This is a genomic window from Hwanghaeella grinnelliae (assembly GCF_004005845.1).
GTDB classification, from domain to species: Bacteria; Pseudomonadota; Alphaproteobacteria; order UBA8366; family Aestuariispiraceae; genus Hwanghaeella; species Hwanghaeella grinnelliae.
Window position 1 is genome coordinate 628975 of record NZ_SADE01000004.1, and the last position, 114300, is coordinate 743274.

Genomic DNA, 114300 nt, shown 5'->3' on the forward strand with positions numbered 1-114300 from the left:
AATCATCCCGGTTGGCACCAACCCCTGGTCGAGCGCGGCGGGTTCGCCAATGAATTGGTCATTCGCATCGCTTCCTATGCCAGCGAGCGGTTGGTGGAAAAGTTGCTTTCGGAGCATGACGAAATCGATGCGGAAACGAAGGATAACCTGCGGCAATCGGTGCGCGAGCGTATGCAGGATTTGAAGATGGCTTGGGATAAGAACGACCCTGAGGTCGTCCGCGCCCATATCTTCCATCGTGACGGCAAATTGACCGCGCAGACCATGGCCGTTGCCGCAGCCCAAGGGGAAGAGACCTTCGTGTTGACAGCCTTGTCCCTAATGACAGGCGTTCATGACACGATCGTCCGGCGCGCTTTGCAGGGGGCGGAATCGAACAAGGCGGCGGTGACCCTGGCCTGGAAAGCCGAACTTGGCCCGAAATTCGCCCAAATTCTGCAGTCTGAGCTGCTGCGTTTGCCGAAAGCGGAGATCTTGTCGCCGAACGCGTCCGGCAAGTATCCGTTGGAAGATCTGGAGATGCGCAAATTGCTGATGGTGATGCGCTGACATCCTTGCTGTCCCGGATGTTCGGAACCTGCCGCCGTCAAGCAACCTGCGGCTATTTATCCCTCCCGTCGTCGTCCAGTCCTTTTGCGCCACGCCGTGAGTCCCGTTAAGGTCTTGCCTTCCTTTTATTTCTTTAGGTTGGGCCGTGCCGGAAATCTCACCCTTTGGAACCTGGCGTTCCGATATCACCACAGATCTGATCACGCAGGGCGCCGTGTCCTTGGGGCAAGTTGGCGTCGACGGCGACGACATCTATTGGACGGAGTTGCGATCCTGGGAAGCGGGGCGCACCGTTCTGGTTCGCCAGAACGCCAAAGGCGAGCGGGTCGATATGACGCCGACGCCGATGAACGTCCGCAGCCGGGTTCATGAATATGGCGGCCTGTGTTTCGTAACCGGCAATGGTGGTGCGTGGTTCGTCAACGGCGCCGATAACAGGATCTACCGCGCAGATGGGGCGGGGGCCGCGTCACCCTTGACCCGTAAGGGCGATGCCAGTTTTGCGGACCTTATCCTGGATGAGGGCCGGGAACGGCTGATCGCGGTCCGGGAGGATTTTTCCGGGAACGGCGAGTCGTCTAACAGTATTGTCGCCGTTGGGTTCGATGGAACTGTCACGGTCCTGGCGGAAGGCGCTGATTTTTATGCCTTTCCGCGATTGTCACCCGATGGGGCGGACCTTGCCTGGATCGAATGGCGGCACCCGAACATGCCGTGGGATGGAAGCGAACTCAGGCTTGCCGCCTTCGATGCCGCGGGAAAATTGACCGACCCGGTTACAATTGCGGGCGGGATGCGGGAGAGCGTTTTCCAGCCCGGCTGGTCGCCGGGCGGTGAGCTTTATTACGTCTCCGACCGAAGCGGGTTTTGGAACCTCTACCGGGCGGGCGAGCCCGAACGCCATTATGCGATGGACGCGGAGTGCGGCCTGCCTTTGTGGCAATTCGGCATGTGCACCTATGCCTTTCTGGATGAGGGGCGGGCCGTTCTTACCTATGCGGTCGACGGCGAATGGAAACTCGGCATTCTGGACCTCGGCTCGGGTTCGCTGGAACCGGTTGAGAGCGACTATGTCTCGTTTGCCTGGATGATTGCCCATGGGGGGGCGGTTTGGTTCGTCGGCGGATTGGCGGATGCACCGGACCAACTCGTCGAATGGCGGCCATCGGCTAATGCCTGGACCGTGCTGCGGCGATCGTCGGATACGGATCTCGATCCCGCCTCCATTTCCAAGGCTGAAACCATATGCTTTCCGACCCAAGAGGGACGGCATGCTTATGCCTATTTCTATCCGCCCGCGAATGCCGGCTTCCAGGCGCCCGAGGGGGAACGTCCCCCATTGATCGTGAAGGGGCATGGCGGGCCGACCGGCCAGTCCAGCAACGCGCTTGCCTTGAAAATCCAGTATTGGACCAGCCGCGGCTTTGCCGTCGTCGACGTCAATTACGGCGGTAGTACCGGTTATGGGCGGGATTACCGCCAGCGCTTGGATGGAAACTGGGGTGTCGTCGATGTCGAGGATTGCGTCAACGCGGCGCGTTTCCTGGCCGACCAGGGAATGGTCGACGGGGATAGGATGGCGATCACGGGCGGCAGCGCCGGTGGCTTCACCGTTCTCAGCGCACTGACCTTCCATGATGTCTTCAAGGCCGGTTGCAGCGCCTATGGCATCGGTGACCTGGAAGCGCTGACCCGGGACACACATAAATTCGAAAGCCGTTACCTGGATCGCTTGGTTGGGGAATGGCCCGAACAGGCCGATCTCTACCGCCGGCGTTCTCCCATCCATCATACGGAATTGCTGAGCTGCCCGGTGATTTTCCTGCAAGGGGCGGACGACAAGGTTGTTCCCCCCAATCAGGCCGAATCTATGGTCGCCGCATTGAAGGAAAAGGGACTTCCTGTCGCCTATTTGCTGTTCGACGGGGAAGGGCATGGTTTCCGGCGCGCGGAAAATGTTTGCCGGGCCTTGGAAGCGGAACTCTCGTTCTATGCCCAGGTTTTCGGCTTCGACCCGGCGGATGAAATCAAGCCGGTCCGGATCGAAAACCTGTGACGGTCGCGGGCGAGTGCGATACCGTCCAAGCGGCTTAGAAGTTGATGTTTTTTGGGAGGAATTGACGTGCAGTTCTATGACTATTTCCGCTCGTCCGCGGCTTATCGCTGCCGGATCGCCCTCAATCTGAAAGGTCTTGAGCCAGAGCGGACCTTCGTGAACCTACGGACCGGGGAAGTTCGCAGCGACTGGTATACGAAAATCAACCCGCAGCAATTGGTCCCAACGCTGATCGATGGCGACGCCACGCTGACCCAGTCTTTGGCGATCATCGAATATCTGGACGAGATTCACCCGGAACCGGCCTTTATGCCGAAGGATCCGCTTGGGAAAGCGCGCGTCCGGGCAATTTCCCAAACCATCGCCTGTGACATCCACCCGCTGAACAACCTCCGTATCCTTAATTATCTGACCGGTGAACTTGGCCAGAGTGAGGAGGCCAAGAACCAGTGGTATGTCCATTGGGTGACTCTCGGCTTTACGGCGCTGGAAGCACAATTGGCGGCGAGTGCGGATACCGGGACCTATTGTCATGGCGACACGGTGACCATGGCCGATATCTGCCTGGTGCCACAGGTCTTCAACGCCCGGCGTTTCAATACCGATATGACGCCCTATCCGACGATCGTTCGAATCGACGAGGCCCTCGCGCAATTGCCGGCGGTTGCCGACGCCGCGCCTGGAAAGCAGCCCGACGCGGTCTAGATTGAGCGCGTTGGTTCAGGAGGAAACATCAAGTGAGCGACGGCAAATCGGTGACGGCGGCCCTTTTGATTATCGGGAACGAAATTCTCAGTGGGCGGACGCATGACAAGAATATAGCGCATATTGCCGGAAAACTGACCGAGGCGGGCATCCGCCTCAGGGAAGTGCGCGTTGTGCCGGATATCGAAGAGGAAGTCGTCCACGCGGTGAACCGGTTGCGGGCGAAATACACCTACCTGTTCACGACCGGCGGGATCGGACCGACGCATGACGACATCACGGCGGAATGCATTGCGAAAGCTTTCGGGCGCGCTTTGATCCGCCACCCGGAAGCCGATCGCCGACTGGTCGAGCACTATCAGCGCACGGGCATGGACTATAACGAAATGCGCCAGCGCATGGCCAATACGCCTGAAGGCGCGGCGCTGGTCGACAATCCTGTTTCGACCGCGCCGGGGTTCCAGGTAGATAACGTTTATGTGATGGCCGGCGTGCCGCGTATCATGCAGGCGATGCTCGATAATATTCTGCCGACGCTTGTGGGCGGGCCGAAAATGCTGTCGCGGACGGTGATTGCCGAACTGGGGGAAGGGGTAATCGCGGGCGGTTTGCGGGATATTCAAAACCTGTATCCCGGCATCGATATCGGCTCCTATCCCGCCTACACGAACGAAGGGTTTCGGACATCGCTGGTCCTTCGTGGAACCGATGCCGAAGAATTGGAAACCGCGTGTGACGCGGTCCGGCAGTTGGTTCGCTCGCTTGGTGCGGAGCCGGAGGACGGCGCCGCCACCTAAAGCGTTTAAGCGGCCTAAATGTTTTACAAAAGCTTGTATAAGAAGATCCGTTTTTTTGCTTGCAACGCAGGGTGAAGGGGCGGACCATCCGCCTAACGGAGGCGCTTAAAGAGCTTTGGGGATCATAAAAACCGCGCCAGCGGTTCGACCTCGGGGCGGCTCCGTGACCTATGAAAACACGGGAGTATTCCAATGAAAAAGTTTGCGATTGCCGTCGCGGCGAGTGCCTTGGCGCTTGGCGTGGCTGCGTCGGCTAACGCCAAGACGCTCGTCTATTGCTCGGAGGGCAGCCCGGAAGGGTTCGACCCCGCGCTGTACACGGCGGGAACGACGTTCGATGCCTCATCGCGTCAGATCTTCAACAAACTTGTTGAGTTCGAGCGCGGCACGACCAAGGTCGTTCCGGCCCTGGCGACGTCCTGGGATGTCAGCGACGATGGGCTGGAATACACGTTCCACCTGCGTAAGGGCGTAAAGTTCCATACGACCAGCTTCTTCACCCCGACTCGCGATTTCAACGCGGAAGACGTCGTCTTCTCGTTTGAACGCCAGCGGGTCAAAGACCATCCCTACCATTCCTATGTATCCGGCGCGTCCTGGGAATATTTCGACGGGATGTCCATGCCTGACCTGATCAAATCGGTCGAGAAGGTGGACGACTATACGGTGAAGTTCGTGTTGAATCGCCCGGAAGCCCCGATGATCGCGAACCTGGCGATGGATTTCGCGTCCATCGAATCCAAGGAATACGCGGACAAGCTGGCTGCCGACGGCAAAATGGATCAGTTGAACCAACAACCGGTCGGTACCGGTCCGTTCAAGTTCCAGGCTTACCAGAAGGACGCTGTCATTCGCTATCAGGCGCATGAAAGTTATTGGGCCGGCAAGGCGGCGATCGACACGCTGATTTTCGCGATCACGCCCGATGCGTCGGTCCGGTACCAGAAGCTGAAGGCGGGTGAATGCCATGTCATGCCATATCCGAACCCGGCTGACATCGATGCCATGAAGACCGACGGCGACGTCAACCTGCTCAGCCAGGAAGGTCTGAACGTCGGGTATCTCGCCTATAACACCAAGGTTGCCCCGTTCGACAATGTGAAGGTCCGCAAGGCCCTGAACATGGCGATCAACAAGGAAGCGATCCTGGATGCGGTCTTCCAAGGTGCGGGCAAGGTTGCCACGAACCCGATCCCGCCGACGATTTGGTCCTACAAGGCCGATCTGAAGGACGATCCGTACGATCCTGAAGCCGCGAAGAAGATGCTGGAAGCCGAAGGCGTCAAGGATCTCAGCATGAAGATCTGGGCGATGCCGGTGCAGCGTCCCTACAACCCGAACGCCAAGCGCATGGCCGAACTGATGCAGGCGGACTTCGCCAAGGTCGGCGTCAATGTCGAGATCGTTCAATTCGAATGGGGCGAGTATCTGAAGCGTTCCAAGGAACTGGACCGTGACGGTGCCGTGCTGCTGGGCTGGACCGGTGACAATGGCGACCCCGACAACTTCCTGGCCGTATTGCTGGGCTGTGACGCGGTCGGCGGGTCCAATCGCGCGCAATGGTGCTATCAGCCGTTTGAAGATGTGATTCAGAAGGCGAAGATCGTGTCCGACACGGCCGAGCGTACGAAGTTGTACGAACAGGCCCAGGTCATTTTCAAGGAGCAGGCTCCTTGGGCGACGATCGCGCATTCGGTTGTTTTCAAACCGGTTCGTAAGGAAGTCGTGGACTTCAAGATCGATCCGTTCGGCGGCCATATCTTCTATGGCGTCGATTTGAAATAGGTCGGTTGACGAATGTGGGCGGGGGACCGAGGTCCTCCGCCTTCTTCGCACCAGATCTAATTCGAATATATCCATATGATAAAGCTCCTCTTCCGGCGCGTCGGATTGATGATCCCGACCTTCATTGGCGCCACGCTTCTTTCATTCCTTTTTATCCGCATGCTTCCCGGCGACCCGGTTCTGTTAATGGCCGGAGAGCGCGGCATGACCGATGAGCGCTATCAGCGGCTACTCCACGAATTCGGGTTCGACCGTCCGTATTGGCAGCAATACCTGGAATACCTCTGGGGTGTCCTGCAGGGCGATCTGGGCGAGTCCTTCCGCACCAAAGTTCCGGTTCTTCAGGAATTCCTGACGTTGTTTCCGGCGACCGTTGAACTGTCGCTTTGCGCCATGCTTCTAGCGACGGTTATCGGCATCCCGGCGGGCGTGATCGCCGCGATACGGCGCGGCCGGGCGCTCGACCACGGGACCATGGGGACCGCGTTGGTTGGTTATTCCATGCCTATTTTCTGGTGGGCGTTGATGTTGATCATAGTGGTGTCGGGGCAATGGGGGCTCACCCCCGTTTCGGGCCGCATTTCACTGTTGTATTTCTTCGAACCCGTAACCGGTTTCATGCTGATAGACAGCCTGCTTTCCGGCCAGGAAGGCGCGTTTGGGTCGGCGGTCCAGCATTTGATTCTTCCGACCATCGTATTGGGCACGATTCCCTTGGCGGTCGTCGCCCGGCAGACACGGTCCGCCATGTTGGAAGTTTTGGGTGAGGACTATGTCCGCACGGCGCGGGCCAAGGGGCTTTCGCCATTCCGCGTCGTCGGAATTCATGCATTGCGAAACGCCTTGATTCCGGTGACCACGACGATCGGTCTTCAAATCGGTGTGCTGTTCGGCGGGGCGATCCTGACGGAAACTATCTTTGCCTGGCCGGGTATCGGCAAGTGGATGATCGAATCCGTTTCAGCGCGTGACTACTCGGTCGTTCAGGGCGGGTTGCTGCTGATTGCCGTGATTGTGATGGTCGTGAATCTCATGGTCGATCTGATGTACGGCCTCATTAATCCGAAGATCAGGTATTGAGGCGCCCGCTATGACCGATACGACGGCAGTTTCAACAGCCAACGCCGCGCCGAACAACCAAGCACCGGTCGGTCCTTGGCGGGAGTTCTGGGCCTATTTCAGCGAGAACAAGGGGGCGGTCGCAGGGCTCGGTTTCTTCGTCGTTCTGGTCGTGGTTGCCCTGCTGGCGGATTTCATTGCGCCGCACGACCCGATCGAACAATACCGGGAACATTTCCTGGTGCCCCCGGTCTGGGTTGACGGGGGCAGTTGGGATTTCCTTTTGGGAACGGATGCCGTCGGCCGCGATATACTGTCCCGTTTGATGTTCGGCGCGCGTTATTCCCTGTTCATCGGTTGCATCGTTGTTTCCGGCGCGGCCGTGGTGGGAATCGCAATCGGCTTGTTTGCCGGCTATCTGGGCGGATGGGTCGACACGGTCGCCATGCGGGTCATGGATATTCTTCTGTCGTATCCACCGTTGCTGTTGGCGCTGGTTTTCGTTGCGATCCTGGGCCCGGGTCTGGAAAACGCGATTGTCGCGATCGCCGTGATCCAACTGCCGCATTACGTTCGCCTGACGCGGGCCTCCGTCATGTCCGAGAGAAACCGCGACTATGTCACCTCTGCCCGGGTTGCGGGGGCGGGTACGCTGCGCCTCGTGACCGTTACGATCCTGCCGAACTGCATGGCGCCGATCATCGTTCAGGCGGCCTTGTCCTTTTCCACCGCAATTCTGGACGCGGCGGCGCTCGGCTTTCTCGGTATGGGCGCGCAACCTCCGCTGCCGGAATGGGGAACCATGCTTGCCGAGGCGCGGGAATTCATCCTGCGGGCCTGGTGGGTAGTGACCTTCCCGGGCGTTGCCATCCTGGTCACCGTGCTGGCGATCAATCTAATGGGCGACGGTTTGCGCGACGCTCTCGATCCGAAGTTGAAACGCTCATGAGTTTGCTTGAAATCGAAAACCTGACGGTCGAGTTTCAGACCGCGCAAGGCCAGTTCCGCGCTGTCGACGGGGTTTCCCTTTCGGTCGATCAGGGGGAGTTGATGGCGATCGTCGGCGAGTCGGGATCCGGGAAATCCGTTTCCATGCTGGCGCTGATGGGGTTGCTGCCCTGGACGGCGACGATCACCGCCGACCGTCTTGAATTCGACGGCATCGATTTGGTGCGGCAAAGCGCAAGGGACCGGCGCAAGGTCATCGGCAAGGATATGGCGATGATCTTCCAGGAACCCATGACCAGCTTGAACCCGTGCTTCACGGTCGGGTTTCAGATCACCGAGGCGTTGAAAACGCATCTGGGCGGTTCGCGCGCCACGCGGCGGGCCCGCGCCGTGGAACTTTTGAACTTGGTCGGGCTGCCGGAACCGGAACGCCGATTGAACGCCTTTCCGCACCAACTCTCAGGCGGCATGAATCAGCGCGTCATGATCGCGATCGCAATCGCCTGCCGGCCGAAACTGTTGATCGCGGACGAGCCCACGACGGCGCTGGACGTTACCATTCAGGCGCAGATCCTGGACCTGTTGCTGGACCTTCGCGAGAAGGAAGGCATGGCGCTGATCCTGATCACCCATGACATGGGGGTCGTTGCCGAAACGGCGGAGCGCGTTTCGGTCCAATATGCGGGACAGAAGGTTGAGGAACAGAAGGTCCGCGACCTGTTCCGCGACCCGCATCATCCCTATACCTCGGCCTTGCTGTCCGCCCTGCCGGAACGGGCACAAGGAAAGAAACTGCCGACCCTGCCGGGTGTCGTGCCGGGTCTGTTCGACCGGCCTGAAGGGTGTTTGTTCGCGCCGCGTTGTGCCCATGCCTTCGACCTGTGCCACAAACGGCAGGCCGTTCAGGCGGGCGCGGAAGACGGCTTCGCCTTGTGTCATACGCCCTTACGCAAGGGCGTACCGACATCCTTGGAAGGGGCATCCTTGGAAGGGCAGGTGCGGTCATGAATGCGCAAACGCCTCTCTTGAGCGGCAATGACCTGACGCGGCATTACGATATCACCGGGAAGCGCTTCGGTGAAAAACTGTCGGTCAAGGCGCTGCAAGGTGTCAGCTTTCAATTGGATAAGGGCGAAACGCTCGCCGTTGTCGGGGAAAGCGGTTGCGGGAAGTCCACCCTGGCGCGGTTGATCACGATGATTGAATCGCCGACCGCCGGGTCATTCCGGATTGGTGAGACCGTGGTCGACCGGGATACGGGCAAGCCCGGCAAGGAACTGCGGGCCGCGGTCCAAATCGTTTTTCAGGACCCGTATTCCTCACTCAATCCGCGGCAAAAGGTCGGCACCATTCTGGCCGAACCCTTGTTGATCAATCATCCGGAGATCTCGCGGGCGGATCGGGAGAAGAAGGCGCGGGACATGCTGGCCCTGGTCGGGCTGCGGCCGGAACATTATGACCGCTATCCGCATATGTTTTCCGGTGGGCAGCGTCAGCGCATCGCCGTCGCCCGTGCCTTGATGATGAATCCCAAGGTGCTGGTGTTGGACGAACCGGTTTCGGCGCTCGATCTATCTGTGCAGGCACAGATCCTGAATCTGCTGGTCGATCTGCAGGACGAATTCGGCCTAGCCTATTTATTCATCTCCCACGATCTGTCGGTCGTGCGCCACATGGCCGACCGGGTTATGGTGATGTATCTGGGCCGACCTGTCGAATACGGTGAGCGGGATGAGATTTTCAACAATCCGAAACACCCCTACACAAAGGCGCTTCTGTCCGCGACGCCCGTTGCCGACCCGGAACACACGAAACAGCGGCTGAAACTGGAAGGGGAATTGCCGTCCCCGATCAATCCGCCGGCCGGCTGTGCCTTCCATCCGCGTTGCCCGGTGGCCATCGACCGTTGCGCGAAGGAAAGGCCTGACCTCGAAGCAGTCGCGGGACGCGACGTTTCCTGCTGGCGGGCGGGGGAGAGCGTCTAGGTCCCCGTTTGGGGGGGCGCCTGGGACGCCATTGGGGCCGCTTTGCAAACCAAAACCTGTTCCTTGCCGTGGTCGGGCACGCCGCCTAGGAAGTCGCCATATTCCTCGGTCACTTCGAAACCGGCGCGGGCCAGAAGGTGTTTCATTTCCTGGCGATAGGTCCAGCGGACGGTCAGGGTCAGGTGCTCGCTGCGCTCGACCGAACCGTCTTGTCCTTCCAACTCATAGACCCAGCGGTTCTCCAGGATCTGGTTGAAGCGGTCTATCTCCACATTTTCCAAACGGGCCACGATGGTCCGGCCGGTTTCGGCGTCATGCCCGCGGCGTTCTTCCTGGGGCGGTTTCCGGAAGCTGGACAGGTCGTCGATCCGCGGGTCGAATAGATGCAGGATCATGACCCCGTCAGGCGCCAGGTGCCGACCCATTGCCCGAAGCGCCGATAGCTGGTCTTCCGGCGTCAGCAACACATGGAAGGTCCGAAAGGGCGCGATGATAAGGCCGAATTTCGTTCCCAGGTCGAAGGCCCGCATATCGCCTTGCGTGAAGGTGGGTGATGTTGCCGCCGTGGTGTGTCCCTGCGACAGGCTTTTCCGGCAGGCCAGTTGAATCATGGAAGGAGAGATTTCCAGCCCGGTCACCTTATGTCCGCGGTCGGCGAGGGACCAGGCGACGCGGCCGGTTCCGGACCCGATTTCCAGAACCGGGCCGTCCGCGCGGCCGGCCGCCACACCATAGAAATCGACATCGCCTTGCACGCAGGGCGTCGCCGACCCATGTAGCGTGTCATAAGCGCGGATATGAAGGCTGTCGCCTTCGTAGAAACCGCGGGAAGTGCGCGGCTCGGCCTTGTCTGGGGTGAGGCTGTCGGACATGAGGGGCTTGCCGGACCTGTTGATGATTAAGTGACGTTACGGGCTAGAATGGGTCGTATAGCAGCGTCACCACCACGATGGTGATGGCGATGGCAAGCAGGATTGGGGTCATGGTGCCGAAGCGGGTGGCGCGCCTGCGATGAAAAATAAGGATCGCCAGGGCGAACACCGCGATTGCACCGAAGCTCCAAACCAGTCTTTCATAGCCGTCCATCAACGGGATGTGACCTCACCTGACAAAATCCGAACGGCGCGGTATTAGCGTATGTTGAGGCCGGGCGGTGCATTGCGCCATTCTACATTGTGGGCTACCCGGCGGGCAGCTTCCGGACCACGATCCCCGCGATCGTCGGGGCCGAAGTCTGCCTCACGGTTGCCTTAATTGTCGCTTATTCTCACCCATGTGAGAAGACGGCGGTATTGATACGCGCAGAATGCCGGTTATTCGGCGACAAGGGAATAGGACCTGCCGGCGCCTGGATGGGTGACGCCGCGCAACGGCCCTATACGAACGAAACGGGCGCATGTTGAAGCGCCTTGAACAAGGAAGGAGAGTTTTTCGTGGCTTTAGGACGTCGGAAGCTGCGGGGCAGGAGCGGTTCCATTAGGTTTGAAAAGGGCGATACGCTGGGGGGAACGGCGTCGCTGTTGTTGTTAAACCAGATCGGTGGCGGTGTCCGCGGCAAGTCCCAGGTGGGACGGCGCCGGGCCGGATCCGCCGGCAGGATATTGGGCAAGGTCTTTTCTTTCCTCCTGCTGGTCATCGGGGTGGGGGCATTGTTCCTGCTCGGTTGGGACTGGATCGAGGAATTCATACGGGTAGAGGTGCTGCCCTATCTCAACGGATCGTGAGCATTGTCCTCCCGACAATGTGAAGCTCCGTGTTTTTCGCCCAAGGCTGCATAACCTGTAGAACAGAACGGGTTTTGATGCAGACCGGGAATGGAAACACGCGCCCATGATGACCCTGTTCGACAGTATCCAACACGTATTTGCGGTCGCTTATGGACGGGCCTGCGGGGGTTCCCTGTGGCCGGACGGCGTTGAAACAACCAGCCTTTCCCGCAAGCCGGTTTGCGTGCTTGTCCTGCTTTTGATGGCAGTGCCGCTCCTGGCTTTTGCGCTGGTGCTGGAACTACTCTTTCCCAGCTACTTGCGCTTCCTTCTTCTGATTTGGATCGCCTGCGTTTTCTTTTTCCTGGCTTCCGTAGACCGACGGGCAGCCCGCCTGCTGATGGCACACCCCCACACGCATACGTAATAAATTCAAGCTATTCGCCCTGTTGTCTGCGTTCCATGTTGATGTATGTTTACATTTGGTGCCTGTGAACTGGGATCGAAAGGGTCCGTGCAGGGATGAGGAAAGCGCTTCTAGCCGCGATGTTGATGCCGGGCCTTTCGGCCGGAAGCGTTGCGGTTGCCGCCGATCTGACCGAAGCCTATTTCTCCGGCGCGCTGTCCTATGACGGCCTGACTGCCCGGCAGAGCACGACCGACAGGGCCGTCCGCGCCGCAGACCGGGCCTCCTATACGCCGGATCCATTCGCGTCCTGGTCCCTTACGCTCGGCCCCTTCGCGGGCTCTGAAGACCGCGCCTTCGATCTCTACCGCAACAAATTCGGTCCCTTGGGCCTATCGCTGGGCGGTGGATATCAGATGTCCGGCACGGGCGGTGTGGAGCCCGACAGTTATATGCTTGGCGTGAAGGTCGACTATGGCGGGGTGTCGCTGGGGTCCCAATGGCGGGGCAGGGATACCGGCGCCTGCGCCTTGTCCGACACATTCTGCGATGCCGGACCGACCTGGAATATCGGGGCGTCTTACAGCGCCGGCGCGGCGTCGCTGTCGGCCCAATACCAAGCCGTGACGTCTTTCGATGCAGAGGGGCAGGGCTTAGAAGGGCTTGGCGGCGATGTTCTGCGCCTGGGCGTGGATTACCAAATTTTCGACGGTTTCTCGTCGCGCGCGGATGCCTATTTCATCGACGGTGAGAATAACCTGACCGAGGGGGACTCCACAGTCGTCCTGATCGGCACGCGCATCACGTTCTGATCGATTTCTAGGCCGTCACACCGCTTGCCGCCGGCCCCATCGCTTTGTAGGTTGCCCTCCGACGACTGGCGCGGTATGCGCGCCGTCCCCCAAGGCCCCTTGGCGGAATTGGTAGACGCAGCAGACTTAAAATCTGCTATCGCAGTGCGGTGTTCCGGTTCGAGTCCGGAAGGGGCCACCATGATACGATTTCATGGCGTTATAATTCTCGCCTCGCCTTTCAGCGATACCCGGGTCAGCTTCGGCGACGTTGCAGGTCGATAGCCGGGGGGAGTAGAACGGACAGGATTGGTTCGTCCGTAAACTCTATCCAAGAGGTGATATTCATGCGCCGTATTCTGAAAGCTCTTCCCAGCCTTCTTTCCCTGGCCGTTATCGGCCTGTTCCTGACCGCCTGTTCCCCTGAGGTCGGCAGTGAAGATTGGTGCGCGGACATGAAGGAAAAGCCCAAGGGCGATTGGTCGGCCAATGAAGCCGCCGATTTCGCCAAGCACTGCGTGCTCTAGGGTCCGCACCGGCTTTTTCAGGTTCCGGGCGCAAGGCTGGATGACCGGTCGATTGGCGGAAGGCGCCGCTTGCGCCGCGTCATCCGCCGTGACGGCCGTCGCCGCGTCCAGGCGCCACATGCATAAAAAAGGCCCCGGAAACGGGGCCTTTTGACATTCTGTGACGCTATGTCGTGTTACGCGATGCGTTTGCGGCGCCGCGCCAAGAAGCCCAGGCCCGCGAACGCTGTTGCCAGCAAGGGCAGGGCGGCGGGAATCGGCACTGCCGACACATTGTTCCCGGTGATGGACGTGACGACATATTGGTCGAAACTGTTGGTGTTTGGCGTGTTGTACAATTCCGTGCTGAAGACGAGATACTCGAAGGCCGTCCCTGCCAACGGACCGAGAATATCCTGGAACAGAATTTCCTGCGTGCCGGCGATGTTACTGCTGAATACCTGGGTCAGTTCCAGGAAATCGATATCGCCGTTATTGTCCGTGTCGTTCCCGACGTAGATGTCCACATGGTCGCTGGCATTGTTGCCGTTCAGGACCGCGCTGACCGGGACCCATTGCGGTGAATCGAACTGAACAACCAACCAATCCGCATCAAAACCGCCTTGTGTGCCGGTCTGTTCGTTGTTGTCGATCTGCGTTCCGCCGACATCGTCGATGCCGAGACCGTCGGAATTAACGACCAGCTTCCGCGCGATCCGGTCCACGCCGCCGGCGATGTTGTCTTCATCATAAAGATAATATCCGAAAGCGGTCAGGGTGCCTTCCGCCGTGTTCGAAACCGTGTTGGTGCCGCCGACGGTTCCGCTCAGCTTGTTTCCGGCCAGTGCGATATCGTTCAATTCGAAAACGGTCGCTGCGCTGGCCGGCGTTGCAGCCGCGACGCTTAAGGCTGCAAAGGCGATGGCGAAAGAGATTTTCTTCAAGGGGACGCTCCTGACAACATAAGAAAGACGTATTGAAGTAATGTCTAAACTAAGTCGCCGGGCGCTGTGTCAATTCGTGCTGTCATGTTGTTGATGAATGTTAACAAATGCTTGGCTTTTGGTAATATAGATTCAAGGACGGTCCCGTTCGACAGCCTGGCGCGCAAATCTGGCCGTAACCCGCGACGAAATCTCATGCCTTGGCGACGGATGGCCAAATTCTGAGTGGACTTCTCCCAAATATGTCGATAAGTCCAGACATATGGACATGATTACGGCAACGAAGGCCTTTGGGGCGCTGTCGCAGGAGACTCGATTGAAGGTCTTCCGGTTGCTGGTCCGTCGGGGCGCGGAAGGCATGGCGGCGGGGGAGATCGCGCGGCTGCTGGACATTCCGCACAACACCCTGTCGACACATTTGGCGGTGCTCACCGCGGCGGGCATGGTCTCCTCACAACGCGACGGGCGGTCGATCATCTACAGCATAGACCTGACCGGTATTCGCGGGTTGCTCGCTTTCCTGATGGAAGATTGCTGCCAAGGCCGGCCCGAGCTTTGCGCACCGGTCCTGGACACGCTGTTATCCGGCGACGCCCCTGAACCATCACACGAAACAAGATTGGCGGATCATTGAGATGAATACGGAAACTGGTGCGGCTTCCCCCGACGTGTCCCCGATGGGGCTGTTCGAGCGGTACTTGTCTGTCTGGGTCGGGCTGTGCATTGCCGCTGGGGTGGCGCTCGGCGCGGCGTTGCCACAGGTGTTCCAGGCCATCGCCGCCGTGGAATATGCCAACGTCAATCTGGTCGTCGCGGTGCTGATCTGGGTGATGATCTATCCGATGATGGTGAATGTGGATTTCGCCTCTCTGAAGGATGTTGGCAAGAAGCCGAAGGGGCTCTGTGTGACCCTGGTGGTGAACTGGCTGATCAAGCCCTTCACCATGGCGGCGCTGGGCATTCTGTTCTTCGAACATGTCTTCGCCGGCCTGGTCGATCCGCAGACCGCGCGGGAATACATCGCCGGCATGATCTTGTTGGGTGTCGCGCCTTGCACGGCGATGGTCTTCGTCTGGAGTCAACTGGTGCGCGGCGACGCCAACTACACGCTGGTTCAGGTGTCGATCAACGACATCATCATGGTCTTCGCCTTCGCCCCGATCGCGGCTTTCCTGCTGGGCGTCACGGATATTACCGTGCCGTGGGAGACACTGCTGCTGTCGGTCATTCTCTATGTGGTGATCCCGCTTGCCGCCGGTTATGTGACCCGCAAGAAGCTAGACCGGTCGAACGATCACTCCCGTGTCGCCGGGTTCACGGACCGGATCAAACCGTTTTCCGTGATGGGTCTGTTGGCGACGGTGGTGCTGCTCTTCGGGTTTCAGGCCCAGACCATCCTGGACAAGCCCCTGGTCATCGCGCTGATCGCCGTGCCGCTGTTGATCCAGAGTTACGGCATTTTCGCGGTCGCTTATGGCTGGGCGTATATTTGGCGCATACCCTTCGATACAGCCGCGCCGGCCGCCCTGATCGGCACATCGAATTTCTTCGAATTGGCCGTCGCGGTGGCGATCAGCCTGTTCGGTCTGAACTCCGGCGCGGCGTTGGCGACCGTGGTCGGCGTGCTGGTCGAAGTGCCGGTAATGCTCTCGCTGGTCTATTTCGCGAACCGGACGCGGAAGATGTTCCCGGCTTAGGGAAAAGGTCTCAAGCTAACGCCTCTTGCACCGCCGCGCGGCAGTGCAGGTCGGTTGTGGCGAATGTGGGAACCTCGACGTCGCCGGCATCCAGCAGCAGGGGGATTTCCGTGCAGCCAAGCACGACGCCTTCCGCCCCGCGTTTGTGGAAGGCCTTGATCAGCTCGACATAACCGGATTTGGTTTCGGGCAGGAAGCGGTCCTTCACCATTTCTTCCATGATCGTCTTGTCGATATAGTCGCGTTCTTGCGCTTCGGGCACCATCGTCTCGATGCCCAAGGACGAGAGAACGGATTGATAGAAGCTGCCCTCCATCGTCTTGCGCACGCCCATCAACGCCACCCGTTTCAATCCGGCCCGTTTGATCGACTGGCCGGTCGCCTCGGCGATATGCAGGAAGGGGATCGATAGATGCGGCGCGATCTGGGGCACGAAACGGTGGACGTCGTTGCAGGTGATGACGATGAAGTCGGCGCCGCCCGACTGAACGGCCTTTGCGGTTTCCAGGATCATAGCACAGGCGGCGGCTTCGTCCCCGTCGTGGATGACATGGTCGACATAGCGTTGGCGGTCGACGCTCTCCAGGATCAGATGGGCGGAATGCACGCCGCCCAGCGCTTGGTTCGTCATTTGGTTCAGCAGGCGGTAATAGGCGGCTGTGGAGATCCAACTCAATCCGCCGATCAACCCGATTTTCTTCATTGCGACCCTTCCCAAGCGTGCAGCCTAATTTGCCGGTATTATCCGTCTGAGGGTGGGCAAGGGAAGATGGCAAAACTGAAAACCGGGTATCTGGCCGTGTATTCCTATCCGCCCTATCTGTCGTTTGGATCCTGCCAGTAATACCCGCTTTCCCGCAGTGCGACTTCATAGTCGGAGATCGCCTTCACCCCGGGCGGGCCAAGCTTGACCGCGATGGCGGCGCTGAGGATCTCCAAGGAAGCGTTCAAGGTGATCATCGAGGGATAATAATGCGGGCTGCTGGTATCGATGCAGATGGCGGCTTCGGCGATCAGCGCGATGGGTGAGGAGCGCCGGTCGGTCACCGACGCGACAGGCACGCCGCGTCGATGGGCGAACTGGGCGGCCTCAACGGTCTGCGCGGCATAGGGCGAGGTGGAGATTGCGAGGACAAGGTCCTTCGGTCCCGCTGTCGCTAGGCCGTCAATCGCGCGGATTCCCATATTGTTCGCCAATTCGATTCCCGGCATTGCCAGTCGGCAGACATAGTGGAAGCTGACTGCCTGGCCGAAGGAAGCGCCGCTGGCGACCACATAGGTGGTTTCCGCGGCGGCGGCCAGTTCGGCAACGCGTCCCACTTCGTGACTGAAGACCGCCTCGGTGAATCCGTCTATGCCGTGTATCGCCGCCTCGGCGGTGCGTGCGATCAGACCCGGAACACCGTCATGGCCGGTCCGCCGCCGCAGATTGTCCGCCCGGTCGCCATAGGTCCCGGTCGAAACGCCCCGGCGGAAGACGTCGCGGAAGGCCTCGTAGTTCGGAAACCCCACCCGTGTCGCCAGGCGCAGCATGGTCGGCGGGGAGACACCGGCCCGTGCGGCCATCACCCGCATGGAATGAACCGCGACGGCGCGCGGGTCGTCCAGGACCACCATGGCGGCGCGCTGCATCTGCGGACTCAGTTCCTTGTAGGCAGCCGATATCTCATTGATTACGACAGGCATTTCCGACATGGTGAGACTCAATTTGTAACAAACGGTACAAACATATTGCCTCTGTTACCCCTCGGGAAACAAGCGGAGATTAAGCGGAGATCAACCATAGACTGTTCAAAAGCTTTCCCGCACTGCACAATCAAGTTGACACGGGAAACAAACGTTCCATAAGCTTCGGGACGAGCGTCCTGCCGTGAGGCCGGATGCAGAGACCGAACAGGGTCACTAGGGGTCTGGAAAGAAGGCGCTCGGGCTTTTGAGCCTGGAATTATGGGCCTACGGTGGACCTTGCAGTCACGCAATTTGGGAGACCAGTGATGAAAAAGTTATTTTCGGCGATTTCCGTTGCCGCCTTGCTCGCGACGACGTCCGCCGCGACGGCCGCGCAATGCACGAACGACACCTGGAACAAGGTGATGACCCGCGGCAAAATGGTCGTCGGCGTCAAGGCCGACTACAAGCCTTGGGGTTTCCGGAACGAAAGCGGCGAAATCGTCGGCATGGAAATCGACATGGCCAAGGCCGCGGCGGATGCCATGGGCGTCGACTTGGAACTGGTTCCGGTTCAGTCCTCCAACCGCATGCAGTTCCTGGAACAGGGCAAGATCGACATGATGATCGCCACCATGTCGGACCGTGACGACCGCCGCAAAATCGTCGGCATTGTTCAGCCGAACTATTATACGTCGGGCACCAATGTCATGGCGCCGAAGGCGCTGGGCCTGACCAAGTGGGAAGACCTGCGCGGCAAGCCGGTCTGCGGCAAGCAGGGCGCGTTCTATAACAAGATCGTCGCCGAACGCTACGGTGCGGAAATCATCGCCTTCACCGGCAACGCGGAAGCGAAGCAGGCCCTGCGCGACAAGAAATGCATCGCCTGGGTCTATGACGACAGCTCCATCGGGTCCGACCTCGCGTCGGGCAACTGGGACGAGTTCGAAATGCCGCTCGTTTCCGAAGATGACAACCCCTGGGGCCTCGCCGTTCCGCTGGAAGAAAAGAACTGCATCTTCGGCAACTTCATGTCGGGCCTCAGCTACAACATGCTGGCGGACGGTTCCCTGGTGGAGCTTGAGAAGAAGTGGGGCATCAAGCCGACTCAGTTCCTGGCCGACAAGCTTGAAAACTTCGCCGATTGGCTGGAAAAGTAAGGTTTCGTAATTGGTCCTCGGGGCGCCCCGGTCATTAGCGGCCGGGACGCCCCGTTGATCTTTTTGGAACGTACCAATCGATGATCGAATTCATCCGCCAGTTTTTCCTCGACCTGTACGAAGGCGCGCCGCGCTGGAATTTCATCTTCTTCCATGATGAAACCCAGTGGGAACGCGTCGTCAGTGGCTTTTGGGTCACGGTTGAACTTTCCATCTTCTGCGTGATTTTCAGCGTCATCATCGGCGTAGTCGGGGCCTGGCTGCAAAACTCGCCGTCGCGGATCCTGCGTCTCTGCGTTCAGGGTTATATTCAGTTCTTCCGCAATACGCCGCCTTTCGTGCAATTGCTGTTCTTCTATTTCGCGCTCGGCCAGTTCACGCCGACCTATTCGCCGGACGGCTGGCTGGAAGTGCCGATCATCACGAATGTCGGCTGGGCGATCATCTCACTCAGTTTCTTCGCCGGCGCCTTCAATGTTGAAATCTTCCGATCCGGGATCGAAGCGGTGCCGGAATCGACACAGGAAGCGGCCGAAGCCCTGGGCTTCAATCGGTTTCAAATTTATACGCGGATCGTCATGCCGCTGGCCTTCCGGGTCAGCCTGCCCGCGCTGAACAACAACCTCGTCAATCTGGTGAAGACGACGACCCAGGCCTTGGCCATCGCGGTGCCGGAATTGTTGTACGAGATGCTCGGCATCTGGAACGACTATCCCTCCGCGCTCTATCCGGCGCTGACGGTGGTCTTCGTGGTCTATATCGGCCTTGTCGGGATATTGGTTCTGTCGATGAACAAGTGGGAGCGGGCGATGCGTATCCCCGGATACGGCGCATGATAAGGCGTATACCCGGTCTCGATACAAAGGCGGCGACGGACCTCGCCGTGCTGCATCCTTTCGATCCGAATGGAAGCACCGCGCCCGACGGGCTGCTGGTCAGCCGTTGGATGGCCAAGCTGCCGCTCTGGACGCCGCTTGCCCTCGCCGCGCTGATCTTTGCTTGGCCGATGGCCGCGTTGGCGCAGAATTTCACCTATGGCGATGCGTTCGATACGCTGCTGCGCTGGATGCCTTTCCTGATCAAAAGCGGGTTCCTGTTCAATGTGCTGATCTCCTTCTTCGCGATGTTGATCGGGACCTTGCTCGGTACGGCGCTGGGCCTGGGCCAGATATCCCTGAACCCGGTGGTGCGGTGGTTCGCATGGGCCGTCACCCAGACATTCCGGAATTCGCCCTGGCTGGTTCTGCTGTTCATCGTGCTGCTGGCCTTTCCGTTCGAGATCGTGATCGGCACAGTGATCATTCCCGTGCCCGATTGGATGAAGGCGGTGGTCGGTCTGTCCCTGCCGGTCATGGCGAACATTTCCGAAATCGTGCGCGGTGCGGTGATCTCGGTCCCGACAGCGCAGTGGGAGGCCTCGGAATCTCTGGCCTTCAGCCGCACGCAGACCCTGTGGCGCATTATTCTGCCGCAATGTTTCAAACGGATGATCCCGCCCTGGATGAACTGGTATGCGATCCTGACCATGGCGACGCCGCTGTGTTCGCTGCTGGGCGTCGAGGAACTCCTGACCCTCACGCGCCAGGCGATGGAAGGGGCCGACAACCATCCGGAATTGCTGGTGCCGTTCTACTCTTTCGCGCTGCTGATTTTCTTTCTGTACTGCTATCCGATCGCCCGGCTGACGATCCGCCTGGAGCGCCGGTTCATGGTGAAATTATGAGGTGCCGTCATGGCTGAGAGCAACTGGACACCCGACCAACCGATGGTCAGCGCCAAGGATGTGCACAAATCCTTTGGCTCGCTGGAGGTCTTGAAGGGCGTCTCCATGGACGTGATGAAGGGCGAATGCGTCTGCGTGATCGGCCCGTCCGGTTCGGGCAAGTCGACCTTCATTCGCTGCATCAACGGCCTCAACGATATCCAGTCCGGTTCCATCACTGTGGAAGGGCAGGAGGTCAATGACCCCAAGCTGGACAAACTTTCCCTGCGCAAGAAGGTCGGGATGGTCTTCCAACAGTACAATCTGTTCCCGCACAAGAATGCGATCGAGAACATCATGATGGCCCCGGTCCTGGTCTTGAAAGAAGACAAGGACGAGGTTGAGGCCCGCGCCCGCGAATTGATCCGAAAGGTCCGCTTGGAAGGCAAGGAAGAAGCCTATCCGGGTGAGCTATCCGGCGGTCAGCAGCAGCGCGTCGCCATCGCCCGCTCGCTCGCCATGCGGCCGGACGTGATGCTGTTCGACGAAGTGACCGCGGCGCTGGATCCTGAAACGGTGAAGGAAGTGCTGACCACCATCCGCGACCTAGCGGAAGAGGGGATGACCTGCATCCTGGTCACGCATGAAATGGGTTTTGCGCGCGAAGTCGCCAACCAGATCTATTTCACCGACCGCGGGGTTATCGTCGAACACGGCCCGCCCGCTACCTTCTTCAAGGAAGCGAAAGACCCCCGGACCAAGGAATTCCTCAGCCAGATCCTATGACGTTCAGGCTGGCTTTCGGGTCATGAACCAGTCGGGCGGTTTCCAGGTTTCAGGCATGTAGTGATTTGCCCAGCGGCAAATTTCCTGCAGCGTGGGCAGCAAGGCTTCGCCTTTTTCCGTTAATGTGTATTCGAAGCGCTTCGGCCTTTCCTGGTAGGCTCGTTTGCGCACCAGTCCCGCCTGTTCCATTCGATTCAGACGGTCGGCAAGGGTGCTGGTCGTGATGCGTTCCGGCGAGTCCAGGAAATCCGAATATTTCCGCTTTCCCGCGAGCAGGTCGCGGACCAGTACAAGGGTCCAGCGGTCCCCGATCGTCTCAAGGCTCGTCGCGATTGGGCATTGCGAGCGGGAAATCTCCATGGCTGATCCTAACGTAAAAAACCTATATGTAACTTGTAACTTGCAATAGACAAGTTACTATGCTTCGATTTGTCCGGCAAGGGGGAGGCCCGCTGGCGTGGACCGATCGAGAGAGAAACCCTGAAAAGAACCGTTTCGTGTGTGCGCCTTGATGAGAGCGGCCTGCTATAGGCGGGCCGGGTGATTGGAAGAGGAGAAGCAGGTAATGTTGGAAGGTAGCTGCCTTTGCGGCACGGTTCAGTACCGGACGGAGGCCCAACCGATGATCACCGGGCACTGCTATTGCATTGATTGCCGGAAATCGAGCGGTACGTCCCATTGCACGCATGTGATGGTGCCGCAGGACGGATTGACCATGACCGGGGATGTGAAACTCTACGAACGCCCGGCCGATAGCGGCAATATCGTCAGCCGGGGTTTTTGCCCGGATTGCGGATCGCCGGTCTTTTCGACCAACAGTGCCTTCGCGGGCATGGTCATTCTGCGCGCCTCTAGCTTGGACAACCCGGATGCGGTGGAACCGGAGATGGCGGTCTATGCCAGCCGGGCGCCGGGTTGGGCCAAAATCGATGAGACCAAACCCGTTTTCCCGGAAATGCCGCCGGGCGGGCCGGATCGCGTTATCGAGGAACGAAGCGAGTAGCGCAGGAAACGCCGACACCGGCCGTTGCCATCAGGCGGCGGCCCTTCCCGGCAAAGTGAGGCTGTATGGCTTATGATGAGGAATTGACCGCCCGCATGCGCAGCTTTGTTGAAGGCCTGGAAGGCGTGTCGGAAAAGAAGATGATGGGCGGCATGTGCTTTCTGCTCAATGGTCACATGATCGGCGGGGCCGACCGGTCGAAGACCGGGCAGGGGCGTTTCCTGTTTCGGGTCGGCAAACCGAACGACAACAAGGCCGCCACCATGCCGGGCGCGGAGCCGCTGATGCAGGGCGGAAAGCGGCTGACTGGCCTTTTTTTCGTCGCCGAAGACATCTGTGACGACACGGTGATGAAGGAATGGATGTCGCTGGCTATAGACCACGCGCTTTCCCTGCCGGCGAAGGCCTGACAGTTGCCGCCGGCGGGGATGTCTTCAAGGGGGCAGCCTGAATCCGGCGACTGTATGTTTTTCCTACTCACAAGGTGCCTGCTAAATGCAGCCGAATCCTTCAAGACCCGATCATTAAAGAAGGGTCTACTGCGACATTCGGTGGGGTGACGAGGCGGCATTTGAAATTCGCCGAACACCATCGGTCGGCAGCGACGCGATAGCTCATGCTTTTAGCCTCTGTGCATCCGGCATAAAAATGATAGACATCAATGGCCGACTTAAGCGGTTGCTTCTTATTTAGAGGTCTTGGCCCGATGCTGAAAACCTTTCTCTATGGTCTTGCCGCCTGCTTGTTTGTGGGACCGATCGCGGTATGGATCTATTTCGTCGAGCTTGCTTGCGCTTATCAAACCAGCAATGCCGACTGCGGTTTTCAGTTGGCCAATTTCTTGGATTCCGAGTTTTTTGTCTTAGCGGCCTTGCCTTGGATTTTGGCGGGATTTTGCGCGTTCCTGGGTTTCAAGCGACGTTGAATGACATAGGCCCCAGTTTGATATTCTGGGCTTTCCTGCGGGGCTTTCAAAAAAAAGGAGAGACCCGTTTGGGTCTCTCCAGTTGCTTCCTTCCTGGAACGTAAAGGCTGTGGGGGCCTTCGGGTCAGGCGGAAACATCCGTCGGATGCGGCCCTTGTAGGGGATGGTCCGGATTGTCGTCTTGGTCTTGAACATGGCTGAGCTGCATGGGTCGTTCCTGTTCCTTGTTTGGTTCCGTGCCGGTGGCTGCATCCGACTGAAGTCCTCACCGGAACCTCAGTTGTTTCTGCCTTGCCTCCTTATAGTTGGGTAATTCTTTGAAAGCTTAAATACGAAAACAGATAAAATTTTGATAGGAATTTCCTATCTAAGTGTTTCACACTTTCAGAACGACCTTGGGAGGGACCGTGTCAACACGTTCCAAGATCACGCTGAAACAGCTCGAGATGATGATCTCGCTCGGGACCGAATTGAATTTCAGGAAGGCGGCGGAGAGGATCGGCGTCAGCCAACCGTCGCTCAGCGCGCAGATTCAGGCGCTGGAAGAAGCGGTCGGTCTCAGGATGGTCGAACGGGCGCGCAGCGGCACCATCCTGACACCGGCGGGCAGGGAGGTTCTGCGCCGCGCCCAGACCGTCATGGGGGAAGTCCGCGGGCTTGAGGATTATGCATCCGACATGCGGCTCGGACCGGCCGGTACCATTCGGCTGGGCACGAAGACGACGTTGGGTCCGTATATTCTGCCGCGCCTCGTCTCCCGGCTGCATCGGGAAAGCCCCGAGCTTAGGCTTTATATCCGGGAAAGCGCGCCCCGCGACCTGGAAGTCGAACTCTATAATGGCGTGCACGACCTCATCCTTGTGCAATTGCCCCTGACGGATACCGACCTTTCGGTCGCCCGCCTGTTCAGGGAACCGCTTTATCTTGCGGTCGCGGCCGATCATCCGCTTGCCTCCCGCAAGGCGATTGAGCCCGAATTGCTGAAGGGGTTGGAGGTCCTGTCGCTGAACCCGAGTTTTCATCTCCACGACCAAGTCCTGTCCCTGTGCCGGGATTTTGGCGCAACATTGCTGCGGGACTATGAGGGCACCAGCCTCGACGCCTTGCGGCAGATGGTGGGCATGGGGATGGGTACGACGTTCCTGCCGGCCTTATACGTTCAATCCGAACTGCCGTCCCGCGACGACGTCGTCGTACTGGAAGTGGTCGGCAAACCGATCTACCGATCCACCGGTCTCGCCTGGCGCAAATCGGCGGGGCGCGTCTCCGCCTTCCACCTGATCGCCGACACGATCCGCCAGGTGGTGAAACAAGACTGTCCGCAACTCGTCTTGGAGAGGTGAACGACCAGCCGGTTTTTTTGGGGGGGCGTCCACGGCGGTTGTTAAACTAAGATCGGCACACCGTGTAATGCGCCACGGTAACAACTGCTTGGAACAGACCGTATCCTTGCGCGCTTGGCAGGAACGGAGTCAGACCGGTATCTTTATCGCTTGATACTGAAAAGCCCTCCATTTTGGATGGAAATTCTCTTCCATTATCATTGCCACCTTGTAAGACTGATCCCGCGCCATCCCAATTACCGTTTCTTGAGAAAGCACAGTAGTAAATTGCCGTTACGGAAGCCCCGTCTGGGTCAAAAACTGGCGATACGCCTCATTTCCGTTTCGATCCTGGTCACATTGGTGGTCGGGGGGCTTTGGGGCCTTTCCGAATATAGGTCCTACCAGGAGAGCCTTGAGCGAAGCCGCAATATTTACAAAGCGGGCAAGGAAGAACTGATCAAGGAAATCGTTGGCTCCGTCCAAGAATTCATACGTCATAAACAAAAAGACGCCGCCGAAACGGATCTGGGGAGCAAACCTTCCGAATTTTCGATTCTTCAGAACCACACGATCGAACTCATAGAACGCATTCGCTTCGGTGACGGCGGGTATGTCTTCGCGGGTACGTTCGACGGCATATCCCTATCCGGGCCGGCCAAAGGCCGAAATGTCTTGGACGTGACCGACGTCAACGGCGTAATGGTCGTTCAAGAACTAATCGCGACCGCGCGGAATGGAAGCGGCTTCGTAACCTACCATGTCCCCGCATCCACCGGCGCGGCGCCCATTGAGAAGACCAGCTATGTCGTCGGCGTTCCGAAGTGGGGTTGGTATATCGGCGCCGGATACGACCTCGAAAAATTCGAGAACGACGTTCACGCTCTTCAGGAAGAAACCGAGCAACGGTTCCAGATGATCCTGGTCATGGCCGTCGCGGTGATCCTGGTGTCGGTAAGCTTCATGATTTTCTTCGCCAGGCGCGAATTCAGGAAGATCGCGGACGACCACAACGACTTCATGGAATTCTTTGAAAATATTCAAAAGGGCGATTCTGAGATAGACCCGGCGACTTTGGAATACGCGGAGTTCGAACAGATCGGAGAGGCCGCCAACCGGATGGTGGCGCGCCGCCTCAAAGCCGAGGAAAGCCTCCAGATCAGTGAACGCAACGCGATGGAGAAGGAGCAACTGCTCGACTCTATCTTCCACAATATACCAGTCGGGCTGATGATCAAAAATCGCGACCACGTCGTCGAACGGGTCAACGCGGAGTTCCTTTCCTGGATCGGGTACAAAGCCGAGGATGTTGTCGGCAAGACCGTCGTGGACGCGGGATTCATCGATTCCCAATACGATGCCGAGGCCATGATCGAACAGGAGAACCATGTCTTTGCGACCGGCGAAATTCTCCATCGAAGCGTGAAACAACGGTTCGCCGACGGGACCGTCCACCGCCTTCTGTCCACGCGGTTCCCCATCTATGATCACGCCGGTAAGATTGTGAAGATCGGTTCCGTCAATGTGGATCAGACGGAACTTCTGAAAGCTCTGGAAGCCGCCGAATCCGCCAACAAGGCCAAGACCGAGTTTCTCGCCAGCATGAGCCATGAACTGAGGACGCCGCTCAACGCGGTGATCGGCTTTTCACAGATGGTGGGGCTGGACCCGAAACATCCCCTTACGCCATCGCAAAAGGAATATCTCGACCTGGTCATACAAAGCGGGAACCACCTGCTCGACCTCGTAAATGAAGTTCTCGACCTGTCGATTATCGAGACCGGCAAGGCGCATTTCGATATCGCCGATGTAAACGTCTCTCACGCGGTGGACCATTGCCTTACCATGGTGTCGCATCTGGTTGATCGGAATGCGATCACGGTGACCAACAACCTCCATGGCACAAGTGTCGTCCTCGCCACCGACGAGACCCGCTTCAAGCAGATTCTCCTGAATCTGATTACCAACGCCATCAAGTATAACAAGGTCAATGGCTCACTCGTCATCGAAGGCAAGGAAGCCGGGGACAACCGTTACCGAATTTCCGTAACCGATACGGGGCACGGCATACCTGACGATGAACAGGACAACATCTTCAAGATGTTTCACCAGATTGGACGGTCGCCGGACATTGCCGCGGAAGGAACCGGCATTGGGCTTTATGTGTGTAAGCTTTTGATCGACGGGATGGGCGGCCGGATCGGTTTCGAAAGCACGGAAGAGATGGGCAGCACGTTCTGGATCGAACTTCCCCAGGCTTCACGGGAAGGGTGAATCTGCCGTACCCTAAGTCTTGGGTACGGAAGGGAATTGAACAGGAATGACCGAACGTCATAACTGGGGTCCGCATCAATGGGCCGACTACATCATCGCGGCGCACGGTCGGACCGTAGCGTCGATTGTCGAGACAGGGAAGCGGTGGGGCGAATACAGGGCAGCCGTTCATGCCGAAAAGCAAATCGGCTGGGGTGACAAGGTGTTCGACCTGACCGGCTATGGGAAGCGCAGCGCCAACCGTCACATCCTGATCCATGAGAAATTGAGTCCCATTGGGACCCGATATGCCGAACTACCGTCGTCCTGGCGCGCCCTTTCGGAACTGGCGCGGCTGGACACCGACAAGATCGAAACCCTGCTCGACGCGGGGCTCGTCACACGGTCATCCACCCGCAAGGACATCGTCGCCGCGGTCACGCTCGCCCGGGATATCCTACCCCAAGACTTCCGCATCGCCTTTGGCGGCGACTACTGCGACGACCTGCGCGAAGCGATGGCGGACTTCCAGGCTGTCACCGAGGTGGCCAAAGGCGAAACCACGAAGGGCAGCAGTGCGCCCCCTGACGCCGCCGTTCCTGCCGCCGGGGCCGACCCCCGCGTCCGGTCGGTCCTGAACCGGCTGCGCGGGTTCAACAAATGGGTCGACACCGCCGAGAACCCGTTCGACCACCCCGATGCCAGACGGGAAATGGTCGGCTTCATCAAGCACTGGGCCGGCGAGCTAGGACTTACCGTCACGGAGAAACCTGGTTAGCGGCCGATCTCAATGTGCTTTACGCTGCCGGCGTTATCTCGAAAGGTTCACCCGAGGCCGACAGTCATCCCACCGCAGGTGTACAACGTCTGGCCGGTCATGAAGCCGGACTTCTCGGTCAGGAAGAACGTCACCGCATGGGCGACGTCGTCCGGCGTGCCCAGGCGCTTGACCGGCACCGCGTCGATGATGGCCTGGGTGCGCGGGCTGCCCGGCGGGTTCACAGTATTGAACAACTCCGTCGCAATCGGGCCAGGGGCGACCGTGTTGACGGTGATGCCCCGTGCGGCCAGTTCCAGCGCCCAGACCCGCGTCATGGAGGCGATCCCGCCCTTCGTCGCCGCATAGGCGGTGCGCAACTCCTTGCCCAGCGCGACGCGGCTGGAAATGTTGACGATCCTGCCCCAGCCGACGCGCTCCATCGCCGTCACCGCGCGCTTTGCGCAGAGGGTGGGCGCGATCAGGTTCAGCGGCACCAGCTTTTCAAAGTCTTCCGCCTCGGTCTCTTCGAGCGAATGCGCGATGGAGGCCCCCGCATTGTTGACCAGCCCGACCATCGGCCCAAGCGCCTCGATCTTATCGAAAGCCGCGTGGATCGCCGGAATGTCGGTCATGTCGGTCCGAATGAAACTCTCGCCCTCCATCGGGTCGCAAGCATTGATGTCCAGGTTCACGACCCGCCAGCCCGCGGCCAAAGCCTGGGTGACGCAAGCCCGCCCGATGCCGCTGGACCCGCCCGTGACCACCACGATTTTCCCGCTCATTGTTCCGCCCCTTTTCTCTTTCAATGGTGTTTGGCACCCATCGGTAAAGGCGGCCTTGTTCCCCTGTCAACCAGATCGGCTGGCGATGGTAGGCGCCCCAAGCGTTGCTGTACGGGTGGGGAGGGGGGCGCTGATATAGAGAAACGGATAATTCGTGGCAGCGTCGTCGACGGGACGACGACGGGAGTACCACGCCATACCGAAATCAGCGGCGGGTCAGGTATAAAGTAAAGCGTCACCGTAATTAGTCACCGTAATTACCAACTCAGTGAATCGGTTGCGGTGGATTGGGGGCGGTTCGGATGGTTGCGAAGGCAAATCAATTGGGAATTTGCGTGCATTCTTAGAACGGAAGCTTGATTGAAGAGTAGGAGTCGGGACCGTACAGAATCACATTTGTCCCGTAATTGGCCAAAACAACGGGCCAGAGGCGCCGGACCTGCAAGTAGATGAACGTCAAGATGGTGGCGAAAACGACCCCTTCCAGCACCGCGTCAACCCCGGCACCCCATAACGATAATCCAAAAAGCGATGAAGGAATGAGTACCAGAAACCATCTGTTCGTGGTTTTTGTTTCCAGCCATTGTATTGCCATCCGCCTAAAAACGACTTCGTCGGCAATTGCCGAGAAAATAAAGACGATCGTCAGGTCGTAAATCGCCGTGTCCGGACTGGCTATCCGCGGTAGTGCATACCATCCGCCGATTTCCGGGAAATCCGCTAACGGCCGCCCAATTGCGTAATGACACGCAAGTCCGAATGCACAAGCGCCGACGGCGTATGCAAGCATCCGGGTGACGTATACTTGCTGAGCCGGCACGTTGAACGCCCCGCGATCCGGTCGACTTATCATTGCGATGAAGAACGTGATGACAACGAGCTGGATGATGTGGAAGTTGTACAGATAGTCCGGCATGTGGTTGAGCCAGACGTATCCAAAGTCGTTCGCATAGAAAAATGCGGCCAGAAGAAGGAACTCCGGTCCATATCGGCTTCTTGCATGGTGCAGCAAACTGAGATCGGTCATGACGGCAACTTAAAAAGTATCAATCCATTCAAGTTTGCTCGCAGAACACGTTCGTGTCTAGCCGTGGCATCATCAGTTTGCGGCGGGAGACCGCGGCGGCCTCGTCGCTTTAGAAAATCGTTGCTTTAGAAAACGGGACACACGATGAGTGGCTTAACCTTGGCCCGTATTATTAATATTGGAACTACGGTGGCAGTTTACTTATTTTTATTTCTTCAAGTCCAGCCAAGGGACAGTTCCAACCGCCCAGTTAATTAAGTAAACTGTCACCGTAACCTAGGTGATTTTGATTACGGTGACAGTGATTACGGTGACCGTTTACTTAACTCCCTGTCCGCTGACTTCCCCACCAACAACTCCCCCGCCCAAATCCCGGAATGCACCAAATCCGCCATCTGTTCTTTCAACGTGTCGGCGGACAGGCGCACGGCGTTGGAACTGGCGTTCACGACGCTGCGGGCCAAGACCAGTTCGCGGGTCGGTTTACGATCATTGTGTAGAGTGCACTGTCACCGTAATTGTTTGTGTTAAGAAACTTTGTCACTTGTTAAAAAAATGAAGAAAGAAAACGAGATTGGGGCGTTTAGTAAAAGTCGCACTGATGCGCTGAGTATCGGAATGAGATTGTCATAGTTGGAATTTTAGCTGAATAAAACTTTGCTCGTGTAAGTGTTTCAAATCGAAGGGTTGATGAGACGTACTGCGCTATATCTACTAGTCCAAGAAAGTCTTTATTCCTCTTGGAGCGTATAGTTTGTGCGTCTTCCAAATAATATATCAGAACCGCCGCGTGCTTTTCCATAGGAGACGCCAGATAGCTGCGTAGTTCGGACGCGCGTTGTTCCTCACTACTGCTTTTCCCGGGTTTAAATATGCCGTCCCTATTCTTCCTGACGATCTGTTGCTCATTGGTGATATAGATTTCGCCCATGCGCCGTAATGTATCAAATCTCTTAGCCATGTTCCGGTCACTCAGTTTTTTCTCCTTTTGAATTCGGATGCGAGCACTTTCGAGCGCTTCACCTGTCAACGGCTCACCATTATCATATACACTTTCGACTGTAATCGGGGTGTACTCTGGATTCGAGGGAACACACACAAAATCAAAAGTGCTTTCGATACTCGAGCTCTCCGCCGGAAGGTACTGTTTGAGATCATTCCATATGACAAGGCGGCATTCGGTAACTGTCTTAAAGGCATCAAGTAGGTGTTCCCGGACAAATCCTGTATAGCTATTAATTGTATATTTCCCATCTAACTTCGCCCCGAGGTCGAGTAACTTCTTAAGCAAACCGTTAAGTTCGGCACCTGCTTCACCTTCCACGGCAATATTCTTTTGTTCTCCGGAGAACTGAACCTCGTCGCAGAACTTTTTGGCGAAATCCTGGATTGTGCCTAACATCTCCTGGTTTAGCGAAGCCGCATCCGCGCTAGGCACTGCAGACATACCCAGGAATAATATAAAGACGGCTCGGGAAACCAATGAATTAAGCAGACATTGCATCGGAGTCCTCCAATCGAGTTTTGTGGTATTATAGTATATAGGCAGGGCTTCAAGAAATGAACTCCCTTTTTGGTTGCTGCGAAATGAGCGTTGAACCGAGTAAAAGGAATTCGTCAGCGCATTTGCATTAACGCTGTATCGAAACTTCAGGTGGCTGCATTTCCTGACAACAACTCCCCCGCCCAAATCCCGGAATGCACCAAATCCGCCATCTGTTCTTTCAACGTGTCCGCGAACAACCGCACCGCGTTGGAACTGGGTTTGACGACGCTGCGGGCCAGGACCAGTTCGCGGGTCAGTTTCGGGTCGATGACCGGGGCGGCGCTGAGTATGCCGGCCTGCGCCTCCGCCCGCACGGAGGCGAGCGGCAGGACGGTGTAGCCCAAACCGCGCAGGACGAGGTCTTTCAGCGTCTGCAATGAATCCGCTTCGACCGAAACCTTGAGCGCGATCCCGGCATCGCCGGCCTTTTCCTCGATCAAGGCGCGCAAGCCGTGGCGCGGGCCGGGCAGGACCAGCGGCAGGTCCGCCAGCGTCTCGAACCGCACAGACCGGTCCAGCGACAGGTCGGCGCCCGCGGGGCCGATCAGGAAGAGCGGCTCGACGATCAGGGGTTCCGGCTTCAACTGCTGCACCCCATGGGTGTTGTACATCACGGCCAGGTCGACCTCGCCCCGTTGCAGGAAATCCAGCAGATAGCCGCTGAAGGCGGGGACGATGCGGATCGTCACGTCGGGATATTGTTTCGCGAACCTTTCCACCAGCGGCCCCGCGATGACCTCCCCGGCCGTCGGCGGCACGCCCAGGCTGACCGTGCCGCGCACCGTCGCCTTGGAGGATGACAGTTCGACCCGGGTTTCCTCCACCAGCCGCAGGATGGTCGCGGCCCGTTCCGCCAGGATCTGCCCGGCCGCGGTCGGGACCATGCCGCGCCCGTGCCGGGTGAACAACGGGGTCGACAGCTCTTCCTCCAGCAGTTTGATCTGCCGGCCCAGCGCCGGCTGGGCGATGTTGAGCCGGTCGGCGGCCTTGGTCAGGCTGCCGAGTTCCGCCACCTGTAAAAAGGTTCGAAGCTGTTTGATGTCCATGAACTATAAAATTCCAGCATATCTATTAAGCTAACATGCTATTTGTTTATCAATGGGTCAATTGATACGCCTATCCTCCGTGTCGCCGCACCGGCCGCACTGTAGGCCCTTGGCAGGCGACCCATTCCGGAGGAACAGGATGAGCACCGACGAAACCCCGCAACCTTGGCAGGACCAGATTCTGCCGATCCTGAAGAAATTCGATGTGAAACACATCGCCTATGTGCCGGATGCCGGGCATAGCGCCGCCATCAATCAAGCGGAGGCGGACCCGGACATCACCGCCGTCACGCTGACGACGGAAGAAGAGGGTATCGGCTATCTTGCCGGCGCCTGGCTGGGCGGGCAGCGCGGCGCGATGCTGCTGCAATCCAGCGGCGTGGGGAATTGCATCAACACGCTGGCGTTGGCGGAACGTGCGCGCTTCCCGCTGCTGATGCTGGTGACCATGCGCGGCGACTGGGCCGAATTCAACGGCTGGCAGAACCCGATGGGGCAGGCGACCGAACCGGCGCTGAACCTGATGGGGGTGCGCACCTGGCGCGCCGACAAGCCTGAAGATGTCGAGCCCCTCGTGCGCGGCGCGGCCGGCATGGCCTTCAACGGGGATGCGTCCTGCGCCGTCCTGCTGGGACAACGCCTGATCGGAGAAAAGAAATGGGTGAAGTAAATTCAGGGACTCTTCTCGACCGCCGCGCGGCGGTGGCCCGCCTGCTCGAGGGGCGCAAGGATCTGCTGGTCGTGACCGGGCTCGGCTCGCCCTCCTACGACGTGATGGCGGCGGGGGACCATGACAACAACTATTACCTCTGGGCCGCCATGGGCAGCGCCACGACGGTGGGCCTGGGCCTCGCCATGTCGCAACCGGACAAGACCGTGCTGGTCCTGACCGGCGACGGGGAGGTGATGATGGGCGTCGGCGCGCTGGCGACGGTCTCGATCACGGGGCCGAAGAATCTGACCATCGGCGTCATCGACAATGGGCTGTTCGGCGAAACCGGCCAACAGCGCAGCCATGCGGGGCGGGGAATCGAGATATCCAAACTGGCGGCCAGCATGGACTTCGCCTGGACGGGTATTATCGATGACGAGGCCGGGATCGACGATCTGCGCGACCGTCTTTCTCATCGTGACGGGCCGCAACTGGCGACGATCAAGGTGACGGGGGAGAATGCGCCCCGCGTCCTGCCGCCCCGGGACGGGGTCCATATCAAGAACCGCTTCCGCGCGGCGCTCGGTTTCGAGCCGATCTGACGGGACGTCCAACGGAAAGATCGAGCGGCCAGGGTAGAGCGGAAAAGGTAAGAGGAAAACTTCATGCAAAACAGCAGCATCGGCGAAGGGTACGAGGATATCAGGGACGCGGTCCGCGCGCTCTGTGCCGAATTTCCATCCGAGTATCACCGCAAGGTGGACGAGGCGCGGGGATATCCCGAGGAATTCGTCGATGCGCTGACCAAGGCGGGCTGGATGGCGGCCCTGATCCCGGAGGAATTCGGCGGGTCCGGCCTGGGCCTGACGGAGGCCTCGGTCATCATGGAGGAAATCAACCGGGCGGGCGGCAATTCCGGCGCCTGCCACGGCCAGATGTACAACATGAACACGCTGGTCCGGCACGGCTCGGACGAACAGCGGCAGCGTTACCTGCCCAAGATCGCCAGCGGTGAATTGCGGCTGCAATCCATGGGCGTGACCGAACCGACGACCGGGACCGACACGACCAAGATCAAGACCACGGCGGTGAGGAAGGGCGACCGCTATGTGATCAACGGGCAGAAGGTCTGGATCTCGCGCATTCAGCATTCCGACCTGATGATCCTGCTGGCGCGCACCACGCCACTGGACGCGGTGAAGAAGAAGTCGGAAGGCCTGTCGATCTTCCTGGTCGACTTGAAGGAGGCCATCGGCAACGGCATGACCGTTCAGCCCATCGCCAATATGGTCAATCATGAGACCAATGAGCTGTTCTTCGACAATCTGGAGATCCCGGCGGAAAACCTGATCGGGGAGGAGGGGATGGGCTTCAAATACATCCTCACCGGCCTGAACGCGGAACGCGCCCTGATCGCGGCGGAATGCATCGGCGACGGCTATTGGTTCGTCGAGAAGGTCTCCGACTATGTCCGGGAAAGGGTCGTCTTCGGCCGCCCGATCGGCCAGAACCAGGGCGTTCAGTTCCCGATCGCGGAAAGCTATATCGAGGTCGAGGCCGCGAACCTGATGCGGTTCGAAGCCTGCCGCCTGTATGACGAGGGCAAACCCTGCGGGGCGCAGGCGAATATGGCGAAATACCTCGCCGCCAAGGCGTCCTGGGAAGCAGCGAATGCCTGCATTCAGTTCCATGGCGGTTTCGGCTTCGCCTGCGAATACGATGTGGAGCGAAAGTTCCGGGAAACCCGTCTTTATCAGGTCGCCCCGATCTCGACCAACCTGATCCTCAGCTATGTCGCCGAACATGTGCTCGATTTGCCGAGGTCCTTCTGATGGCGGGCGCCGGGCGGTTGCCGCTTGAAGGACTGACGGTCGTCGCGGTCGAACAGGCTGTCGCGGCACCCTTTTGCACCGCCAGGTTGGCCGATGCCGGGGCGCGGGTGATCAAGATCGAACGGCCGGAGGGGGATTTCGCGCGCGGCTACGACGCCGCCGTTTCGGGCCAGAGCAGTTATTTCGTCTGGCTCAATCGGGGCAAGGAATCCGTCGCGCTCGATCTCACCACGGCCGACGGGAAAGCCGCCCTGCAAGCTTTGTTGGAGGAGGCCGACGTGCTGGTCCAGAACCTCAAGCCCGGCTCGCTCGAACGGCTCGGTTTTGGCCCGGACGCCTTGCGCAAATCGCATCCGCGCCTGGTAATCTGTTCAATCAGCGGCTATGGCGAAACCGGTCCTTTTGCGGAACGCAAGGCTTACGATCTGCTGATTCAGGCGGAATCCGGCCTGTGTTCCATCACCGGCGGGCCCAGCGAACCGGCCCGCGTCGGGATTTCCATCGTCGATGTCTCCACCGGCGCTACCGCCCATGCCGCGATCCTGGAAGCCTTGATCGCGCGCGGCGTCACGGGGGACGGGGCGGATATCCGTGTTTCCATGTTCGACGTGATGGCCGATTGGCTGACCGTGCCGTTGCTGCAGCATGAAGGCGGCAAGCCGCCGAAGCGGATCGGCATGGCGCATCCGTCGATCGCGCCCTACGGAGTCTTCACGACGAAGGACGGGAAACAGCTTCTTATTTCGATACAGTCTGAGCGCGAATGGAAGAAATTCTGTATCACTTTTTTGCAGGATCCGGCGGCCGTCACCGACCCGACCTACGCCAGCAATGTCGCTCGGGTGAAGAACCGGACGGCGACCGACGACCTCGTCGGATCCGTCTTCGCCGAATTGTCCGAGGAAGAAGCCCGCGCGCGCCTGACCGACGCCGATGTCGCCTTCGCGGGTGTCAACGATATGGGCGACTTGTCCCAGCACCCGCATCTGCGCCGAGTGACGGTGGAGACGGAAGCCGGGCCTGTATCTTATCCCGCGCCCGGCCCGATCTTCATCGGCGCGGAACGGCAATACGGTGCCGTTCCCGCCCTTGATGAACATAAAGAAACGCCGCCGAAACGCGGCTGACCGCCGGCGGTTCTATTTCAGGACGGACGCCGCCGTCGGAATGATCCGCTCGACCTTGATGGTTTCCCGATTGATGCAGGCGCCGACGCGATCGCTGAGGTTGTTCTTCCATTCGTCGCTTTCATAAACCGCCGCATAGAGCGCCTTGCGATGCTCTTCATCCTCGAACCGGCGGATCCAGATATACAGTCCGTCATTGTTTTCGACGCGGAAACTGCCGGCGATGACCATGCCGCGGGCCACCTGCATCGGGATGATTTCCTTTTCCATCAGCTCGATCCATTCGTCGATCTTGCCGGGGCGGATTTCGTAGGTACGCAATTCGTAGAACGCCATGTCTTCCTCCATCGCAACGCGTTGATTCCATTGCGGGGAGCATTCCATAGGGCAACGCGCCGCGCCAGCGGATATGCGCCTGGATTTATGACGCGGGGTAAACTTTTAAAGCGTGTCCTGGAACTGGACCTGTTGGCCCAGCGGCGTGCCCAAAAGCTCGTCTTCCCGCATCACCGTGTTGCCGCGGATGATCGTGGCCATGGGCCAGGCGGTGACGCGCTTGCCGTCATAAGGGGTCCAGGCGGATTTGCTCTTGATCCAGCCATCGGTGATTTCCCGGTCGGCCTTCATGTCGACGACGGTGAAGTCGGCGTCATAGCCGACCGCGATACGGCCCTTGCCGGCGATGCGGAAAATGCGCGCCGGTCCGGTGCTGGTCATATCCACGAAGCGTTCCAGCGTCAGGCGCCCTTCATTCACATGGTTCAACATGATGGGAACCAAGGTCTGAACCCCGGTCATGCCGCTTGGGCTTTGCGGGTAGGGTTTGGCCTTTTCCTCAAGCGTATGCGGGGCGTGGTCGGACCCGATGACGTCGACGATGCCGTCGGCGACAGCGCGCCATAGGGCGTCGCGCTGTTCCGCGTCGCGGATCGGCGGGTTCATCTGGGCCCGCGACCCAATGCGTTCGTAGTCATCGGGCGCGCAGAGGGTCAGGTGCTGCGGTGTCGTCTCCACACTGGCGATATGCTTGTGGCGGGCCAGTAGCGCCATTTCCTCGCCAGTTGTAATATGCAGGACATGGACCCGCCGGCGGGTTTCTTCCGCCAGTTTCAGTATCCTTTGGGTCGCTTTCAGGCAAACCTCCACATCGCGCCAGACCGGATGCATCGTGACCGGCGCGCCGTCGGCGACCAAATGCGCCCGTTCCTGCAGGCGGTCATTGTCTTCGGCATGAACGGCGACGACGCGCCGCCCAGCGCCCAGAATGCCGCGGATGGTTTCGTCATCGGGGGAGAGCAGGTCGCCGGTCGAAGCGCCCATGAAGATCTTCACCCCGCAGATGCCCTTTTTATACTCAAGTTCCGGCAGTGTTGCGATGCTCGCCGCCGCCCCGCCGACATAAAAGGCAAAATCGGTCCAGGACCGGCCTGCCGCGCGGTCCAGTTTGTCGTCTATGGCCTCCGCCGTGATGGTCAGTGGAGAGGTATTCGGCATCTCGAAAAAGGCCGTGACGCCGCCCGCCGCCGCGCCGGCCGACCCGCTGGCCAAATCTTCCTTGTGCGTCGGCCCAGGTTCCCGGAAATGAACCTGGCTGTCGATCACGCCGGGCAGGACGTGAAGGCCGGTGCAATCCATCGTCTCCGTGGCATCGGCGGATGAAAGGCTGCCAATCGCGATCACCTTGCCGCCGGAAATGCCGACATCAACGTCTTGGCGTCCCGAGGGAGTAAGGACAGTGCCGCCTTTGAGAAGGAGGTCGAAGAGAAGGGCGGCCATGGCATTTCCTTTCTGTTACCGAACGGGTTGGAGGCTGCGCGACTCTAAGCACGCTGTGTCCGGCCCTGCAACGGGCCCCGGCGTCAAACAGAGCGAAGCGGTGTAAAGACCCGGCTTGTTTATAGGCCCGGTCTTTTTAGAAGCCCGGATTGGCAACAAGACTTGGATTGCGCCTGAAACACGGTACGTTTCAAGGAAAGATCGATCAGGGGGTGGCTATGATTGAGGCAACGGAACACCCGAAGTCATTTGTCGAAGTCAAAGGCAAGCGGATGGCCTATGTGGAAATGGGCGAGGGCGATCCCATTGTCTTTCTGCACGGCAATCCGACCTCGTCTTATCTGTGGCGGAACATCATGCCGGAATTGACCGGTCACGGGCGCTGCATCGCGCCCGACCTGATCGGCATGGGGGACAGCGACAAGCTGGAACCGTCCGGACCGGACCGGTATCGCTTCGTTGAACATAGGGATTATCTGGACGGATTCTTGGATGCGGTGGGCGCGACCGGCAATGTCATCCTGGTCGTCCACGATTGGGGATCGGCGCTTGGTTTCGACTGGGCGAACCGCAACCGCGGCAGGGTCCAGGGCATCGCCTATATGGAAGGCATTGTCCGGCCCATCGCCTGGGACGAATTCAACCAGGATGCACGACCGGTTTTCGAAGGCTTTCGGTCGGATAAGGGCGAGGCGATGGTGCTGGAGAAGAACATCTTCGTCGAACGTGTTCTGCCGGGATCGATCCTGCGCGGGTTGACCGACGCGGAAATGGCGGTCTACCGCCGGCCCTTCGAGACACCGGGGGAGGACCGCCGCCCGACCCTGACCTGGCCGCGTCAGATCCCTTTGGACGGTATGCCCGAAGACGTCACCGCCATCGTCGCGGATTACGCCACCTGGATGGCGGGGAACGACGTGCCGAAACTGTTTGTGGACGCTGACCCCGGGGCGATCCTGATCGGCCCCCAGCGGGAGTTCTGCCGGGGATGGAAGAACCAAACCGCCGTTACCGTGAAAGGCAGTCATTTCATCCAGGAAGATTCACCGGGTGACATTGCCGGGGCGCTGCGGGGATGGGTCGCCGGTATTCGCGGATGATCCAGGCGGTTCGGGAGTTTTAGATGCTGGAAGCCTTGAACTTCATCGTCGATCAGGTCGGCTTGTCGGGTCTGCTGCTGAATGCCGCGATCCTCGCGTTGATTTTCGGTGGTGGCGCGAAACGGCGCGTCCTGGGCATTGCCCTTCTTGTCGTTGCAATGCCTCTGTCATCACGGATCGCGGCGCTGCCCCTGGATGCGACAACGGTCGAGTTCGATGCATTCCCGCCCAGCCTTCGTGGCGACGCGGTCGTGGTTTACGGGGCAGGGGTGTTTGCCGATCCGACCGGCGGGATGTGGCCGACCGGCGCCTCTACCAGTCGGGCCGCGGTAGGGGTGGCTCTCTCCAAGAGCTTGAATGTGCCATTGGTCGTCAGCGGCGGCATCGTCAGACCCGATTTGGCCGCCGAAGCCCTGGTCCTTGCCGAAGTGTTGCGACTGCCGCCGGAAACAGTGCTTGAGTCGAAAGCAGGCACGACCGCTGAAAATGCGCACTATGTCGCTGAAATTTGCGACCAGCGTGACTGGGATTCAATCATTCTGGTGACCAGTCGGGAGCATACGCGGCGCGCGGTGGCCGCTGCGCGGACGGCAGGAACCGATGTTGCCGAGGTGATTGCTGCTTCCGGCGGTCCGGTGCCGGTCGGTTTGGCGGACTTTATCCCGGGGGCCAGTGGACTGAGCCATTGGAGGCCGATCATCCACGAATATGTCGGCATCCTTTGGTACATCCTTTCCGGTGGGATCGATCCCGGGACTTTGCTCCAATAAGGTTTTGTCCGATAGGGAAGGGTGCGGCGATCGGGCCGTAAACCCGTTGATCGGCCCTTGCTTGGCTGGTTGAGTAGGATCATACCCCAATGCGGATCGACACATTCGGGATCGCAAAACCCGGGACGGCAAAACAAGGGAGAGAATGGGAATGGATAATTGGCTTCCGGATTTCAGGTTGGACGGCAAGGCAATCCTGGTCACCGGCGCATCGCGCGGGTTGGGCCTGGCGATGGCACAGGCGATGGCCGCCAGCGGCGCGACCGTCGTGCTGAACGGGCGCGATGAGAAAAATCTGGAGGAAGCATGTAAGGCCTTCGCCGAAGCCGGCCTTAGCGCCGATATCGCCCCTTTCGATGTGTTGGACATGGACGCGGCGGAAGACGCCTTGGCGGAAATCGGGAAACGCCACGGGGGGCTCTATGGCTTGATAAACAATGCCGGTCACCAGCACCGCAGTCCTTTGGAAGAGTTTTCCGATGACGCCTTTCAGGAATTGATCGCGGTGCATTTGACCAGCGCGTTTCAACTGTCCAAACGCGCCGCCAAGATGATGCTGGATACTGAAATACTGGATGAATCCAAACCCGTCGACCGGGGGCGCATTATCAACATCTGTTCCGTGCTTTCCAGTCACGGACGACCGACGGTTCCGGCCTACGCGGCGGCAAAGACGGGGCTGGTTGGGCTGATACGCGGCTTGGCCGCGGATCTTGGCCCTCGCGGCGTTAATGTGAATGGCATCGCGCCGGGCTATTTCCTGACCGAGATCAACAAACCTTTGTTGGCGGACAAGGCGTTCACGGCCTGGGTCGAGAACCGGACGCCGATGGGGCGTTGGGCGGATCCGCGTGAGTTGGGCGGGGCGGCAGTTTATCTGATGTCACCCGCGGCGTCTTTCGTGAACGGTCACGTCCTGTCTGTAGACGGTGGCATGACGGCGGTACTTTGAGGCGGGCTTAAAAAAGGATCTTGGAAGACGGGAAGGCAAAAAAAACGGGGCGTCCAAGACGCCCCGTTTGAAAATCGATATCGGTTAAACGTTAAGCGGCCAGCGAGGAATCGTTCCATGCACTGGTTTGCTTGCAGTTCGAACAAATCCGTTCACCCGGCCAGGAACTGTTGAACTCGTTCCGGCACATGAGGCATTTCCGGGGCTTCGTCTCATACTGACGGTCGGAACGCGGCTTCTTGTTCTTTTCGGAATCGCTCATCTACTCTCTCACCTTCTACAGTTTCCGCCCCGGCGCTTTGTTTTTTTAGACAAAGACTTTTGTCGCACGGAACCTGATGGAACCGTCAATTTGCGCAGCAGTGCGGATTGAATTTTTGAACAATGCTGAAATTCAGCAACCAACGTCGTGGACGAGATATATAGGACATCTGTCACAGAAATGCAAAGATTTTTGCCTTAAAGGACATCCGTGGTGCAGTGCAATATACGCTTCCGAAAGCATATCAATAACTTGGCCCGAATAGCTGCTGTAGGATTAGTTTCCCTATACCTTTTCGGCTGCAGTTCATACCGAGGTATTAGCGTCCGTTCATCCAACGAAAACGTCTCGGAAGCCTTTCTGACAGCGGCTTTGGGGCGGGAGGGGCGGTTCTCCGATGACGTGCTTTCGAAATGGTGTGGGCCGGTCGGCGTGACCCTGCCCGCGGCAGTGCCCGATGACCGCCGCGAGCGTGTTTTGAGTGAGCTGAATTCGCTTTCCGGGTTAACGGCTGTTGACTTCCAGGTGGGGGCTGATCCGGGCATAGAAATGCACTATCCTGCGACTTCCACAGAAATGGGTATATTGATTGCGGCCCTACCGATCGACTCGGCGGCGAATCGCCGCCGCGTGACAAGCGCGCGGTGTTTTTTCGTCCTTCAGGCGGACCAGGAGACAGGCTGCCTTTTCAAGGCGGATGTCGTTCTGCCCGCGGCGCTTGATGGGCCGTCCTTCGATCACTGTATCGTGGAGGAGTTTAGCCAGTCCATGGGGCTGCCGAACGACATCGACGCGGGCGATGGGTCCATATTCAGCCGGACCGGCCGCCCGCAGGCGCGAACGCCGCTGGACGACCTGTTCCTGAAAGTACTCTACGACCCTGCCTTGGAGGCTGGATCAAGCCGGACGGAATTGGAAGCCGCGGTTCCGGATTTGATCCGCAAGCATCGCTAGGAAGACCCGGCGGCGCCCGTGGATCACTGCGAAGCCACTTTGCCCAGCGTGAAGTCCAAGCCCCGCGAATAGATCAGCGGCCAGTGCTGGTATTGGGCGTATTTCTGTGACAGGGCCGGCACTTCGTCTTCGGAATAGTGCACGATTTCGCGCACGGTCAGGTTTCCGTCGCGGGGATCCGTGTCCGCCTTGCCGGCCATTGCTTCGATCAGGGCATAGGTGAACACGCCGTGGCCCAATTCCTCATGCTCGACCGCGAATTGTTCCTTGGCAGTGGCGGAGACGATGTGGAGACCGACAGACTGACCCAGCTTGCGTATCACGCGGCGGTCCATCTGGTCTTGGAAGCCGGCAACGGCGGTTCCGGATTTACAGGCGTCGATCAGCATGATGACGCGGCGCGCGCCGATCTTTTCGATGTAATCCTTCATACTGCCGGCCGACAGCGCGCGTCGTTCCAGGCGATTGTTGGATAGGGGAAGCTCGAATTCGTAAGTGACGAAATAGAAGTCCTCGTCCGTCGCCTCGCCGTGACCGGCATAATAGATCACGACCACATCTTCCGGCGCGGTGTTCTCCAGGTTCGCCAGGGCCTGCTGCATACCGCGCCGCGTCGCTTTGTCGTCAAAGACCTCGATAAGGCGTACCTCGCCGAAAATCTGGCCATACTCGGCTTCCATGATCTGTTGGATGCCGCGCGCGTCCGGCAGGGCGTAGTTCAGCTTCAGCTGGGGGTCCAGATAGTCGTTTATGGCGACGGTCAGCACATGCAGGACAGGTTCGCGTGGCGGCGCCTGGACGTCCACGGCGACCAGATTGGTGGCGCCCAGGATGGACTCGGAACTCACCGCGTTGGAATGGAACAGGTTCTGTCCGGCGATGGGCCGCAGCCGGTAGGTCGCGGTGATGGTCTTCAGGCCCTTGCTGCTCTCATCCTCGTCTTGCGAGACGATACGGTCGGGGGAGACCAGCTTGGTATTGTGGAACAGAAAGAAGCCGTTGATGCCGCCGCCTTCGTCCGTCACCGTCACCGGGACGTCGATTTCGGTCAACGCGTCGAGTTTCATTTGCGGCGGCAGGTCGACCGTTGCTGTCGGGGGCGGCAGGATGCCTTCATCCCAATTGGGAACGCCCGGCGCCAGAAGCTGCCCGACACCCAATCGCTTTTTCTCAAGCAAATCGGGCTCGTAGAGATTGTCGGTGAAATTGTCGATCGGCAGTTCCAGCGTTTCGCCGACCCAAGCCAGATTGGAAAGCGCCCGGCTGTTTCCGTCGAACCGACCGTCCTTGTCGACCACAGCCCATCCATGTTCCGTCGATATCAGTTGAATGATCAGGCTGCCGTCCTTGCGGTTCCAGATCCGGGTGACGCCGTCATCCCCGAAGGTGATCACACGGTTCGGATCGGCATCGAAAGAAACGCCCTCAATCCGTCCCGCATGGGCCTCTATGATCAGGGGTTTGCCGGGTGACGCCGTGTCCCAGATCAGCAGGTTCTTCTCTGCCTCGACCGCGGCGACGGCCGCACCGGTCGGTTCCACGGCCAATCCCGCGATTCCGCGGGACGCGCCGGCAAACCGGGTGCCGACGATATCCGAATCGACACGCCAGCGGGCGACGCCGCCAGTGTTGTCCGCGGTATAGAATTCGGTCTCGTCGATGCCGAAACGGGCATCGGTCAGCGCTGCGTCCGTGACCGATGCACTGCGCACCACGGCGCCGGAAGACGCTTCCACGACGCGTACCGTGCCATCGGCCGTACCAATCAAGATGAACTGGCCGGTCGTACCGACATCGACATTCGTGGCCGTTGCGCCATTGCCGGGGAAACTGCGTGCAATGGAAAAGTTGCTCAACGTCAACAACGTGGCCGACCCGTCCGCATGCCCGACGATTGCCGCAGCGCCGTCCGGGCTCAAGGCCAAAGCCGTCGGGGCGGGGCCGGACAACGCCGCCCGGCCGAGGGCGCCGGCCTGATCCGTGCTCCACAGGGACAATGCCCCGTTGGTTTCGACAATAGCGAAACGCCGGCCGTCAGACGCGAAGGCGACAGCGGCCGCCGTCGCGGACAGCCGGTCTTGGCGGCGGATTTCCCTTCCTTGCTGCAAATCCCATAGCCGGGGACGACCGTCTCCGGAAACCGAGACCATGTACTGTCCGTCCGGCCCCAGCGCCAGGGCTTCAATCGGCCCGGCTGAGTTTTCGACCCGCAGGCGCAGCCGCTGGCGTTCAACGGCAAGCTGGACGTTCTTCTGAATGGCGCGGCGCAGTTGCCGCAACTGCGCGTCGGCGGGCGTGGTGGCCGCGACCGAGGTGCCAACGGCCACGCAGACGGCCAACAGGAAGGACGCAAACCCGCGCGGCAGGGAGGGACGGTTTCTCGTCATAATCGGGGCTCCTTGGTGCTTTTGCCATTGCGCGGGCGCTTCCGCGGCACGGCATAGCGTGGGCTTATCTGACAGGCACTCTAACGCAGCGCCGCGCTTCGACCAAAGGGCCAAACTGTGGTATTCAAATGTGATAATTGTGCAACAAAGGTTTAGGTTTTTCTGGTGTTGCAATGCCTCATAAAAAAAACAGAATAAAAACATATGGTTAAGGTTCTTTGGCGAAAGTCTTGTCGGTGTTTCGAAATGCTGAGCCTCATGGATTCTCATGGGGCGGTAGGTTACTTTCATAAGAATTGGGAAATATCCGCGTCGAAATCTCCGTCTTAAGGCGAAATTCCGGTCCAAGGACCTGGGGGAATATGATGAATATGATACTGCGTGCCGTGTCGGTGCTGACCGTTCTGACCGCGTTCTCGCTGGCTACGCCAGCCTTCGCCCAATCAAACGATTTTTTGGATGACCCTGCGCAATCAACGCAACGCGATGAAGCCGGCAAGCAAGGTCTTGTGGGGGCAAACCGCACGATCACCAGCCGGACGCAGGCAGCGGTCAAGAGCGTGCTCCTTCAAGGTATTTTTCGGGCCGATTCAGGTGCGGTGAATACCGCCACCGGGAACCAGCAACAGGTCTCCGTATCTGTCGGTACCGATGAGGAGTTTCCCGACCTGCTGGATGCATCGGCGATATGGGCCAACGCCGCGTTTACGAGTGCGGATGACAGAGTTGTCGATTACACGGCCGAAACGTTGATCCGCACCGGGATCGTCGGGTACGACAAGTTCTTCATGGATAACCTGCTGGTCGGCATCGCCCTGGGACGGACACATTCCAATACCGACTCGATCAGTAATTTCGGCGGCGGCGACAATAGCGGCGAAAACGAGGCGCAGACATCGCTTTATACGCTGTATGGCGCCTACATCCTGAACGACAATGTGTTCTTCGATGCGACGGTCGGTTTGGGTGACGAAGAAGTCGATTTCAAGGCGTTCAACATCGGGACAGGCGCGGCCACGGCGCGGAGCACGACGGAAGGGCTTACGCGCTTTGCATCCGTTGGGGTGACTGCCGTGGTGCCGCTGGAAGAGGTTTGGGCCGTTACGGGTAACGCCAATGTTTTCCGGTCCATTACGGAATATGATGCGATCACCGATCAAGTCGCCAACGTCACCGTCGGAGAGCAGCAATCCGATGTCACCTTGTTGTCGCTCGGCTTGCAGGTTGCGCGGTCTTTCGAGAATGGCGCGTTGGTTCCGTATGCCGGTTTGGCGCTGGAGCATAACTTCCAGGATCAGTTGATCGGGCTGCCCATCGGGGGCGTTGGCGTCAATGGCGTCGACAATCAGACAAACGATAAGACCCAGGCGTTGGTGACGCTCGGTTTGGATTTTTATCCGACGGATGCTGTTGCCGTGTCGCTTGAAGGTCAGCGTTATATCTTGCGCTCGGGTCAGAGTGCTTATGGCGGGTTCTTCAACTTCCGCTACAATTTCTAAGCCGCCGTTCCAGGCGTTGCGTTTGACAAGCCGGTCAGGGTCATGCCCTGGCCGGCTTCTTCTTTGCCGACCATGAATAGAGCGCAAGCGCCGACAGCACGACGACGCCGCCGGTATATTGCGCCCCGGTCAGCGTCTCGCCGAGTAGCACGGCGCCCGCGGCGATCGATATGACCGGTTCCAGGTTGAACAGCATGGCAAGGGCCGAGGCTGGGAAGATCCGAAGGGCGGCGATCTGACTCAAGATCCCCGCGGCGTAAATGACAACCACGATGAGGGAAGCCGTCGCCGCGCCGCCGGTCGTTCCGAAGGACAGACCGCCAAGAAAAGGGGCCGCGGCAAGCGCGACCGCGGCCGCGCCGACATTGGTGCCCGCGATCAGCACCGGCAGTTCGGTATCGGCCAGCAGCACGCGCGATCCCAACACGTAGAGCGGCAAGCAACACGCGCCTAAGAAGGCAAGCGCGATGCCCCGGATGTCCAGGCTTTGGAAATCCGGACCGATTGCCAGTGCAAGACCGGCAAACGCGCCCAGGAAACAGAGGAACCGAAAAGGCGTCAGGCGCGCACCGCCCGCCAAAGGTTCGAACACGGCGACCAGTAGAGGCCATGTGTAGAGGATCATTGCCGCGAGCCCGACCGGGATATAGACGACCGAGGCGAAGTAACACATGCCCTGCATCGCCATGCCCAGCGTGGCCAGCCAGAAGGCACGGCGCCGAAGCATTCGGCCGAACCCCGGCATCCGCGTCCATAGAACGAAGGCGAGGGCGAGGAGGCCGGCGGCGAGGGTGCGGGACGCGGCAAGCGTGATAGGCGTGACGCCGTCCTGATAGGCCAACGCCGCGACCGGCGTGTTCATTGCGAACATAAAGGCGGAAAACAGCGCCAGGACGGGACCGTGCCAAGCGGTCCGGGCGGTTTCCGCTCGCGGGGCGTCGTCGGCGTTCATGGTGTCACTTGCGGTCTTGGGGCGGACCTTCTGTGGCCCGAAGCGGTCAGCCCACCCGGAACGGGTTTCCAATGACGATCCGGTGGAAGCCGCGGTCACGCTTGTACCCGATCATCTTCATATGAACATAGACCGGGCGCTTGAGGTTATCGTCGGGCCAGTACTGAAAATATTGTCCCGTGCCGATGGCGGGCGTCAGGCTTTCGAAGACCGGCATGTCCGACGGAATGTCGCGGACCGGGAAGCCGAACTGATCCGGCGGAACGACCTTGGCGATCAAGCCGGCGGCTTTCTTGAAGCCGACTTCCGCGTCGTCGGCATCCGAATACAGGCGGCTGTCCACTTGAATGGCGACCAAACGGTTGCCGTTACGGGTGTCGAACTGGGCGATGATGGCGGCGGTGTCGTCCAGCCAGGACTCGGCCTTCAGGGAACAGGCGATGAAGCCTTCGCCGACCTGTTTACACACCTTGCTGCGGGCTTTGACCGTTTCCACCGTATCCGACCAAGACAGGCCGAACATCAAGGGCGAATACATTGCCTGATCGGCGGCGAGGACCAGCTTTTCCTGCATGTCTACGTGCTTGGCGCGGGCGGCGAAATCGGCGGCGCGAAGGCCGTCGCCGGTTTCGAATGCGGGGTCGGCGCCAAGCGTCAGCAGCGCTTCTACCCCTTGTCCGTCGCCGATATAGGCGGCTTGCATCAGCGGCGTCATGCCCGTGTCAGAAACGCGATTGGGATCGATGCCGACTTTGCGCAGAATTGGGACGATCCGTTTCAGGCTGGCTTGATCGGCGGACTGCGTCAGAAGCGTCAATATCTCTGCCGACGGGCTTGCGCCCTCGGCAGCCAGGGCCGCGGCATGGTCCGGCCTGCCTTGCAGCAATGCGAAGTCGAGAAGCGGGGTAAGGTCGCGCCGAACAGGTGCTATGGCGCTATCCGATAGGGAGGCGACTTCGACAACTTCGTCAGGGCGGTCGATCAGGGTCAAAAGATCTTCGACCGTTCCCCGCTCGATTGCATCGGCCAAGGCAGCCCGATAGGCCGCGCGTTCCTTGATCGCAGCGGGCTTGCGCAGCGGCCTCGGGAAGGCGGCAGCGGTTTCCAGTTGGGATGCGTCACCCGCCACCGCCGTGGTGAAGGTGCCTTGGCTCACCGCATTCTGCGGGCCTTGGGGGAGAAGCTGAAGGCCGTCATCCACGGTCGCCGCAATTTGGACCGCTTTACCAGCTGATGGCGTGACCGGCGCCTGATCGTGATCCAAGGGCACCGGAAGCGACGCCTGCAGGGCATAGGCTTGTTCCGCCGTCATCGCGGCGGGCGGGGCCGTCGATGCTGCCTCTGGGCCATTGGCGATGTGCTGCTGGACCGGTCCGGTGGGCGCGGCGATGGCGGCCAGTGATGCCGCCAGCATGTTGGCGGCGGGTTGGCGATGTTCCGCTTCCAAGTCCAGGCCGGACGGGGCTGCGGCAACAGCATATGCTTTCACAGGGTCGGCCATCCGCGCCGGCGCCGGGGCGATCCCGGTCTGCGGGCCCCAGGCAACAGGCCATGCAACCGGGTCTTCCTGCGACTGCCTTGCGGTGGATGCAATGCCAGCCGGTTCGGGCGCCTGCGCGAGCTGGGTCGCTCGCATTACGGCTTCGACACCGATGCGCTCGAAGAGGGCGGCGGCGAGTTTTTCCGATTGGTCCGGCGCCATCGCGGAAACCGCAACCCCGGCGGCAAAGGCGCCGACCATGACACCGGCCATCAGGCGGGACCGCATGCTGCGTCGGCGCAGCATGTCTTGGCGCAGTTCGCTTTGCGAGGCCCGGCTTGGCGTGGCTTTCTGTTGTCGGGGTATCAAATCATGACGCAAGCCGTCGAAACGGGTGTCGCCGTGTGGGGCCGACACGGCAGCCACGTCCTCTCGGTCCGCTTCGACCGTCGTGTCGTCGGCGGCATTCTTGGTGGCCGACGGCAGCAAGGGGGCAATCGTTCCCGAAAGGTCCATGCGGATATGATCGGGATGGCTGTTTCCTTGGAGGCCGGCGAAATGCGCCCCGGCGATGTCGACTGTGACGACCTCAAAAAACTCTGTCCGGCCTTTCTGGGGATGAAAGCGCGCTTCCAGCAGACGAACAGCATCGTAAACCGTATCTTGAGCGGCAGTGCCGGTCCGGGTCATGGCGTCGCCGGCATCGGCTATCTGCTCAAGGTTTCGCCAATGTCCCGCTTGCAGGGCCTGTAACCAGTAGGACGTTTCCGCGCCGTCATTTGGGATGGGCTTCGGCATATCGCAACACTCTCGCCATCTTTGAACCGTTCGGCCGCCCGGATGGAAATTCCAGGGTCGGACCTCCACGGTGTTGATTCTCATTGCGAAAACTATATCGCAAAGCACTGATCAGGCAAAAATAAAAAGCCCTGGAACTGTTGCAGTAGTTCGAAGGTATCTTTGTATTCACGGCATCAATTACTTTCAGCTTCCAATACTCCCAAGTGAAAACCCGATCCTTAACAAGAAACCTGAAAGGAAATCCGACCTTGTCACCGGGTCCGTGCAAAGGGTAGGCATCGCCTGATCCCCAAGACACAACCTCAAGGACAGGATTGCGATGCCGGAGACCAAGCACAGAGAGTTGCCCGCCACGCCATGGATGAACCGCTGTGCGGTCATGGGGATCGTGAATGTCACGCCGGACTCGTTTTCCAGCGACGGATTGGCGGGGTCGGCGCAGGCGTCGAGCGATCGGGGATTGGTTGATCGTGCCGTTGCACAAGCCGCCGATTTCATTGAGCACGGGGCAGAGATTCTGGATATCGGCGGCGAAAGTACCCGTCCGGGTGCCGCCCCCGTTCCAGCCGATGAGGAGTTGGACCGTGTCGTGCCGGTAGTGGAGGCCATCGCAAAGCGGTTTCCCGCGACGTTGATTTCCGTCGACACCTACAAGGCCGCAGTCGCGCGGGCCGCTCTCGACGGTGGCGCGCATATCATCAATGACGTCTGGGCCGGGCGGGCGGATGAGGACATGCTGCCCTTGATGGCCGAGAGCGGCGTGCCCGTTGTTTTGATGCATAACAAGGCCCGATGGGGTGTCGCGACCCAGGATGCAAAGCTCGGCGGAAGTTACGATGCGCCGCTCTATGGCGACTTCATGCAGGACATTCTCCACGAGATGCAGGCGATGGCGAAAACCGCCGAGGATGCTGGGGTGCCGCGCGACCTGATCATTCTCGATCCAGGGGTCGGATTCGGCAAAACGCTTGATCAGAATCTGACCTTGATCCGTGACCTGGGCGCGATCCGGAAACTGGGATACCCGGTGCTGTTGGGGCCGAGCCGCAAGAGCTTCATCGGCAAGGTGCTGGATGTGGAACCGGGGGGACGCCTTATGGGCACGGCGGCCAGCGTTTCCGTCGGGGTCGCGCAAGGGGCCGATATCGTTCGGGTGCACGATGTCCGCGCGATGACCGAGGTGGTAAGGATGACCGAAGCGATCCTGAGCAGCGGCCAAGAGGCGTAAAGAACCGATGACGAAACTGGTGGAGCCCATCTTTGTCGCGCTTGGGTCGAACCTGGGTGACCGTGCCGGCCATATCCGGGACGCGGTTGCCTTGCTCGCGCAGTCGGAGGGGTTCGAGGTGGTGGCCGTGGCGCCGCTTTATGAATCCGCGCCGATGTATGTCGAGGACCAGCCGCGATTCGTGAACACCTGCCTGAAAGGCCGTACTTCGTTGACGGCAGAGCAGCTTTTGGCGTTGCTGAAATCCGTCGAGTCGGAGATCGGAAGGCGCGTGACCTACAGGAACGGGCCACGGGTCATCGACCTGGATATCGTCTATTTCGGGGGGGGCCGCATTGAGACGGGGGATTTGATCGTTCCCCATCCGCGCCGTGGCGAACGGATGTTCGTGCTGCAGCCCTTGGCGGACTTGGCGCCTGATTTCATCGATCCGGAAACCGGGGACACCATAGCAGCCCTGATGGCAGCGCTGACCGCCGATCCGGGCGAGCCGCCTTTGCGACGCTTGGATTAGGCGGTTGACTGAGAGTTTTTCACTTTAGACGCGCGGGGGTTGCTTTGGCCGCTTGCGCCGTTAAATTTATATTAACAATTTCTAAAATAAGGTAGGATCGTAAGGTCAGGGCCGGAAGAGCCCACCGTTGGCGGTTCGACGCATAGCCGCTATGCAGGGAAAGCATTGGCCAAGCATATAGCGACGCAGCATATTTTTTGCATCGCAACATATATGGAAAATTTGGAGCCGATCCGGGCAAGAGGCAATCCGGAGGGCGCGGATGGTGACCCTGCTAACGAGTGGGACCTCGCCAGATTTTTTGGAGGCTGAAATGACAAAACAATATGGAATGAATACGACGACTTTAGCGCCGACGACTTTGGCGCCTTGGGCAGCGGGTGGCGTGTGGCTCCGGTCCTTGCGGGATCGTTCTGAGATCACGGCCCGTGAACTTGCCGAACAGGTCGGCGCGCCGTCCGTCGTGTGGTTGCTTGAGGTCGAAGCGGGCCTGCGTCCGGTTCCTTCCTCAATGTATCAGGACTACGCCAAGCATCTTGGTGTCGTCGTCAGCGACTTCGCGGCAACCTGCCTGCGCCATTACGACCGCAAGGCCTATGACGCTCTGTTCGGTGCGGAAGAACAACGTTTGAGCGTCGCCGCCTAAAAACAAGATTACACCCGGACCTGTACGTCGCATTCTCGGCTGACAGGCACCGGTTATTCGGGACCCCTCCCGCGAAACCCCACGTTCTATGAATGTGGGGTTTCGTTTGCGTGTAAACGGCATTCAAGGGGGCAAAAGCGATCGCCGCCCTTTTTGCCGCTCTTCCTGGGCCATTTGCCGGAAGACTTGGCGGCCTCGCGCAGGCGCAAGGGGGCAGGTGCAGGGGGGGGGCGGGTGCAGGGGTCGTTTTGGCAGAGAATGTGGGAAAAGGGAGTTTTCCCGTTCACACGGTTAGGACAAGAGATTGGAGCCGCAAGCCTTGATGATGGACAGGACCGCTTCGGCGGTTCCGGCACCCGCCCATCGGGTGGACGCGTAAAGCCCGCCGGTCGCGGCGGCATAGCTTCGCATCAGGGCGGCGACCTCCTCGTCGGGGAGGTCGCTGAACCCGCCGGTCGGCACTTGGATGGCGGAGATGTGGATATCCTTTGCCAGGGCCTGCGCGACATAAGAGAGTGCGCGCCGGTCGTCGACACCGGTCACGAATTCGTCGTCGAATCCGCCCGGACGGCTGTCGGTGATCAGCACAAGAATCCGGCTATGGGCCTTCCATTCGCCGGTGAAATCGCCTTCCTGGGGCCGGGTCCCGGCCACCAGGCTGTTGATGGCCGTGTTCATCGCCTCGTCGGACGCTTCCGGGCCGCCTTCGCCGCCCTCGGCGCGCAAGCTGCGGATGCTCCGCCGCATCGAGTTGGCTTTTGCCGCGGGTGAGGGGATGTCGTTCAGGTCCTCCAAGACCCGGATGCGGTCATCGAAGGCAATCAGCCCAAGCCGGTACTTGCCTTCTGAAACCGCTTCCAATTGGCTGACGATCGTGTCGGATTCCCGCTTCATCTCCCCGATCGCAGCGGCGAGGCTATAGGTCGTATCGATCAGGATGACCAAGTCGACGCTGCCGCATGCTACTTTCCCCGGGTCTTCGACGCTCGACGCGCCTTGCGCATATGTGTCCGTCGCCGCAAACAGCAGAAAAAGGGCAAACAGCGGAACCAGATGACGCGGGCGCATGAACCTCCTTCGGAGTGCTAGAACAACTCCTCGTCCAAGGCCATGACCGTAGCATGCCCACCCGTGATGGGCGCAAGCAGTCCGGCGGTCAACGGCAGGACATTCTCAGCATAGAAACGAGCCAGCAATAGCTTGGTGTCGTAATAGGTGCCGTCGCCATTGGACGCGTCTGCACGTTTCTCGACAGCGGTCTTCGCAATGCGCGCCATCATCGCCCCGCCGGCCGTTTGGCCGAAAAGGCGCAGATAGGTGGCGGAGCTGGCATGCGCGGCGTCGGGATTTTCCCCGCCTTCGGCCAACAGCCATTCGGTTGCCTGTTCCAAAACATCGACCGCGGCGGCCAGGTTCCGGCGGATGACGGTGATGGCGTCGTCTTCGACATGGCCAAGTCCGTTCACCAGCGAATGCAATTCGTCGATATATTCATGCACCGCCTCGCCACCGTCGCGGAGGATCTTGCGGCCGATCAAATCCGCCGCCTGGATGCCGTTCGTTCCTTCATAGATCGGCAGGATGCGCGCATCGCGATAATGCTGGGCGGCGCCGGTTTCTTCGATGAACCCCATGCCGCCATGAACCTGAACGCCGATCGAGGCCATCTCCACACCCGTATCGGTGCACCATGCCTTGATGACCGGGGTCAGCAGGTCGACACGTTTGCCCGCCCATTTCCGCCAACTCTCTTCAGGGTGGCGGTGGGAGATATCCAGCGTCGTCATCGTTTCCAAAATCAACGCCCGCATCGCTTCGGTATGCACCCGCATGGTCAACAGCATCCGGCGGACATCCGCGTGTTGGATGATCGGCGCCGGGGCGCCGCCCGATACGGCGCTTTTGCCCTGCTTGCGTTCCTTGGCGAAATCACGGGCTTGCTGGAAGGCGCGTTCGGCAATTGCCAGGCCTTGCATGCCGACCGCGAGGCGGGCGTTGTTCATCATGGTGAACATGCATTCCAGGCCGCGGTTTTCCGTGCCGATCAGATAGCCGATCGCCCCTTCGTTGTCGCCATAGGCCATGACGCAGGTCGGGCTGGCGCCGATACCCAGCTTGTGTTCAAGCGATACGCAGCGCAGATCGTTGCGCGCGCCCAACGAACCGTCTTCGTTAACAAGGAATTTCGGCACAAGGAAAAGCGATATGCCGCGTGTGCCTTCCGGCGCATCCGGCAAGCGCGCCAACACCAGATGGACGATATTGTCCGTCATGTCGTGCTCGCCATAAGTGATGTAGATCTTCTGACCGCGAATGCGGTAGGCGTCCCCGTCACGTTCCGCCTTTGTCTTTACCTGGCTCAGATCCGATCCGGCCTGCGGTTCCGTCAGGTTCATGGTCCCGGTCCATTCGCCCGAGATCATCTTTTCCAGATAGATGTCCTTCAACGCGTCGCTGCCATGGGCCGTGATCGCTTCCACCGCCCCCTGGTTCAGAAGCGGACACAGGGCCCAGGCCATATTGGCCGACTGGAACATCTCCTGCACCGCCGTCGTGATCGCCCAGGGCAGGCCTTGCCCGCCGTAGTCCGGGGAAAAGGGCACAGAATTCCAGCCGCCGTCGACATAATGCCGATAGGCTTCCTTCCATCCGTCGGCCGTGCGTACGACGCCGTTCTCAACCTTTGCGCCCTGCTTGTCGCCGGAATAGTTCAGCGGCGCCAGCACGCCGCTGGCCAGCTTGTTCGCTTCCTCTAGGATCTGGGAGACGAGGTCCGATGTTGCGTCCTCGCAACCGGGCAGCGACTGCAATTGGCCCAGCAGTCCCATTTCGTTGAACAGAAATTGCATGTCCCGGGTCGGAGCGGAATAGGGGATCATGAAAGGCGGCTCCCTGGCATTGTCGTTGGGCAAATGGCCGGCGCGTTCGGCGCCGGCAGGCTATTTTCGGCTCAGATGTCTAGCACCTTGCCGGGGTTCATCAAGCCTTGTGGATCCAGCATCGACTTCAACTGCCGCATCAGGTCCAACTCCAGCTTTGTCTTGTAGCGTTTCAGTTCCTCGCGCTTCAACTGGCCGATACCGTGTTCGGCGCTGATCGAACCGTTCAGGTCCGCGGTGATGCCGTGAACGATGTCATGGATCTCAGGCGCGGCGGCCATGTAGGCGTCCGCGTCCATACCCGCCGGTTGGGTGACGTTGTAGTGGATGTTGCCGTCCCCGACATGACCGAAGGGGTAGGGGCGAATGCCCTCCATGAAATCGTGCAGGGCTTCGTTCGACCGGTTGATGAATTCAGGCACTTTGCTGACCGGGACCGAAACGTCGTGTTTGATCGACGCGCCTTCGGCCGCCTGGGCTTCGACCACGGCTTCGCGAAGGAACCAGATATCGGCCCGTTGCTGTTCGGACTGCGCGATCACCGCATCGATGACGACACCGTCTTCGAACGCTTTTTCCAGCATGGTTTCCAGGGCGTCGTTCATCCGGTGCCCGGGTTCAAGGCCGGAAAACTCGAACAGGACGTTCCAGTCATAGCTGCCTTCCATGGCCCGTTTGGCGGAGTCCACATGCTGATAGGCAAAATCCAGCGTGATGCCGGCCAACAGTTCGAAACTGCTCAACGCGTCACCACTGGCCGCGCGGGCCCGGGCCAACAGGTCCAGACAGGCGTCCAGGTCGCGGATCGCGCATAAGGCGGTCGCCCGTTCCTTGGGCAGCGGGAACAGCTTCAACACTGCGGCGGTGACGATGCCCAGCGTTCCTTCCGATCCGATGAACCACTGCTTCAGGTCATAACCGGTATTGTCCTTCCGCAACCGGCGCAGACCGTTCCAGATTTCCCCGTTCGGCAGAACGACTTCCAATCCCAAGACCAGGTCGCGGGTATTGCCGTATCGCAGCACGTTGATGCCGCCGGCATTGGACGCGATATTCCCGCCGATCATGCAGGATCCTTCGGCCCCGAGGCTCAGCGGGAAAAGACGGTCTTTTGCCTCCGCCGCGTCCTGCAGGTCCTTCAGCACGCAGCCCGCTTCCACCGTCATCGTATAGTCGACGGGGTCCACTTCCCGTACCGTGTTCATGCGGGCAAGTGAGAGCAGAATGGTGCCGCCGCTTTCGTCCGGGGTGGCGGACCCGACGCGGCTGGTATTGCCGCCCTGCGGGACGACGGGGACACCGGCCTCGTGGCAGACCTTCATGATCGCGGCGACCTGTTCGGTCGTTTCCGGCCGCGCCAGCAGGGCGCAGGCGCCGTGATAATAACCGCGCGTGTCCACCAGCAAGGGCGCCAGTGTATCCGCGTCCTGCGACCAACCTTTGGGTCCCAGAATGTCTTTCAGTTTGTTCAGTACCTCGTCAGCCACGCTCTTTTGGGCGCGGCCACCATTTCCATCGGGCGCCATCGTTTCTTCCAAAGTTTCCGGGATGTTTATTTTGACTCTAATTTAGACTGCCGATCCCGATTTGGCGAGGTGGTGCCGCGTGAACACAGCTTCGCCGCAGCGCGACGAATTGGCCTATCGGCCCGCGCGTCGGTGTATCAGTCGAAAATCTTAGCCCTCATGGCCGAGATATTGTAGATGGCCGTCGGACTCAGGTCCAAATTGCACCGGGAAGCAATTATCCATTTCGCAAGCGGTTTCAGCATCTTGTTGCCGCGGAAATGGGCGGCGCAGCCGGATATCTCATCCTCGAAACGGCGCGCATTCAGGCTGGAAAGCCAGCGCGTGAAGAGGTCGATGATCGCTTCGTACTCTTTCGGCTTGACGCTTGGATCCTCCGCCAGCGCCACCAGGCGGCGGGCCAGTTGGTGCGGACGGCGGGCCAGTTCCGCGACCAGCAGGGGCCGCATGTCGATCATGCCCTCCCGCGTTTTAGCCGCGCCCAGGCAGGTGTCGTGCATCTGTTTGTAACTGAGCCGTTGTTTTTCCGTGCCGAAGTGAAAGGCGCTCAGCACGGCGACGTCGAAATGAATGATGTCATGCGTCTGGTTCAGGCGCTCGATCTGCCGCAGCACGTAGTTCGCGTTTTCCCCTTGAAGCACCGCATTGCCCAGTTCGTTAACACCCTGGAGGATCAATTTCCTGTCGAGTGTGTAGATCTGCGCCAGGTTTTCGAAGGTCAGGGTATAGGGCAGGAAATAGCCGGCGTCCCGGGCATGCAGTTGGGCGACCTTGAACGCATCGCGGACAGCTTCCCATTCGGTCGGAATGTCTTCGGATTCGCTGTCTTCCGCCGCCTTGGCCTTGTCGTGATGTTCCTGCGCCCGGTCCAAGGCGGTTCTGACAAGGCCCCCGATCTGTCTGTCATACCGCGAAACCTTGCCGTCGACCTTGCCGGACAGGATCTCGCGGACTTGTTTGTAGACTGACGTCTCGCTGTGTTTGTTGCGCATGAAACTACGGAACAACACCCCCAACAGCCGACGGAAGCCCTCTTGGAAATCCGGCGAGAACAGGAACAGGGGCGGGATGCCGTCCTGGCGGACCTCACCGCCATGGCGCGGATGGCTCTTGTCCTCGGCGCACAAGAAGGTCAGGACGTCGCCCATTACCTCGGTCGCCCGGTCGACAACCGCTCTCTCTTCCATCAGATAGCGATAGTCGTCCTTGACCTCAGCCTCGTCTTCCTTGGGCTCGTACAACAGCGGAAGGACCTGTTCCGACAATGCGGTCGCCAGTTGAACGCGGCCGGGATGGCGGGATGCCTTCAAGGAATGCAGATGGTCGAGCAGCTTGGCGACGTCGCGCCTGGCCGCCCGCATATCATCGGTCACGCCTATGCTGGCGATCAAGGCGCTGACGACCTCGGCGACCGCGGCATCGACCTCGGACTGGCTGCTTTTTGTCCCCAATTGGGCGAATTGGGAAATGCTGTTTTCAAATGGCACTGTTTCGGGACTCCGAAGCCCTAAATTCTCTCACATGTAACTTGAGGACGAATAGAAGGGCATCCCATTAAAATTAGGTAAAATTGGGTGCAGATTTTCCGTTCTCGCCTTCCGGCGGCAACCTTACTTATGGGTTGCGATTGGCCTCGGCCTCGGCGCGGGCTTCGTCGCTTTCATAGGTGGCCCACGGGCGCCCCGTGCCGGTTTTCGGCAGATCGTCCATCGGCACGTTGCGATGAAGCTGCGTCTTGGCGATGAAATTCGCCGTTATCGGCGCGGTCAGAAACAGGAACAGCGTGATCAATAACTCGTGAAACGACAATCCGTCGCCAAGGACAATAAAATACAGCATCGAGGCGATCAGCACGCCGCCGACGCCCAGGGTCGTCGCCTTGGTGGGCGCATGCAGACGGGTCATGGGATCGGGTAGCTTGAGCAGCCCATAAGACCCTACAAAGCCAAAGATCCCGCTGATTACCAGGGAAGCCGTGATGAGAATTTCCGCGAGCAGTTCCATGGGATCTCTCTATTCGATAATGTCGCCGCGCAGCAGGAAGCGGGTATAGGCCACGGTGGAAATGAAACCGGTCATGGCGAGCAGCATTGATGCTTCGAAATAGACCGTCGTCCCCCGCAGGATGCCATACAGGCCCAGCAGGGCGATCGAATTCACGACCATTGTATCCAGCGCCAGGATCCGGTCGCCCACACCGGGTGCCTCGATGATGCGGTAAAGGTTCATCAACAGCGCCAGCCCGAAACAGGCGAAGGCGAAGATCAACGCATAATGGATCATTCGAAAATCTCCTTCAGGCGGCGTTCGTACCGTTCCTTGATTTCATCCCGCACGGCATTCGGGTCCGGCGCGTCGAGACAGTGAACGAGCAGGCTGCGGCCGCAGGCGGAGACATCGCTGGAAACGGTACCGGGCGTCATGGTGATTGTCCCGGCCAGCACGGTGATCGCTTCCGGCGTTCGGATATCCAGCGGGATCGCGACCCAGGCAGGTTTCATATCTCTGTTACGCTTGAACATCACGGTCATCGCGACGACCACATTGGCGACGACGATGTCCCAAAGCACGATCAGCGTATACTCGATGATCATCGGCAGGTTGGCGAGGCGCGGGCGGTTCGGCCAATAAGGGGCGGTGATGATCGGGATCGCAAGTCCCAGGATCAGCCCCAGAACCAGATTCCCCAGGCTGATTGAATTCATCATCATCTGCCATACCACGACCAGCAGCAGCGTCAGCCAGGGATGCGGCAGGATTTTGCGGAACATCGTCGCGCCCCTTTTCATCGTGCGCCCCTTCTCATCGTGCGCCAAGAACGCCGGAGACATAGATCTCCGAATTATAGAGCTGGTCGGCCGTTGCGCTCAGGAAGCCATTGACCGGCCCGGCGAAAACACTCAGCAGGACCGAAGCGGCCAACAGGGCGCCCGTTGCGACCAAAGGCAAACGCGGCATCGTGACCGCCGGCGTCGGCGCGGGATCATCCTCGCCAGCCGCCGCAGACGGCTCTTCCGGGTTTGTCGTTTTCCAGAAGACTTTGCTGCCCGCTTGTGCGAACCCCAATACGGCGACCAGCGTCGTCGCCAGAATAACCGACCAGATCAGCCAAACATGCTCGCTGCCGCGCACCGCATCAAGGATCAACAACTTGCCGATGAAGCCGGATAGCGGCGGCATCCCGGCGCTGGCGATTGCCGCGCCGAAGAACAGGGCGGCGAGCAGCCCATGTTGCGCCATCGCAGGCGCGGGCACCAGGGCATCGCCGACCGCACCGCGGCGCTCACGCACCAGGTCGACCACCAGAAACATCATCGCGCCCGCGATGGTCGAATGGATCATATAGTAGAGCGCTGCCTGCGTCGTTTCCGGCGTGAAGACCGAGATGGCGATCAATAGCGTTCCCATCGACCCGATGGCGGAAAACGCCGCCAGACGCCCCAGCTTGCTTGCGCCGAGCACGCCGATCATGCCGACGCCCAAAGTGACCAACGCAGCGGCAAGGAACCATGGGCCCGTGAGTTCCCCTGTGACGGCGGCATCCGGGCCGAACACAAGCGTGTACATGCGCAGGATCGCATAGGCACCGACCTTGGTCATGATCGCGAACAGGGCGGCGACCGGGGCAGGGGCCTCGGCATAGGTTTCGGGAAGCCAGAAATGCAGCGGCAACAGGGCTGCCTTGATGGCGAAGACAAGCAACAGCAGCATCGCACCGACCCGCAGAAGGGCGGTGTCGTTCGCCGGCAGTTCCGCCACGCGGACCGCGAGGTCGGCCATGTTGAGCGTTCCGGTCACCGCATAGAGCGTGCCCAGCGCGAACAGGAACAAGGTGGAACCGAGCAGGTTGTACAGCACGTATTGCAGACCGGCGCGGAACCGCCGCCCGCCGCCGCCATGGATCATCAATCCATAGGAGGCAATCAGAAGCACTTCGAAGAAAACGAACAGATTGAAGGCGTCGCCGGTGAGGAACGCGCCGCAAATACCCATCAACTGGAACTGGAACAGGGCGTGGAAATGATGTCCGCGCGCATCCCAGTCGGATCCGATGGCATACAAAACAACGACCAAGGCCAGGACCGAGGTGATCAGCACCATCAACGCTGACAACCGGTCCAGCACCAGCACGATCCCGAAGGGTGCTGGCCAATTGCCCAATTCGTAGACACCGATCCGGCCCGAGGCGGATTCCACAAACAGGCCGATGGCGATGGCGACCAGCGCAAAGCAGGCGCCGAGCGAGAAAATCCGCTGCAAGCCTTGGTGATGACGCATGGCGAGCACGATAACGGCTGCCATCAGGGCCGGTAGGACGACCGGCGCGATAATCCAATGGTTCATGTGTCAGCCTCTTGGTCATCGAGACCGATATCGACCGCGTCGGTCCGCGCCGACAGATAAGCGCCCAGCGCCAACAGCACGACCACCGCCGTCATCCCAAAGGAAATCACGATCGCGGTCAAAACCAGCGCCTGCGGCAGCGGATCGGTATAGGCGGTGACGCCTTCGCTCAGAACCGGCGGCATGTCGACCGCCAGCCTGCCTGTTGCGAACAGGAAGACATTGACCGCGTAGGACAGCATCGAGATCCCCAAAATCACCGGGAAACTTCGAAAGCGCAGCACAAGGTATAGGCCGACCGCCGTCAAAACACCGATGGCGCTGGCCACGAGGAATTCCATCTACGCCTCCTTTCCGGCAGCAACGGCCATCTTGTCTGTTGCATTGGCAACCGATCTCCGCGCCGGATCGATATCCATCGGCAGCTGGTTCACGGTCTCACCCGCGCGCCGCGCCATGCTGGACAGGCTGTCCAGCGCCAACATCACGGCCCCGATGACGCATAGGAAGACGCCGATATCGAAGGCCATCGCGGTTGCCAGTTCGAATTTTTCCAGCGGCGGGATCGTGACATAGCCGAAATCGCTGGTCAGGAACGGCCGACCCGCAAACCAGGCCCCCACGCCTGTGAAGCAGGCGGCCATGACGCCAAGGGCAATCGTCGTGTGATAGGGCACCCGCTGACGCGCAACCGCCCAGGCGAAGCCGCTGGCCATGTATTGCATCACCAGCGCGATGGCGACGACAAGGCCGGCGATGAAGCCGCCGCCCGGCTCGTTATGACCGCGCAGGAAAATGTAGACACCGGCCATCAAGGCGATCGGCATCATCACGCGTGAGGCGATGACCATCATCAAGGGGTGGCGGTCGCCGGCCTTCTTCGAATCCAGCTCGCCGCTCGCCAGCCACCGTCCGCCCGCGCCGCCCAAAACCGATTGGGACAAGGCGTAGATGACCAGGGCCGCGATCCCCAGCACGATGATCTCGCCAAATGTATCGTAGCCACGGAAGTCGACCAGGATGACGTTGACCACGTTCGTGCCGCCGCCCCCGGAATACGAGTTCTCCAGATGGAAGGCCGATATCGACTCTTGTGCGAAATCACCCAGCAGAATGGCATAGGTCAGCCCCGCAACCGCCAGGCCGCCGGCGCCCGCGACGACCCCGTCCCGCAACCGGCGCCCGGGCGAACTTTCCTTTGGACTGACCTTGGGCAGGAAGTTCAGCGCCAGCAGCAGCAGGATGATCGTCACGACCTCGACCGAAATCTGTGTCAGGGCCAAGTCGGGGGCCGAGAAGTAGATGAAAGCGAGCGAGACGATCAAACCGACCACGCCCATCAGGATCAGTACCAACAGCCGATTGCGATGGAAGACGAGCATGCCGAGCGAGCAAAGGACAAGCAGCGCCCAGGCAATCGCGGGAACCGCCGCGATTTCGAGCGGTTCGCGCACGGGCGGGCCGGCTTCTCCGCCCGTCCAGGCGAACAACCCGGCCGCAATCACCGCGACGGCGAAAATCGCAGCGAAGCGCGACAGGGACCCGTTGTGCAACATGTCCGTCAACCAGCGGCTGAACACCGTCGCCGTGCGCGCGATGGCATCGAAGATCTGCTTAGCCTCGGGTCGGGGGGCGGCATCCCAGCGGGGCGCCAGAACCGAATGGATCGACAAGACCAAGGCGCCGCCCGCGACCGCGATAGCCGACATGAACAGCGCCGGGGTCAAACCGTGCCATATCTTCAGCGAGAAGTAGGGTAGTTCACCGCCGACCACCGCGCCGGCGGTTGTCCGCACCAGGGGTTCGGCGACAGCGGGAAGGACTCCGATCAAGACGACCAGCAGGACCAGGAAGCCCGGCGCCGCCCACATGCCGAAATCGGGATCGTGCGGTTTTGACGGATAGTCCTGGCGGACGTCGCCCAGGAAGACGTGGACGATATAGCGGAAGGAATAAGCGACCGAGAACAGTGCCCCCAATGTCGCCAGGGCAGGGACCAGCCAAGGCGATCCCGCCCAAACGGTATGGGCAGCTTCCTCAAGCATCATTTCCTTCGACAGGAACCCGTTCAGCAGCGGAATGCCCGCCATCGACAGTGCCGCAAGCATCGCGATCAGGAAGGTGATCGGCATCAGGTGACGCAGCCCGCCCAAACGCTTGATGTCGCGGGTATGCGCCTCGTGATCGACAATACCGGCGGTCATGAACAAGGCGGCCTTGAAGGTCGCGTGGTTGATGATGTGGAACACCGCCGCCACCGCGGCAAGCGGCGTGCCGAAGCCCAGCAGCATGGTGATCAGGCCCAGGTGACTGACGGTGGAAAACGCCAGCAGCGCCTTCAGGTCATCCTTGAACAACGCGATCACCGCGCCCAGGACCATGGTGATTAGACCCGTCGTCGCGACGATGTAGAACCATTCCGGCGTGCCCGCCAGAACCGGCCACATCCGCGCCATCAGGAACAGACCCGCTTTCACCATTGTCGCGGAATGGAGATAGGCCGAAACCGGCGTGGGCGCCGCCATGGCGTGGGGCAGCCAGAAATGGAACGGGAACTGCGCTGATTTCGCGAAACAGCCGACCAGGATCAACAGCAGAGCCGGCAGGTAGAGCGGCGAGGCCTGGATCGCGTCCTTGTTCTCCAGAATGACGGTGAGGTCGTAGCTGCCGACGATATTGCCCAGGATCAGCATGCCAGCGATCATCGCCAGCCCGCCCATGCCGGTCACCGTCAGCGCCATCCGCGCGCCCTGGCGTCCTTCCGGAAGATGCTTCCAATATCCGATCAAAAGAAACGAGGATAACGAGGTCAATTCCCAGAAGATCAACAGCAGCAGGATGTTGTCCGACAGGACAATCCCGACCATCGCCCCCTGGAAAAGCAGGAGATAGGTGTAGAACTGGCCCATCGGATCCTGCCGCGACAGGTAGAATCGCGCATAGAGAATGATCAGAATGCCGATGCCCAATATCAGCCCGGCAAACAGTAGCCCCAAGCCGTCCAGGAAGAAATTTACGTTCAACCCAAGCGACGGTAGCCAGGGCAAACTGAACTGCAGCACCTCACCATCGAGCACGGCGGGCGCGCAAATCGTCAGCATGATTATGGCCAGTATGGTCGGTACCGCCGCGGTCATGGCGCAAACGTTGCGGCCTGCCTGGATCATCAGGCCCGGAAACAACGCACCGACAAAAGGCATCATTGCGATCAGGGGCAGAAAAGTGCCGATCGACTCCATTTAGCGAATGTCCCCCTGCTCTCCCACGCCCACCGACGGTCGGCGCACCGTTTCTTCGATAGTCCCTGAACGTCCGGCCTGACCATCCAGAACGGCAATTTATCCCGATCCGACCCTATTCTCGCACCGATTCCCGAAGATGACACTGGAACGATATGGAGTCATTCGATCATTGGGGGATGTAGGGAATTCCTGAACGATAACAAGTGTTTTCGGGCCGGTCATGATAATTTTCAAGCGCGCTTGTCAGTCACGCGGGGCCGCGGCGCGACGAAGCCGGTCATTGATGGCGCGGCCAAGGCCCGTTTCGGGGATCGGGGCGACCGCGATGGCATCCGCGCCCGTTGCGTCCAAACGGTGCAGCATCGCGAACAGATTGGCCGCTGCTTCTCGCAGATCGCCAGTCGGGCTTAAATTTACATCCCCGCCGGCTTCCTCCGGGCCGAAGCCCAGGTAAACCTCGCCCGCCTGGGCTTTCTCGGCGTTCAGGCGAACCGAGGCACGCGGGGCATAGTGACTGCTGAGCAGGCCGGGACTGATCGGGGCTGGAGTATCCCCGCCCGGTTCCTCGGAAAAGGCATGGTCGGCGGCCTCGATGCTTTGTCCGACCGCTTCTTCCAACGCCTCAAGTGGAACGCCGCCCGGGCGAAGTTGGACCACATGCTCCCCGGTAACGTCGATGATCGTCGACTCGACACCAATCCGGCACGGGCCACCGTCGAGAATCAAGTCGACCGCGTCGCCAAGCGACTCCGCGACGTGCTCCGCCGTGGTGGGGGATATCCGCCCCGACCGATTCGCGCTTGGCGCCGCGATCGGGCGTCCGGAAAGGCGCAAAAGATCTCTGGCGCCGCCGTGCGCCGGGACCCGGATGGCGACGGAAGGAAGGCCCGCGCTGACCAGAAGCGACAGTTTGGTGTTTGACCGGCGCGGCAGCACCATGGTCAAGGCACCGGGCCAAAAAGCATCGGCCAACGCATGAGCGCGTCGGCTATCCGCAGCGTATTTCCAAACTTCAGATGTGGAGGCAGTGTGGACGATTAGTGGATTGAAATTAGGGCGTTGTTTTGCCTCGAAAATGCGTGCGACAGCCGTGTCATTCGTGGCGTCCGCCCCCAACCCATAGACGGTTTCCGTCGGGAAAGCGACAAGACCGCCGGCCCGGATCAACCGGGCGGCTTCGTCCAAACCAGCACTGTCGAGCGGCAGAATAGTGGGCATGCGGCGGTTTATGCGTGGCGCGCGCGCGAACTGCAAGTTCAACGCCTTCTTGAACGCTAATCTTCGCAGGTGCAACATGAGGCGGCAGGCGTTCCGGCTATGCCCCGATTCCGGGTCATCTTTTGCCAGCGTCGGCATTCCCAAATGGGGGACCCATAGGAGGGGTTGATGGCAACAGTCTTTACCGTAGCACAGCAGAAAGGCGGGGCTGGCAAATCCACGCTCGCGGCCCATTTGGCGGTCGCCTGGTTGAAGCAGAAGAAAACCGTCGCCTTGGTCGATATCGACCCGCAGCACAGCCTGAGCCGCTGGTTCGAGGCGCGCGTGGCGACCCTTGGCGAAGCCGGGGCAGGGTTGAGCTTCACGGAAGTGACAGGTTGGCGGACCCAGAAGGCGGTAGAGGACCTTGGCCGCAGCCATGATATCGTCGTCATCGACAGCCCGCCCCATGCAGAGACGGAGGCGAAAATCGCCATACGCGCCGCCAACATCGTCGTGGTGCCCAGCCAGCCGAGCCCGATGGATGTTTGGGCGACCGTCCCCACGTTGGAAATGGCGTCGAAGGAGAAGTCCCCGGCCGTCATCGTTCTGAACCGGGTGCCGCCGCGCGCCAGTTTGACTGAACAGATGATTGCGCGGCTGGGCGATTATGACGTCGGCTTGGCGAAAGCGTCGATCGGCAATCGGGTTGCATTCGCCGACTCCATGGTGACCGGTTTAACCGCCCTTGAAACGAAACCGTCGAGCACGGCGGCGACGGAGATCCGTGCCTTGGCGAAAGAGCTTCTGGGCAAGGTTTGATCCGGAAGTTTCTCGCTATGCAGTTTAAAAATTCAAATTAAGGCATTGTAAATAATGCATACACGGTACTTCGAAGATTTTTCGGTAGGGGACAAATTCACCACGCGGGCGATCACCCTATCCGAAGGATTGATCCTGGAATTTGCGCTGATGTACGACCCCCAGCACATGCATACGGACAAGGTGAAGGCCGAGGCCGGCCCTTTCGGCGGGCTTATCGCCAGTGGGTTCCAAACCCTCGCGCTCTCGTTCCGGCAGTTCTACGATCTGGGCCTTGTGGTTCAAAGCAACATCATAGGTCCGGGGATGGACGAGGTCCGCTGGACCGCGCCGGTCCATGCAGGAGATACGATCCATTCCGAATGGGAGGTGCTGGAAGCAAGGCCTTCGGAAAGCAAGCCGGACCGGGGAATCGTCCGGTGGCGTTGCCTTACCTTCAACCAGCGGCATGACAAGGTGATGAGCTATGAATCGGTCACCATCGTGCGGCAGCGCCCTGAATGACAGTCATCCGACCGCGTCCGCCAAGCCGCGTTCGCCTGACAGCAGTTGGTGCCGCCTTACGCCGCATCGTTGCGTATAAGCCCTTACAGAACCAGTAAACGTGCTACACTTATTAGCGAAACCAGCGGGAGCCGCATGTCCGTGGACTTGATGACCCTGCAAATGTCGGCCGTGTTCGCGCTCATTGTCGCGGCCTTGTTGCTTTACGCGACCGACAAGCTGCCGTTGGAACTGACGTCTTTCTCGGTCATCTGCGGGCTTCTTGTCCTATTCCACTTTTTTCCGGTCTATGATGAGGCCGGCAAGGCGGCTTTGTCGCCGATGGTGCTGCTGGCCGGGTTTGCCAGTCCGGCGCTGCTGACCGTTCTAGCGTTGTTGGTGCTGGGTGAAGGGTTGTCGCGAACTGGCGTGCTCGATCGGGTCGCGCTTCTGGTACACAAAGCGGCGCGCGGGCAGTTATCGGCCGCCCTGGCCATTGCACTTGTCGTTGTCGCCCTGGTCAGCGCGCTGTTGAACAATATCCCTGTCGTGGTGATTTTCGTGCCGATCATGCAGGCTTTGGCCGCCCAGACAGGTCGGCCTTCAAGCCGTTACATGATCCCCCTCAGCTACGCCGCCATCCTGGGCGGCATGACGACGCTGATCGGGTCCTCTACAAACCTGCTGGTGTCGAACGCGCTCGCAGATCTGGGGGAGGAGGAGTTCAGCTTCTTTTCCTTCACGGTGCCGGGATTGGTGGTGGCCGGTGTCGGCATGATCTACGTGCTTTTCATCTGTCCGCGGATTTTGCCGGACAATGCGGCGAATTCGGCGCAGGAAGGGGCCACGGGCAAGCAATTCAAGGCGGATATCAGCCTGGAGGCGGGTTCGCCCTATGTCGGCATGGAATCCGTCAGCGGCTTCTTTCCGGGGTTGAAGGATGTGACCCTGTTGGCCGTGCAGCGGGACGGCAAGCCGATTTATCCGCCATTCGACGATTTGCGTTTGAAAATCGGCGATACGCTCTCCGTCGCCGCCACGCGCGATCAGTTGAGGGCCACGGTCAAAGACGATGTTTCCGCCCTTTATCCGCGGCTGTCCGGCCGGGCCGGCGAGGACGACTGGTTGCCGAATTTGGGCGACGGGACCCAATCGATGGCGGAAGTGATGGTGAAGCCGGATAGCTGGTTGATTGGCCGGAATCTGCGCCAAATCGGTTATCGTAACATGCGTCATGTCGTGGTGATCGGCTTGGAACGGCGGACGCGGATGCAGCGCCTAAAAATCGATGAGATCCCGTTGGAAGCGGGGGATATCCTGCTGGTCCAGGGCCGTCGAAGTGACATTCTGGCCCTGCGCGGCAACAAGGACGTCATCTTGATGGAATGGTCGGCCGAAAACCTGATCCAGTCCCATCACGCGACACGTGCCTCGGCCATTTTTCTGGGCGTTGTCGGGATGGCGGCCACGGGCGTTTTGCCGACCGAAATCGCGGCCTTGTGCGGGGCGGCCCTGATGGTCTTTTCCGGCGCTTTGCCTTTGCAGGGGGCCATCCGGGCCCTGGACAGTAAGGTGGTGTTCCTGATCGCCGCGGCGCTGGCGCTCGGCGTATCCATGCAGGAAACGGGCGGGGCCGCCTTTCTGGCGCAAGGGATGCTCGCGGCTGTGGGCGACGCGGAACCAACCGTCGTGCTGGGGGTGTTCTTCCTGATGGTCGCGGTTCTGGCCAATGTGCTTTCGACGAAGGCGACAGCCGTCTTGTTCACGCCTATCGGGGTGGGGATCGCCCGGGAAATCGGTGTCCCGGTGGAAGCCTTCGCCGTAGCCGTCGTCTTCGCCGCGAATTGCAGCTTCGCCAGTCCAGTCGGGTATCAGACCAACCTGCTTGTGATGGCGCCGGGCGGGTATCGCTTCGTCGACTTCATCAAGGCCGGTGTTCCCTTGATGTTGATCTGCTGGCTCACCTTTTTCCTGTTTGCGCCTTGGTACTATGGTCTTTAGGTAAGATGAACCGAAGGCGGGTAGGCGTGGGGATGCGCCAGCGGCCTCGGTCGCAAGGCATTCCGGGCGGGGACATTCCAATCGCATGAGCATCGAATCCGTAAAACGTTGGTTCTGGATCAAACGCACCGTGAACAAGGTCCGGAAGCGGCCGAAACAGCCGCCGGAAAAGCTCGCGGCCGTGATCAAGGACCATAAGATCGACCTTGTCCTGGATGTCGGCGCGAATGTCGGCCAGACCGGGGAGATGTTGCGGGAGATCGGCTATAAGGGCCGAATCGTCTCCTTCGAACCCTTGCCCAGCGCGCATGCTGAATTGACGGCGAAGGCGGCCACCGACGCCCTTTGGACGGTCGCGCCGCGCGTCGCGATCGGCGACAGTGTCGGCACCGCGACGATCTATGAAAGCGAGGCCAGCGACGTCAGCAGCCTGCTTCCCGCCAACGAGGACATGTACAAGGCCTTTCGCAAGACCAACGTCGTGGGAGAGGCCGAAACGCCGGTCGCAACCCTTGACAGCCTGTATGACGATTATGCCAAGCCCGGTGATAGAGTTTACCTGAAGATAGATACGCAAGGATTTGAAAAGAAAGTTCTTATTGGGGCTTCGGAAACCTTGAAAAAGGTCACTGGGCTGCAGGTGGAACTGTCTCTGCTACCGCTCTATGACGGGGAAACGACCTATCTTGAGCTGCTGCAGATGATCCACGCCTTGGACTTCCAGCCCTATATCCTGACGGAAACCACCTTTTCAGCGGACCTGCGCCGTCAATTGCAGATCGATGCCATCTTCTTCAGGGATTGATGCCGCCATTCGACTGAGGGAAATGACGGCGGCCGATCTCGACCCGGTTCTGGCGGTCCGCCTTTCCACCCACGAAAACGCGATCACGCGGCAAGAGCTGGAAGAGGATTACGGCATTACGACCGAAGGCCTTGCCCGGGACATGAAAACCCATATCCGCGGTTGGCTGTGCGAGGTGGACGGCAGGGTCGCCGGCTTTTCCATGGGCGATGCGTCCAATGGCGAGGTCCAGGTGGTGGCCGTGCATCCGGACTTCGAAGGGTGCGGGATCGGCCGGCGCGTCCTGGCGGCGGTGTGTGATTGGCTATTTGCGGAAGGGCATGCGCGGATATGGCTGGCGGCCAATCCCGATCTCGATATCCGCGCCACCGGGTTTTACGAAAAGCTCGGCTGGCGGCGGAATGGCGCGATGAAGGGGGAGGACGAGATCCTCGTTCTCGTAAAGCCATCGCCGCGCTAACCGCGAGCCTCCCGCGGGGGGAAAGGCAGAATTGCAAAAATAGCGGTCACTTTTGGCGGATACGCGCCATCCGCCGGTTGACGAGGCAAGTGCCAGCCTTATAGTCCGGCGCGCGGTCCCGGCCCATTGGCCTTAGAATCAGCGGTTTTCGGCGCTGTTCCGGTCACGGTGGCCATCCCAATCTTGTCTTGAACCACCACGATTTTGATCACAAGGAAACAGCGGTGAGCAGCGCAACGAACAAGCCGGCGCAACGCCCGGTTCGACCCCACTTCTCCTCCGGCCCCTGCGCGAAACGGCCCGGCTGGACGCCGGATGTCCTGTCCGATGCATTGCTCGGCCGATCTCACCGCTCCGGTCCGGGGAAGGCGCGCTTGAAGGAAGTCATCGATCGGACGCGCGCCATGCTGGGAATTCCCGAAGACTATCGGATCGGCATCGTGCCGGCCTCCGACACCGGCGCCGTCGAAATGGCGCTTTGGTCGCTGCTCGGCGCGCGCGGTGTGGATATGCTGGCCTGGGAAAGCTTCGGCGCCGGTTGGATCACGGACGTCTCCAAACAGTTGAAGCTGGACGACGTCCGGATGCTGAAGGCCGACTACGGCGAATTGCCGGACCTGGCCCAGGTAGATCCCGCCCGGGATGTCGTTTTCACCTGGAACGGCACAACCAGCGGCGTGCGCGTCCCCGACGGTGACTGGATTTCCGACGACCGGGAAGGCCTGACCATCTGCGATGCGACTTCAGCCGCCTTCGCGATGCCGCTGCCCTGGGACAAGCTGGATGTGACGACCTGGTCCTGGCAGAAGGTCCTGGGGGGTGAGGGCGCGCACGGGATGATCGTGCTGTCGCCGCGGGCCGCCGAACGGCTGACCACCTATACGCCGCCCTGGCCGCTGCCGAAACTTTTCCGCCTGACCAAGGGCGGGGAGTTGATCGAGGGCGTGTTCAAGGGGGAGACGATCAATACCCCTTCGATGCTCTGTGTCGAGGATGCGCTCGACACGTTGAAATGGGCCGAATCCATCGGCGGGGCGCGGTCTTTGATCGGCCGGTCCGAAGCGAACCTCGCCGCCATCGCCGCTTGGGTCGATCAAACCCCATGGGTGGACTTCCTCCCGCAGGACGTCGCGAACCGCTCCAGTACTTCTATTTGCCTTGTGCTGACGGAAGAGAGCGGGTTGAGCGAGGACGTCCGTGCCGGCGTGCCGAAGAAGATGTCCGTTCTGTTGGACGAAGAAGGTGTCGCTTACGACATCAACGGCTATCGCGATGCCCCTCCCGGTCTGCGGATCTGGGGTGGTGCGACGGTCGAAACCAGCGATATCGAAGCCTTGCTGCCATGGCTCGATTGGGCCTTTGAAACGGTCAAACAAGCTGAACTCCGCGATCATAATAAAGGTTAAGTATCATGCCCAAGGTTTTGATTTCGGATAAAATATCGAATCGCGCTGTTGAGATTTTTCAGGAGCGTGGGGTGGAGGTCGACTACAAGCCCGGCCTCTCGCCGGACGAATTGAAGGCGATCATCGGGGACTATGACGGCCTTGCCATCCGCTCCGCCACGAAAGTGACGCCTGAGGTCTTGGACCACGCCGGCAATCTGAAGGTCGTCGGTCGCGCCGGGATCGGCGTCGACAACGTGGATCAACATGCCGCTACCGCCAAAGGCGTCGTGGTCATGAACACGCCGTTCGGCAATTCGATCACCACGGCGGAACATGCCATATCGATGATGATGGCCTGCGCCCGTCAGATCCCCGCGGCGAATGCGTCGACCCACGCCGGAAAATGGGAAAAGTCTAAGTTCATGGGCGTGGAACTCTACGGCAAGGTGCTGGGTCTGTTGGGGGCCGGGAATATCGGGTCCATCGTCGCCGACCGCGCGCAGGGTCTGAAGATGCGTGTCATCGCCTTCGATCCCTTCATGTCGCCGGAACGGGCGGAGGAAATGGGCGTCGAGCGTGTGGATTTGGACACGCTGTTCGCGCGGGCCGATTTCATCACCATCCACACACCGCTGACCGATCAGACCAGGAACCTTCTGAACGCGTCGGCTTTCGACAAGATGAAGCAAGGCGTGCGGATCGTGAACTGCGCCCGTGGCGGCATCATCGACGAGGCGGCACTGCGCGATGCGCTGGATGCCGGCAAGGTCGCCGGCGCGGCGCTGGACGTCTTTGCCCAGGAACCGGCGAAGGAAAACGTCCTTTTCGGGCGTGATGATGTGGTGGCGACACCGCATCTCGGCGCCTCGACGGAAGAGGCGCAGGAGAATGTGGCGATCCAGGTGGCTGAGCAGATGGCTGATTTCCTGCTGACCGGCGCGGTGACCAATGCGCTGAATATGCCGTCCGTCAGCGCGGAGGACGCCCCGCGCTTGAAGCCCTATATGAAACTGGCCGAACAGTTGGGCAGTTTCGCCGGCCAGGTGACCGAGACCGGCATCCGCCGGCTGGTCATCGAATTCGAAGGCCATGTCGCCAAGCTGAACACCAAGCCCCTGGTCCAGGCGGCGATCGCCGGGGTGCTGAAACCCTTCAGCGACGCGGTCAACATGGTCAGCGCGCCCGTGATCGCCCGTGAACGGGGGATCGAAATCAGCGAGGTGAAACACGACAGGCCGGGCGACTATCAGACCCTGATCAAGCTGACGGTCGAATCGGAACGCTTCACCCGCTCGGTCTCCGGAACGCTGTTCGGCGGCGACAAGCCGCGGATCGTCGATATCAAGGGCATTCAGGTGGAGGCGCCGTTCTCCGACAACATGCTCTACATCACGAACCAGGATAAGCCCGGCTTGATCGGCCATTTGGGGACGTTGTTCAGCACCCATGGCGTTAATATCGCCAGTTTCCACCTTGGCCGCACGGAAGCGGGGGGCGATGCCATCGCGCTGGTCGAGCTCGACAGTGAGATGTCGGACGACGTCCTGGCGGAGATCAGCGCGCTGCCGCTGGTCACTCAAGCGAAGCGCGTGAATTTTTGATCGGTTCGTGATTTGGGGTGAAGCGCCCCCCGTGGCATACTCTCATGGTCGGTAAGGTTATCCCGGATCGCGATCCGGGGCCTGCCGCATAGATTGATCCCTCTGCCTTGGGCCATTCTGTTTTGGAGAGATTGCCATGACCTTGCGCGACAGCCGCGGTGAACCGGTTTCGACATCCGACCCCAGCTTGATCACGGCGCTGGAAGCCGCGCATGAGGAGTTGCTGCACTATCGCGGCGATCCGGTGGGGATGATCGAGACCGTCCTTGAGGACCATCCGGATTTCGTGATGGGGCATGTCTTCAAGGCCGCTGTTCTCACCCAGGCGATGGAAACCCGGATCTACGATTGCATGCTGGACGCGGTGCGATCCGCCGAGGCGCTTTGGAGCGCCGCGAATGAGCGGGAGAGAGGGCATATTCGCGCTATACGTCAGTGGGTTGATGGCGACTTCTATAGTGCGGTGGAAGCTTGGGACGCGGTCCTAGTCGAACATCCGCGCGACCTTTTGGCGCTACAGCTGGCGCATCTTTCCGATGTTCTGCTGGGGGATACGGTCAACCAACGCGACCGGGTTGCCCGTGTGCTGCATGCTTGGGACGAATCCGTGCCGGGCTACAATTTCGTCCTTGGCTTCCATTCCTTCGGGCTGGAGGAATGCGGCGATTATGGCAGGGCGGAAGAAGCCGGGCGCCGCGCGGTCGCGATGGACCCCGCCGATTCATATTCCATACACGCCGTCGCCCATGTGCTGGAGATGATGGGACGGCAGGAAGGTGGCATCTGGTGGCTGACCAGCCGTGGCGAGGATTGGCATCACGGTAATTTCGCCAATCACCTGTGGTGGCACCTTTCGCTCTATCATGTCGATCTCTGCCAATACGACCGGGTGTTCGAGATTTTCGACAAGCATCTGCAAAGCGACGGCCTTTCCCATGACAAATACGAGGAACTGGACGCCGCGGCCCTTCTATGGCGGCTGAAGATGCTCGATATCGACGTTAACGGCCGGTGGACGCGGCTGGCGGATAAATGGGCCCCGGCGGCGGAAGATACGCTTTATGCCTTCAATGACGTCCACGCCATGATGACCTTCGCGGCGGATGCCCGGGGCGATTTGATGGCCAAGGTGCTGGACGCGAATGAACGCTATGTTCACAGCCAGGGCGATTCGAATGTCGCCATGACCCGGGAAGTCGGTCTGCCGTTCTGCCGGGCCATCGCCGCCTTCGCGAAAGGCGATTATGACGAGGCCGTCGATCTGCTGCACCCGATCCGGTATCGGACCGCCAAACTGGGCGGAAGCCATGCGCAGCGCGATGTCATCCATCTGACCTTGATCGAAGCGGCTTTGCGCTGCGGGCGACACAAACTGGCCAGGGCGCTGATCTCGGAACGGACGGAATTGAAGCCGACCAGCCCGCAGAACTGGCTGTTGGCCGCCCGCGCCTTTGCGGGATGCCAGGATGACCACAGGGCCGCCGCCGCGAATGCCAAGGCGCAATCCCTGTTGCTGTCCGGCCGCGCGGCCCGCGAGGTCGCCTGACCGGACAACCCGGCTTTTCCTTCCGCAAACCCAGCCTGTTCATCGCTTGTTTGGGCGGGGCAAATCCTGTACCTACCTGTCGGCAATGGACGGCGTTTCCGCCGACCGTTGCCGCTTCGTGTCCGGGCTGGTCCATTTTGCCCGGTAACTGCCACGATTTCAGGAAGCGGCTATCCCGATGAGCGACCGCTCAGAACGATCTTTGTTGCCGAATGGTCTGCGCGACGGCTTGGCGCCGGAAGCCGCACATGAATCTGCCGTCCTGGAACGGTTGATGCGGCATTTCCATTCCTATGGCTACGATCGCATCGATCCGCCGCTGGTGGAGTTCGAGGAAAATCTATTGGACGGGGTCGGCACCGTGATGGGGCCGCATACCTTCCGCCTTATGGACCCGGTCAGCCAGCGCATGATGGGCGTCCGCGCCGATATCACGCCGCAGGTGGCGCGGATCGCTGCGACGCGTTTGCGCAAGCAGCCGCGCCCCTTGCGTCTCGCCTATGCCGGTTCGGTCCTGCGGGTGCGCGGCACGCAATTACGGCCGGAACGTCAGTTCCGCCAGGCTGGCTGCGAATTGATCGGCGTCGACAGTCCCGCCGCGGATGCCGAAGTCATCGAACTGGCCGCCGTTGCCTTGCGCGATGTGGGAATCGCACGGCTTTCGGTCGATATCTGCCTGCCAACGCTGGTGCCGACGATCTGCGATATGTTCGGCCTGGATCGCACCCAGGTCTTCGCGGCCCTGGATCAGAAGGACGCTTCGGCGGTTGCCGCGCTTGGCGGTGAGGCCGGCGCGCTGCTGATGGCGCTGCTGCGCGCCAGCGGCCCGGCCAAGACCGCTTTGGAGAAACTGGCAAAGATCGAGTTGCCGGAACCCTTGGCGATTGAACGAACCCGGCTTGAAGCGGTGGTGGCGCGCCTGCAGAAGGCGGTGCCGGACCTGGCGCTGACGGTCGACCCGGTCGAGCATAAGGGCTTTGAATATCAGCAGGGATTAAGCTTCACGCTCTTCGCCCGCGGCGTGCGTGGGGAGTTGGGGCGCGGTGGCCGGTATTCCCTGGCCGGGAAAGGCGATCCCGCGACCGGTTTCACGGTTTATCTGGATACGATCCTGCGCGCGGCGCCGCCGCCGGCGCCGGAACGCAAGGTTTTCCTGCCCACGAGCACGCCGGACGGCGAAGGCGCGCGGCTGCGACGGGAAGGTTGGGTGGCGGTCTCCGCCCTGTCGGAGGCGGGCGACGACGCGGCGGAAGCGCGGCGCGTCGGCTGCACGGACATTCTGCGGGATGGCCGGATCGAGCCGCTGAAGAATTAGAGTTTGGAAACTGATTTATGGACGATCCCGCGGGGATCGACAGCAATGGAGGGATGAGCCGTGTCTAATGTCGTGGTGATCGGCTCCCAATGGGGTGACGAAGGCAAGGGCAAGATCGTCGACTGGTTGTCGGCGCGGGCGGATGTGGTGTGCCGGTTCCAGGGCGGCCACAACGCGGGGCATACGCTCGTCATCGACGGAGTAACCTACAAACTCAGCCTGCTGCCGTCTGGCGTGGTCCGGCAGGGCAAGACGTCGATCATCGGCAACGGCGTCGTCATCGATCCTTGGGCCCTGATGGAAGAGATCGAGCGCGTAACCGCCGCCGGTGTCGATATCGGGCCGCATAACCTGATGGTCGCGGAAAATGCCGTTCTGATCCTGCCGGTGCATCGCGCCGTCGATATGGCGCGTGAAGCCGCGCGCGGGGCCAAGAAAATCGGCACAACGGGCCGTGGAATCGGACCGGCCTATGAAGACAAAGTCGCCCGCCGCGCCATCCGCGTCTGTGATCTGATGGATCCGGCCTCGTTGGAAGACAGGGTCGACGAATTGCTGATCCACCATAACGCTCTGTTGACGGGGCTGGGCGAGGAAACCTTCGAACGCGCCGCCTTGATGAAAGAGCTTGAAGCGATTTCCGTGAAACTGGCGCCCTATGCCGGCGTCGTCTGGAAAGAGTTGGAAAAGATCCGGCACGAGAACAAGCGCGTGCTGTTCGAAGGGGCCCAGGGCGTGATGCTGGATGTCGATCACGGCACCTATCCCTTCGTAACGTCGTCGAACACCGTGCCCGGGCAGGCTGCATCCGGCACCGGGGTCGGCCCGCGGTCGGTCGGTTATGTGCTGGGGATCACCAAGGCTTACACCACGCGCGTTGGTTCCGGCCCGTTCCCGTCCGAACTGACCGACGCGATCGGTGAAAAACTGGGTGAGCGCGGCCGTGAATTCGGTGTCGTTACCGGGCGGAAGCGCCGCTGCGGCTGGTTCGATGCGGCCCTGGTGCGGCAGTCGGTAAAGGTCGCCGGCATGGACGGTATCGCCTTCACCAAGCTGGACGTATTGGACGGCTTCGATGAGTTGAAGATCTGCACAGGGTATGAGATCGACGGGCGCACCTACGATTACCTGCCCGCGTCGACGGGCCTGCAGGCCCGCGCCAAGCCGATTTACGAGACCATGGAAGGCTGGAGCGAAAGCACGTTCGGCGCCCGCAGTTGGGCGGATTTGCCGGCCACGGCGATCAAATACATCCGCCGGGTCGAAGAATTGATCGAAGCGCCTGTTGCCTTGCTGTCCACCAGTCCGGAACGCGAGGATACAATCCTGGTTCGCGACCCGTTCGAAGGATAATCGGTTTATCCGGTCCAACGGTGTTCAGGCAGTTGAATTCGACTGCACCGGCCTGAATCGTGCTAGTAATTTCACCATATGGGCGGGGCAAAGCCGGTGGCTCAGGGCTGGCCATGCTCTGTTGTTGGTGTTTGCTTGGGTTGATTTGGATCGGATTGCCGTGACATGGCGCTAAAAATCTCTAGCGGGGGCGACGGGGCGGACGAATCCGCGCCGAAGCAAATCACGTCCGGATCCGTCTCCGTCAAGGATCGTTACGAGATCAAACTCGACGAACCGCTACCCGACTATGACACGGCGCCCGCCTTGGCCTATCGGGCGGTCAGCATACGCGACCCGTCCCGGCCGCTCCACGCCCTGGTCTGCGACCCAAAGCTTCCGCCACGATTGGATATGATCAGCGCCCTGCATCGCGTTGAAGGCGGCAGCATGGTGCAAGTCTCGGACTGGGATGTGGTCGATTGGCCCCCGGAAGGCCGGCGGTGTCCTGTCCTGATCCTGAACCGGCCCGGCGGAAAGAAAGTTTTGTCGGGATTGACGGATAAGCGGAAGCCGCTTTCCGAAGATTTCGTCACCAAGCACCTGATCCATCCCGCCGTCGAAATCCTGCGTGAAATGCACGGTGTCGGCGAAACGCACCGGGCGCTCAGGCCTGACAACATCTATTTCTCAAGCGAGGATGAGAAAGGCCTGGTCATTGGCGAGTGCTTCAGCGCGCCGCCCGCGATGACGCAGCCGCTTGTCGTTGAAACGCTGGATTCCTGTCTCAGCCTGCCCGGCGGGCGCGGGGAGGGGTTGCCCGGCAACGATCTCTATTCTCTCGGCGTTTGCATCCTCTCTCTGCTGATCGGCCAGTATCCCTGCAATCAGATGAATGACGAGGAAGTCATCCAGCAAAAAATGGCGGTCGGCTCCTATTCTGCGATTGCGCAGAACCATCGTGTGTCCCTGACCATCATGGAAGTGCTTCGCGGCCTGTTGAACGATGAGGAAACAGACCGCTGGACCATCGAAGACCTGGCCCTGTGGCTCAATGGCCGACGGTTGTCACCAAAACTCCAGGCACTTCCGGCCAAGGCGACAAGGCCAATAACCGTGGGGGGACAGGGTTTCAACACGGCCAGGGAACTTGCCGTCGGACTACACAAGAACTGGGACGAAGCCATTCCGCTTGTGCGCGAAGGCGAAATCGATGGGTGGCTGCGGCGAAGCCTGGGGGATGAATCCAGGACCGAGGCGATGGCAGCCGCAAAGAGCGCGGCCGGGAATGACGAACCGGACAGGTTGGTGGCGCGGGCGATCATTGCATTGGATCCCAATGGGCCGATCCGACTGCGCGGTCTGTCCGCGACGGTCGGCGGGCTTGGGATGTTTTGTTCGGTCTATCGTGATGATGCCGAAGCACAGCGGCTTTTCTCACATGTAATTCATATGGGGCTGGCCACCTTTTGGCTCGAACAGCAATTTCACCCGCGGGCTGAATCCGCCCATTCTGTCGCCCGGTTGGACAGAATGCGCGCCACGTTGATGCGGCCCACGCTGGGTTTCGGCATGGAACGCGTGATGTATGAACTGAATTCCGACATGCCCTGCCGTTCCCCTTTGTTTGAAAAGGACTATGTGGCCACGCTTGACCATGTTCTTCCTGCGTTGGACCGGGCCGCTCGGGAGCGCGAAGGCGATATCAAGCGCCTGATCGACCGCGATATCGCAGCCTATATCAGCGTGCATTTCCGCCGGTCCGTCGCCGGGGATCTGTCCGATCTTGAGGGAGAGGACCATGCAGCCGCAGCGATCGCGCAGGTTCGGATGCTGGCGGTGTTGCAGGACAGTGTGGCAAGCGGGAAGCCTTTGCCGGATTTGAGCCGCGCCGCCGTCAAGCTGCTGCAGCCCTCAATCGAGGAATTCCAGTCGCGAACCACCCGGAAACGGATCACGCAGACGATGCTGAAAGTCGGTAAGGAAGGGCGCCTTCAAGGCCTGGTCAACGTTATCGCGAACCCGGCTGAGATCGATGCGGACAAGGCAGGGTATTTGAAGGCAACCAATGACTTTACGAAATCCGCGGTGGAAATGATCAACCTTCGCCGCAATATCAAGAATCAGGCGACGGTCGCGGCAACGGTCGGCGGTCAGTTTTCGTCAGGCATCGCCGGTATTCTGGCAGCCTTGGTGTGTCTGATTACGGCAGCGATACGCTTGGCCTAGCGGTCTGGCGTTGATGTGAGATTTGGAGGACTGAGTGGCGCGCCAACCGGCTAAGAAAGGCGGAAAAACCCGGGAAATCCGGCTGACCTCGGCCAATCGGCGCCGGGCAAAAATACTGGGGTATTTCCTGGCGCCGTTGCTGGTTTTCGTCGGGTATCCGACCTTGATGGTCGCGTGCGGCGGGATGCTGCCGACATTTGTTGCGTTCATCGTCGACAGTCGCAAGGAACGCTATGCGGCCCGGACGGTGGGTTACCTCAACAGTGCCGGCGTCTTCATCGTCTGTCTGGACATGTGGGGCGGGGACCATACGTGGCAGCACGCCCTGGATATTCTGGCACAGCCGATCAACTATTTGATCATGTTCGGTGCCGCTGCGGTTGGCTGGGCGTTGTATTTCGTTATTCCGCCGATCACGAATGCCTATCTTGCGATTCATAACGACCTGCGCATGAAGGCGTTGAATTCCGACCAGGAGAAGCTGGTGAAGGAGTGGGGGACGGGCGTCCGCCGGAACGCGCCCTCCTTGGACACCAAGGAGAAGGAAGAACCGCAAGAAGACGAAGAAGATGGCGCGGACCCGACTAGGCGCACGTCCTCCTCATCGGAAAACGTGCCCAGCATGTCGGAAATCGGGAAATCAGCCGCGTCCTAGGTTCTCAAAACAGAGAACCCGTCTTGGACGAGACCCTGTTATTGGACAGGACGCGGCTAGAATGTCGGTGATCAGGCCGCCGGCAGCGTTAGTTTCTTTTCGATTGCTGCGTTCCGCATAGCCTTCTGCAATTTTTCGAAGGCGCGGACCTCGATCTGCCGGACGCGTTCACGGCTGACACCGAATTCGTTGCTCAAATCCTCAAGCGTCTTGGGATCTTCTGTCAGTCGGCGTTCCGTCAGGATCTTTTGTTCCCGGTCGTTCAACGTCTTCATTGCGTCGGCCAGCATTTCGCGGCGGATCGTCAATTCTTCCGAGTCGGCCAGAATTTCTTCCTGGTTGTCCGAGTCGTCTTCAAGCCAATCCTGCCACTCGCCATCGCCGTCGACACGCAGCGGCGCGTTCAAGGAATTGTCCCCGCCCGCAAGACGACGGTTCATCTGGATGACGTCCTGTTCGGGAACATCCAACTCCGTCGCGATATGCGTGACATGTTCGGGCGCCAGATCGCCTTCCTCGAAGGCCTGAAGCTTTGCCTTCATCTTGCGCAGATTGAAGAACAGCTTCTTTTGAGCCGCGGTCGTTCCCATTTTCACGAGCGACCAGGAATGCAGAATGTATTCCTGGATCGACGCGCGGATCCACCACATGGCATAGGTCGCCAGACGGAAACCGCGATCAGGATCGAAGCGTTTTACCGCCTGCATCATGCCCACATTGCCTTCCGAGATAAGCTCGGCGACGGGCAGGCCATAGCCGCGATACCCCATGGCGATCTTGGCCACGAGGCGCAAATGGCTGGTTACCAGCTGATGCGCGGCTTCGCGGTCATTATGTTCGCGCCAGCTTTTGGCCAGCATGAATTCCTGATCCGGCTCCAGCATCGGGAATTTCCGGATCTCGTCGAGATAGCGCTGCAGGTTCCCTTCGGAACTGATGACAGGCATTTTTGCGATGTTGCTCATGACCGGACCTTTCCCTCTTCTACAACCAACTTCGTCGATCTGTGTCTGGGACTATGGCCCAAACGAGTTCCAGTCGACGACGCCTCATTTACACTCCTACCCAGAAAATGCGGCGCAATTAAGGCGAAACTAGCACAAAATAATCGCCTCTGTTTGGATATGGTGACGCACTAGATATTGATCAATAACTAAAGCCGACACTTTATCTATTGAGGGATACGCGACCCTGCCAATCACGGATTATGGCATTCTCACACTTTTCAGTGATTTGGGCTGGTCAGTCCGACCGGCGATTCCGGTCGGTGAATTTGGGCGACGACCGCTGCTAGCGGCGTATTTGGCGGTCGAAGACGGAAATCAGCGTGTTTAGGTCGTCCGGAAGTGGACTTTCGAAATCCATTTCTTCACCGGTTACCGGGTGCTGGAATCCCAACCAACCGGCATGCAAGGCTTGCCGTGGGAAGGATTGCGCGGATTCCAGGGCGGCCGGGGAAAAGGCTTTCCGACGTTCCGTCGTCCATCGTGTATAGATGGGGTCACCCACCAGCGGATGGCCAATATGCGCCAAATGAACCCGGATTTGGTGGGTACGGCCTGTTTCCAGCCTGCAATGCACAAGGGCTGCGGCGGGCCCCCACCGCTTCTGCACCTCATAATGCGTGATGGCGCTCTTGCCGCGTCCTTCGGCGACCACAGCCATTCTTTTCCGGTCCGAGGACGAGCGTCCGATCGACGTTCGGACCTCCCCTTTGGGGGGATAGGGCGCGCCGATCACGATGGCCGCGTATTGGCGGCGTATGGTATGCGCCGCGAAGGCCTCTACCAGCGCCACATGGGTTGTCTGATCCTTCGCGACCACGATCAGCCCACTGGTATCCTTGTCGATCCGGTGGACGATACCCGGCCGTTTTACACCCCCGATTCCGGCAAAATCGCCGCCGCAATGGGCCAGCAATCCGTTGACCAACGTCCCGGTCGGATTCCCCGCGCCGGGATGGACCACAAGGCCCGCCTGTTTGTCTATCACCAGCAGGTGCGGATCTTCGAAGACGATCGTCAGGGGAATGTCTTCGGGCTGAGGTTCCGGGTCGTCTGGGGGGGGGACGTCGACCTCTATCACGCTCCCGGCTGATGCCTTGGCGGAGGGGCTTAGGGCTTCCGCTTCATCGATCCGAACCCGTCCTTCCTGGATTAGAGCCTTCAGACGGCTTCGGGATAGATCGGGCAAGGCGTCAGCCAGGATCCGGTCCAACCGGCCGCCCGCTTGTGCCTCTTCCACGATAACTGTATGCGTCTCGGAGATGGGCTCGCCCGCGGTCATGCGGGTTGTCCATCAACTGTGCGAACCACCGGTCCGGAAAGGCGGCGTATGAAAATCGTCAAGGCGTTGGTCATCCTCATGGGCGTTTTGATTGTCCTCGGCATGGGCCTTCTGGTCTATGGCTTCGTCATGCGCGTTGGCAAGGCCCCAACGACCGATCCGGCCCAGGATTCAGCACCTCTTGTGCCATTGGGGGGATCGGTAACCGGATTTGGCGATGTTGCAGTGAGCTTGGACGATGGGGAAATCCTCCTCGATATGCAGACCGAGGCCTCGCGTCTGCTGCTGCGGACCAAAACAGCGGACGGGACGGATATCATCCGGGTTTTCGATCTGTCGACCGGCAAGGCCTTGGGCCGTTTCGTCGTTGGCAAATAACCCGCTTCTGTAAAGTACTGTGCGCGGGCCTTATGGAAAGGTCAGGCAGCCGAAAAGCATATCGACCGTTTCACCGTCACTTGCCAATGGGCACATCAATCGTTGGACCCATTTGTATTCCCGGTTCAAGACCGGCAAGTGGTAGCGATGAATGGTAGGCCTTTGCCGGCCGGCGGCGATCGCATAGCCGGCTTCCAGTTCTTCGAAATGGTTGGGAAACGCCGCACGCGGTGTCATTCCGGTTATTTCCCGGTCGTATTCCTTGGTCAACTGGGTGCCGGATAATCGATAGACGAAGCCGGGTCGCCCGTCGGTCCATTCCACGCTGACCTTGAAGATATAAGGCAGTACGTCGGGCGGGATATCCAACGGATCGATGTGTTTCGGTGAGGGCAGGGCGCCAGCGCGGGGCAGATTTGCCCAATAGTCCAGAATCCAAACATCCCGCCGGTCCTCGACCGTCGCCAAATCGATCTCAACGAACGAATTGCCGGCGTGTTCCAAGTCTTTTGCCCCTATGCCGGGACATATCCCGGCTAAATAACACGAAAGAGTAGGTTAGGTGTTTTACTGTAAGGTTGGCAATAGATTAGAGTCAAACGCGAATCAAGTCAGCGAAACTACTGAATATACTAATCTTTTACTATAGTATAAATAACACTGTTCTTATGTTTTAGGGCTAAACTCCTGTAACACTTTTGTCGGTATTTTTATCTATTCCTGCGTGTAACAAAAACGCGGCCCCTGAGGGCCGCGGTAAGATTGAAGGAAGATGACTGGAAAAGACGAAGCGGTTATTCGCGCCCGATCAAGCGCAGAAACTCGCTCCGAGTACGGGGGTCCTGCTTGAAGGTTCCGAGCAACGTGCTCGTCACCATGGAGACGCCCTGCTTGTTGACCCCACGGGTCGTCATGCATTCATGGGTCGCCTCGATCACCACACCAACGCCCTTCGGCGCCAGGACGTCGTTGATTGCATTCGCGATCTGGGCGGTCATCTTTTCCTGAATTTGCAGCCGTTTCGCGTAGACTTCCAGGATCCGCGCGAGTTTCGAGATGCCGACGACACGTTTGTTCGGCAGATAGGCGATATGCGCATGTCCGATGATCGGGCGGATATGATGTTCGCAATGACTGTTGAAGGGAATGTCCCTGAGGATGACCATTTCGTCATACCCGTCGGTCTCTTCAAAAGTGCGGCTGAGGATTTCCACCGGGTCTTCGAAATAACCGGCGAAGAATTCATCCCAGGACCGGACAACGCGGTCCGGCGTTTCCAGCAATCCTTCCCGGTCCGGGTCGTCACCGGCAAAGGCGAGCAATGTGCGGACGGCAGCCATCGCGTCTTCGCGGGAAGGGCGGCGGGCCAAAGCGTCTTCGCGGTCCTTGTCGATTTGTTGCACGAGGTTCAACCGTGATGCTGTCATTGTTTCGCCCTTACTGTATCAGCCGTGATGCGCCTTCACCACGCGCTTGCTAGGAAATATTCCAAATTCTCTGTCGATCAAGACTTCGACGGAGGTTCCGTTCAAGGCCCGGGGGTGTCGCACATACGCTCTGTGATTACGAGGAAAACCCGCAGTCGGATCTTGCGGACCTCGCCGCCCCGACAGATGCCTTGTTTGTTTCTCGCAGTATTCAAAGAGATGAAACAATCCCCTGATAGTTTATCCGCATGCTTGAAAGGTCCGAGTCCTTATCCTCGCCGAACCGGCCGCCCCGGCGTAAACAGCGCGTTCCGCTTTGGCGGCGGATAGCGCTCGATATCAAAGCGGCGATTGCCGCAGGTGAGTGGCGCGCAGGCGACAAACTGCCCCCGGAAGGCGACCTGTCCACCCGTTTCAAGGTAAACCGTCACACGATCCGGCGTGCGGTCGGCGCCTTGGCGGAGGAAGGCTTGCTTCTGGTAGAACAGGGCCGGGGTACGTTCGTCGTTGAAGAAACGATCAATTATCAGATCGGCGCGCGAACGCGCTTCGGAGAAAATCTAAGGGATCACGACCGCAAAGTGGATGTCGAAATCCTTGCGGCGGAGGAAGTCTCCGTTGGACGGGATATCGCGAACCCGCTGGAGGTTCCGGCCGGCTCTCTCTGTGTCCGCCTTCAGGTACTGCGACGGACCGACGGGCAACCGTTTTGCATCGCCGATCATTGGTTCCCCGGCGAGCGGTTCAGGCCGATGGCCGCCCTGTTCGCAGAGACGAAGTCGATCACCCGAAGTTTCGAAGCCTTGGGCATCGCGGACTACAGGCGGCGGGAAACCCAGGTCGCCGCCCGCTTGCCCAAGACCTGGGAAGCCGCGAAGCTGGAGATTCCCCGCACGCGGCCCCTGATCGTCACCAGTTCGATAAACGCGGATCCGTCCGGCACGGTCATCGAATATGGCGTGACCCGGTTTGCCGGGGACCGTACGGCGATCGTCTTCGAAAGCTGACCGTGCAGTCCTTTATTCTGCGGCTGTTGAGGGGTTCCAATCCTCATAGTTCACCGGTCCCATGACATATTTCTCGCTGGCATCCAGATAGTCGTGGAAGTGGATGACAATGGAATCCGTCTCAATCATAGCAATGGCGTAGGCCGGCGGTTCCGAACTGCCTGGGATCGTGTCCCGGTTTGAAAAATCGAGCCAAACTTGGTGGTTCGTCGAGCGGATGGTGGACATTGGAATGTCGAGCCAGCTTCCCGCGACTGGCCGGTGGATATGGCCGAAGAAGATATGGCGAATTTTATGGGCGTGCGGTTCGACGACATCGCGAAAAGCATCTGCCTGGACAAGGCCGATACGGTCCATCGGTTCCAGGTGAAGCCTGCAGGGTGGGTGGTGCATGAACAGGAACAGCGGTAGATCGCCGGATGTCTCCAGCTGCCGTTCCAGCCAGGCAAGCCTGTTGTCGCAATACCAACCGGCATGGGTGCCTTCCAGATTGGTGTCGAGCAACAGGAAGCGTCCCGCCGGCAGGTCCAGCACCTCTTGAACGAACCCGTTCTCGTCCAGGACCGTTTCCGGGAACACCGATTTCATAACCCCGCGGTCATCGTGGTTCCCAAGGATCATTTTTACCGGAATGGACAACTTGGCGAGGCTGTCCTTGAGGTTTTCGAAGGCTTCCCGGTGACCCCAATGGGTCAGGTCGCCCGTGATGACCGCAAGGTCGGCATCCGCATGGTGCCGGTTTATATCGGCGATCGCCGCATCCAGACGTGCTTTCGGGTCCAAACCCAAAAGCATTTCACCAGGCTTCACGAAATGGGTATCGGTGATGTGGATCAGTTTCATGGTTTTTCTCTGTGGGGCGTTTCTTGATGGACTGGCCTTTGAACGAACGGAAGGATCGACAGGGGGCCACCGACCGGGCGGCCCCCTACGATACCGTCGGCTACGTTAGGACCCGGACTTGGGAAGCAGTTTCTGGGTGTCTTCCACCATGTCCTTCAAGACCGCGTCGGGCTCTTCCACACGCTCGCGGCTGGCGATGGACTGCATGCTGTCCTCGATCACCTTGGTGATTTTCAAGCCGTTCTCACCCGGAAACGCATACCAGTCGCGCAGCAGCGGCAATTGCTTGACCGCCGTGAACTTGTTGGGGTTCTGGGCATAGAAGTCTTTCAGGATGACCTCGTTCGCGGCCTTGTTCGGCGGCATGTATCCGGTCGTCTGCGCGACATAGGCGGCACCCTGGCCGGACGTCGCGAATTTCAGGAACTTCCAGGACGCTGCGGCGGTTTCCGGGTCCTTGGCCAATACCAGACCGGCATTGCCGCCTGCCGGCAGACCGCCGCCTTCCGCGACATCGGGGAAGGGGCCGGTTTTCAGTGTGTAGAGGCCGGTGCTGTCATCGGCGATCTTCTGTAGGGCGGAGGTGGACCAGAAGAACATGCCAACCTTTCCGGCTGAAAAATTGGCCATCGCCTCCTTCCACTCGTTGTTCGGCATGTCGCATTCCTTCACCAGCTTGGCGAAGGTCCGCATCGACCATTTACCGGCGTCGTTCCCGAAGTTCACCTTGGTCTCGGTCGGGTCCAGCATGGTGTTGTCACGCGACCAGTTCAGCGATTGCCAGAACCAGTTGCCGGTGATGTTCCAGCCCCAGAACATTGTGTCCACGGTCTGTCCCGACGCTTTGATCGCCTTGCAGACTTCGATGACTTCGTCCCAGCTTGTCGGCAAGGGCTTGTCCCAGCCGGCCTTCTTCAGGACGTCCATGTTGTAATAACCAACCGGCAGGGAGACCGAGAAGGGCAGGCCGTGGACTTTGCCGTTGAAGGTCGACAGGTCGAGCATCGCCTGATGATAGCCGTCCTTCTCGAAATCGGTTTCTTTCGCGATGAATTGGTCCAACGGCTGCGCGATGCCTTTTTCAACCAGAATGCGCTGACGGTTCAGACCCTGGAAGGTGACGTCGGGAAGACGGTTGGTGATCGCTTCCTTGAGCACGGTCTGCGATGCGTCCTCATAGCTTTCGTAAGGGGCCCGCAGTTTCACCTTGATATCCGGGTTCGCCTTTTCAAAATCGGCGACGATCTTCTCATAGGTGGTTTTGAACAAATGCGAGTAGGGATACTGTACCTCGATCGTGGTTTCGGCGGCGGCGAAGTTCGCCCCTGCCAGCATTAGGGTGGCCGCGGCTACGGCCGTCTTGAGTAAGCGTCGCATGGTACCCTCCATAGTTAGACGCGTGTGCAGGTGTGTCTCCGACCGCTGCAACGTTGGCCCGTTGCAACGGGTGAAGGCGCGGCCGGGACCGCGGTCGTCCCCGAGATCGGGGCGGCCGTCTATTTCATCCCGGTAAGTGTGATCCCTTCGATGAAGCGCCGTTGCGCGAACAGAAAGGCGATCACCAGGGGAGCGATCACCATGGTCGCGGCGGCCATCAAGGGGCCGAAAACGTAGCCGACTTCAGCGGTACGGAAGGTCGCGATGCCGAGCGGCGGGGTATAGAGTTCCTCGCTGCTGAGCACGATCAGCGGCCAGAAATAGTCGTTCCAATGGGCGATGACGGAAAATATTCCGAAGGCGACCAGCGCCGGTACGGCAGTCGGCGCCATGACCCGCCAGACGATGGCGAATTCCGACATACCGTCCATTCGGGCCGCGTCGATCAGATCGTCCGGCACCGTCATGAAGAACTGGCGCATCAGGAAGATGCCGAAGACGGAGATGATGAACGGCAGGATCAAACTGGCATAGGTGTCCAGGATCCCCATCTTGAACAGCAGGATATAGACCGGAATGGCGACCGCGTGCGGCGGGATCAAAAGGCACATCAGCACCAGGGCGAATACCGTGCTGCGCCCACGCCACCGCAGTTTGGCAAGGGCATAGGCGCAGGGCAGCGCGATCAACACCTGCATCGCGAAGATACAGACTGTCACAATCACGCCGTTCAACATGTACTGCAGCAGCGGCGTGGCGTTGAGGGCTTGTGAATAGTTTTCGACCGCGGCCCATTCGCGGGGAATGAGGTTCAACCCGCCCTGCGCGATATCCTGCGAGGATTTCAGCGAGGTGGAGATCATTTGCACGAAGGGGGCGAGGATGAAGACCGCGCCGAGCGCCAGGACGGCGTGTTTGGCGATGCTTCCCAATTTTGTGCTCGTTCCGTAGCGCATGTCGTGGACCCTTATGGTGTCTACAGGGCGTCAGTAGTGGACGTTCTTTTCCATGACCCGGGATTTCACCCAGGTGATGGCGAAGATGAAGACCAGGAAGACGACGGTAAGACCGGCCGCATAGGCCGAGCGGAAGAAGTCGAACCCTTCCTGATAAAGCTGATAGATCAGCACCATGCTGGCGTTGTTCGGCCCGCCCTTGGTCAGCACATGGACGGGATCGAAAACCTGGAAGGAGCGGATTGCGGTGATCACGACAACGAACAACGTCACCGGCGACAGCAGCGGCCAGGTGACTGTCCAGAACCGCGACCAGGAGGAGGAGCCGCCATCCAGTTCCAGCGCCTCGTACAGGTCGCGCGGGATTGAAGTCAGGCCGGCCATGAACAGCACCATGTTGAAGCCCAGCGCCTGCCAGATCCCGATGACCATCAGCATCGGCAAGGCGGTGCTGGTTTCCTGCAGCCAGTTTTTCGCGGGCAGGCCAAGCAGTGTAAGGAGTTGGCTGATCATCCCGAAGCGCGCGTTCAGCATGAACTCCCAGACGATGGCCATGGCCATCAGGGTCGCCATAACGGGTAGGAAATAGACCGCCCGCCAGAAGGCCCTGCCGAAGGTCAGGCTTTCGATCAGCATGGCCGTGCCCAATCCCAGGAAGACCGAGGCCGGGACGACGATTCCCACATAGAGGAGGGTGTTCCCGATCGCCTTCACGAAGACATCGTCTTCCAGCATCTCGGCATAGTTGGCCAAGCCGACCCATTCAAAGCTGGCATTGCCCAGCGAATAATCGGTGAACGACATCATCAACACGACGAGCACGGGGCCGATCAGCAACAGCCCCATCAGGAACAGCGCGGGTGCCGACAAGGCGTAAGCGGTTGCATGGGCGGCGAGGCTGCGGCGCTTGCGATGGACAGACACGGCGGGCATTGCGCTCCCAAAGGTCATGGTATCACTGCTAGGCATGAATCTTCTCCGGAGCCGGCACGGCAAAGCGGGAAGGCTGGCGCAGACCCGTTGTTCCATCGAAAACCAGCACGTCGCCCGGCGAGAAGACGAGGCCCACCTGGTCCCCGACCCTGGCAGTTCGCAGATTTTCCGCGGGGCAGCGGGCGACAATCGGGTCGGCTTCGTCCCGCATGCGCAAATGCACCAGCATGTCGGGTCCGAGGTTCTCCAGATGCCGGATCTCGGCGGTCAGGCGGCCGGGGGCGGGGCCGGCGATTTCCAGCTTTTCCGGGCGAACGCCCAGTTTGACCTCGGCGCCGGCTGGACAGTCCGGCTGGATGCCGATTTCAACGCCGTTGCACCCGACAGTGCCCTGGTTCGTGACGATACCGGACAAAATGTTGATCTTCGGGCTGCCGATGAACTCGGCGACGCGGATATCGGCCGGGTCGTCATAGACCTCCGCCGGTGGGGCGACCTGGATAAGGTCGCCTTCCATCATCACCGCGATGCGGCTGGACATGGTCATCGCTTCGGCCTGGTCATGGGTGACGTAGATGAAGGTCGTGCCCAGGCTGCGGTGTAGATCGGCGATTTCGGTCCGCATATGAACACGCAGTTTCGCGTCCAGGTTCGACAAGGGTTCATCCATCAGAAAAACATTGGGGTCACGCACCATGGCGCGGCCCACGGCGACGCGCTGGCGTTGACCGCCGGACAATTGCTTGGGCTTGCGGTCCAAAAGGTGCGCGATGTCCAATTGCTCCGCGACCCGGCGCACTTGGCGGTCGATCTCGACTTTTTTGCCCGCCGCCTTCGGGCTCAGGCGACCGACCAGCGGCAGGCGTTCGGTCATGGACAGGTTCCGCATGCGCAACGGCACGGCGATGTTCTGGCCGACCGTCAGGTGCGGATAGAGCGCATAGGACTGGAAAACCATGGCCAGATTCCGGGCGCTGGGGCGGCGGTCGTCGACGGCCTTGCCGCCGATGCTGATCGAACCGGCATCTTGCGCTTCCAGCCCCGCGATGATCCTAAGCAGCGTGGACTTCCCACAACCCGACGGCCCGACGAGCGTCATGAATTCTCCGTCCTCGATGGCGAGGTCGATCGATTTCAGAACATCGGTGGACCCGAACGATTTTTGAATGGCATGGATGCCGACGGCGGCCATATATCCCTCCGTTGCGATCGGCGGCGTCGCGCCGACACGGTTCCTTCAACAAAAGCCAGAATGCGGTTTCTTCCCTGACGGTTTTCCCGGTCAGTTTTCTGGTGCAGCGGTCTTTGGCGCTTGCGAAGCAGCATTGCGCGGGATGTTGACTGTTTTGATGCAGTCGATTGACAGAACTGTGACGCCGCGGACCTTTGCGACAAACGTCCGCCAACGGTAATTGCTGAAATTTGCGCGATAACTTTTCTGCTAAAACATTGCGCATGGACGGTCTTGGCGGTACTGAATCACCATATCGGGCGGTTCTAATAGCCGGGTTAGCCGGGTCTGCCGCCGACGCGAAATCCTCGAACAGGGACAAGGCATGAAAAATCTTGGCAGGATCGCCGCCGTTCTCACGGTGGCTCTAGGAACCACGGCGGCACAGGCGCAGGACTATACGCCTGCGGTCGTCTTCGACATGGGCGGCAAATTCGACAAATCCTTCAACGAAGGGGTCTTCAACGGCGTCGAACAATTCAAGACCGAAACCGGAATCAACTACCGGGAATTCGAAGTCACAAACGAGACCCAACGCGAACAGGCCATCCGCCGCATGGCGCAGCGCGGCGCGAATCCGGTTCTGGGTGTCGGCTTCGCCCAGGCCGATGCGATCGGTAAGGTCGCGGCGGAATTTCCGGACACGCGCTTCTCCCTGATCGACGGGGTGGTCGATGCGCCGAACGTTCAGTCCATTGTCTTCAAGGAGCATGAAGGCTCCTTCCTGGTGGGCATGTTGGCGGTCATGGCGTCCGAAACCGGCAAAGTTGGTTTCGTCGGCGGCATGGATATTCCGCTGATCCGTCGTTTCGCCTGCGGCTACGAACAGGGCGCGAAATATGTCAGCAAGGATGCCGAAGTCATTCAAAACATGACCGGCACGACCCCGGCCGCCTGGAACAATCCGGGCCGCGGGGCGGAATTGGCCAAGTCCCAGTTCGACCGGGGGGCGGATGTGGTCTATGCCGCGGCCGGCGCGACCGGCATCGGTGTGCTGCAGGCCGCCGCCGATAACGGCAAATACGCGATCGGTGTCGACAGCAACCAGAACCACCTGCATCCGGGCACGATGTTGACCTCGATGATCAAACGGGTCGACGTCGCCGCCTACAATACCTTCATGAGCGGAAAGGATGGCTCCTGGAAGCCGGGCTTCAATGTCCTCGGCCTGGCCGAAGGCGGGGTTGGCTGGGCGCTCGACGAGCACAATGCCGACCTGATTTCCGAAGATATGAAAGCCGTGGTCGAAAAGGCACGGGAAGACATCATCGCCGGCAAGATCGTCGTTCACGATTATATGGCTGACGACAGCTGCACCTATTAAGCATTCACCAATGAGCTTGGTGGCGCGCCCGGAAAGAACTGGCGCGCCGCCGGCCATTCGGGGGGAAGTCGATCGCCATGGTTGAGACGGCCATCGAGCTTCGGTCGATCAGCAAGTCCTTCGGGCCGGTTCAGGCGAACCGGGAGGTTTCGCTGACCGTTGCCAAGGGATCGATTCACGGGATCATCGGTGAAAACGGTGCCGGCAAGTCGACCCTGATGAGTATCCTCTATGGCTTCTACGAAGCCGATAGCGGCGAGATACTGGTGCGCGGCGCACCGGTTGAAATCCGAAACTCCCACGACGCCATAGAAGCCGGCATCGGCATGGTGCATCAGCATTTCATGCTGATCGATCCTTTCACCGTCCTCGAAAACGTCATGCTCGGCGCGGAATCGGGACCGCTTCTGTCCGAGAGTACGCGGGCGGCGCGCACGGAGCTTGAGCGCCTGGAACGGGAATACGGGTTATACGTGCCATTGGATGAAACCGTTGGCGATCTGCCTGTCGGTCAACAACAGCGCGTGGAAATCCTGAAGGCACTGTATCGCGGGGCCGAGATCCTAATCCTGGACGAGCCCACAGGCGTGCTGACGCCGCAGGAAACCGATCAGCTTTTCGAAATACTGAAAGCCCTGAAGGCACAGGGCGTCACAGTCATTCTGATCACCCACAAATTGCGCGAGATCATGGCCATCACCGATCAGGTCTCGATCATGCGGGGCGGCGAGATGGTCGCCCACCGGGACACCGCCGCCACGAACCGCGAAGAACTGGCCGAATTGATGGTCGGGCGAAAAGTGCGCTTGGACCTCGACAAGACGCCGGTGGCGCCGAAGGATGCTGTGCTTTCCGCGGACCATCTAAGCTATTCGGACGCGAAAGGCATCCAGCGTTTGGCCGACATCAACTTCACCGTTCATGCGGGAGAGATTGTCGGCATCGCGGGCGTGTCCGGGAATGGGCAAAGTGAACTGCTGGAGGTTCTGGCGGGTATTCTGCCGCCCAGCGCGGGCAGTGTTTCTCTGGGACCGATCACGGCGACGCCGGAAAACCCCGGTGACCCTGAACAGCGCCGGTTGAACGGCATTGCCCATGTGCCGGAAGATCGCCACCGTCTAGGTCTGATCGGCAAGTTCAGCGCCGAAGAAACAGCGATCCTGGGGTATCACAACAATCCTGGTTATCTGTCGGGACCGTTGATCGATCGTGCGGCGGTGCGGGCCGATTGCGAAAAGATGATGCGGGACTATGACGTCCGCCCGCCGGACCCGATGCTGCAATCCTCGAAATTTTCCGGCGGGAACCAACAGAAATTGATTCTGGCGCGGGAGATGGAAAAGAACCCCGATATCCTGCTGGTCGGTCAGCCGACGCGCGGGGTCGATATCGGCGCCATCGAATTCATCCACCAGCAGATCGTCGCCATGCGGGATGCGGGCTCGGCGGTGCTGCTGGTCTCTGTCGAACTGGACGAGGTGATGTCCTTGAGTGACCGGATCATCGTGATGTGCGGCGGCAGGATCATCGGTGAGGTGCCGGCGGAAGAGGCGGATGCGCGAATGCTGGGCCTGATGATGACGGGCATCCCAAGGGACCAAGCGCGCAATGCCGATGCCGGTGCGCAGGTCGACGCATGAGCAACGCGCCCCGCATAACTTTGCCGGCCTGGATCGATATCGGCGTCATACCGGTGGTGAATATCCTGATGGCGCTTGTCGCCGCCGGCGCGGTCATCCTGATCATCGGTGAAGACCCAATACAGGCGGTCCAGGTGATGATCCAAGGCGCGGTCGGGTATGACGAAGGCATCGGCTATACGCTCTATTATACGACCAACTTCATCTTTACCGGGCTAGCGGTTTCGATGGCCTTCCATGCCGGCCTGTTCAATATCGGCGGGGAAGGGCAGGCCTATTTCGGCGGGCTTGGGATCGGTCTGGCGGTCCTAGCGCTGGATGGAGGCGCGCCGGGTTTCCTGATCGTACCCATAGCAATAGCGGCCGGGGCGCTGTTCGGGGCGGGATGGGCCTTTATTCCCGCCTATCTGCAGGCCTATCGTGGCAGTCATATCGTCATCACCACGATTATGTTCAACTTCATTGCCGCCGCCTTGATGGTCTATCTGCTGGCGGGCGTGATGCGGGAAAGCGGCAACATGTCACCGGAAACCCGCGAATTCGCGTCCGTGTCCTTTTTGCCCTTCATGCATGAGGTTTTCGCCTGGTTCGGCGTGACGATCACCCGGACGCCCTTGAACCTATCGATCCTATGGGCGCTGCTATGCTGCGTCTTCGTTTATGTCTTCATCTGGCGGACGCGCTGGGGCTATGCCTTGCGCACGGTGGGACAAAGCGAAAGGGCCGCCGTCTATGCCGGCATCTCGCCGCCCCGCATTGTGCTGATGGCGATGTGCCTATCCGGTGCCCTGGCGGGCTTCGTCGGGGTGAACGAGTTGCTGGGCGTTCAGCACCGCCTGCTGCTGAATTTCTCGGCGGGCTACGGCTTTACCGGCATTGCCGTCGCCTTGATGGGCAGGAACCATCCGGTGGGCATCGTCTTGGCCAGTCTGTTGTTCGGCCTGCTCTATCAGGGCGGCGCAGAGCTGGCTTTCGAAATGCCGACCATCACCAAGGAAATGGTCGTGGCGTTGCAGGGGCTGGTCATCCTGTTTTCCGGGGCGCTCGCCTATATGTCCCGGCCCTGGGTGGAACGGCTCTATTTGATGGCGCGCGGCGGTGCTGAGCGGAGGGCCGCGTAATGGACGATACCTTCCTGCTGGTGGTGCGCACCTTGGACGCGACGTTGCGCGTGGCGACGCCGCTGATTTTCTGCGCCATGGCCGGGCTGTATTCCGAACGGTCGGGTATCGTCGATATCGGGCTGGAAGGAAAAATGCTGGCCGGCGCCTTCGCCGCCGCGACGGTCGCCGCGCTGACCGGATCGGCTTGGTTGGCGCTGGGCGCCGCCGTGCTGATCTCTATGTCGCTGGCGCTGCTGCACGGTTTCGCGTGCATCACCCATCGCGGGGATCATGTGGTCAGCGGGGTGGCGATCAATATCCTGGTTGCAGGCCTGACCATCGTTCTAGGCAATGCCTGGTTCCGACAGGGCGGGCAGACTCCGTCGCTGCCGGCCGATGCGCGTTTCATGTCCATGGACTTCCCGGGCGCGGAGGCGATGTCGGAAATCCCGCTGATCGGACAAATTTATGCGGAACTGATCAGCGGCCATAACCTTCTGGTCTATGCGGGGCTGGCGGCGGTGCCGCTGACGGCTTGGGTCGTCTACAAGACGCGTTTCGGTCTGCGCTTGCGGGCGGTTGGCGAAAACCCGGCGGCTGTGGATACGGCAGGGATCTCGGTCGTCTGGCTGCGCTATCGCGCGGTGATGATCTGCGGTGTCCTGACCGGGCTGGCAGGGACGTATCTGGCGATTGCCCAAAACGCCGGTTTCTCGCGCGATATGACGGCGGGCCAAGGATATATCGCGCTCGCGGCCCTGATCTTCGGCAAATGGCGACCGTGGCTGGCCTTCGGTGCCTGTTTGATCTTCGGTCTTCTCGATGCCGTCTCCATCCGGATGCAGGGCGTCGAACTGCCGGGGATCGGGGAGGTGCCGGTTCAGGCGATTCAGGCATTGCCCTATGTCCTGACCGTGGTTCTGCTGGCAGGCTTCATCGGCAAGGCCGTCGCGCCGAAAGCCATCGGCCAACCTTATGTGAAAGAGAGATAGGATGGCGGAGAAATCCAAGGACTTGCCCGATACCGAACTTCTCGCCGCCGCGATTGCCGCGCGGGCGAATGCCTATGTGCCGTATTCCGGCTATCATGTTGGCGCTGCGCTGAGGGGCAAAAACGGTAAGATCTATACCGGCGTGAATGTGGAGAACGCCGCCTATCCGGAAGGTACCTGTGCCGAGGCGGCCGCCATCGCCGCCATGGTGCTGGATGGGGAAAGGGAGATTGCCGAAGTCGCCGTCGCCGGCCCGGAAGGGGCGATCATCACGCCTTGCGGCGGGTGCCGGCAAAAGCTGCGTGAATTCAGCCGCGCTACGGTCGCGGTTCATTCATGCGACCCGACCGGCTGCAAGCAGACCGTGACGATCGGCGATCTGCTGCCACATGCTTTTTCGCCGGAGCATCTGTCGTGATCCTGGATCGTGCGAAAAAAGCGGCGGACGCAATTCGGCAAGGCGCGGGGCTGACACCGAAGGTGGGTGTCATCCTGGGGTCGGGCTTGGGACCTTTCGCCGACGATGTGACCGATCCCGTTTCGGTTTCCTATGCGGATATTCCAGGTTTCCCGGAATTGACCGTCGCGGGTCATACGGGCCGTTTAGTGATGGGGTCGGTGTCCGGCGTATCGGTGGCGGTATTGCAGGGCCGGAAGCATTATTACGAGGCAGGCGATGCGCGGGCCATGAACCTGCCGGTCGCGACATTGCGGGAACTGGGATGCGATACCCTGCTGACCAGCAATGCGTCCGGCGGAATTTTGGATGGTGTGGAGCCGGGCGATCTTGCCGTCATCGCGGATCATATCAACTGGGTCGGGGCCAGTCCGCTGACCGGGGAAGAGGGGATCGACGATCCTTTCATCGATATGGTCGATGCCTATGACCCCGACCTGCGCAAAATGCTGGCGAAGGCCGGAGCCAAATGCGGATTGGCGCTGCGGGAGGCGGTCTATACATTCCTAGCCGGGCCGCAATTCGAGACCCCGGCGGAAATCCGCGTCGTGCAGCGCATGGGTGGGGATTTGGTCGGCATGTCGACGGTTCCGGAAGTGATCCTGGCCCGTTATCTGGGCATGCGTGTGGCGGCCCTGTCGGTCGTGACGAACCGGGCGGCGGGATTGGGCGATACGGCATTGAGCCATGCGCAGACGCAGGCCAATGCGAAACAAGCCGAAAAGGCAATGCGTGCGCTGGTCGCCGAGTTTTTGGCGATCCTGCGGGAGGAAACGGTTTGAGTGATGCCCTTATGCAGACGGCGGCGCGTGCGCTCGCGCTGTTGGACCTGACCAGCTTGAATGACGGGGACGACGCGGCGGCCATCGACGCGCTGTGCGCCCGTGCCTTGACGCCGCATGGTCCGGTTGCGGCGGTGTGCGTCTGGCCCCGCTTTGTCGCCCGGGCCGTTGCTGCCCTGAAGGAAACCGGGATACGCGTGGCCGCGGTTGCGAACTTCCCCGACGGCGGTGCCGATATCGAAGCGGCGGTCGCGGATACCGCGGCGATCCTGGAGGCGGGCGGAGACGAGGTCGATGTGGTCTTTCCCTATCGCAGCCTGATGGCGGGCGATGAAGCTATCGGCGCGGAACTTGTCGAGGGTTGCAAGCTCGTCTGTGGCGAAAAGGCACGCCTGAAAGTCATCATTGAAAGCGGTGTGTTGAAAGCCCCTGAACTGATCCGTCAGGCGTCGGAAATCGCGTTGAATGCCGGTGCCGATTTCATCAAGACCTCGACCGGAAAAGTCCCGGTAAACGCGACGCCTGAAGCGGCGGAAATCATGCTGACGGTTCTGAAGGAACACGGCCAAGGCGGGTTCAAGGCGGCCGGCGGCATTCGCGATACGGCGGCGGCTGGGGCGTATCTGGCCATCGCCGACCGCATCATGGGTCCGGGTTGGGCGGGGCCGGAAACCTTCCGCTTCGGCGCCAGCGGCGTTATGAACGATTTATTGGCCGTTCTGGACGGCACGGGCAATGCGGGCGGCGCGGTCGCTTCAGGGGGGTACTGACCCGTGCTGGCACAGGAAATCATTCGAAAGAAGCGCGACAACCGTCCCCTCTCGGGGGAGGAGATCGATTTCATGGTCAAGGGACTGACCGATGGATCTATTTCCGAGGGTCAGATCGCGGCTTTCGCCATGTCGGTGTTCTTCAACGGCATGTCGATGGACGAATGCGTGGCGCTGACCCGCGGCATGGTCAATTCCGGTGAGGTCATCGACTGGAAGGATCTGGATCTGGGCGGTCCGGTCCTCGACAAACATTCCACCGGCGGCGTCGGCGACAAGGTCAGCTTGATGCTGGCGCCGATCGTCGCGGCTTGTGGTGGGTTCGTGCCGATGATTTCCGGCCGGGGGCTCGGCCATACAGGCGGCACGCTGGACAAGCTTGAATCCATTCCAGGGTATCGGACCGCGCCGGACATCACCCAATTTCGCGACGTGGTGAAGACCGCCGGTTGCGCGATCATCGGGCAGACGGCGGAACTCGCCCCGGCGGACAAGCGGTTCTACGGCATCCGCGATGTGACCGGGACAGTCGAATCCGTGCCGCTGATCACCGCCTCCATCCTGTCCAAGAAATTGGCCGGCGGTCTCGATGCCTTGGTGATGGACGTTAAAACCGGGACAGGGGCCTTCGCGCAGGACTATTTCATGGCCCGTGAGCTGGCCCAAAGTATCGTCATGGTCGCCAATGGGGCGGGGATGCCGACCACCGCCCTGATCACGGATATGAACCAGGTACTGGGCCGGAATGTCGGCAATGCGGTCGAAGTCGCCGAAGCGGTCGATTATCTGACCAATGCAACCCGCGACGCGCGGTTGCATCAAGTGGTGATGGCGCTTGCGGGCGACATGCTGCATTTGGGCCGGTTGGCGGCCAGTCCCGAAGAGGGCCGCGAAAAGGCGGTCCGCGCGCTCGAAAACGGGGATGCCGCCGAGCGTTTCTCACGCATGGTCGTGGCGCTGGGCGGACCGTCCGACTTCGTGGAGCGGAAGGACGATTATCTGAAACCCGCCCCGGTGCGGAAGCCATGCTATCCTAGCCGTGCCGGCCGCGTCGCCGGGGTCGATGCACGGGCTGTGGGCGTTTCCGTCATCGAACTGGGCGGGGGCCGGGCCCTGGCCAGCGACGATGTGGACCACCGGGTCGGCTTGAAGCAGGTGGCCTCGATCGGCGATGAGGTCGGCCCGGACAATCCGATTGCCGTGATTCATGCCCGCGACGAAGCCGCGGCGGACGCGGCGGCGGCGGTCGTGACCAAGGCGATCAAGATCGGCGAGCCCGGCGAACCGGGGCCTGTGGTGTTCGAACGGGTCGATTGATCCGAAGACGGTTCCAAGAACGGAAATTGGCGCAAAGATAATGGCGCGAGCAATCATACTGGTGATGGATTCATTCGGGATCGGCGCGGCGCCGGATGCCGAGGCGTTTGGCGATTCTGGGGCGGATACCCTGGGCCATATCGCGGCCAACCGTGAACAAGCCGGAAACCCGCTATCGTTGCCCCTGCTGACCCAATTAGGGTTGGGTGAAGCCGCGCGGCTGGCGACCGGGACGGTCCCGGCGGGGCTTGATGCTGTCGGGCCGGTGACAGGCGCCTATGGCGCCGCGGCGGAAACGAGCCATGGCAAAGACACGCCCAGCGGTCATTGGGAAATCGCCGGCCTGCCGGTCGATTTCGATTGGGGGTTCTTCCCGCGAACCGAACCGTGTTTCCCGGCGGAAGACATCGTGGAATTGATGCGGCGGGCCGAACTGCCTGGCATTTTGGGCAACAAGCACGCTTCGGGCACAGAGATCATCAAGGAGTTGGGTGAGGAACATCTACGGACGGGCAAGCCGATCTGCTATACCTCCGCCGATTCCGTTTTTCAGATTGCCGCGCATGAAGAGCATTTCGGGTTGGAACGGCTCTACCGGGTCTGCGAAATCGCGAAAGAGATCTTCGATCGCCTGAATATCGGGCGGGTCATCGCACGGCCCTTCATCGGCGAGGATGCGGAAAGCTTCAAGCGCACGGGCAACCGGCGCGACTACACCACATTGCCCCATGCGCCGACCTTGTTGGATATGGTCGAAGCCGCTGGCGGCCAGGTTTTCTCCGTCGGCAAAATCGCCGATATTTTCGCCCATCAAGGCATCACGAAAAAGCTGAAGGCCGACGGAAACGGCGCGCTGTTCGACGCGACATTGCAGGCGATGGACATGGCTGGGGACGGCGACTTGATCTTCAGCAACTTCGTCGATTTCGACATGCATTACGGCCATCGCCGCGATGTGGAAGGTTATGCTGCGGCATTGGAAGAATTCGATGCCTCCTTGCCGCGATTGATCGAACGCCTGCGCCCGGACGATCTGGTCCTGATCACCGCGGACCATGGCTGCGACCCGACATTCAAAGGCACGGACCATACGCGCGAATTCGTGCCGGTCCTGTTCTTCGGGCCCAAGGTGACGGCCGCTAGCCTGGGCCGCCGTGCCAGTTTTGCAGATATGGGGCAGACCATTGCCCGGCATCTCGGCATCGGTCCCTTGAATGCCGGTGGCGACTGCTTCGCGCGTGCCCGGGCAGCGTGAGACTGCAATGTCTGTCGACCGCTTCACAATGACGGAAGAAGGCGTCACCCAGGCCATGCGGGCGGCCTATGACCGGGACGGCTTCCTGGTTGTGGAGGGGTTTGCATCGCCTGAGGAATGCGGCGCCTTGTCCGCCCGTATAGACAGTCTGATCGACGCTTGGGAGGCGCCTGAAAACCCGACAGTCTTTGGCGCGCATGCCGCGGACCGCTACTTTCTCGACTCCGGCGATCAGATCCGATTCTTTTTCGAGGCCGATGCTGTCGACGAAGCCGGGCGGCCGAACCGACCCGTTCCGACCGCCCTGAACAAGATCGGCCATGCGCTGCATGATCTGGACCCGGTTTTCGACGGTTTCTTCCGCTCGGACCGTTTCCGGACGCTGTCCCAAGGACTGGACCTGCACGATCCCCGGCTGCTGCAATCCATGGTGATCTTCAAACAACCCGGTATCGGCGCGCCGGTCGGCATGCACCAGGACGCGACCTTCCTGCGCACGGACCCGCCCAGCGTGACCGGTTTCTGGATCGCGCTGGAAGATGCCAGCTTGGACAATGGCTGTCTGCTCGCCGTGCCGGGCGGACATCGGGGGCCGCTGCGGAAACGGTTCGGGCGCGGGGAAGGGGATGTTCTGGAGACACGGATCTTGGCGGAGGATGGCGGCTTTGGCGGGAAACCGGTGCCGCTTGAAGTGCCTGCCGGAACCTTGATCGTTCTGCACGGCTTTCTGCCGCATGCCAGCGGACCGAACAGATCACCGCGATCGCGTCGGGCTGTGACCCTGCATACGATTGACGGTGCGTTGCCTTACCCGGAAGACAACTGGCTTCAGCGCCGGGCCGGCATGAAGTTGCGTGGTTTTTAACAAGGACTTCTCTGATGATCACGGAAATCGGTTTCGACGCCGACGACACTCTTTGGCACTGCGAAAACCACTTTTTCGAAACCCAGGCGCGACTTGAGGCGATCCTGGAACATCATGCCCCGCGGGAGGAAGTGGAGGCCAAGCTGCATGACACCGAATTGGCCAATGTCCGCCTGTTCGGTTACGGCATCAAAGGGTTCACCCTTTCGATGATAGAGACGGCGGTACAGATTTCGCGCGGCAAAATCACCGGGGACGAGGTGCATGAGATCTTGATGATGGGAAAGGCCATGCTCGATGCGCCCGTGGAGTTGATGCCGAATGTCCGGACCGTTCTCGCCTCCTTGCAAGACAAGTACAGGCTGAGCCTGATCACGAAGGGCGATGTGCTCGACCAGACCAACAAGATCGACAAATCCGGGCTGGGTGACTTCTTCGACCGGATCGAGGTCGTGCAGCAAAAGGAAGTCGACAATTACCGGGATGTTTTGACCCGTCACGGCATCGATGCGGAACACTTCCTGATGATTGGCAATTCAATACCGTCCGACGTGCTGCCGGTGCTGGAATTGGGGGGCTGGGGTGTACATGTTCCGTATCGGCATACGGCCGTCTTCGAACGGCATGTGGACGACCCGCCGCATGAGCGCTTCCGCCGTCTGGAAAGCCTGTCGGAATTACCCGCGTTGCTCACAAAAATCGAGCAGGAAGGGGCGGCGGATCGCTAAGACCCGCCGGCCGTCAAAGCGCCGATACCAAGCAGCGCCAAGATGCGCGCCCTGCGGCTGGATTGGTCCTGTTCGACCTCTTCCTCGGTCGGGCTGAAATTGGATTCGTCGGTATCGTTGGCGATGTCCTCGCCCGGTTCCGCCGCCCGCAACAACTCCGCCAGGGTCATGCCCATGCGGTCCTGCATCGCCTCGGTCATGCCGGTGCGGACCTTCGCGAAACGGTGCGTCCATGCCTTGCGCAATTGCCGTGGCGGGATGCCCGCTTCCAGGCCAAGCCCCAGATGATTGAACAGGTCGTACAGTGTGACCTCGGTCAAATCGCGAACCAACAGCCATTCGCCCTTGTAGCCGCGCGCTATATAGCGGTTCTTTTCAAGTCGTTCGGCGACATCGGCCAGCGCGTCGGGTCCGATCCCCGCCGCCCGCAGAAGACGGTATTGCCGCAGACCGCCGCCATTGACCTGTTCCTGTTTAAGCGCGCTGAGGACTGCCAGCGCATAGACCAGACGGTCGAGCGGGGCTAGACCGGTCTTGCGCACGCGCCGCGTTCCACCGCGCCATTCGGGCAGGGCCGCGGTCATTTCCGCCGAGGCCAGCAAGACCATCCAACTCAAATACATCCACAGCAGGAAAATTGGGATCGTCGCCAAGGCGCCATAGATTGTTTGATAGGTCGGGAAATGCGCCACGTAGAGACCGAAACCGCGTTTCAGCAACTCGAACAGGAAGGAGGCGACAAGCCCGCCGATGGCCGCGTCGGTGCGCCGGACCGGGGTGTTCGGCAGAATCACGAACAGCGCCGTGAATCCGAAAGCCTGAAGGATAAAGGGCAGGGCGAAGGTCAGCCGTGTCAGCGGGCCGGTAAAGGCCTCGACGCCGGATTCCTGGGCATAGGCGAACAGCACGCTGCTGATAGACATGCTGGCCCCGAACAGGACGGGTGCGATGGTGATGACGGCCCAGTTCACCAGCATGCGGGACACGATGTTGCGGCGCCGTCGGGCGCGCCAGATATAGTCCATCGTATTGCTGATGGACACCAACAGCATGACCGAGGTGAAAACCAGGAACAGGATGCCGACGGCGGTCAACTCACCGGTCTGTTTGGTGAATTCGGAAAGGTGGCCCTGGATGCTCGACCCCACCTGGGGCACGAAGTTTTCGAAGACGAATGACTGAACCTTGTCTTTCAGGCGGCTATAGGCCGGAAAGGCGGCGAAAATCGCGAAACTGACGGCCAGCAGCGGCACCGTCGCCAGAAGCGAGGTGAAGGTCAGCGAAGCCGCCCTTTGCTGGCAATGGTCCTGATGAAACCGGCTGAAAACGTAATAGAGGAAGCGGAAAAACGTCATGATCGGCTGCCCGAGCGAAGCCGCATTTCCCGCTTGCTTGTTGGATGGTTGATTGGGCGGTTTCTTAGCCGTCTTCTGGGCCGATTGTTGACCCGTCTTGGCGCCGTTTCCCGGATTCGATCGCGAATCGTTCACTGTAGCTTTGTCCCCTCTTTAAGGGGTTAGAATACCGCGATCCGCCCTAATTCCCAATAATTTAGGGGAATGCGGGTATTCGCGGGTGCATTTGTGACCCCGACCGGGGCAAAAGCGGGGCGCGGGATTGGCGCATCCTGATACATGGTATAAACCAATCGCCAAGGTGCTTTGACCGGTTCCGGTCTTCCAACGCGCCGATAAAATAGTCGACAGTTGTGGGTGAGAGGGTACGGGGATGAGCGAAAACGCGCCTCTGATGCAGGGTAAAAAAGGTCTGGTAATGGGCGTCGCGAACGATCGTTCCATCGCCTGGGGCATTGCCAAGGCCGCCGCGGATCACGGCGCGACACTGGGCTTCACCTATCAGGGTGACGCGCTGGAAAAACGCGTCAGGCCGCTCGCCGAATCGGTGAACGCCCCGCTGGTCCTGTCCTGCGACGTCACCAATGCGGATAGCATGGACGCGGTCTTCGCCGAGGTCGAAAAGACCTGGGGCAAGTTGGACTTCCTGGTCCACGCCATTGCCTTTTCCGATAAGGATGAGTTGAAGGGCCAGTATCTGGACACCAGCCGCGACAATTTCCTGCGGACCATGGATATTTCCTGCTATTCGCTGACCGCGCTGACGCAACGTGCCGCGCCGCTGATGAACGATGGCGGGTCGATCGTGACGCTGACCTATTACGGTGCCGAACGCGTCATGCCGCACTACAATGTCATGGGGGTCGCCAAGGCGGCGCTTGAGGCCAGCGTTCGGTACTTGGCCGTCGATCTCGGCAACCGGGGCATCCGCGTCAACGCAATTTCCGCCGGGCCGATCAAGACCCTGGCCGCCAGCGGCATCGGCGATTTCCGCTATATCCTGAAATGGAACGAATTGAACTCGCCGCTGAAGCGCAACGTCACCATCGACGAGGTCGGCGGCGCAGGCCTGTATCTGTTGAGCGACCTGGGTTCCGGCGTCACCGGTGAAGTCCATCACGTGGATTGCGGCTATCACACGGTCGGCATGGTCGCGGTCGATGCGGCCGACGAGGTCTCGGAACTATTGGCCAGCCTGAACGGCAACAAGGGCTAGGGTTTTCCGACCTTAGTCGGATGCGGCACCAGCCCGCTCCCCCTCCCAGCCGCCCATAGCGTACGATCCCGTGGGCGGCTGAGAGGGGGAGAGGGCCGGAACCGCCCTAATAAGAAGGACTTTTCCATGTCTGGGAACGGGTTCGGACACTTGTTCCGCTTCACGACCTGGGGCGAAAGCCACGGGCCCGCCATCGGCTGCGTGGTCGACGGCGTCCCCCCGATGATTCCGATCAGCGAGGCGGATATCCAGATCTGGCTCGACCGCCGCAAGCCCGGCCAGTCGAAATACGTCACCCAGCGCAAGGAACCGGACGAGGTGGAAATCCTGTCCGGCGTCTTCGACGGGGTGACGACCGGCACGCCGATCAGCCTGATGATCCGGAACCAGGATCAGCGCTCCAAGGATTATGGCGAGATCAAGGACAAGTTCCGTCCCGGCCACGCGGACTATACCTATTGGAAAAAATACGGCATCCGCGACTATCGCGGCGGCGGGCGGTCCTCGGCGCGGGAAACCGCCAGCCGGGTCGCCGCCGGCGCGGTCGCGCGAAAGGTTTTGTCCCATCTGCTGGGCAACGCGGCCAGCGTGCGCGGCGCCCTGGTTCAGGTCGGCCCCTATAAGGTCAGCCGGGACAATTGGGATTGGTCGGAAACCGAACGGAATCCTTTCTGGTGCCCTGACGCGAAGACGGCCGAACAATGGGCCGAGTATCTGGACGGCATCCGCAAGGCCGGCTCCTCCATCGGCGCGGTGGTCGAGGTCGTGGCCGACGGCATCCCCGCCGGCCTCGGCGCGCCGATCTACGACAAGGTCGATGCGGACCTCGCCAAGGCGATGATGAGCATCAATGCGGTCAAGGCGGTGGAAATCGGCGCGGGCTTCGAAGCCGCCCTGCTGTCGGGTGAGGAAAATGCCGACGAAATGCGGACCGGCGCCGATGGCGAACCGGAATTCCTCAGCAATAAGGCCGGCGGCGTGCTGGGTGGGATCACGTCGGGCCAGCCGGTGGTCTGCCGTTTCGCGGTGAAACCGACCAGCTCGATCCTCACCCCGCGCCAGACGGTCGACAAGGACATGACCGAAACCGAAATCCTCACCAAGGGCCGTCACGACCCCTGCGTCGGCATCCGCGCCGTCCCCGTCGGCGAAGCCATGATGGCCATCGTGCTCGCCGATCACCTGCTACGGCATCGCGGGCAGGTCGGCGTTTAGGTCGTCGATCTAATCGACACTTCGGTCCGGTTCGCCTTCTTCGCGCGCCACGGACATCGTCGATCCCTTCTTGATCGTGACTTCCCGCTGCGGGAAGGGGATGGTGATGCCGTGTTCGTGGAAGCGGTCCCAAAGGGCGAGGTAGATGTCGCTCTTCACATTGACGATCCCGGCTTGCGGGTCGTTGATCCAGATCCGCAATTCGAAATCGACCGAACTGTCGCCGAATCCCATCAACCGGCAGACCGGTTTCGGATCCCTCATCACGCGTTCGACCGAGAGCGCCGCGTCGATCGCCAATTCCATCGCCTTGCGCGGGTCGGAGTCGTAGGAAATGCCGAATTGCAACGGCAGGCGCAGCAGCTTGTTGGAATAGGACCAGTTGATCACCTGATGGGTGATCAGATCTTCGTTCGGGATCAGCAATTCCCGCCCGTCGCGCGTGGTCAGCGCGACATAGCGCGCGCTGAGCTTGTCGACCCAGCCGAAGGTGTCGCTGATTTCGATGACGTCGCCCGGCTTGATCGACCGGTCCATCAGCAGGATGAAACCCGAAATCAGGTTCGAGATGACCTTCTGCAGCCCGAAACCGACACCCACGCCGATGGCGCCGGTGAAAACGGCGAAGGCGGTTAAATCGACGCCCATATAGTTGAGGGTCAGTAGGAAGACAGAGGCGATCAGCGCGACCTTGATCGCTTTTTCCGACAGTACTTTTATCGACGGTGTCAGTGTTTGGGACCGGTTCAGGCCGTAGGCAACGAACCGACCCGCGACGCCGGCCAGCCACAGCAGCACGACGAACAGCAACATTGCCTCGATTACGCTCATGACCGTGATGCGACGGCTGCCGAGCGGTATGGCAAGGCCTTCCAGGAAGGTTTCCAGCGGGGCGAGCAGACCTAGGATGTTCAGGGTCGCGACGCCCCAGGCGACAATACTGACGACCCGGGCGATCTCACGGTTTTCGAGGACCGACGTCGCCAAGCGGATGACCAGCCAGGCGGATAGCAGGCTGAGGACGATGGTCAGGATGTGGTGCGGGTAGCCGGTGCTTGCCGCGATGGCGATGCACAGCTGCATCAACAGCCAATAGGTCGCCGGAAAGGCCAACGCGGGCAGATGCGTCACCGCCAGATGCAGCCGGCGTTCCCAACGCACCGTTTTGCCGGCGAGCCTTCCAAGCAAGCGGTTGACCGGGCGCGATATGGGCCAGGACATTATCGCCGCCGCCACAATGGCGCCCAGCTGGGCCAGACTGGTCCAGGTCAGAACCTCCACCAGGAACCAATGTTCCAGGCGAACCTGAAGGTTTTCCACCCAAATCGGATCAAGCCAAGGCAGGAACTGTTCCAAGCCGGTGCCTCCTGACGTTGCGGCGGTCGGGCTTTTCCCGCGCCAGGGTCACAGCCTGCACCACGGACCATGCCGGCTGCAAATTTCTCGTCATTGTGTCAGCCGGTCTTCGGCGCCAAACCTGTATAGGCCGGATCTATCTCATGCGCCGAACAGGCGGGCGAGGCGTATTCGGCGGGTTCATCTTCCATCGCGATCAACAGCTTCTTCAGCGCGCCGCGGTCGGCCTTTCCGGTGCGGCCGGTGGGCAGGGTGTCGCCGATCAGGTAGCCGTCCGGGCGTTTCGGGCCGGGCAGAAGGGTGCGGGCGAATGCCTTGACCTCGTCCTGGTCCAGCGCCGTGCCGGGCTTGGGAACCAGCATGACCTGAAGGGACTCGCCCAGCAATTCGTGCGGCAGGCCGGTGGCCAGGGCGGCGGCGACGCCGGGATGGGTCATCAGCACGCGTTCCACTTCCAGCGGGGAAATCTTGTTGCCGGCGCGGTTGATCAATTCCTTGGCGCGGCCGATCAGTTCCACCGATCCATCGGGGTGGATGGTCGCCAGGTCGCCGGTTTTGAAAAAACCGTCATCTGTAAAGGCGGCGGCGGTCAGGTCCGGTGCATCGAGATAGCCCAGCATCCGGCAGGGCGTGTCGATCAGTAATTCGCCGCTGGCGGGATCGGTTTTCACCGTTATCCCGTCGCCGGGATGTCCGACCGTGTGGGCCCGCGCCACGAAATCCGCCGGCGGCAGGATCAAGTCGCAGGATCCGGTCTCGCTCAACCCGAACATGTCCCAGAAACGCGAGTCGGGCCACAGGGCGGATATCCGCTCCGCCAAGGGGGGCGGGGTGACTTCGCCGCCCAGCATCACGGTTCCGTCGAACCGTGCGCCCGTATCCTCCAGCACCGGCATCAGCATCCGCAGCATCGTGGGCACCATGCCGATATGCGTAGCCTTCGCCTCTTCCAGCGTCTGTAGAAACCCTTCCGGCGTGAAACGGTCCACCAAGTGAACCGTACCGCCCTGCGCCAGCGTCAGGAAGGTTACCCATTGCCCGAAGATGAAGGTCAGGTTCAGCGGCATCACGGCCGTGTCACCCGGTTTGACCGCAAGCAGCGCCTGCAATTGGTCAAGCTTCCGGCAATAGGGCGCATGGCCCAGCACAACGCCCTTGGGCTGGCCCGTGGTGCCGGAGGTGAAGCAAATCACGGCGGCATCTTTCAGCAGCGGGCGTTCCGGCGGCTCTTGGTCCAAGGCCGCGATGGCCCCGGCCTGAAACGGCGCGGGGGCGGGTAGGTCGGGCCGCATGGTCACCGCGAAACGGCTGCCGGCCCGTTCGGCGATATCCAGCGTGTCGGCTTCCAGCGAGGATCGATGGATCGGCACGACGACACCGCCCGCCTTCCAGATGCCTAAGAACCCGGCAATGTCCTCGGGCCGATTTGAGACCGCCAACAGGACCGGTTCGTTTCTTTGCAACCGATGTCCACGCAGGTCTTCGGCAACCTCGTCCGCCAAGCTGTCCAGGGCGGCGAAGGAGAGGCTCTCTTCCCCAGCCCTCAAGGCGGTTGCGTCTGGCGACGCGGCGCAGGCGCGCTCCAACAGGTCACGCAGGGTCATTTCATCCCGTCCTGATCATCTGCCCTCACGATAGAGCAGGTCTCGATCTGGACAAGTCCGCATATGCCATGATCCGGGAACAGGTGTTTGACGGCGACATCGACCGCTCCTAGAAACATTGAAGCTATTCGTGCCGGCCGGTTCCCGGAGCTAGAAACAGACAATTTTGACCACACTGAACGAACCGACAGGAAGTGGGAGGAAACCATGATCAAACTCAACCGCCGTAAGGCCATTGCTCTGATGGGCGGGGCCGCCGCCGCCAGTTCCCTGGCCGCCCCCGCCATCGCGTCCAACCGCAAGATCAAGGTCGGGGCACTGCGCTTCACCAGTCATTCCGGCAGTTTCGTCGCGGTGGAACGCGGCTATTTCGCCGATGCGGGCCTGGATGTTGAACTTCAGTTCTTCCAGGCGGCCCAGCCGATGGCGGTCGCCATCGCGTCCGGCGATGTGGACTATGCCGTGACGGCAATTTCCGGCGGCCTGATCTCGCTTGCGCAGAAAGGGGCCATCAAGGTCATCGGCGGCGCGTTGACGGAAGAAAAAGGCATCGACGGTCAGCAGATCCTGGTTTCCGACGCGGCCTTCAAGGCAGGCATCACCACCCCGGCGAAGTTGGACGGCAAAAGTTACGGCATCACCCAAACGGGGTCTTCTTTCCACTATGTGGGATCGCAGATCGCCGCGCAGGAAGGCATTTCGCTGACCTACAAGCCGCTGCAGAAGGTGGGCGCCGTCATCGGGGCGTTGAAGTCCGGACAGATCGATGCTTGGAACATCGTGCCGCATATCGCAAAGCCGCTGTCGAAATCCGGCGCGGTCCACATCATCGGGGCGGTTTCGGACTATCTGCCGAACTATCAGACGACGACGGTCTTCACCTCGGCCAAGAACGCGGCGGATGAACGGGAGATGACGGAAAGCTTCCTGGCCGGTTTCTCGAAAGGCGTCGACGATTACACCGCCGCCATGATCGACAAGACCGGTGGCGAGGACGGTGTCAATCAGATGGTCGATCTTATCCACAAATACGTCTACACCGACCGCCCGCGCGAAAAGGCCGCGCCGTCGATCATCAACGGCACCATGCGCCTCAACAAGAACGCGGCGCTGAATCTGGCTTCCGTCGAACATCAGCTGAATTGGTTCAAGTCCGAGGGTTTGGTCGACAGCTCAATCGGCATCGACGATTTAGTTGATACGTCCTACGTCGAAATCATTTCCTGATATTGGGAAAGAACGGGGCGGCACCTGCATTTCAGCCGCCCCGCTCTATTCTTCAGCGAGCATCATGCAAATCAAATTGGACAGTATCAGCCATTCCTATGGCGATTTTGAGGTGATGCGCGACATCACCCTTGAAATTCCGAATGGCAAGATCGTGTGCATCGTGGGCCCGTCCGGGTGTGGGAAGTCGACGCTGTTGCGCTTCATCGGCGGTTTGGAACAACCCTCCCAGGGGCAGGTCCTGCAAGTCGGGGAACCGCCGGAAGGGTGCCTCAACCCGCTCACCTACATTTTTCAGGATTTCGCCTTGCTGCCCTGGCGCACGGTCGACGGCAATGTCTCCCTGGTGCTTGAGGATCACGGCATCAAGGGCAAGGCGGCGAAGGCGATCATCGACGATGTTCTGGCGCGGACCAACCTGACCGATTTCGCAAAGGCGCTGCCGAAACAGTTGTCCGGCGGCATGAAGCAGCGCGTCGCCATTGCGCGCGCAATGGCCGTGAACCCGGCGGTTCTGTTGATGGACGAACCGCTCTCCGCGCTCGACAGCCAGACGCGGGAACTGCTGATGGACGACCTTGTCGGGCTTTGGGAACGCACGCCGTTCACGGCGGTCTATGTGACCCACAACCTGCATGAAGCCGTGCGTCTTGGGCATTCCATCGTTGTGCTGTCGCGCCGCCCCGGACAAATCCGCGACATCGTCGAAATTGATAAACCCTTGTCCGACCGGCAATTCGGCGATGCCGACCTGGATCTGCACCAGAAACACCTGTGGAACCTGATGCGCGAAGAGGCGCGCGCGGCGGATGCGGAGTTGATCAATGCCTGACGGGAATGACGCATCCGGCCCCTGGCCGGACAAGCCGCAGGACAAGAAACCGGACGCTCAGGCGAAACCGGTCCGCATGCGCGGCGGTGGTTTTGCGCCGATGCCGCGCCGATGGGTCGGTTTCGCGGTCTTCGCGGTCCTGATCGGGCTGGCGGAATGGGGGACGCGGGCAGGGTGGATCTCTCCGCTGACCCTGCCAAAACCGTCGGACGTGTTGGCGACCTTCGGTGAACTCTACGACTCGGGCCTGCTCTTCAAACATCTGGCGCCGTCTTTGTCGCGCCTTGCGGTGGGCGCCGTGCTGGGCGTCAGCGCCGGGATCGGCATCGGTATTCTGATTGGGTTGTTTTCCTATATCCGCGCCGGCCTTGTCCCGCTCGTCGCGGCGATCTTCCCGATACCGAAGATTGCCCTGCTGCCGCTTTTCGTGATTTGGTTCGGGATCGACGAGGCTTCGAAATACGCACTGATCGCCTTCGGCACGTTCACGCCGACCGTGGTGGCGACCTATGGCGCGGTGGATAATGTGGATCGAACCCTGATCCGGATGGGGCAGAGCTTCGACCTTTCCTGGTTCTCCATCGTCCGCAAAATCGTATTGCCAGGCGCGATGCCAGGCATCCTGTCCGGCCTGCGCGTCAGCCTCGCCATTGCCATCATCCTGTTGGTCGCGGCGGAAATGCTCGGCGCGGAATACGGCATCGGCGCCTATATCCTGCAGGCGGGCTCTCTCTATGACTTGGAACGCCTGTTCGCGGGCGTGGTTATACTCTCGCTCCTCGGCGTCATCGTCAGCACGGCGATCAGCGCGATCGAGCGGCATTTGCTGGGGTGGCGCACATGACCGGACAATATGACAGCAGCTATGACGTCATTGTCGCCGGGGGCGGTTCCGCCGGTGTCGCGGCGGCGGTCGCCAGCGCGCGGACGGGGGCCAGGACGCTGCTGATCGAACGGTATGGTTGCCTGGGCGGGGCCGCCACCATGCGCAATGTGGTGACCTATTGCGGTCTCTACACATTGGGCGATCCGCCGCGCCGGGCGGTGCGCGGGATTGCCGACGAGGTAACCCATGCCCTGAAGAAACGGGGGGCGATCACCGATCCGATCCGGCACCGCGGCGTCTATGTGGTCTTCGAACCGGAAGCCGTGAAGCTCACACTCGACGAACTGGCCGGGGAGGCCGGCGTGGATGTCATGCTGGGCGCTTTTGTTACTGCGGCCGACAGAGAGGACGGGGCGATCACATCGGTGACCGTCGCGGGGCATGACGGGTATTCCAAATTCAAGGCGGAAGCCTTTGTCGATTGTACCGGGGACGGAGACTTGGCGGCTTTCGGCGGGGCGTCGACGCGCTACGGCAATGGCGCGGATGTGAATCTGGGCACGTTGGGCACGCGGTTCGGCGGTATTCCGCGCGACCTTCAGGTCACGGCGCTGGATGTCGCCAAGGCGGTCGCGGATAAAGGTTTCGCCCCTGGTGAGGTGACCAAGGACCGCAGTGTCGTCGCGCGCCTGCCGGTTTCAGGGGATATGGTGATCTATGTGGTCTCGGCCGATTACGATCCGCGCGATGCCCGGTCCATGTCGGCGGCGGAGGCTTATGGGCGGCGGCAAGCCTGGGCCTATCTTGAAGCCGTGCGGACCATTCCCGGATGCGAAGGAGCCTATCTGGTTGCGACCGGCCCGGAATTCGGAACCCGCGAGTCCCGACACTTGAACTGCCGTGGCCAACTCACCTGGGCGGATGTTCAGGCCGGGCGCGGCTTCGACGATACAATCGCATTGGGCGCCTGGGGCGCGGAATGGCATGATCGGGGCAACTATGCGAGCAGCTTCGATTTCGCACCTGACAAGTCGACCTATGAAATCCCGCTCAGCTGTCTGCATAGCGTGGACACGGCGAACCTTTTCTGCGCCGGCCGCCTTGCCGATGGCGATCGTTTGGGCGGGGCCGCGATCCGGGTGATGGGAACGGCGATGGCGACGGGGCAGGCGGCCGGGATCGCCGCTGCATTGACGGCGGATGGATCATTCGACCCGGCGGAAGTGCGGTCCAGGTTGCGCAAAGAGGGGGCGGTGCTGGATGGCAAGGACGCGGTCGCCTGAACTGTAACTATCGCCGGTATGCCGTCACTGGTGAATTGACGGTGGCAGGGTAAACCCGCCATGGAGCCCGCCAGCCAGGACGGCTAAGCTGGTGGCGTAATCGTCAACACCCGCATCGCGAGGTCCCAGCCGTGAGCTATCAGACCATTTTGTTCGAACGCGAAGGCCCGGTGGCCGTCGTCACATTGAACCGTCCCGAACGCGCCAATGCGATGAACCGCACCATGCTGGAGGAATTGCTGGACGTCTGCGATACGGTCGAAGGGATGAGCGATATTCGTGCCCTCGTCCTGACCGGCGCGGGGGCGGCGTTCTGTTCCGGATTCGACCTGAAAGACCAGGCGGCCAATCGGCCGGATGGGGTCGAGCAATGGCGCGACGCCCTGCAAATAGACTATGACGCGGTGATGCGTTTCTGGCACCTCCCGATCCCGACCGTGGCCGCCGTGCGTGGCCCGGCGCTCGCCGGCGGGTTTGAATTGTCCATGGCATGTGACATGACGGTCGCCGCCGAAGGGTCGGTCTTCGGGGAACCGGAACTGCGGTTTGGGGCCGGAATCGTGGTGATGCTGCTGCCCTGGCTTGCCGGCCCGAAGGCAGCGAAGGAGATCATCCTGCTCGGCCGGGACGATATATCCGTCGAAAGCGCCTTCGACCTGGGCCTCGTTAATCGCATCGTGGCGCCCGGAGACGATCTGTCGGAAGCGATGGATATTGCTAAGCGCTTGGCCGTGATCGATCCCATGCTGGTCAAGCAGACCAAGCGGGCCATCAATGCCTCCTTCACAATCATGGGGATGGATCAGGCGCTTCAGAACGCGCTGGACATCGACGTTCAGATCGAAGGGCAGGGATCGCCCGACAAGACGGAATTCCTCCGCCTGTTGCGCGAGGATGGGATGAAGGCAGCCCTTGCCTGGCGCGACGCACGGTTCGGCGACAACGGCTAAAGGGGCATCCCCCTGCTCAGTACCCGGCGCGTCATCGTGGCGACCCAGTCCACGAACAGCTGGGTCGGATAGGAAGACACGGAAGCCTTATGCCGCAATAGCCAAACGTCCCGCACGAGAATCCGGTCTTCTACCTTTCTGACCGTTGCGTCGCCAAGGCATAGGGCATCGGGCAGAACCGCAAAACCGGCGCCGGCGGCGACCATCGCCTTGGTAGAGACGGGATCGTTGCAGCGGGCGGCGATATCCGCCCCGGGATGTCGGTCGGCCAGCCAGGCGGCTTCCGGGACATGGGCGAATTTTTCGGGATAGGCGATCCATCGCGACTGATCCGCGCCATCGGCGGCCCCAAAAACGCTATAGGGCATTTCGCCCAGTTTGCGGGTCAGGACATTGTCCTCGTCCGATGTGGTCGCCCCTAGACGGATCGCGACGTCGGCTTCCCAGTCGCCGATGGCGACATTCGCCCGGTCCACGGAAATATCGACTTGAATGCCGGGATAGTCCTTCAGGAAAACCGGAAGATTTGGACCAAGGACGGTGTGAGAGAATGTTGGCGGGACGCTGACGCGGACCGTGCCTGCCGGTTCCTCGGTCATGGCGCGGGCTGCGTGTTCCAAGCCCTTGGCGGCTTCTTCCATCGTTTGGGCATAGGCCAAAAGGCGTCGGCCGGCCGGGGTTAGGGCGAGGGTTCCGCGCGATCTTATGAAAACGGTGACGCCCAAATCCCGCTCCATCAATGAAATCCGCCGGCTGACTGTCGTCGGGTCCATGCGCAGCATCTCGCCCAGCACGGCGAGGGAGGAAGCCTCTTCAGCGGCCAGAAGGATCGGGACATCCGCCCATTTCAGTCTGTCGGTCATATCGTTACCTGCATTTTTGCAGCGAAAGACAGCATAACACGGCATTGCTATTCGCTTCGCCGGTTTTTAGGAGAATGGGAACCGCGTATCAATCACAAGGCTTTGGGCACGTCATGGGAATCGATATCGACCTGCTGTTTTCACTGGCGGTTTTCGCTCTGGTCACCTCGATCACACCGGGGCCGAACAATTTGATGGTTATGGCTTCCGGCGCCGCCTTTGGGGTTCGACGGACAGTGCCGCATGTTGCGGGTATCGCGATTGGGTTCGCCACGATGATTGGGGGCGCGGTCTTCGGCCTCGGCGCCTTGCTGGAAGCGTTTCCCTGGGCGCTGGATGTGGTGCGCTATGTGGGCGCTGCCTGGATGTTCTGGCTCGCCTGGCAGTTTCTCTCGCCGCTCTTCTCCCCGCCGCCTGCGTCGGAAGAAGAAGGAACCGTCGATGCGAAGGCGCGGCCCTTTAGACTTTATGAGGCCGCCTTGTTTCAATGGATCAATCCGAAAGCCTGGGCGATGGCAGTCGCGACCGCCGGCGCCTATGCAGGGATCACCGACGATACGATTCCGAGGACGCTTGCCATGTGTGCGGTGTTCACCCTGGTCGGGCCAGCCAGTAATTTCGTCTGGGTCATCGGCGGCCAGACCATCCGCCGGCTTTTATCGCCGGCGAATGGCGGGCGTATGTTCAGCGGTTTGATGGGCGTGCTCGTCGCCGTCAGTGCGGGTCTGATCCTGTTCGCCTAAGGTGCGGGACGTCTAGCTGAAAGCGGGACGGCCGATCGGGGGCAGGTCATGTTCAAGCGCGGCGCCAATGCGCAGCACCATGGCTTCGTCATGGCCACGGCCGACGACCTGCATGCTGGTCGGCAATCCCTGCGGGTCGAGCGAAATCGGCAAGGTCATGCCGCACATTTCCAGGAAGTTGAACGGACGGGAGAAGTAACCCGGCGTGGTCGTCTGGTCGGCGTCTTCGACCGGGCAGGCGACGTCCGGGGTGCCCGGCGTCAGCAGGGCGTCGAAGCCTTTCATCGCATGCGCGAACCGCGCTTTCATATCCTTGCGCTTTTCAAGACTGCGGACATATTCCCAAGCTGGCAGTGACTTGCCGCCCATCATGCGCGCCCGGACATCTTCGTCCATCGGGGCGGCCGGGTCGTCGTAATAGGCGCCGTGGTTCTGATAGCCCTCGACGGCGATGATCATCCCGTTCATGGCCGCCAGATCGCCATAGC

General features: G+C 60.3%; 111 protein-coding genes and 1 tRNA gene (2 of these 112 cut by a window edge). 71 read left to right on the forward strand and 41 right to left on the reverse strand.

Annotated features, from left to right (window positions below):
• From EOI86_RS23685 to EOI86_RS23725, 9 genes are all read left to right on the forward strand, one after another.
• On the forward strand, positions 1–549 hold the final stretch of the coding sequence (locus EOI86_RS23685; RefSeq protein WP_161974007.1) for a DUF2336 domain-containing protein. 723 nt of this gene lie to the left of the window's left edge; the window shows 549 of its 1272 coding nt (coding positions 724–1272); its start codon lies beyond the left edge, outside the window; it ends in the stop codon at positions 547–549.
• A gap of 145 nt (positions 550–694) precedes the next feature.
• Entirely contained in the window at positions 695–2605 is a 1911-nt protein-coding gene (locus EOI86_RS23690) for a S9 family peptidase (protein ID WP_127768150.1), read from the forward strand.
• A gap of 66 nt (positions 2606–2671) precedes the next feature.
• Entirely contained in the window at positions 2672–3310 is a 639-nt protein-coding gene (gene maiA / locus EOI86_RS23695; protein WP_127768151.1) for a maleylacetoacetate isomerase, read from the forward strand.
• A gap of 32 nt (positions 3311–3342) precedes the next feature.
• Positions 3343–4107 (forward strand): competence/damage-inducible protein A, encoded by a 765-nt coding sequence (locus EOI86_RS23700; RefSeq protein ID WP_127768152.1) that lies wholly within the window; start codon positions 3343–3345, stop codon positions 4105–4107.
• Positions 4108–4299: 192 nt separating this feature from the next.
• Positions 4300–5892: an ABC transporter substrate-binding protein gene (locus EOI86_RS23705; RefSeq protein ID WP_127768153.1), complete on the forward strand. Its 1593-nt coding sequence runs from the start codon at positions 4300–4302 to the stop codon at positions 5890–5892.
• A gap of 75 nt (positions 5893–5967) precedes the next feature.
• Positions 5968–6972, forward strand: a complete 1005-nt coding sequence (locus EOI86_RS23710; protein WP_127768154.1) for an ABC transporter permease subunit — start codon at positions 5968–5970, stop codon at positions 6970–6972.
• A 10-nt stretch (positions 6973–6982) separates the two neighbouring features.
• Complete coding sequence (locus EOI86_RS23715; protein ID WP_127768155.1) at positions 6983–7900, forward strand: ABC transporter permease subunit; 918 nt, start codon at positions 6983–6985, stop codon at positions 7898–7900.
• Entirely contained in the window at positions 7897–8907 is a 1011-nt protein-coding gene (locus tag EOI86_RS23720; protein ID WP_127768156.1) for an ABC transporter ATP-binding protein, read from the forward strand. Before EOI86_RS23715 ends, EOI86_RS23720 begins: the two co-directional genes overlap by 4 nt.
• A complete protein-coding gene (locus tag EOI86_RS23725) occupies positions 8904–9884 on the forward strand; it encodes an ABC transporter ATP-binding protein (RefSeq protein WP_127768157.1) in 981 nt (326 codons plus the stop codon). Before EOI86_RS23720 ends, EOI86_RS23725 begins: the two co-directional genes overlap by 4 nt.
• On the opposite strand, the gene EOI86_RS23730 is transcribed toward EOI86_RS23725, so the two are convergent.
• Positions 9881–10756: a class I SAM-dependent methyltransferase gene (locus EOI86_RS23730; RefSeq protein ID WP_127768158.1), complete on the reverse strand. Its 876-nt coding sequence runs from the start codon at positions 10754–10756 to the stop codon at positions 9881–9883. The two genes, EOI86_RS23725 and EOI86_RS23730, sit on opposite strands and share 4 nt — an antisense overlap.
• Before the next feature lie 43 nt (positions 10757–10799).
• Complete coding sequence (locus tag EOI86_RS24510; protein ID WP_153811700.1) at positions 10800–10973, reverse strand: hypothetical protein; 174 nt, start codon at positions 10971–10973, stop codon at positions 10800–10802.
• 344 nt (positions 10974–11317) lie between these two features.
• On the opposite strand from EOI86_RS24510, the gene EOI86_RS23735 reads away from it, so the two are divergent.
• The 5 genes from EOI86_RS23735 (at position 11318) to EOI86_RS23755 (ending at position 13314) form a co-directional block, all read left to right on the forward strand.
• Positions 11318–11608 (forward strand): hypothetical protein, encoded by a 291-nt coding sequence (locus EOI86_RS23735; protein ID WP_127768159.1) that lies wholly within the window; start codon positions 11318–11320, stop codon positions 11606–11608.
• Positions 11609–11714: 106 nt separating this feature from the next.
• Positions 11715–12017, forward strand: coding sequence for a hypothetical protein (locus EOI86_RS23740; RefSeq protein ID WP_127768160.1), 303 nt, complete (start codon positions 11715–11717; stop codon positions 12015–12017).
• Positions 12018–12112: 95 nt separating this feature from the next.
• Positions 12113–12808, forward strand: coding sequence for a porin (locus tag EOI86_RS23745; RefSeq protein WP_127768161.1), 696 nt, complete (start codon positions 12113–12115; stop codon positions 12806–12808).
• Between the two features lie 93 nt (positions 12809–12901).
• Positions 12902–12989 (forward strand) — tRNA-Leu (locus EOI86_RS23750).
• Positions 12990–13134: 145 nt separating this feature from the next.
• Positions 13135–13314 (forward strand): DUF3012 domain-containing protein, encoded by a 180-nt coding sequence (locus EOI86_RS23755; RefSeq protein WP_127768162.1) that lies wholly within the window; start codon positions 13135–13137, stop codon positions 13312–13314.
• 176 nt (positions 13315–13490) lie between these two features.
• Here EOI86_RS23755 and EOI86_RS23760 read toward each other — a convergent pair whose 3' ends face one another.
• A complete protein-coding gene (locus EOI86_RS23760) occupies positions 13491–14237 on the reverse strand; it encodes a VPLPA-CTERM sorting domain-containing protein (RefSeq protein WP_205032307.1) in 747 nt (248 codons plus the stop codon).
• 268 nt (positions 14238–14505) lie between these two features.
• On the opposite strand from EOI86_RS23760, the gene EOI86_RS23765 reads away from it, so the two are divergent.
• Together EOI86_RS23765 and arsB are read left to right on the forward strand one after the other, a co-directional pair.
• Complete coding sequence (locus tag EOI86_RS23765; protein WP_338033088.1) at positions 14506–14871, forward strand: ArsR/SmtB family transcription factor; 366 nt, start codon at positions 14506–14508, stop codon at positions 14869–14871.
• Position 14872: 1 nt separating this feature from the next.
• The gene (gene arsB, locus EOI86_RS23770) at positions 14873–15934 is read left to right on the forward strand and encodes an ACR3 family arsenite efflux transporter (RefSeq protein ID WP_275668608.1); all 1062 of its coding nucleotides are present in this window, start codon (positions 14873–14875) and stop codon (positions 15932–15934) included.
• Between the two features lie 10 nt (positions 15935–15944).
• Here arsB and EOI86_RS23775 read toward each other — a convergent pair whose 3' ends face one another.
• Positions 15945–16637 (reverse strand): aspartate/glutamate racemase family protein, encoded by a 693-nt coding sequence (locus EOI86_RS23775; RefSeq protein ID WP_127768164.1) that lies wholly within the window; start codon positions 16635–16637, stop codon positions 15945–15947.
• 113 nt (positions 16638–16750) lie between these two features.
• Positions 16751–17629, reverse strand: a complete 879-nt coding sequence (locus tag EOI86_RS23780) for a MurR/RpiR family transcriptional regulator (RefSeq protein ID WP_127768165.1) — start codon at positions 17627–17629, stop codon at positions 16751–16753.
• A 299-nt stretch (positions 17630–17928) separates the two neighbouring features.
• Here EOI86_RS23780 and EOI86_RS23785 point away from each other — a divergent pair, with 299 nt between their 5' ends.
• From EOI86_RS23785 to EOI86_RS23800, 4 genes are all read left to right on the forward strand, one after another.
• Positions 17929–18762 carry a transporter substrate-binding domain-containing protein gene (locus EOI86_RS23785; protein WP_127768166.1) on the forward strand — a complete coding sequence of 278 codons (834 nt, stop codon included), beginning with the start codon at positions 17929–17931 and terminating at the stop codon, positions 18760–18762.
• Positions 18763–18842: 80 nt separating this feature from the next.
• A complete protein-coding gene (locus tag EOI86_RS23790) occupies positions 18843–19598 on the forward strand; it encodes an amino acid ABC transporter permease (protein ID WP_127768167.1) in 756 nt (251 codons plus the stop codon).
• A complete protein-coding gene (locus EOI86_RS23795) occupies positions 19595–20485 on the forward strand; it encodes an amino acid ABC transporter permease (RefSeq protein WP_127768168.1) in 891 nt (296 codons plus the stop codon). Before EOI86_RS23790 ends, EOI86_RS23795 begins: the two co-directional genes overlap by 4 nt.
• A 9-nt stretch (positions 20486–20494) precedes the next feature.
• Entirely contained in the window at positions 20495–21250 is a 756-nt protein-coding gene (locus EOI86_RS23800) for an amino acid ABC transporter ATP-binding protein (RefSeq protein WP_127768169.1), read from the forward strand.
• A 3-nt stretch (positions 21251–21253) separates the two neighbouring features.
• Here the strand turns inward: EOI86_RS23800 and EOI86_RS23805 are convergent, their stop codons facing one another.
• Positions 21254–21610 (reverse strand): winged helix-turn-helix transcriptional regulator, encoded by a 357-nt coding sequence (locus tag EOI86_RS23805; RefSeq protein ID WP_127768170.1) that lies wholly within the window; start codon positions 21608–21610, stop codon positions 21254–21256.
• 205 nt (positions 21611–21815) lie between these two features.
• On the opposite strand from EOI86_RS23805, the gene EOI86_RS23810 reads away from it, so the two are divergent.
• The 6 genes from EOI86_RS23810 to EOI86_RS23835 all read left to right on the forward strand — a co-directional run bounded on the left by EOI86_RS23810 (position 21816) and on the right by EOI86_RS23835 (position 27531).
• On the forward strand, positions 21816–22253 hold the full coding sequence (locus tag EOI86_RS23810; RefSeq protein ID WP_127768171.1) for a GFA family protein: 438 nt from the start codon (positions 21816–21818) through the stop codon (positions 22251–22253).
• Positions 22254–22318: 65 nt separating this feature from the next.
• The gene (locus EOI86_RS23815) at positions 22319–22663 is read left to right on the forward strand and encodes a TfoX/Sxy family protein (RefSeq protein ID WP_127768172.1); all 345 of its coding nucleotides are present in this window, start codon (positions 22319–22321) and stop codon (positions 22661–22663) included.
• 251 nt (positions 22664–22914) lie between these two features.
• Positions 22915–23178: a hypothetical protein gene (locus EOI86_RS23820; RefSeq protein WP_127768173.1), complete on the forward strand. Its 264-nt coding sequence runs from the start codon at positions 22915–22917 to the stop codon at positions 23176–23178.
• 407 nt (positions 23179–23585) lie between these two features.
• Positions 23586–24521, forward strand: coding sequence for a hydrogen peroxide-inducible genes activator (locus EOI86_RS23825; RefSeq protein WP_205032308.1), 936 nt, complete (start codon positions 23586–23588; stop codon positions 24519–24521).
• Between the two features lie 267 nt (positions 24522–24788).
• The gene (locus tag EOI86_RS23830) at positions 24789–26774 is read left to right on the forward strand and encodes an ATP-binding protein (RefSeq protein WP_161974010.1); all 1986 of its coding nucleotides are present in this window, start codon (positions 24789–24791) and stop codon (positions 26772–26774) included.
• 46 nt (positions 26775–26820) lie between these two features.
• The gene (locus EOI86_RS23835) at positions 26821–27531 is read left to right on the forward strand and encodes a hypothetical protein (RefSeq protein WP_127768175.1); all 711 of its coding nucleotides are present in this window, start codon (positions 26821–26823) and stop codon (positions 27529–27531) included.
• Positions 27532–27578: 47 nt separating this feature from the next.
• Here EOI86_RS23835 and EOI86_RS23840 read toward each other — a convergent pair whose 3' ends face one another.
• From EOI86_RS23840 to EOI86_RS23855, 4 genes are all read right to left on the reverse strand, one after another.
• On the reverse strand, positions 27579–28295 hold the full coding sequence (locus EOI86_RS23840) for an SDR family NAD(P)-dependent oxidoreductase (protein WP_127768176.1): 717 nt from the start codon (positions 28293–28295) through the stop codon (positions 27579–27581).
• Between the two features lie 343 nt (positions 28296–28638).
• Complete coding sequence (locus tag EOI86_RS23845) at positions 28639–29322, reverse strand: CPBP family intramembrane glutamic endopeptidase (RefSeq protein WP_127768177.1); 684 nt, start codon at positions 29320–29322, stop codon at positions 28639–28641.
• A gap of 583 nt (positions 29323–29905) precedes the next feature.
• A complete protein-coding gene (locus EOI86_RS23850; RefSeq protein ID WP_127768178.1) occupies positions 29906–30826 on the reverse strand; it encodes a hypothetical protein in 921 nt (306 codons plus the stop codon).
• Positions 30827–30972: 146 nt separating this feature from the next.
• A complete protein-coding gene (locus EOI86_RS23855) occupies positions 30973–31914 on the reverse strand; it encodes a LysR family transcriptional regulator (protein WP_127768179.1) in 942 nt (313 codons plus the stop codon).
• Between the two features lie 139 nt (positions 31915–32053).
• Here EOI86_RS23855 and EOI86_RS23860 point away from each other — a divergent pair, with 139 nt between their 5' ends.
• From EOI86_RS23860 to EOI86_RS23875, 4 genes are all read left to right on the forward strand, one after another.
• Positions 32054–32584: a thiamine pyrophosphate-binding protein gene (locus tag EOI86_RS23860; RefSeq protein WP_127768180.1), complete on the forward strand. Its 531-nt coding sequence runs from the start codon at positions 32054–32056 to the stop codon at positions 32582–32584.
• Entirely contained in the window at positions 32572–33168 is a 597-nt protein-coding gene (locus EOI86_RS23865; protein WP_127768181.1) for a thiamine pyrophosphate-dependent enzyme, read from the forward strand. The genes EOI86_RS23860 and EOI86_RS23865 overlap by 13 nt, the downstream gene beginning before the upstream one ends.
• A gap of 63 nt (positions 33169–33231) precedes the next feature.
• Positions 33232–34398: an acyl-CoA dehydrogenase family protein gene (locus tag EOI86_RS23870; protein ID WP_127768182.1), complete on the forward strand. Its 1167-nt coding sequence runs from the start codon at positions 33232–33234 to the stop codon at positions 34396–34398.
• Positions 34398–35525: a CaiB/BaiF CoA transferase family protein gene (locus EOI86_RS23875; protein WP_127768183.1), complete on the forward strand. Its 1128-nt coding sequence runs from the start codon at positions 34398–34400 to the stop codon at positions 35523–35525. Before EOI86_RS23870 ends, EOI86_RS23875 begins: the two co-directional genes overlap by 1 nt.
• Before the next feature lie 12 nt (positions 35526–35537).
• Here EOI86_RS23875 and EOI86_RS23880 read toward each other — a convergent pair whose 3' ends face one another.
• Complete coding sequence (locus EOI86_RS23880; RefSeq protein ID WP_127768184.1) at positions 35538–35861, reverse strand: NIPSNAP family protein; 324 nt, start codon at positions 35859–35861, stop codon at positions 35538–35540.
• 105 nt (positions 35862–35966) lie between these two features.
• Positions 35967–37301 carry a dihydroorotase gene (locus tag EOI86_RS23885; RefSeq protein ID WP_127768185.1) on the reverse strand — a complete coding sequence of 445 codons (1335 nt, stop codon included), beginning with the start codon at positions 37299–37301 and terminating at the stop codon, positions 35967–35969.
• A 218-nt stretch (positions 37302–37519) separates the two neighbouring features.
• Between EOI86_RS23885 and EOI86_RS23890 the strand changes: the two genes are divergently transcribed.
• From EOI86_RS23890 to EOI86_RS23900, 3 genes are all read left to right on the forward strand, one after another.
• Entirely contained in the window at positions 37520–38401 is an 882-nt protein-coding gene (locus EOI86_RS23890; protein WP_127768186.1) for a haloalkane dehalogenase, read from the forward strand.
• 23 nt (positions 38402–38424) lie between these two features.
• Positions 38425–39171: a YdcF family protein gene (locus EOI86_RS23895; protein WP_127768187.1), complete on the forward strand. Its 747-nt coding sequence runs from the start codon at positions 38425–38427 to the stop codon at positions 39169–39171.
• Between the two features lie 151 nt (positions 39172–39322).
• On the forward strand, positions 39323–40123 hold the full coding sequence (locus EOI86_RS23900) for an SDR family oxidoreductase (RefSeq protein ID WP_127768188.1): 801 nt from the start codon (positions 39323–39325) through the stop codon (positions 40121–40123).
• 91 nt (positions 40124–40214) lie between these two features.
• On the opposite strand, the gene EOI86_RS24515 is transcribed toward EOI86_RS23900, so the two are convergent.
• Positions 40215–40385: a hypothetical protein gene (locus EOI86_RS24515; protein ID WP_153811701.1), complete on the reverse strand. Its 171-nt coding sequence runs from the start codon at positions 40383–40385 to the stop codon at positions 40215–40217.
• Between the two features lie 213 nt (positions 40386–40598).
• On the opposite strand from EOI86_RS24515, the gene EOI86_RS23905 reads away from it, so the two are divergent.
• Complete coding sequence (locus EOI86_RS23905; protein ID WP_240035795.1) at positions 40599–41339, forward strand: DUF2927 domain-containing protein; 741 nt, start codon at positions 40599–40601, stop codon at positions 41337–41339.
• A gap of 23 nt (positions 41340–41362) precedes the next feature.
• Here the strand turns inward: EOI86_RS23905 and EOI86_RS23910 are convergent, their stop codons facing one another.
• Entirely contained in the window at positions 41363–43726 is a 2364-nt protein-coding gene (locus EOI86_RS23910; protein ID WP_161974016.1) for a caspase family protein, read from the reverse strand.
• 362 nt (positions 43727–44088) lie between these two features.
• Between EOI86_RS23910 and EOI86_RS23915 the strand changes: the two genes are divergently transcribed.
• The gene (locus EOI86_RS23915) at positions 44089–45225 is read left to right on the forward strand and encodes an autotransporter outer membrane beta-barrel domain-containing protein (protein WP_127768191.1); all 1137 of its coding nucleotides are present in this window, start codon (positions 44089–44091) and stop codon (positions 45223–45225) included.
• 40 nt (positions 45226–45265) lie between these two features.
• Here EOI86_RS23915 and EOI86_RS23920 read toward each other — a convergent pair whose 3' ends face one another.
• Positions 45266–46177: a DMT family transporter gene (locus EOI86_RS23920; protein WP_127768192.1), complete on the reverse strand. Its 912-nt coding sequence runs from the start codon at positions 46175–46177 to the stop codon at positions 45266–45268.
• A 46-nt stretch (positions 46178–46223) separates the two neighbouring features.
• Positions 46224–48455, reverse strand: coding sequence for a hypothetical protein (locus tag EOI86_RS23925; protein WP_127768193.1), 2232 nt, complete (start codon positions 48453–48455; stop codon positions 46224–46226).
• A gap of 322 nt (positions 48456–48777) precedes the next feature.
• On the opposite strand from EOI86_RS23925, the gene folP reads away from it, so the two are divergent.
• The 3 genes from folP (at position 48778) to EOI86_RS23940 (ending at position 50846) form a co-directional block, all read left to right on the forward strand.
• The gene (gene folP / locus EOI86_RS23930; RefSeq protein WP_127768194.1) at positions 48778–49686 is read left to right on the forward strand and encodes a dihydropteroate synthase; all 909 of its coding nucleotides are present in this window, start codon (positions 48778–48780) and stop codon (positions 49684–49686) included.
• Between the two features lie 7 nt (positions 49687–49693).
• The gene (gene folK / locus EOI86_RS23935) at positions 49694–50200 is read left to right on the forward strand and encodes a 2-amino-4-hydroxy-6-hydroxymethyldihydropteridine diphosphokinase (RefSeq protein ID WP_127768195.1); all 507 of its coding nucleotides are present in this window, start codon (positions 49694–49696) and stop codon (positions 50198–50200) included.
• A gap of 313 nt (positions 50201–50513) precedes the next feature.
• Positions 50514–50846: a helix-turn-helix domain-containing protein gene (locus EOI86_RS23940; protein ID WP_127768196.1), complete on the forward strand. Its 333-nt coding sequence runs from the start codon at positions 50514–50516 to the stop codon at positions 50844–50846.
• Between the two features lie 291 nt (positions 50847–51137).
• Here EOI86_RS23940 and EOI86_RS23945 read toward each other — a convergent pair whose 3' ends face one another.
• From EOI86_RS23945 to EOI86_RS23995, 11 genes are all read right to left on the reverse strand, one after another.
• On the reverse strand, positions 51138–51914 hold the full coding sequence (locus tag EOI86_RS23945; protein WP_127768197.1) for a VWA domain-containing protein: 777 nt from the start codon (positions 51912–51914) through the stop codon (positions 51138–51140).
• Positions 51915–51931: 17 nt separating this feature from the next.
• A complete protein-coding gene (locus tag EOI86_RS23950; RefSeq protein WP_127768198.1) occupies positions 51932–53725 on the reverse strand; it encodes an acyl-CoA dehydrogenase C-terminal domain-containing protein in 1794 nt (597 codons plus the stop codon).
• A 71-nt stretch (positions 53726–53796) separates the two neighbouring features.
• Positions 53797–55251, reverse strand: a complete 1455-nt coding sequence (locus tag EOI86_RS23955; RefSeq protein ID WP_127768199.1) for an FAD-binding oxidoreductase — start codon at positions 55249–55251, stop codon at positions 53797–53799.
• A 137-nt stretch (positions 55252–55388) separates the two neighbouring features.
• On the reverse strand, positions 55389–56738 hold the full coding sequence (locus EOI86_RS23960; RefSeq protein ID WP_127768200.1) for a hypothetical protein: 1350 nt from the start codon (positions 56736–56738) through the stop codon (positions 55389–55391).
• Between the two features lie 127 nt (positions 56739–56865).
• Positions 56866–57255, reverse strand: a complete 390-nt coding sequence (locus EOI86_RS23965) for a Na+/H+ antiporter subunit G (protein ID WP_127768201.1) — start codon at positions 57253–57255, stop codon at positions 56866–56868.
• A gap of 9 nt (positions 57256–57264) precedes the next feature.
• Positions 57265–57534: a K+/H+ antiporter subunit F gene (locus tag EOI86_RS23970; protein ID WP_127768202.1), complete on the reverse strand. Its 270-nt coding sequence runs from the start codon at positions 57532–57534 to the stop codon at positions 57265–57267.
• Positions 57531–58022 (reverse strand): Na+/H+ antiporter subunit E, encoded by a 492-nt coding sequence (locus EOI86_RS23975; protein ID WP_127768203.1) that lies wholly within the window; start codon positions 58020–58022, stop codon positions 57531–57533. Before EOI86_RS23975 ends, EOI86_RS23970 begins: the two co-directional genes overlap by 4 nt.
• 31 nt (positions 58023–58053) lie before the next feature.
• Positions 58054–59595: a monovalent cation/H+ antiporter subunit D gene (locus EOI86_RS23980; RefSeq protein WP_127768204.1), complete on the reverse strand. Its 1542-nt coding sequence runs from the start codon at positions 59593–59595 to the stop codon at positions 58054–58056.
• Positions 59592–59936 (reverse strand): Na+/H+ antiporter subunit C, encoded by a 345-nt coding sequence (locus EOI86_RS23985; protein WP_127768205.1) that lies wholly within the window; start codon positions 59934–59936, stop codon positions 59592–59594. Before EOI86_RS23985 ends, EOI86_RS23980 begins: the two co-directional genes overlap by 4 nt.
• The gene (locus EOI86_RS23990; protein WP_127768206.1) at positions 59937–62834 is read right to left on the reverse strand and encodes a monovalent cation/H+ antiporter subunit A; all 2898 of its coding nucleotides are present in this window, start codon (positions 62832–62834) and stop codon (positions 59937–59939) included.
• A 246-nt stretch (positions 62835–63080) separates the two neighbouring features.
• On the reverse strand, positions 63081–64055 hold the full coding sequence (locus EOI86_RS23995) for an L-threonylcarbamoyladenylate synthase (RefSeq protein ID WP_127768323.1): 975 nt from the start codon (positions 64053–64055) through the stop codon (positions 63081–63083).
• Between the two features lie 168 nt (positions 64056–64223).
• Between EOI86_RS23995 and parA the strand changes: the two genes are divergently transcribed.
• The 12 genes from parA to EOI86_RS24055 all read left to right on the forward strand — a co-directional run bounded on the left by parA (position 64224) and on the right by EOI86_RS24055 (position 78671).
• Entirely contained in the window at positions 64224–64856 is a 633-nt protein-coding gene (gene parA, locus EOI86_RS24000; protein ID WP_161974019.1) for a ParA family partition ATPase, read from the forward strand.
• Between the two features lie 54 nt (positions 64857–64910).
• Complete coding sequence (locus tag EOI86_RS24005) at positions 64911–65360, forward strand: MaoC family dehydratase (RefSeq protein ID WP_127768208.1); 450 nt, start codon at positions 64911–64913, stop codon at positions 65358–65360.
• 135 nt (positions 65361–65495) lie between these two features.
• Positions 65496–67340, forward strand: a complete 1845-nt coding sequence (locus EOI86_RS24010) for an SLC13 family permease (RefSeq protein ID WP_127768209.1) — start codon at positions 65496–65498, stop codon at positions 67338–67340.
• 85 nt (positions 67341–67425) lie between these two features.
• Positions 67426–68145 carry an FkbM family methyltransferase gene (locus EOI86_RS24015; protein WP_127768210.1) on the forward strand — a complete coding sequence of 240 codons (720 nt, stop codon included), beginning with the start codon at positions 67426–67428 and terminating at the stop codon, positions 68143–68145.
• A gap of 22 nt (positions 68146–68167) precedes the next feature.
• Positions 68168–68605, forward strand: a complete 438-nt coding sequence (locus tag EOI86_RS24020; RefSeq protein ID WP_161974022.1) for a GNAT family N-acetyltransferase — start codon at positions 68168–68170, stop codon at positions 68603–68605.
• Positions 68606–68829: 224 nt separating this feature from the next.
• Positions 68830–70011: a phosphoserine transaminase gene (locus tag EOI86_RS24025; RefSeq protein ID WP_127768212.1), complete on the forward strand. Its 1182-nt coding sequence runs from the start codon at positions 68830–68832 to the stop codon at positions 70009–70011.
• 5 nt (positions 70012–70016) lie between these two features.
• Positions 70017–71594: a phosphoglycerate dehydrogenase gene (serA, locus tag EOI86_RS24030; protein ID WP_127768213.1), complete on the forward strand. Its 1578-nt coding sequence runs from the start codon at positions 70017–70019 to the stop codon at positions 71592–71594.
• A gap of 136 nt (positions 71595–71730) precedes the next feature.
• On the forward strand, positions 71731–73140 hold the full coding sequence (locus EOI86_RS24035; RefSeq protein WP_127768214.1) for a tetratricopeptide repeat protein: 1410 nt from the start codon (positions 71731–71733) through the stop codon (positions 73138–73140).
• 178 nt (positions 73141–73318) lie between these two features.
• Positions 73319–74455 (forward strand): ATP phosphoribosyltransferase regulatory subunit, encoded by a 1137-nt coding sequence (locus EOI86_RS24040; RefSeq protein WP_127768215.1) that lies wholly within the window; start codon positions 73319–73321, stop codon positions 74453–74455.
• Positions 74456–74515: 60 nt separating this feature from the next.
• Positions 74516–75808 carry an adenylosuccinate synthase gene (locus EOI86_RS24045; protein WP_127768216.1) on the forward strand — a complete coding sequence of 431 codons (1293 nt, stop codon included), beginning with the start codon at positions 74516–74518 and terminating at the stop codon, positions 75806–75808.
• A 165-nt stretch (positions 75809–75973) separates the two neighbouring features.
• A complete protein-coding gene (locus tag EOI86_RS24050) occupies positions 75974–78016 on the forward strand; it encodes a protein kinase family protein (RefSeq protein WP_127768217.1) in 2043 nt (680 codons plus the stop codon).
• 34 nt (positions 78017–78050) lie between these two features.
• On the forward strand, positions 78051–78671 hold the full coding sequence (locus EOI86_RS24055) for a hypothetical protein (protein WP_127768218.1): 621 nt from the start codon (positions 78051–78053) through the stop codon (positions 78669–78671).
• Between the two features lie 71 nt (positions 78672–78742).
• Here the strand turns inward: EOI86_RS24055 and rpoH are convergent, their stop codons facing one another.
• Both rpoH and EOI86_RS24065 read right to left on the reverse strand, forming a co-directional pair.
• Positions 78743–79636, reverse strand: coding sequence for an RNA polymerase sigma factor RpoH (gene rpoH / locus EOI86_RS24060; protein ID WP_127768219.1), 894 nt, complete (start codon positions 79634–79636; stop codon positions 78743–78745).
• A gap of 325 nt (positions 79637–79961) precedes the next feature.
• Positions 79962–80957: an RluA family pseudouridine synthase gene (locus EOI86_RS24065; protein WP_127768220.1), complete on the reverse strand. Its 996-nt coding sequence runs from the start codon at positions 80955–80957 to the stop codon at positions 79962–79964.
• A 48-nt stretch (positions 80958–81005) separates the two neighbouring features.
• Here EOI86_RS24065 and EOI86_RS24070 point away from each other — a divergent pair, with 48 nt between their 5' ends.
• On the forward strand, positions 81006–81335 hold the full coding sequence (locus tag EOI86_RS24070) for a hypothetical protein (protein ID WP_127768221.1): 330 nt from the start codon (positions 81006–81008) through the stop codon (positions 81333–81335).
• Between the two features lie 30 nt (positions 81336–81365).
• On the opposite strand, the gene EOI86_RS24075 is transcribed toward EOI86_RS24070, so the two are convergent.
• Both EOI86_RS24075 and folE read right to left on the reverse strand, forming a co-directional pair.
• Positions 81366–81839 (reverse strand): PAS domain-containing protein, encoded by a 474-nt coding sequence (locus tag EOI86_RS24075; protein ID WP_161974025.1) that lies wholly within the window; start codon positions 81837–81839, stop codon positions 81366–81368.
• A gap of 290 nt (positions 81840–82129) precedes the next feature.
• Positions 82130–82675: a GTP cyclohydrolase I FolE gene (folE, locus tag EOI86_RS24080; RefSeq protein ID WP_240035807.1), complete on the reverse strand. Its 546-nt coding sequence runs from the start codon at positions 82673–82675 to the stop codon at positions 82130–82132.
• 335 nt (positions 82676–83010) lie between these two features.
• Between folE and phnF the strand changes: the two genes are divergently transcribed.
• The gene (gene phnF, locus EOI86_RS24085; RefSeq protein WP_127768224.1) at positions 83011–83769 is read left to right on the forward strand and encodes a phosphonate metabolism transcriptional regulator PhnF; all 759 of its coding nucleotides are present in this window, start codon (positions 83011–83013) and stop codon (positions 83767–83769) included.
• 12 nt (positions 83770–83781) lie between these two features.
• On the opposite strand, the gene EOI86_RS24090 is transcribed toward phnF, so the two are convergent.
• The 5 genes from EOI86_RS24090 to EOI86_RS24110 all read right to left on the reverse strand — a co-directional run bounded on the left by EOI86_RS24090 (position 83782) and on the right by EOI86_RS24110 (position 89070).
• Positions 83782–84612, reverse strand: a complete 831-nt coding sequence (locus tag EOI86_RS24090) for a phosphodiesterase (protein WP_127768225.1) — start codon at positions 84610–84612, stop codon at positions 83782–83784.
• 105 nt (positions 84613–84717) lie between these two features.
• A complete protein-coding gene (locus EOI86_RS24095; RefSeq protein ID WP_127768226.1) occupies positions 84718–85989 on the reverse strand; it encodes an ABC transporter substrate-binding protein in 1272 nt (423 codons plus the stop codon).
• A gap of 119 nt (positions 85990–86108) precedes the next feature.
• The gene (locus EOI86_RS24100; protein ID WP_127768227.1) at positions 86109–86945 is read right to left on the reverse strand and encodes a carbohydrate ABC transporter permease; all 837 of its coding nucleotides are present in this window, start codon (positions 86943–86945) and stop codon (positions 86109–86111) included.
• A gap of 30 nt (positions 86946–86975) precedes the next feature.
• Positions 86976–87914, reverse strand: coding sequence for a carbohydrate ABC transporter permease (locus EOI86_RS24105; protein WP_240035796.1), 939 nt, complete (start codon positions 87912–87914; stop codon positions 86976–86978).
• Positions 87907–89070, reverse strand: coding sequence for an ABC transporter ATP-binding protein (locus tag EOI86_RS24110; RefSeq protein ID WP_127768228.1), 1164 nt, complete (start codon positions 89068–89070; stop codon positions 87907–87909). The genes EOI86_RS24105 and EOI86_RS24110 overlap by 8 nt, the downstream gene beginning before the upstream one ends.
• A gap of 364 nt (positions 89071–89434) precedes the next feature.
• On the opposite strand from EOI86_RS24110, the gene EOI86_RS24115 reads away from it, so the two are divergent.
• The 11 genes from EOI86_RS24115 (at position 89435) to EOI86_RS24165 (ending at position 100342) form a co-directional block, all read left to right on the forward strand.
• Entirely contained in the window at positions 89435–90433 is a 999-nt protein-coding gene (locus tag EOI86_RS24115) for a BMP family lipoprotein (protein ID WP_127768229.1), read from the forward strand.
• A 77-nt stretch (positions 90434–90510) separates the two neighbouring features.
• Entirely contained in the window at positions 90511–92073 is a 1563-nt protein-coding gene (locus EOI86_RS24120) for an ABC transporter ATP-binding protein (protein ID WP_127768230.1), read from the forward strand.
• On the forward strand, positions 92070–93194 hold the full coding sequence (locus EOI86_RS24125) for an ABC transporter permease (protein ID WP_127768231.1): 1125 nt from the start codon (positions 92070–92072) through the stop codon (positions 93192–93194). The genes EOI86_RS24120 and EOI86_RS24125 overlap by 4 nt, the downstream gene beginning before the upstream one ends.
• On the forward strand, positions 93194–94168 hold the full coding sequence (locus EOI86_RS24130) for an ABC transporter permease (RefSeq protein WP_127768232.1): 975 nt from the start codon (positions 93194–93196) through the stop codon (positions 94166–94168). The genes EOI86_RS24125 and EOI86_RS24130 overlap by 1 nt, the downstream gene beginning before the upstream one ends.
• A gap of 1 nt (position 94169) precedes the next feature.
• Positions 94170–94586, forward strand: a complete 417-nt coding sequence (locus EOI86_RS24135) for a cytidine deaminase (RefSeq protein WP_127768233.1) — start codon at positions 94170–94172, stop codon at positions 94584–94586.
• Positions 94583–95407, forward strand: a complete 825-nt coding sequence (locus tag EOI86_RS24140; RefSeq protein WP_240035797.1) for a purine-nucleoside phosphorylase — start codon at positions 94583–94585, stop codon at positions 95405–95407. Before EOI86_RS24135 ends, EOI86_RS24140 begins: the two co-directional genes overlap by 4 nt.
• Entirely contained in the window at positions 95404–96177 is a 774-nt protein-coding gene (gene deoC, locus EOI86_RS24145; RefSeq protein ID WP_205032309.1) for a deoxyribose-phosphate aldolase, read from the forward strand. Before EOI86_RS24140 ends, deoC begins: the two co-directional genes overlap by 4 nt.
• A 3-nt stretch (positions 96178–96180) precedes the next feature.
• Positions 96181–97494 carry a thymidine phosphorylase gene (gene deoA / locus EOI86_RS24150; RefSeq protein WP_127768235.1) on the forward strand — a complete coding sequence of 438 codons (1314 nt, stop codon included), beginning with the start codon at positions 96181–96183 and terminating at the stop codon, positions 97492–97494.
• Positions 97495–97534: 40 nt separating this feature from the next.
• Positions 97535–98749, forward strand: coding sequence for a phosphopentomutase (locus tag EOI86_RS24155; RefSeq protein ID WP_127768236.1), 1215 nt, complete (start codon positions 97535–97537; stop codon positions 98747–98749).
• Positions 98750–98756: 7 nt separating this feature from the next.
• Entirely contained in the window at positions 98757–99614 is an 858-nt protein-coding gene (locus EOI86_RS24160; RefSeq protein WP_127768237.1) for a phytanoyl-CoA dioxygenase family protein, read from the forward strand.
• Positions 99615–99628: 14 nt separating this feature from the next.
• Positions 99629–100342: an HAD family hydrolase gene (locus EOI86_RS24165; protein WP_127768238.1), complete on the forward strand. Its 714-nt coding sequence runs from the start codon at positions 99629–99631 to the stop codon at positions 100340–100342.
• Here the strand turns inward: EOI86_RS24165 and EOI86_RS24170 are convergent.
• The gene (locus tag EOI86_RS24170) at positions 100339–101697 is read right to left on the reverse strand and encodes a YihY family inner membrane protein (RefSeq protein WP_127768239.1); all 1359 of its coding nucleotides are present in this window, start codon (positions 101695–101697) and stop codon (positions 100339–100341) included. The two genes, EOI86_RS24165 and EOI86_RS24170, sit on opposite strands and share 4 nt — an antisense overlap.
• Before the next feature lie 373 nt (positions 101698–102070).
• Here EOI86_RS24170 and fabI point away from each other — a divergent pair, with 373 nt between their 5' ends.
• Entirely contained in the window at positions 102071–102913 is an 843-nt protein-coding gene (gene fabI, locus EOI86_RS24175; RefSeq protein WP_127768240.1) for an enoyl-ACP reductase FabI, read from the forward strand.
• Positions 102914–103039: 126 nt separating this feature from the next.
• Positions 103040–104128: a chorismate synthase gene (aroC, locus tag EOI86_RS24180; protein WP_127768241.1), complete on the forward strand. Its 1089-nt coding sequence runs from the start codon at positions 103040–103042 to the stop codon at positions 104126–104128.
• A gap of 9 nt (positions 104129–104137) precedes the next feature.
• Here aroC and EOI86_RS24185 read toward each other — a convergent pair whose 3' ends face one another.
• Together EOI86_RS24185 and EOI86_RS24190 are read right to left on the reverse strand one after the other, a co-directional pair.
• Complete coding sequence (locus tag EOI86_RS24185; protein WP_127768242.1) at positions 104138–105484, reverse strand: mechanosensitive ion channel family protein; 1347 nt, start codon at positions 105482–105484, stop codon at positions 104138–104140.
• Between the two features lie 98 nt (positions 105485–105582).
• Complete coding sequence (locus tag EOI86_RS24190; protein ID WP_127768243.1) at positions 105583–107088, reverse strand: class I adenylate-forming enzyme family protein; 1506 nt, start codon at positions 107086–107088, stop codon at positions 105583–105585.
• Positions 107089–107295: 207 nt separating this feature from the next.
• Here EOI86_RS24190 and EOI86_RS24195 point away from each other — a divergent pair, with 207 nt between their 5' ends.
• The 5 genes from EOI86_RS24195 to EOI86_RS24215 all read left to right on the forward strand — a co-directional run bounded on the left by EOI86_RS24195 (position 107296) and on the right by EOI86_RS24215 (position 112206).
• Positions 107296–108315 carry an ABC transporter substrate-binding protein gene (locus EOI86_RS24195; RefSeq protein ID WP_127768244.1) on the forward strand — a complete coding sequence of 340 codons (1020 nt, stop codon included), beginning with the start codon at positions 107296–107298 and terminating at the stop codon, positions 108313–108315.
• Between the two features lie 64 nt (positions 108316–108379).
• On the forward strand, positions 108380–109147 hold the full coding sequence (locus tag EOI86_RS24200) for an ABC transporter ATP-binding protein (protein WP_127768245.1): 768 nt from the start codon (positions 108380–108382) through the stop codon (positions 109145–109147).
• On the forward strand, positions 109140–109991 hold the full coding sequence (locus tag EOI86_RS24205; protein WP_127768246.1) for an ABC transporter permease: 852 nt from the start codon (positions 109140–109142) through the stop codon (positions 109989–109991). Before EOI86_RS24200 ends, EOI86_RS24205 begins: the two co-directional genes overlap by 8 nt.
• Positions 109988–111256 (forward strand): FAD-dependent oxidoreductase, encoded by a 1269-nt coding sequence (locus tag EOI86_RS24210; RefSeq protein WP_127768247.1) that lies wholly within the window; start codon positions 109988–109990, stop codon positions 111254–111256. The genes EOI86_RS24205 and EOI86_RS24210 overlap by 4 nt, the downstream gene beginning before the upstream one ends.
• A 131-nt stretch (positions 111257–111387) precedes the next feature.
• A complete protein-coding gene (locus EOI86_RS24215) occupies positions 111388–112206 on the forward strand; it encodes an enoyl-CoA hydratase/isomerase family protein (RefSeq protein ID WP_127768248.1) in 819 nt (272 codons plus the stop codon).
• Here EOI86_RS24215 and EOI86_RS24220 read toward each other — a convergent pair.
• The gene (locus EOI86_RS24220) at positions 112203–113069 is read right to left on the reverse strand and encodes a LysR family transcriptional regulator (RefSeq protein ID WP_161974028.1); all 867 of its coding nucleotides are present in this window, start codon (positions 113067–113069) and stop codon (positions 112203–112205) included. The two genes, EOI86_RS24215 and EOI86_RS24220, sit on opposite strands and share 4 nt — an antisense overlap.
• Positions 113070–113182: 113 nt before the next feature.
• On the opposite strand from EOI86_RS24220, the gene EOI86_RS24225 reads away from it, so the two are divergent.
• Positions 113183–113812, forward strand: coding sequence for a LysE family translocator (locus tag EOI86_RS24225; protein ID WP_161974031.1), 630 nt, complete (start codon positions 113183–113185; stop codon positions 113810–113812).
• A 12-nt stretch (positions 113813–113824) separates the two neighbouring features.
• On the opposite strand, the gene EOI86_RS24230 is transcribed toward EOI86_RS24225, so the two are convergent.
• Positions 113825–114300, reverse strand: partial view of an amidase gene (locus EOI86_RS24230; RefSeq protein WP_205032310.1) — the 3' end only. Its footprint extends 925 nt past the window's final position; only the last 476 of its 1401 coding nucleotides appear in the window; its start codon lies beyond the right edge, outside the window; the stop codon is at positions 113825–113827.

Bases quoted from the DNA above. Each gene is read 5' to 3' on its own strand.
- EOI86_RS23705 (WP_127768153.1), top strand. From the start codon at position 4,300: ATGAAAAAGTTTGCGATTGCCGTCGCGGCGAGTGCCTTGGCGCTTGGC.
- EOI86_RS23710 (WP_127768154.1), top strand. From the start codon at position 5,968: ATGATAAAGCTCCTCTTCCGGCGCGTCGGATTGATGATCCCGACCTTC.
- EOI86_RS23715 (WP_127768155.1), top strand. From the start codon at position 6,983: ATGACCGATACGACGGCAGTTTCAACAGCCAACGCCGCGCCGAACAAC.
- EOI86_RS23720 (WP_127768156.1), top strand. From the start codon at position 7,897: ATGAGTTTGCTTGAAATCGAAAACCTGACGGTCGAGTTTCAGACCGCG.
- EOI86_RS23725 (WP_127768157.1), top strand. From the start codon at position 8,904: ATGAATGCGCAAACGCCTCTCTTGAGCGGCAATGACCTGACGCGGCAT.
- EOI86_RS23730 (WP_127768158.1), bottom strand. From the start codon at position 10,756: ATGTCCGACAGCCTCACCCCAGACAAGGCCGAGCCGCGCACTTCCCGC.
- EOI86_RS23740 (WP_127768160.1), top strand. From the start codon at position 11,715: ATGATGACCCTGTTCGACAGTATCCAACACGTATTTGCGGTCGCTTAT.
- EOI86_RS23745 (WP_127768161.1), top strand. From the start codon at position 12,113: ATGAGGAAAGCGCTTCTAGCCGCGATGTTGATGCCGGGCCTTTCGGCC.
- EOI86_RS23755 (WP_127768162.1), top strand. From the start codon at position 13,135: ATGCGCCGTATTCTGAAAGCTCTTCCCAGCCTTCTTTCCCTGGCCGTT.
- EOI86_RS23765 (WP_338033088.1), top strand. From the start codon at position 14,506: ATGATTACGGCAACGAAGGCCTTTGGGGCGCTGTCGCAGGAGACTCGA.
- arsB (WP_275668608.1), top strand. From the start codon at position 14,873: ATGAATACGGAAACTGGTGCGGCTTCCCCCGACGTGTCCCCGATGGGG.
- EOI86_RS23775 (WP_127768164.1), bottom strand. From the start codon at position 16,637: ATGAAGAAAATCGGGTTGATCGGCGGATTGAGTTGGATCTCCACAGCC.
- EOI86_RS23780 (WP_127768165.1), bottom strand. From the start codon at position 17,629: ATGTCGGAAATGCCTGTCGTAATCAATGAGATATCGGCTGCCTACAAG.
- EOI86_RS23785 (WP_127768166.1), top strand. From the start codon at position 17,929: ATGAAAAAGTTATTTTCGGCGATTTCCGTTGCCGCCTTGCTCGCGACG.
- EOI86_RS23790 (WP_127768167.1), top strand. From the start codon at position 18,843: ATGATCGAATTCATCCGCCAGTTTTTCCTCGACCTGTACGAAGGCGCG.
- EOI86_RS23795 (WP_127768168.1), top strand. From the start codon at position 19,595: ATGATAAGGCGTATACCCGGTCTCGATACAAAGGCGGCGACGGACCTC.
- EOI86_RS23800 (WP_127768169.1), top strand. From the start codon at position 20,495: ATGGCTGAGAGCAACTGGACACCCGACCAACCGATGGTCAGCGCCAAG.
- EOI86_RS23805 (WP_127768170.1), bottom strand. From the start codon at position 21,610: ATGGAGATTTCCCGCTCGCAATGCCCAATCGCGACGAGCCTTGAGACG.
- EOI86_RS23810 (WP_127768171.1), top strand. From the start codon at position 21,816: ATGTTGGAAGGTAGCTGCCTTTGCGGCACGGTTCAGTACCGGACGGAG.
- EOI86_RS23815 (WP_127768172.1), top strand. From the start codon at position 22,319: ATGGCTTATGATGAGGAATTGACCGCCCGCATGCGCAGCTTTGTTGAA.
- EOI86_RS23820 (WP_127768173.1), top strand. From the start codon at position 22,915: ATGGCCGACTTAAGCGGTTGCTTCTTATTTAGAGGTCTTGGCCCGATG.
- EOI86_RS23835 (WP_127768175.1), top strand. From the start codon at position 26,821: ATGACCGAACGTCATAACTGGGGTCCGCATCAATGGGCCGACTACATC.
- EOI86_RS23840 (WP_127768176.1), bottom strand. From the start codon at position 28,295: ATGAGCGGGAAAATCGTGGTGGTCACGGGCGGGTCCAGCGGCATCGGG.
- EOI86_RS23845 (WP_127768177.1), bottom strand. From the start codon at position 29,322: ATGACCGATCTCAGTTTGCTGCACCATGCAAGAAGCCGATATGGACCG.
- EOI86_RS23850 (WP_127768178.1), bottom strand. From the start codon at position 30,826: ATGCAATGTCTGCTTAATTCATTGGTTTCCCGAGCCGTCTTTATATTA.
- EOI86_RS23855 (WP_127768179.1), bottom strand. From the start codon at position 31,914: ATGGACATCAAACAGCTTCGAACCTTTTTACAGGTGGCGGAACTCGGC.
- EOI86_RS23860 (WP_127768180.1), top strand. From the start codon at position 32,054: ATGAGCACCGACGAAACCCCGCAACCTTGGCAGGACCAGATTCTGCCG.
- EOI86_RS23865 (WP_127768181.1), top strand. From the start codon at position 32,572: ATGGGTGAAGTAAATTCAGGGACTCTTCTCGACCGCCGCGCGGCGGTG.
- EOI86_RS23870 (WP_127768182.1), top strand. From the start codon at position 33,232: ATGCAAAACAGCAGCATCGGCGAAGGGTACGAGGATATCAGGGACGCG.
- EOI86_RS23875 (WP_127768183.1), top strand. From the start codon at position 34,398: ATGGCGGGCGCCGGGCGGTTGCCGCTTGAAGGACTGACGGTCGTCGCG.
- EOI86_RS23880 (WP_127768184.1), bottom strand. From the start codon at position 35,861: ATGGCGTTCTACGAATTGCGTACCTACGAAATCCGCCCCGGCAAGATC.
- EOI86_RS23885 (WP_127768185.1), bottom strand. From the start codon at position 37,301: ATGGCCGCCCTTCTCTTCGACCTCCTTCTCAAAGGCGGCACTGTCCTT.
- EOI86_RS23890 (WP_127768186.1), top strand. From the start codon at position 37,520: ATGATTGAGGCAACGGAACACCCGAAGTCATTTGTCGAAGTCAAAGGC.
- EOI86_RS23895 (WP_127768187.1), top strand. From the start codon at position 38,425: ATGCTGGAAGCCTTGAACTTCATCGTCGATCAGGTCGGCTTGTCGGGT.
- EOI86_RS23900 (WP_127768188.1), top strand. From the start codon at position 39,323: ATGGATAATTGGCTTCCGGATTTCAGGTTGGACGGCAAGGCAATCCTG.
- EOI86_RS24515 (WP_153811701.1), bottom strand. From the start codon at position 40,385: ATGAGCGATTCCGAAAAGAACAAGAAGCCGCGTTCCGACCGTCAGTAT.
- EOI86_RS23910 (WP_161974016.1), bottom strand. From the start codon at position 43,726: ATGACGAGAAACCGTCCCTCCCTGCCGCGCGGGTTTGCGTCCTTCCTG.
- EOI86_RS23915 (WP_127768191.1), top strand. From the start codon at position 44,089: ATGATGAATATGATACTGCGTGCCGTGTCGGTGCTGACCGTTCTGACC.
- EOI86_RS23920 (WP_127768192.1), bottom strand. From the start codon at position 46,177: ATGAACGCCGACGACGCCCCGCGAGCGGAAACCGCCCGGACCGCTTGG.
- EOI86_RS23925 (WP_127768193.1), bottom strand. From the start codon at position 48,455: ATGCCGAAGCCCATCCCAAATGACGGCGCGGAAACGTCCTACTGGTTA.
- folP (WP_127768194.1), top strand. From the start codon at position 48,778: ATGCCGGAGACCAAGCACAGAGAGTTGCCCGCCACGCCATGGATGAAC.
- folK (WP_127768195.1), top strand. From the start codon at position 49,694: ATGACGAAACTGGTGGAGCCCATCTTTGTCGCGCTTGGGTCGAACCTG.
- EOI86_RS23940 (WP_127768196.1), top strand. From the start codon at position 50,514: ATGACAAAACAATATGGAATGAATACGACGACTTTAGCGCCGACGACT.
- EOI86_RS23945 (WP_127768197.1), bottom strand. From the start codon at position 51,914: ATGCGCCCGCGTCATCTGGTTCCGCTGTTTGCCCTTTTTCTGCTGTTT.
- EOI86_RS23950 (WP_127768198.1), bottom strand. From the start codon at position 53,725: ATGATCCCCTATTCCGCTCCGACCCGGGACATGCAATTTCTGTTCAAC.
- EOI86_RS23955 (WP_127768199.1), bottom strand. From the start codon at position 55,251: ATGGCGCCCGATGGAAATGGTGGCCGCGCCCAAAAGAGCGTGGCTGAC.
- EOI86_RS23965 (WP_127768201.1), bottom strand. From the start codon at position 57,255: ATGGAACTGCTCGCGGAAATTCTCATCACGGCTTCCCTGGTAATCAGC.
- EOI86_RS23970 (WP_127768202.1), bottom strand. From the start codon at position 57,534: ATGATCCATTATGCGTTGATCTTCGCCTTCGCCTGTTTCGGGCTGGCG.
- EOI86_RS23975 (WP_127768203.1), bottom strand. From the start codon at position 58,022: ATGTTCCGCAAAATCCTGCCGCATCCCTGGCTGACGCTGCTGCTGGTC.
- EOI86_RS23980 (WP_127768204.1), bottom strand. From the start codon at position 59,595: ATGAACCATTGGATTATCGCGCCGGTCGTCCTACCGGCCCTGATGGCA.
- EOI86_RS23985 (WP_127768205.1), bottom strand. From the start codon at position 59,936: ATGGAATTCCTCGTGGCCAGCGCCATCGGTGTTTTGACGGCGGTCGGC.
- EOI86_RS23990 (WP_127768206.1), bottom strand. From the start codon at position 62,834: ATGGAGTCGATCGGCACTTTTCTGCCCCTGATCGCAATGATGCCTTTT.
- EOI86_RS23995 (WP_127768323.1), bottom strand. From the start codon at position 64,055: ATGCCCACTATTCTGCCGCTCGACAGTGCTGGTTTGGACGAAGCCGCC.
- parA (WP_161974019.1), top strand. From the start codon at position 64,224: ATGGCAACAGTCTTTACCGTAGCACAGCAGAAAGGCGGGGCTGGCAAA.
- EOI86_RS24005 (WP_127768208.1), top strand. From the start codon at position 64,911: ATGCATACACGGTACTTCGAAGATTTTTCGGTAGGGGACAAATTCACC.
- EOI86_RS24010 (WP_127768209.1), top strand. From the start codon at position 65,496: ATGTCCGTGGACTTGATGACCCTGCAAATGTCGGCCGTGTTCGCGCTC.
- EOI86_RS24015 (WP_127768210.1), top strand. From the start codon at position 67,426: ATGAGCATCGAATCCGTAAAACGTTGGTTCTGGATCAAACGCACCGTG.
- EOI86_RS24020 (WP_161974022.1), top strand. From the start codon at position 68,168: ATGACGGCGGCCGATCTCGACCCGGTTCTGGCGGTCCGCCTTTCCACC.
- serA (WP_127768213.1), top strand. From the start codon at position 70,017: ATGCCCAAGGTTTTGATTTCGGATAAAATATCGAATCGCGCTGTTGAG.
- EOI86_RS24035 (WP_127768214.1), top strand. From the start codon at position 71,731: ATGACCTTGCGCGACAGCCGCGGTGAACCGGTTTCGACATCCGACCCC.
- EOI86_RS24040 (WP_127768215.1), top strand. From the start codon at position 73,319: ATGAGCGACCGCTCAGAACGATCTTTGTTGCCGAATGGTCTGCGCGAC.
- EOI86_RS24050 (WP_127768217.1), top strand. From the start codon at position 75,974: ATGGCGCTAAAAATCTCTAGCGGGGGCGACGGGGCGGACGAATCCGCG.
- rpoH (WP_127768219.1), bottom strand. From the start codon at position 79,636: ATGAGCAACATCGCAAAAATGCCTGTCATCAGTTCCGAAGGGAACCTG.
- EOI86_RS24065 (WP_127768220.1), bottom strand. From the start codon at position 80,957: ATGACCGCGGGCGAGCCCATCTCCGAGACGCATACAGTTATCGTGGAA.
- EOI86_RS24070 (WP_127768221.1), top strand. From the start codon at position 81,006: ATGAAAATCGTCAAGGCGTTGGTCATCCTCATGGGCGTTTTGATTGTC.
- folE (WP_240035807.1), bottom strand. From the start codon at position 82,675: ATGGCTGCCGTCCGCACATTGCTCGCCTTTGCCGGTGACGACCCGGAC.
- phnF (WP_127768224.1), top strand. From the start codon at position 83,011: ATGCTTGAAAGGTCCGAGTCCTTATCCTCGCCGAACCGGCCGCCCCGG.
- EOI86_RS24090 (WP_127768225.1), bottom strand. From the start codon at position 84,612: ATGAAACTGATCCACATCACCGATACCCATTTCGTGAAGCCTGGTGAA.
- EOI86_RS24095 (WP_127768226.1), bottom strand. From the start codon at position 85,989: ATGCGACGCTTACTCAAGACGGCCGTAGCCGCGGCCACCCTAATGCTG.
- EOI86_RS24100 (WP_127768227.1), bottom strand. From the start codon at position 86,945: ATGCGCTACGGAACGAGCACAAAATTGGGAAGCATCGCCAAACACGCC.
- EOI86_RS24105 (WP_240035796.1), bottom strand. From the start codon at position 87,914: ATGCCTAGCAGTGATACCATGACCTTTGGGAGCGCAATGCCCGCCGTG.
- EOI86_RS24110 (WP_127768228.1), bottom strand. From the start codon at position 89,070: ATGGCCGCCGTCGGCATCCATGCCATTCAAAAATCGTTCGGGTCCACC.
- EOI86_RS24115 (WP_127768229.1), top strand. From the start codon at position 89,435: ATGAAAAATCTTGGCAGGATCGCCGCCGTTCTCACGGTGGCTCTAGGA.
- EOI86_RS24120 (WP_127768230.1), top strand. From the start codon at position 90,511: ATGGTTGAGACGGCCATCGAGCTTCGGTCGATCAGCAAGTCCTTCGGG.
- EOI86_RS24125 (WP_127768231.1), top strand. From the start codon at position 92,070: ATGAGCAACGCGCCCCGCATAACTTTGCCGGCCTGGATCGATATCGGC.
- EOI86_RS24130 (WP_127768232.1), top strand. From the start codon at position 93,194: ATGGACGATACCTTCCTGCTGGTGGTGCGCACCTTGGACGCGACGTTG.
- EOI86_RS24135 (WP_127768233.1), top strand. From the start codon at position 94,170: ATGGCGGAGAAATCCAAGGACTTGCCCGATACCGAACTTCTCGCCGCC.
- EOI86_RS24155 (WP_127768236.1), top strand. From the start codon at position 97,535: ATGGCGCGAGCAATCATACTGGTGATGGATTCATTCGGGATCGGCGCG.
- EOI86_RS24160 (WP_127768237.1), top strand. From the start codon at position 98,757: ATGTCTGTCGACCGCTTCACAATGACGGAAGAAGGCGTCACCCAGGCC.
- EOI86_RS24165 (WP_127768238.1), top strand. From the start codon at position 99,629: ATGATCACGGAAATCGGTTTCGACGCCGACGACACTCTTTGGCACTGC.
- EOI86_RS24170 (WP_127768239.1), bottom strand. From the start codon at position 101,697: ATGACGTTTTTCCGCTTCCTCTATTACGTTTTCAGCCGGTTTCATCAG.
- fabI (WP_127768240.1), top strand. From the start codon at position 102,071: ATGAGCGAAAACGCGCCTCTGATGCAGGGTAAAAAAGGTCTGGTAATG.
- aroC (WP_127768241.1), top strand. From the start codon at position 103,040: ATGTCTGGGAACGGGTTCGGACACTTGTTCCGCTTCACGACCTGGGGC.
- EOI86_RS24190 (WP_127768243.1), bottom strand. From the start codon at position 107,088: ATGACCCTGCGTGACCTGTTGGAGCGCGCCTGCGCCGCGTCGCCAGAC.
- EOI86_RS24195 (WP_127768244.1), top strand. From the start codon at position 107,296: ATGATCAAACTCAACCGCCGTAAGGCCATTGCTCTGATGGGCGGGGCC.
- EOI86_RS24200 (WP_127768245.1), top strand. From the start codon at position 108,380: ATGCAAATCAAATTGGACAGTATCAGCCATTCCTATGGCGATTTTGAG.
- EOI86_RS24205 (WP_127768246.1), top strand. From the start codon at position 109,140: ATGCCTGACGGGAATGACGCATCCGGCCCCTGGCCGGACAAGCCGCAG.
- EOI86_RS24210 (WP_127768247.1), top strand. From the start codon at position 109,988: ATGACCGGACAATATGACAGCAGCTATGACGTCATTGTCGCCGGGGGC.
- EOI86_RS24220 (WP_161974028.1), bottom strand. From the start codon at position 113,069: ATGACCGACAGACTGAAATGGGCGGATGTCCCGATCCTTCTGGCCGCT.
- EOI86_RS24225 (WP_161974031.1), top strand. From the start codon at position 113,183: ATGGGAATCGATATCGACCTGCTGTTTTCACTGGCGGTTTTCGCTCTG.